The sequence below is a fragment of the Streptomyces sp. NPDC002104 genome, from assembly GCF_053593795.1.
On sequence record NZ_JBSFDF010000009.1, the window covers coordinates 1 to 108,896 of the forward strand.

Consider the following 108,896-nt stretch of genomic DNA (forward strand, 5'->3'; position numbering starts at 1 on the left):
GTTCACGGCGCCTGAGCAGTGGGAGGGCGGGCGTGTGGGCCCGGCGGCGGACGTCTGGTCCCTGGGCGCCACGTTGTACGCGGCGGTGGAGGGCCAGTTCCAGTAGGGGCGGGCCGCTCCGGCGTTCGCGGTCCGTCGGCCAGGCGACCGGCTGGCCGGCCGGCCGGCCGCTCGCCACGGGGTCAGGACTGGTGGGACGACCGGCTGCGTCGCACCATCGCGAAGCCGAGGCCCGCCGCGCCCACCGCGGCCATGCCCCCGCCGGCGGCGATCAGCAGCGTGCCGTCGGCGTCGGCGGACACCGGCGCGACACCCTCCGCACCGGCCTTCACGGCCCCCTTCGGCACGATCCGCTCCACGGCCTTCTTCTCGACCGGCTTGGCGACGGGCTTGGCGTCCTTCGTACCGCCCTTACCGCCCTTACCGCTCGTACCGCCCTTACCGCTGTTGTCGACCTTGTACGTCTCGATCAGCTTGCCGCTGCTGAAGTCGTAGACCCAGCTGTTCCCGCCGTTCCTGCCGTCGATGACGACGAACTTCACGCGCTTCCCGTCCTGGACGAGCTTGTACGTCCAGCCGTCGTTCATCGCGGTCGGGTGCTTCAGGTCGATCGTTCCGAGGAGGTTCCCGTTCGGCATCGAGAGCTCGACGCGCTTGCCGTTCGGGCCGTCGATCAGCCGCGCGTTGCGCCCGTCGGGCATGGCGACCTGGACGGAATTCTCCTTCTTCTCCTCCGGCGTCGGCTTCGGCTTGGGCTTCGGCTTCTCGGCCGGCTTGGTCGCACCCTCGACCCACGAGGTGACGGTGCCGTTCGGCTGGAGGACCACGTGCAACCCGTTGTTCTGGCCGGCGGCCGGCTTGCCGTCCTTGCTGACCAGGGTGTCCAGCTTGATGCCGCCGGCGAAGATCTCGGCCTCGAAGTGGCCCTCACCGACCTTGTAGACCCGGGCGACCGAGCCGTCGGCCAGCTTCACGGTCGTGACGTAGGCCCGGGGGGACGGCTTCACCGGCGGGGTCGTCGGCGGCGTCGTGGGCGGGGTGGTCGGGGGCGTGGTGGGCGGGGTGGTCGGGGGGACGCTCGGGTCCACCTGCGGCTGCTGCGGGTCCACGGACGGCTGCTCGACGCCGGGCAGGACCTGCTGGTCGGGCACCGCGGGGGAATCCGCGAAGGCGGACCCCACCGGAAGGGCGAGGACGGCGGCCGCACCGGCCACGACGGCGGCGGTACGGAGGGTGGTACGACGGTGCGGGCTACGCATGACGGGGCTCTTCTCGTGCTCGTTCGTGCTTCGTGGCGGTGGCTACGACAACGAAACTACGGAGCCGGTATGTCCGTATTCCGTAGGAGATGTAACAGGCATCGGCAGACTGCCGCGCAGCCACGTAACCCACCCCGAGAAGGCCCTCCGGCCACCCCCTAGGGGATGTCACAGCTCAGCCGCAAAGGGGACTTCTTCCGCCACCCCGGCCATCCACCCGCTCCGGAGCGGGTACTTTCGATCACGTGGCTGGATTCAGGATCGGACGCGGCCGGGACAACAACCGCACCCCGCAACAACCCCCGCGGCAGCAGCCGTACGGTCAGCAGCAGGCGCCCCAGGCGCCGCCGCCGTACGGCCAGCAGCCCTACGCACCCCAGCAGTGGCCCCAGCAGGGCGCCGCCGGGGGCCACGGCGAGCCCGAATACTTCGACCCGCACGGCGGGCACGCCGGCCAGGGTCAGGGATACGACTACGGCTCCGACTACGGCTCCGGCTCCGACTACGGCCGGCCCCCCGCCCAGGGCGCCGGCGGCCCGGGCGACTCACCCGGGTACACCCAGGCCTTCGCGATCGGCGAGGACCCGTTCTCGTACAACCAGAGCGCGACCTACCAGGCGGGCGCGGCCCAGGCCGCCGGCCCGACCGGTCCGCGGCTGCCGTGGAAGGAACTGCTCCGCGGCATCGTGACCCGCCCGGGCCAGACCTTCCTGCAGATGCGCGACTACGCCGTCTGGGGGCCGGCGCTGATCGTGACCTTCCTCTACGGAACGCTCGCGGTCTTCGGCCTCGACGACGCCCGCAAGGACGTCATCGACAGCCCCTTCTCGCAGGCCGTCCCGATCGTCCTCTCGGCGGGCGTGGCCTTCGTGATCTGCGGCCTGATCCTCGGAGCCGTCACCCACACGCTGGCCCGCCAGATGGGCGGCGACGGGGCGTGGCAGCCGACGGTGGGCCTGTCGATGCTGGTCATGAGCCTGACGGACGTACCGCGCCTGGTGTTCGCCATGTTCCTGAGCGGCGACAACATGCTGGTCCAGATCCTGGGCTGGGTCACCTGGGTGGCGGCCGGCGCGCTCTTCGCCTCCCTGATCAGCAAATCGCACGACCTGCCGTGGCCGAAGGCCCTGGGCGCGTCGGCGATCCAGCTGATCGCCCTGCTGTCGATCATCAAGCTGGGCACCATCTAGCGCACGCACACACGCACGCACACACGGACACACAGAGGGGCCCGCCGCGCGAACACCGCACGGCGGGCCCCACCCGTCCACTTCACCTCAGTCCATCTCACGCCATCTCACGCCATCTCAGGCGTCGAGAACCTGCCCCTCACGCCTCACGACGGGCGGCTGCGTCGACCAGGGGAACTCGATCCACTCGTCGGTCTTCTTCCACACGTACTCGCACTTCACCAGCGAGTGGGACTTCTCGTAGATCACGGCGGACCGGACCTCGGCGACGTGCCCGAGGCAGAAGTCGTGCACCAGCTTGAGCGTCTTGCCCGTGTCGGCGACGTCGTCGGCGATCAGCACCTTCTTGGCGGTGAAATCGATCGCTTCGGGCACAGGAGCCAACATAACGGGCATTTCAAGAGTGGTGCCCACTCCTGTGTAGAACTCGACATTCACGAGGTGGATGTTCTTGCAGTCGAGCGCGTACGCCAGACCGCCGGCGACGAACACTCCACCCCGGGCGATGCTCAGGATGATGTCGGGCTCGTAGCCGTCGTCGGCGATGGTCTGCGCCAGCTCGCGCACGGCCCGCCCGAACCCCTCGTAATCAAGGGTCTCCCGCACTCCGTCACTCATACCTCGTGCCTCACCTGGGTCCGGTGGAAGTTCTGGAAGGACCGCGAGGCCGTCGGGCCGCGCTGGCCCTGGTATCGCGATCCGTACCGCTCGCTCCCGTACGGGAACTCCGCGGGCGAGCTGAGCCGGAACAGACACAGCTGCCCGATCTTCATACCCGGCCAGAGCTTGATCGGCAGCGTGGCGAGGTTCGACAGCTCCAGCGTCACGTGCCCGGAGAACCCCGGGTCGATGAACCCGGCGGTCGAATGGGTCACCAGCCCCAGCCGGCCGAGGCTGGACTTCCCCTCCAGTCTGGAGGCGATGTCGTCGGGCAGCGAGATGACCTCGTAGGTCGACGCGAGGACGAACTCACCCGGGTGGAGGATGAACGCCTCATCGCCCTCGGGCTCGACCATCCGGGTCAGATCGCTCTGCTCGGTGGCGGGGTCGATGTGCGCGTACCGGTGATTCTCGAAGACCCGGAAGAACCGGTCGAGACGTACATCGATGCTGGAGGGCTGCACCATCGACTCGTCGAACGGGTCGATGCGAACCCGTCCGCTGTCGATCTCGGCCCGGATGTCTTTATCGGAGAGAAGCACGTCCCGAGGATACGCAGAGCGCGCGGGCCGCCCCAATCGAGGTGGATTCCCGCGCGCCGGTGTCTCCGTGTCTCAGCCTCTCCGTGCCGCGCCTACCGCTTCGGCGCCGCCCCCACGGGCACGGCATGCCGCAGCCGCGCACAGCGCGGACACCGCAGCAGCCGCCCCGGCCCGATCCGGCCGGCACCGAGGTGCTGCAGCGGGAACGAAGCGGTGCTGAACACGTGCCCTTCGGCACAACGGACGACGGTGTGCTCCATCGAGTCCCTTTCCCCAACCAGCCGTACTGCGATGAATCGCCACATTAGGGGATGAACAAGACCCACTCCAGCCGCCGCTCCGCACACACACGGTACGCCCCAACTCCCGCCCCCACGCCCCTCCGTGCATCCCGCACGCGACACCACTCCCGGGGCGAATTCACCAGGGGTCGATCATGAGGTAGGGTGAGAAACGATAGCGCTCCAGACAACTGGACGCCTACGCGGATGTAGTTTAATGGTAGAACATGAGCTTCCCAAGCTTATAGCGCGGGTTCGATTCCCGTCATCCGCTCTTGCAAGAAGGCCCAGGTCAGCGACCTGGGCCTTCTTCGTTGTCTAGACCTCTCAGAGCCAGCGTGCCAGTCGCGCGCCATAAGTCCCCTCACGAGGCGTCAGATTGATCACTGATCTGCCAGGATCGAGCTCGCCGTAGCGCCGGTCGTGTTCGAGGGGCTTCATGGACACGGTCGGTTGCCTCTACAGGTAGAAAGGGCCGGTGGCCTCGACGACGAATCCGTACGGGCTCGCGGGCTCACGGCGCAGTACGACGCGGGCGGCGCGGACGTCGACGGGTTCCTGTCCGGCGAGCATCATCGCCTCCAGCTGCACCCGGCCGACGGGCTCCTCACGGGAAGACCAGGCCGCCTCGATGGTGAGGCGGGCCCGTGCGCCCTGGGCGAGCCAGCGGTGGATGACCTGGTCAGCATCGGATCATCGTCTCAATTCGCGTTGAACGACCAGAAGACACCGACCTCGTCGGCGGACACCGCGTCGGGGCCGAACCGGCCCAGCACGGTCCGGGCGTCCGCCGGCACCGTGTCGCGGTCCTCCCGCGACCGGACCGGCGAGCCCTCGAAGAACCACTCCTGCGTCAGCGAGGCGAGCAGCTCGACGGCGGCACCCCCGTGATCGGGCGGACCCCGGCGCGGAAGTCCTCCGCGGTCATCGCACGGAACGGGTAGGAGGGACGGACGGTCTCCCGCCCCTCCCTGTCCACACTGCCATTCCAGGGCGGAACAGCCCCGCGGGTCGGCGACCGACCGCTCCATGACGGCGAGGACGTCCTCGGCCCCGTCCTCGTCCAGCCGGAGGCCGCTCCTGGCGAAGGTGTAGACGTCGTCCACGAGCCGTACCAGTGCAGCTTCCCAAGTCGTGCTGTCGAGGGCTTTCATCAGGGTCCCTGAAGGTCCTCCGGTCGGGGCGAGGGCACCGACGTGTAGATGACGTACGGCGGTCCTGGTTGGGCGTGGGCTGCTTGGAGACGGCTGCCGCTGACCTCGCCGTTGGCCGTCGGACTCTCGAAGGCCATGTTCGTGCCCTCCGGCGGGTTCGTGGTGAGTCGCTGCGCGTCCGCCATCATCTTGAAGCTCGACGAACCGCCGATGCCGGGCTGGCGTCCTCGGGCCAGGTATTGGACGGGTCAGACTGGTCGCGCAGGCCCTGGGCGAGCTGCTCGTCGGTCTTGCCCACGTGCTTGTCCAGGGTGTAGCCGCCGCCGAGGTCTCGTTGGCCGCGAGGTCGAAGGCCATGTTGCCGTTCGAGCCCTTGACGGTCCACTGCTGCTTGCGCTTGAAGTCGTTGAGCGACCGGGCGCCAAAGCCGTGGGCGCGGGCGCGGGCGGACTCGAACTTCGGGGCGCTCATGTGTGCATCCTCCAGGGGCGCTTGGAGGGCGTCCATGCGCGTGGTGAGGCCGTCGACAATGCCGGTGTACTTGTCCACGATCCGGTTGAGCTTGGCCTTGTCCAGCTTCAGGAGCGTGAGGACACGATCCCGCCATGCCGAACGGTCCACTCGGTGTCCTCGTGCACGACGGCACCCGGGAGCAGGAGCCGCAGGAATGAACCCGGTTCGGTGTCGGGTTCGGTGAGCCTGTTGAGCGCGTACCGCTCGTCCCGGTCCGGGAGCAGAATGCGGGCCGCGCTTCCCGGTCCCGGTACGAAGCGGACGGGGTCCGGGGCCCCGTCGGGAACGGCGGCCATCGCGATGTTCAGGACCAGCAAGCTGATCGACGTCGCGTAGGCGCTGGTTCGGGCCTGCCAGGCCTATATGCGGTGCGGCGATCTGCACCCGGAAGGCCCCGAACCGAAGTCGGGGATCTTGAGGTGCTACCGCTCGGGACGCGCCCCACCCGCGCCCTCACGTACGGGCCATCCTGGTCGGCCTCTCCATTTCGGGCGCCCGCGGCGGAGCCGACAACATCGCTCACGCGGAGGTCGCCTGACGGTACATCAGAGGCTTCTCGCACCATCCCTCGGCGACGGACCGAGCGGCTGATACCCCCTCCTCGCTTCGACAACAATCGTACCTGACCAGCAAGAACCTAGTGATCACACATGTTTGGGGCATGGCTTCCAACCCCCCCCAACCCTGGCAGTGGTTCACATGCGACTACTCGCTTGACAACCAACGTAGATCAAATGAAGATCACGTATCCGTTGATCCTTTAGGTAGGTTCGCGGCGCACGGGCCCCGCCGAAAAAGGTGGGGTAATGGGAGGGGAAAACAATGAACAAGCGCCTGAAATCCACTGTTTTGACTGGCATGTTGGCAGTTGGCCTCGTTGCAGCAGTGGCACCGAGCGCCTCTGCTGGGGCGTACACACAGCGCAAGGACTTCGTCTTCACCGACGAGGGCGTCGGCGCGGAGACCGGCCGCTGGACCGCCCCCGGCAATACCCAGGCGGCATCACAGGACGCATGCGCCACGAGCAACGGCGCACAGGGTCGGGTCGGCTACGACTTCAAGATCGACGTCTCCTGGGCGCCCGACAAGTGGGTGGCGTGGCGTGACTGGTCCTGCGACAACGGCGTGTACTGGAAGTCGTTTGACGCCCCGGGCGGCAAGTACTACATGTCGATCGCCAACGCACCGGCGTTCGTCCACTCGTCGGGCCGAGTCGTCTACGACTACAGGTAGCCTCAGCAAATGAGTACCCTTTTCTGTCACGCAGTGACCAAGCGATTCGGGCAGCACTCCGTGCTGGAAGGGGTCAGTCTGACTCTGGAGGCCGGCGAGATCGTCGGCCTCCTGGGCCTCAACGGGGCGGGGAAGACCACGCTCATGCGCGTGATCACCGGGCTGTCCACCCCCGACTCCGGCGAGGTGCAGCTCTTCGGAGAGGCGCTGCCCATGAAGCCGCGGCAACTGGACCGGCTGGGCGCGGCTCTTGACGCGCCGGCCTTTCACCGCTGGTCCACCGGGCGGGCGATGCTGCGTACGCTCCTCGACACCGCCGGACTGGACGACCGCGGGCAGATCGCCCGTACCCTCAACCGGGTCGGGTTGACCGGTGCCGCCGACCGGCGGCTCGGGACGTACTCCCAGGGCATGCGTCAGCGCCTGGCCATCGCCGCCGCCCTGCTCAAACGGCCCGACCTGCTGATTCTCGACGAGCCGACCAACGGGCTGGACCCCGAAGGCCTGCGCATGGTGCGGCGGATCGTGGCCGAAGAGGCCGAGCGCGGTGCCGCGGTTCTCGTCTCCAGCCATCAGCTCGACGAGGTCCAGCGCGTGTGCCAGCGCGTGATCATGATCGCCCGGGGGCGGGTCGCCGCCGCCGGTACGCTCGACGAGCTCGGCTACGACCCGGACAGCGGTCCGGCCGCCTTCGAGGACTGGTTCTTCGGACTGGTCGGGAACGGCGGTCGCGCGTGAAGAAGCTTGTCCGGGCCGAGACCCGGCGGCTGCTGCGGCACCCGCTCGCCCTCACCCTCGCCGCGCTCTTCGTCTTCGGCTCCCTCTACTGCGCGTGGGTGAGCCAGAGCATGGCCTCGTACAACATCACGCAGGTGCAGGCCAACCTCGACTTCGTGTCCCGGACCTGCGATTCGCCGAAGAACTCCCCCGCACAGCGTGCTCAGTGCCTCGCCGAACTACCCAGTCAGACAGCGGGACTTGAGCGGATCCAAGACCGCTTCGCCGCCGAAGGAGTACGGGCGGCAGCCGCCCAGCATCCGGTCGGATCCGTGCTGTGGAACGTACGGCTGCTGACGTCCGTGCCGGGGCTCGCGCTCCTCGTGCTGCTCGCGGCGTTCTCCGTTGCGGGTGAGTGGAGCCGGGGCAGCATCGTCCCGCTGCTGCTCTACGAGTCGCGGCTCAAGCGGCTGTTGGCCGCGAAGGCGGCGGCCCTGTGGATCTGGAGCATGGCGCTCCTGGCCGTGTCCGCCGTGGTGACGGGCGCCTTCGGCGGGTTCTACGGCCGCGACGCCTACCCCTTGCCCTCGTTCGGTTCCCTGGGATCGGCGCTGGCGGAAACCGGGCGCGGCGGCCTGGCGGGCGCAGCCGTTCTGGCCGGAGCCGCGGCTGTCGCGGTGGCCGTGGCCGCGCTGCTGCGTCAGCCCCTGCGGACCGTGCTGGCCGGGATGCTGCTACTCGTCCTGGTCGTCCGTACCTCCGCCGTGGCGGAGTGGGGCGCATGGCTTCCCGGAGGCGCGCTGGCCGACCTCGTCGGTTTCGGCGCGGTGGACGGCATCTGGGACCACTTCTGGATCTCCACCGCGCCGTCCTCCGTGCCGGTTCTGGTCCGCCTGCTGCCGACGCTGGCTCTCATCGCCCTGCTCTGGGCGGGCCTGCACCGTCTCGATCGCACGCGGGACCGCGCTTGATGGCGGGCAGTCGGCGCCGGACGCGTGGTCCGGCAACCGCGTGGGCGGGCGAGCTCCGCGCCCTGTGGACCGTTCCCGTGTGGGGAGCGGTGGCGGTCGCAATGCTGCTGGTACTCGTGCCCGTTTGGCGCCTGTGGCTGGTGGGCTCCTCGTACGGGGTGATCGATCCCTCGGTAGCGGCACTGACCTCCCTGCCTTCCGCGCTGCGCGCCGCGGCCTGGCAGTTCTCGACACTGGTGGGGCTGCTGCTGACGGCCTTGGTCATCGCGACCGGGCTCGGTCAGACCCTGGAGGGCGGCACTTGGAGTGCCCTGCGCCTCTTCGAGAGCCGTGTCCGGGTTCTCTGGGCCCGAAAGGCGGGCTCCGTCCTGGCTCTGTCGCTGGCCAGCCTGATCGCCACCGGCGTGCTCCTGTGGCTGACGACCTCAGCGTTGTCACATCTGAGTCCGGTACGGCCACGGGTGCGGCCCCCCGGATTCGCCGATGCCACGGCGGCGATGGTGGTGCCCACGCCGCCCGTCGAAACCGCGAGCTGGGGTGAGGCGCTGGCCGCGGTCGCCGCGGCCGTCCTCGTCCAGTTCCTGTTCGTCGCGCTGTCCGGGCTCGCGGCAGCCCTGCTCCGCAGCGTGATCGGAACCCTGGCCCTGGGAGTCGGCCCAATGCTGGTCACGGCGCCACTGGTACTGCTGCCCGCAGCGCCGTTCCTTCCGCACCGATGGATCGCCGATCTTCTGAAGCTTCCTTCCGAGGCCCAGTACCAGCTGTATTTCTGGAACCAGGCCCCGCCGGACCCATCACCCGTGGCCGGTGGGCTTGCCCTCGCCGCGGCGGCAGTCCTGGCCGCCGTGGCTGCCTGGGCGGCTCTGAGGTCCGAGCGGTCGCTCAGGCCTGTCGACTGAACCAAAGCAGCGCCGGCAACTCTCAACGACCCAGCAGCTCAGCCCCCTGTAGGACGACAGCAAGAGGGGGCGTGCCCCACCCGTGCCCTGACGGACAGTGTGCAGCAGTCAGAACCGGTGCGCGCAGACATCACCAACGAAGGCCGTCAGGACAGGAAACTGCAGGTCAGGGAAGCATGGGCACCCCGTGCGGCATAAATTCCCAAGCTTATAGCGCGGATTCGATTCCCGTCATCCGCTCTTGCAAGAAGGCCTAGGTCAGCGACCTGGGCCTTCTTTGTTGTCTAGACCTTTCAGGCCTCCTTCACCGCGTACATCTGCTGAGCTATGCCTCGACCCCGGCCGCAAGCGTGCCGGCGCCGATGGCGCCCCGGAGGATGTGGGCGATCTCCTCGGGCTTGAGGGCGATGCTGTCCAGCCCCTCCGCTGTCAGCGGGATCTCTTCCAGCGCGTATTCGCCGCGTCCCTCGGCGCTGAACTCGGGGCCGGTGCGGTCCTCGAAGGACCATGTCGCGATGCGGGCCAGGTAGAAGAGCTGACGCTCGGTGTCTGACTCCATCGTGTGCAGGAGGCGGAGGATGTCGGCCTTCCCCGCGATCTCCTCGTGGATCTCCCGGTGGAGGGCGGCCTCCCGGGACGCGTCGCCCTCCTCGACCCCGCCGCCGGGCAGCACCCAGTACACGGGGGTTCCTGGCTTGGTGCGGCGGATGACCAGCATCGTGTCGTCCGCGGTGACGAGGACGGCTCGGACTCTTTCGATCATGTCGGTCTGTCTCCTTGGTTGTTGACGCTCAGCGAGGAAGGATGCCCGTCACTTTCTCCGCGCGCCGGCGCACCAGTGGAGCCGGGTCCGTTTACCAACCACGGCCGACGGTCTGGAGCATTTCGGCGAGGGCAAGCCGGCGGGTGTGTCCAGGGCGTCGGCGAACTCGGTGCGGATGCGTGCTGCCACCGAGTGATCCGGGGAAAGCCGAGGCTCAGAAGGGGCGGGGGATCCCGTGGACTTCGAGCGCATCCGTGTAGCGCTGGAGCTTCTCGCCGAGCTCTGCGTGGAGGAGAGTGCTGCTTCAGAACGAGCCTCCTCCAGATCGCCGCGGGTGCACAACTCGATGATCTCGGCGACGTCCGCCTGGAGACTGCTGAGGGTGTCTCCCTGTATCAGGACCCCAGGGAAGTCCTGCATCAACACAGCGGGGAACCTGTACGGCCAGCCCTCGCAGGGCTGGCTCTCGCCGGTCCGTGGTGGGGTGGCTGCGTTCGCTATGCGCCGGACAGGTCTTCGGCCGCGGTTCGGCCGGCGGCGGCCGTGCGGTGGAGGAAGTCGGCGAGCCGTTCGAGGTCGGCGTCCTCGTAGTCGGCGCAGATGCGATCCACCGAGGAGTTCATCCCGGCGAAGAGCCCCAGCAGTTCGGCGTTGCGGTCGCGCAGGGCTCGTACCAGGACGGAACGGCGGTCCGCCGGGTCGCGGTCGCGGGAGACCCAGCCGGCGCGTTCGAGCCGGTCGAGAACTCCGGTCGTCGTGGCGGCGTGCAGCCCGGCCCGTCGCGCCAGGGCCGTCGGGCTCAGCGGGCCATGGGAGTTGATGAGGTCGAGGCAGTCCAGGTCTACCTCTTTGAGTGCGAGACGGGCTCCGACCTGCCGGTTGAGCAGGGTCAGCTGTGCGCTCAGCTCGCGCAGCCCCTGCTTGACCTCGACGGTGGCCCTTCGTCGGCGGTCCGCACCCCCAGATGATACGGATTCCATAATATACGCCTCTCGAATTATGATGCTACGGTTCTCGTATATTACGGCACCCGAACGAAGCGGGTGCCCGGCGAAGGGGCACAGCCATGTTCCTGGTGATCGGGGCGACCGGAAGCGTCGGACGCGAAGTGGTGGGTCTGTTGTCGGAGGCCGGCGAGAAGGTGGCGGCGGTCACCCGCGATCCAGCCGCCACCCTGCCGGTAGGTGCACTGATGGTGATCGGGGATCCGTCCAAGTCGGACAGCCTCGCGGGCCTGCCGGACGGAATCGAGGCGGTTCTGCTCAGCCCGCGCGCCGTCGGCGGCGGCGCCGCCGAGCTGCTGTCCCTGGCCGCGCGCCGGGGTGCGCGGCGGGTCGTGGTGCTGTCGTCCTCCACCGTGGAACACCCCGCTGGGTACCGGCGGTTCGCCGACCACTTCAGGTGGGTGGAGGACACCGCCAGGGACTCCGGCCTGGAGTGGACGTTCCTGCGGTGCGCCGACTTCGCCGCCAACGCCCTTGCCTGGGCTCCCCAGATCCGCGCCACCGGCGTCGTGCGCGGCGCCTACGGCGACGCGGCGACCTCGCCGATCCACCACCGGGACATCGCCGAGGTGGCCGTACGGGCCCTGGTGGACGCCGGACACACGGGGCACGCCTACCTGCTCACCGGCCCGCAATCGCTCGACCAGCGGGCCAAAGCCCGCATCATCGGCGACGCCATAGGCCGGGACGTGCCCTTCCTGGAGCTCACCCCCGAGCAGGTCCGCGAGGCCCTGCTCGCCCAGGGCCTGCCCGAGGACGTCCCCGACCGGCTCCTCGGCTCCCTCGCCGATTACGCGAACACGCCGGGCCCGTCCACGGACACCGTGGAGCGCCTCCTGGGCCGCCCCGGCCTCACGTTCACCGAGTGGGCCACCGACAACGCCGCCGCCTTCGCCGCCCCGGGCCACTCGTCGGCTCTCGGCCGCGCCAGGGAGGAATGACCCGGCGGGACACCGTTCAGAAGGCGCTCAGGGCGTCGCGGGTGGTGGTGCGGTACAGGCCGACCTTCGGGTGAGCGACACTGCCCGGCTTGGCCAGCCGGAGGCTGACGCCGTCGGCGTTCGGCATGTGCTCCTTGTCGGCCAGGATGTTGATCTCGTCGGCCACGGGGCCGCCGGCGCCCGACGGGTTGAGGTTCACGGCCGCGTACGCGGTGGCTCCGGGGTGCACCGGGTACGCCGGGGCGCCTCCCAGCCCACCGGGGGCCGTGGCCTGGAGGCCGAGCGCCTCGCCCTTGGCGCTGAAGCCGACGGTGGGGAAGTAGTCCAGACCGCAGGAGGTGGAACCGTTGTTGGTCACGGCGATGATGCGGACCGTGGCCGGAGTGCCCGTCGGGGAGGTGACCTTGATGGTCAGGTTCCGCGCCGAGCAGGGGTGGGTGTAGGCGTAGGAGTCACCTGTGGTGCCCCCCGTGCTCTTGGCCGCCGAACCGGCCTTCGCCGCGGTGGCGGTGGTGGTGGCCGTGCCGGATCCGGTCCCGTTCCCGGTTCCGGTTCCGGTTCCGGTTCCGGTGGGCTTGCCGCCGGTGGGCGTGGCGGAGGCGCCCTCCCCGTCACCGGACGGCGTCACCGTTCCGGTCGAGACCGGCTTGTCCGCGCTCTTGGCCGCGCCGGAGTTCGTGGCCGGCCCGCCGGCGCTGTCCGAGCCGCCGCAGGCGGTCAGGGCCAGAGCGAGGGCGGCGGTGGCGGTGGCCAGGGCGGTGGTGCGGAGTCGGTGGGTACGCATGGGGAACTCTCCTTGTGGGTGCGGTCGTCAGGCGGGGGCTTGTGGTGATCGCCTGACGAGACGTGGGGTGGGGATGCCGGTCCGGTCGGCCGTCTGACGGGCGGACCGGTGGATCAGCGGATCGACCGGCTGATGGCGCAACTCTGGGGGCGGATTCGTTCCAGTGGTGGCTGGACCGGGATAGTAGAAACCCTGGAACGCCCCCGACCCCTCTCACCTGGGCGATCGGGTGAGCCTGGAACGCGCTTCCGGGATGAGGGGGAGGGTGGAATGGCCACGGAGACGGAGCGGTTCGCGGAGCTGATGCGCGGATTCAAAGAGCGCTCGGGACGCAGCTACGGCACGCTCGCGAAGCGGCTGCACTCCAGCAACTCGACGCTGCACCGCTATTGCAGCGGCGCGGCGGTGCCCACGGACTACGCCCCGGTGGAGCGCTTCGCCCGCGTCTGCGGCGCGTCGGCCGAGGAACTGCTCGCGCTGCACCAGCAGTGGCTGCTGGCGCTGGTGGAGCGACGGCGTGGGGTGACGGAGGGGCAGGCCTCGGAGTCGGGGGGCAAGGGGGCGGGCTCCGTGGCGCCGCCGGGCGGTGACGCCGCGCCGGAGGTGGCGCCCGCATCGGGGGCGGTGGTGGCTCGGGAGGCCGGGGAGGCCGACGCGGCTGGCGAGGCCGGGGAGACCGGCGAGACCGGCGAGACCGGCGAGGCCGGGGAGACCGGCGAGACCGGCGAGGCCGACGCGGCTCCGGAGGTTCGGCCGCAGGCGGGGATCGAGCCGGTGCCGGTCCTGGAGTCCGCAGCCGGGGCCGGGGACGCAGCCGCAGCCGAGTCCGCCCCGGCGCCTGATCGCGCTCCCGCGCCGGCGGTACGTGCCCACGACCCCGCCGGCCTTGCCGAGCCGGGCCGCGCCCTGGCCTCCGTACCGGCGGCACGGCGTTCTCGGCTGCTGCTCGCCGTTGCGGCCGCCGTGGCGACCGCCGCGGTGGCGGGGACCGCTGCCGCCGTCTCCGCCATGGGAGAGGGGGGTCAGGGGGACACGCGCCACGGCGCCGTCCAGTCGTCCTCGCGCGAGCGGGCGGCGGCGGGGCCGGATCTGCCGTCCGGTGGCGGGTCGTCCTCACCCACGGCCACGGGCGGTTCCGCGCCTCCGTCCAGCCCCGGACCGTCGTCCTCCTCGGCAGCGGCCGCGTCCGCTTCCGCCTCGGCAACGTCCGCCTCCACCTCGCCGGCCCCCGCCAAGGAGGGGCCCTCCCCCGCCGCCCCGTTCACGGTCAACGTCCTGCCCGACAACTGGGACAGCCCCTGCGACCAGTGGTTCGCCCTGGACAAGGCACCCGGCACGGTCCCCCCGCCCCCCGCCGGGCAGGCGACCGAAGGGTGGGCCCGGGTCCTGAACGCCGTCCCGGCGGGGCACCTGCGCATGCAGCTGACCGTCCAGGGCACCGAGGGCAAGGCCGCGGTCCTGCACGCGCTGTACGTCCATGTCGTGAGCGGCCGCAAGGCTCCGGGCTGGAACGCGTACACCATGGGATCCGGTTGCGGCGGCGCGCTGGTGCCGGCGTCCTTCGCCGTGAACCTGGACGACGCCTCCCCGAGGGCCAGGCCCGTACCCGGCAAGGAGGGTGAGCGGTCGACGGCCTCGAGCGACTTCCCGTACAAGGTGTCCGCCACCGACCCCCAGGTACTGAACGTCGACGCCGCCACGCTCGGTCAGGACGTCAGCTGGTACCTGGAACTGGCCTGGAGCAGCGGCGACCGCAAGGGCATCACCCGCATCGACGACCACGGCCGCCCGTTCCGCACGGTCGCCCTGAACTCCGGCCGCGGCTACTGGTACAACGCGAACGACAACGCCTGGCTGCCGTACACGGAATGAAGGACCCGGCGCACCCGGATGCCCGTGGCGGCTGCGGCCCCGCTCGTGCGTCGGTCAGTCGCGGTCCCCGTCGCTGGTGCGCCGACGGCCGAACAGCATGTCCCCGAAACTGCGGCCGACCCTGGACAGATGGTCCCCGGTCTCCCGGCGCGCTCTGCGGATGGCCAGATCACGTTCATCCGCTTCATCCTGCTTCGCGCGCGAGCGGGAGCGTGCCCGCTGGATGAAACCCTCTCGGTCGTGGCCCATCTCAGGTCACCTCCTCGGCTTCCCCTCTCCCATCTACGCCCGCCGGCCGCCCCGGAGCTCGGGCGGTGATCCACGGGCTGCTTCGGAGGCGCGCGGATATCGTGAGAGGTATGCCAGGTGCCGTCAGCGACCTTGTGAGCGGCCGGTATCGCTTGGACGATCTCGTGGGCCAGGGCGGATGCGGTCGGGTGTGGCGCGGCTTCGACCGAGTCCTCCATCGGGTCGTCTCCATCAAAGAAGTGCTGGTGCCGCAGGGCCTGGCGGAGGCCCAGCGCAGCGTCCTGATCGCCCGGGCGGTCCGCGAGGCACAGGCTGCGGCGGGGCTGCATCACCGAGGCATCGTCACCGTCTACGACGTACTCGAGTGGAGAGGGATGCCATGGATCGTCATGCAGTTCCTCGAGGGCCGGTCGCTTCAGTCCGAGCTCGGGCAGATGGGCCGGCTGCCGTGGCAGAAGGCGGCCACGATCGGAGCTGAGGTGGCCGACGCGCTGGCCCACGCCCATCGACTCGGAGTCGTCCACCGCGATGTCAAGCCCCGACAACATCGTGCTGACCACGGACCACGCGGTGCTCACCGATTTCGGGATCGCCTCCCTCGCGGACGCCGCGCTGCGTCTGACCGCCACCGGGCAGGCCCTCGGGACGCCGATGTTCACGGCGCCTGAGCAGTGGGAGGGCGGGCGTGTGGGCCCGGCGGCGGACGTCTGGTCCCTGGGCGCCACGTTGTACGCGGCGGTGGAGGGCCGGCAGCCGTTCCTCTTCCTTGCCGCCGTTCTGAGCGAGAACCCGCCGCCACCGCAGCGTGCCGGACCCCTCGCGCCCGTGCTCGCCTCACTGCTGGACAAGGTCCCGGAGCGTCGGCCGTCGGCTCAGCGGGTGGCCGCGTTGCTGGCCGCCGCATGCCGGGGTGGGTCGGAACCCCTCCGAGGGAGGGTGGACGAGCTGCCGGCCGCCGCCGCCGGTCGGCCCAGGACCGAGAACCGGCCGGCCGAAGGCGAACCAAAGACCTGGCACCGCTTCCTGAAGGGGCCGACGGACACCGTCCGCGCCGTGGCCTTCAGCCCCGACAGCCGCCTCCTGGCAGCGGGCGGACAGGACGCACGCGTCCGGCTCTGGGATGTGAACAGCGGGGTGAACAGCGGGGTGAACAGCGGGGTACGGACACCCACGCGCGTGCTGGACGGTCACTCCGGGCCGGTCTACGCCCTCGGCTTCAGTCCCGATGGCCGCGCCCTCGCCGCCGCGGGGGAGGACGGCACCACCCGCGTCTGGGACGTCGCCACTGGCCGGGAGACGGCCGTCCTGACCGATCCGCAGGGGGCGGTGCACGCAGTGGCCTTCGCCCCGGACGGTGCCACGCTTGCCACGGCCGGCTGGAGCACCGCCATCCACCTGTGGCGGCCGGCGGGCCCTGCCCACGCCGCGGCCCTGGCCGGTCACACCGGTGCGGTGTACGCGCTGGCGTTCTCCCCGGACGGCTCGCTGCTGGCCAGCACCGGCTGGGATCGGACCGTGCGGCTCTGGGACCCGAGGTCTCTGCAGAGCAAGGCGGTACTGCCCGGGCACGCCCGCGCCGATTCCGCTCTGTCCTTCCACCCCGGGACGGGCCTTCTCGCCAGTGGCGCCTGGGACGGCACGGTCCGGCTGTGGACGACGCACCCCCCGGCTCTCGCCAGAGTCCTGACGTGCCCCAGCGGCTGTGTGAACGCGGTGACGTTCGTACCCGACCGCGCCGTGGTCCTCAGCGGGGGCCGGGCCGGAACGGTGGAGATGTGGGATGTCGATCAGGGACGTCTTGGAGTGACGGTCCCGGGCGACGTGGGCCAGATCAAGGGTCTGGCGTTCAGCGCCGACGGGCGCCTGCTGGCCGTTGCGGGTCAGGCTCATGCGGTCTGGCTGACGCGCCTGATCTGATGCCCCGCACGGCGGCATGCGGCGGGGCCGGGACCGCTGAATGCGGTCCCGGCCCCGTGCGCGCGAGGGTCAGCGCTTGAACATGTCCTTGATCTTTTCCTTGGCGTCGCGGGCGTCGCCCTTGGCCTGCTCCGCGCGGCCTTCGGCGGTCAGCCGCTCGTTGCCCGTCAGGCGCCCAGCGGTCTCCTTGAGCTTGCCCTTGGCCTGCTCGCCCTTTGCTTCGGCCTTCTGCTCACCAGACACAGCTGATCACTCCCTCTTCGATGGAAAGGTCTTACAGAGCCCCGTATGACCGGCGGGGTCCTTCCTAAACAGCCGGCCGGGCGCGGTGGTGCGGGCAGGGCGTACGGAGGGGGGCCACTGGCGCCGGATATCTCGCCGGCGAGTGAAGGGAAATCTATCGCGGCTGACGTAGACATTGGATTGCCGTGCCGTTATGGTTTCTCTCGTAGCTCAGGGAGACAAGTCGGCCCGACAGGGGCGGACCGCCAGCCGGTCGAGCAGCGTCAGGATCGCCCGGGGAGAGGTCCGGTCCCGGGTACCGCAGGACATTGATGGTGAGGTGGTCTCCGGTCAAGCAACCGCGGTCCCCGCACTCCCGGCAGCATCCCGGCCGGGTCGGCGGAATCACAGGGTCGGCGCAGTATCCGGGCCGGCAGATGGTGTAGTAGTTCCTTCGGGGCCCTGGTGCCATAGGCGCCAGGGCCCCTCAACGCGTTCCACGAGAGAGGTGCAATGACAGCAGACGACTCGTTCGGCCGTCTTGACGACGACGACTACCCCGCCTACACCATGGGCCGGGCCGCCGAGATGCTCGGTACCACGCAGGGTTTCCTCCGGGCACTCGGCGAAGCCCGTCTCATCACCCCGCTGCGCTCGGCCGGCGGACACCGCCGCTACTCCCGCTACCAGCTGCGCATCGCCGCCCGCGCCCGCGAACTCGTCGACCAGGGCACACCCATCGAGTCGGCCTGCCGCATCATCATCCTCGAGGACCAGCTCGAAGAGGCCCAACGGATCAATGCCGAATACCGCCGTGCCGCAGAGGCGACCACGCAGTCGGACTCGGCCTGAGGCGATACCTCACGGGCCGGTGGCTCACGGGCCAGTGGCTCACGGCCCGGCGGCTCACGGCCCGGCGGCTCACGGGCCAGTGGCTCACGGCCCGGCGGCTCACGGGCCAGTGGCTCACGGCCCGGCGCCTCACGGCTCAGGTCCGCAGCCGCTCCTCGCAGAACGCGGCCGCCTGCCGGAGCCCGGCGTCCTCGGGGGCCAGGGCGGCCGCCTCGGCGAAGACCCGGGCCGCCGCGCCGTAGCGCCGGGCCGCGGTCCGTGAGGCGTCGGCTGCCAGGGCCGCGTGCCCCAGCAGTGCGTCGCCGAGCCGGCGCAGGGTGATCAGGCTGCCGGGGCGCGTGTCCAGTGAGCGTCGGAAGTGCTCCACGGCCCTGGCGTACAGCGCCTCCGCCGCGGTCGGGTCCGAGGCCCGGAGCCACTTGCCCCGGTTGGCCAGCGAGATCCCCACGATGCCCAGCGCCTCCGCGTCGTCCGGCGCGGATCGCAGATGCCCCTGATAGGCGGGCTCGATCTCGCGGATCAGGCGCTCGGCCTGCGTGGGCTCCGTCGGCACCAGGAGGAACGCGTGCCGGGTGAGGACTTCTTGCAGGGACTCCAGGGTGCCCGGGTCGTCGGGGCGTAGGGCCAGGGCGTCGCGGTAGGCCCGGGCCGCGCGGTCGTAGTACGGCCGCCGCTCTTCCCGTGGCCGGTCGCTCATGAGGTACGTGCGGTACAGCAGCGAGCGGCCCAGCAGTTGAAGGGCCTCGGCGCGGAAGTAGTCGTCGTCCAGTTCGAGGTCCAGGAAACGCCGCGACCAGGCCTCGCTGTCGTCGAGCCACCTGGACTTCTGCTCGGCCGGTGCGGACGTGGCGATGTTGTGGACCCTCAGCGCCGCGAGGGCCATGTCGAACAGCTGCTCCTTCCCGGGGAGTTCGGGGAGCGCGAACGGGGCGGACGGATCCCGGAGGAGCTCCAGGAACTCGACTGCCTTCCCGGCGTCGTACTCCGCCGTCCCCCCGTCGGTGACCCTCAGCAGTTTGCGGAGCAGGAACTCGAGGCTCGGGGCCGGCCGGCCGAGCATCCGGTCCATCGGCGCCTCCATCCGCGCCGCGCAGCGGGGACAGACCGGAAGACCGTCGACGCCGTGCGGCGCGCGCACCCATGTCTTCCCGCACACCGCTCGGAGCAGCCCGTCCTCCCGTTGCACGCTCCACCGCACGTAGTGCGCCCAGCCGTCGGGCCGGGAGACGTGGTCCTCGGGCGGCGCCGGTGCGCCGAGGCGGTGCAGGACGACGACGGCCTCGCACACGTCCTTGATCTGCTCCGACAGCACGGCCAGGGGCTCGTCCAGCACGGTGCGCCGCGATGTGCCCTGCGTGGCGAAGACGGCTTCCGACGTCACCTCGTAGCGGACGGGCCGGCGCCGCCCGGTGTGGTCGAGCCACAGCCACACGCTCTCGCTGAGGCACAGCAAGGACTGGTCGCCCTCCCAGAAGGTCCGCAGGACGTGGTCCATGACCAGCAGCTCGCGGTGGATTTCGGCGGTGAGGCGGGACGTGTGGCCGGGATCGAGTTCCCGGAGGTACGAGAAGAAGCCGGCGACCATGTCGTCGAAACTGTCCGCCAGCAGGCCCTGGAGGATCACGGCGGTCAGCGGATGCATGACGAAGGCCTCGCCCTCCTCCGAGAGGATCGCCCAGCGGGCCAGCACGCGCAGGGCCGCGGAGACGCGCAGGGTGCCGACGGCGCCGGGGAAGCGGTGGCGCAGGTAGTCGTCCGCGAGGTCCTTGGGGACCGTGCCCTTCGACGAGATCCACAGGAGCGCCGTCAGGACCTCGACCGTGAACTCGGTGTCGGCCCGCAACGTCGCCAGCGTGCGCCGGTAGACGCGGGACAGGTGCTCCCCGGTCCCGCTCATCGAGTCCACGCTGTCGAGGGTGGCGAGGAGGTCCGCCACGAGAGCCCCGGAGACGTCCTCCACCGACGGGCCCGAAACGCCCAGCACATGGCGGCAGATGCGGTCGATGACCAGGGGGTGGTGACCGACGGCGGCCGCGAGCCGCTCCGCGTCCGGCGCGGGCAGGGCCGGCAGGAGCCCGCCGACCACGGCCAGGGCCTCCTCGGGGGAGTACGCGCCCACGTGCAGAGCGGCCGCGGCCGCGTGGTCCGAACGCCTGCGGCTGGTCACGATCAACGGCACGCGCAGCGCGTCGGGAACCAGCTCCCACAGCGCCGCCTCGGCCGTCACCCCGTCGAACACCACGGCACCGATGCTCCGGCCTTCCGCGAGCATCTTCCTGAGGTACAGCCGGCATGCGGCCCGGCTCCAGGAGCGGGCGTCCACGTCGTCGTGGCCGACCGCCGACAGGACGTCGGCCTCGGCCACGCGGGAGTTCTCCAGCCGGATGGTGACCTGCGGAAGATGCGTACGGATGCGCTGGGCGACCTGCTGTGCGAGCACGGTCTTCCCGGTGCCGGGCTCGCCCCAGATCCACAGCACCTTCCCGGGGCCCCGCAGCAGCGTTTGGGCTTCGGCCAGCCGGGCGGCCCGGGGGATCGTCTCCGCGGCGTGCCGGTCCTGCGCCTCCCGCACGGTGACGGGGCACTCGGGAGAGCCTCCCGAGTGCCCCGGCCACTTCCTCGATGATGCGGCGGGCGTACTGGGGGCGCTGCCGGAAGGTGCTGATGGCGGGCCTGGGGGTGAAACAGGCCGCCGCCGCTTCCTGCCGCGCGGTCAGGTTCTTGCCGTACAGGCCGGGCTCCAGCCCGAACAGCGCGGCGGCCGAGGCGCCGAGTTCCCGGCTCGGCAGCTCCGCGACGGCCGCGCGCAGCAGCTTGCGCAGCGGCGGGGCGGCGGAGCCCGCCGTCGGGTACAGCGCCCGGGCGATTGCCGCCAGGGCGGGGGCCTTACGGGCGAGGTCCCCTTCGCCCAGCTCTCCGAAGGAGCGGCGCTTGAGCTGCCGCAGCTCCTCCGCCAGCAGGGCCGGGGAGACCGGCTCCTCGCCGTCGGCGGCGGGCCCGGGGAACGCCGGATCCCGCGGGCTTGTCGCCATGTCAGAAGCCTGTCATCGGCGTGGCCCCGTACCGCGCCGGCCGCCCGCACGCTGACGTCGACAACAAGATGACCGGGGAGGTACACATGAGCACGCTCGGCTCCGCGTCCGTGGGAGGGGTGGACATGTTCACCGTCAAACTGCTCCTGGCCGCACTGGTGTTGGCCGTATCGACGAGCGTAGCCCTGGCGGCCGCCATGGTCAGCCGTTCGACGCCGGCCAGCACCGCCCAGTCGGTCCTCTGCGCCGGAGCGGCCTTCGCCGGTACGGCGACGCTGCTCCTGGGGGGCATCGTCTCCTTCACCGCCTTCTGACCGCCCCGGCCGCGCCCGATCCCCACGCTCTCCACCATCGCCGGGCCGGGGGGGTAGCCCCACCCCGGGGCCGGGGGGTGACCGGGCTGTGGGGTGGTGACCCGGATCCATACGCTCGTATACATGTTGAAGCGAAGAGCACAGGCCGTCATCATCGGCGCCACCGCCCTGAGCGCCGTGGCCCTCACGGCGACCGCGTACGCGCTGCCCGATTCCGGGTCCGGCCGTGAGCACGGCCCCCGGGGCGGGGCGGTCGTACGGACCGGTACGGGAGCCGTGCGCGGCGCGGTCTCCGGCACCGTGCGGACCTTCCGGGGCATCCCCTACGCGGCGCCGCCCACCGGGGACCGCCGCTGGGCGGCCCCGGCTCCCGCCGTGCCGTGGGAGGGGGTCAGGGACGCCACCGAGCCGGGGTCCGCCTGCCCCCAGACCGGGTTCCTCTCCCCCGTCGGCCCCGCGTCCGATCAGGAGGACTGCCTCTTCCTCGACGTGACCACCCCGCGGGCGTCCTCGGGCCGGCCCCGGCCCGTGATGGTGTACCTGCACGGGGGCGACCACACGGACGGCGCCGGGTCCATGTACGGGGCCGAGCGGCTCGCCTCGCTGGGCGACGTGGTCGTCGTCACCGTCAACTACCGCCTCGGCGCCCTCGGTTATCTGGCCCACCCCGATCTGGAGGGGCCGCGCGGCGAGTCCGGGAACTACGGGTTCCTCGACCAGCAGGCCGCCCTGCGCTGGGTGCGGAGCAACGCTCGCGCGTTCGGCGGCGACCCGGACCGGGTCACCCTCTTCGGCCAGTCCGCCGGCGGCTACAGCACCTGCGCCCACCTCGCCGCCCCGTCCTCCGCGGGCCTCTTCGACCGGGTCATCCTGCAGAGCTCGCCCTGCACGGGTCCCGACGGCCGCCGTGACCGTACGCAGGCCCTGAAGGACGGTGTCACCACCGCCGCGGCGATCGGCGACGACGCCGGAACCGGGACCGGGGGGAGCGACTGGCGCACCGCCGCGCCGGAGCGGCTCGTCAACCCCTTCGGCGCGGGTCCCGAGTACACACCGGTCTACGGGGGCAGGTTGCTCCCCCGCACCCCCGGCGAGGCGTTCGCCTCGGGGCGGTTCAACCGGGTCCCGGTGCTGCAGGGCATCAACCGGGACGAGGAACGGGCACGGGTCTACGGCCTCGAACTGGCCAAGAAGCAGAGCACCAAGGACCCGGACGCCCGGCTCGACGAGGCCGACCGCCAGAAGGCGCTCCGAGAGGAGTTCGGCGCGGAGCGTGCCGCCGCCGTCGCGGCGCAGTACCCGCCCGCCGCCCACGGCGGCTCCCCCGGCCTGGCCCTCGCGGCGGCCCTGACCGACGGGAACTGGGCCCGGCACTCCGTCGAGACCGGGCGGGCGCTGTCCCGCCACGTGCCGACGTACACCTACGAGTTCGCCGAGCGCACCACACCCTGGTACTCCGACCCGCAGTTCCCGAAACCCGGCTTCGAGTCGGGCGCGGGCCACACCTTCGAACTGCCCTACCTCTTCGAGATCGACGCCTACGGGGCCCTCACCCCGGAGCAGCAGCGGCTCTCCGCGCGGATGATCGCCATCTGGGCGGACTTCGCCCGCACCGGAGAGGCCGCCTGGAAGGCCACCACCCCCACGGCCCCGAACGCCCAGTCCCTGGCATCCGGCCCCGGCGGGATCAACCCCGTGGACTTCGCCGGGGAGCACCGGTACACGTTCTGGAAGTCCCTGGACGGCGCGACCCCCTGACGGATACACAGGAACCGCAGCACCCATCGACGACCCGACGACGAAGCCGGAGCAGCCGGGATGACCGACCCCACGTCCGCAGCCGAGGCCGACACCCGCGCCGGCGAAGCCGAGTGGATGCTGCCCGTGCTCGTGCTCATCCCGGTTTCCCTCGTCCGCCGGTTCACGGGCCATTCCCCGCTCTGGATCGCCTTGTCATGGGTCTGCTGCGTACTGGCCGCGGTGCTCCTCGCGGTGGGCTGGAGGGCGGTGCGGCGCCACGGAATGCGCAATGCCTGGGGGTGGGTAACCTGCGCCCTCGGCCACACGGTCTTCGCGGCGCAGACCGGCTGGCTCGTCCTGAGGTGAGGGAAACCGCGGCCCGGCGGGCCCGCCTCCGGCTCGGCGGGGCGGGCGGGGCCTGGCCGGGCCGGCCGGACGCGTTCGTCACCAGGCGTCGATGAGCGCCGGCTCCGCTTCGCGCTGCCGCCAGGTTTCGCCGAGGCGGGCGAGGCGGGCGGGGGCGGCGATGCCGCGTACGGCCGCGATCCCGTCCTCGGTGACCTCGAACGTCACGGTGCCCAGGACCTGGTCACCGAGGACGAAGAGCAGGGCGGGTCCGCCGTTGACCACCGCGTAGTGCAGGGCGCACGCGCCGCCCGCGAGCCGCTGTTTCGCCGGCGTGGACGTGAAGCCGCCCCGCAGGACCGAGGCGACGCGCCGCGGGGTGTCGTACCGCAGCAGCTTCCTGGCCAGGCCGGCTCCGTCGGAGAGGGCGACCACGTCGTCGGTGAGCAGCGCCACCAGCCGTTCGGTGCGGCCCGAGGTGGCGGCGGTCAGGAACTCCTCCACGATCCTGCGCGCCGAGGCGGCGTCGACCTCGTGGCCGCCGCCCCGCCGGGTGGCGGTGACGCGGGTCCGGGCCCGGTGGAGGTGCTGCTGGCTCGCGGATTCGGTGATGTCGAGGATCCGGGCGATCTCGGCGTGGCCGTAGGAGAACGCCTCGCGCAGGATGTAGACGGCCCGTTCGACGGGTGCGAGGCGTTCCATGACGGTCAGCACGGCCAGGGAGACCGATTCGCGCTGCTCGTAGGTCTCGGCCGGGCCGAGCATCGGGTCTCCGTCGAGGAGCGGTTCGGGGAACCAGGCGCCGGTGGTGCGTTCGCGGCGGGCCTGCGCCGAGCGGAGCCGGTCGAGGCACAGGTGGGTGACGACCTTGGTCAGCCACGCTTCCGGCACCCTGATCAGCCGCCGGTCGGCGGCCTGCCAGTGCAGATACGCGTCCTGCACGGCGTCCTGGGCGTCGGCCGCGGAGCCCAGCAGGCGGTAGGCCAGCGCGGCCAGCCGGTCCCGGGAGGCCTCGAACCGGCCGGTGTCGAAAGGGTCGCCGGCGACGTGGTCCATGCGGGTCACCCTACGAGGGCTGCGCGCCCGCCCTCCCGGGGGGATGCGTCCGGCACGGCGGTCAGGCGGCGCCGGCGCGCGGGGAGGCCGAAGGTCGGGTGCGAGGTGGTCCACAGCGACATCGCGAGGATGCCCGCCTTGATCCGCGCGGCCTTCCGCCCGCCCGTGTAGGCCGGCTTCGCCCGCGCCGCGCCGTCGACGAACTGCAGGATCGCGTCGTACCGGCCGAGGCTGATGTGGTTGCCCGGGTAGGCCAGCTTGACGTGTCCGGTGCCGGTGCCGGTCAGGCGTCCCACGATGGCCTTCGTCGCCTGCATGGCGGTGAAGCCGGCCGACGCGCAGGACATGGGCAGCGGCAGGCCGTTCTCGCCGAGGGTGTGGACGCTGTCGCCGGCGGCGTAGACATCGGGGTGCGAGAGCGAGCGCATGGTGGGGTCGACGAGGATCCGGCCGTCCTCGGTGACCGCCAGCCCGGCGGCGGCGGCGAGGGGCGCGACCGCGAACCCGGCGGTCCACACGGTCGCGTCGGACGGCAGGGCGGCGCCGCCGGCGCACAGGACCCGGGTCGCTTCGACGGCTTCGACGCGGGTGTGCTCGACGACGGTGATGCCCAGCCGGTCGCAGGCGCGGCGCAGGTGGGCGCGGGCTCCGGCGGAGAGCCGGGCGCCCAGTTCGCCGCGGGCGACCAGGGTCACCGACAGGTCGGGCCGGGATTCGGCGATCTCGGTGGCGGTCTCGATGCCGGTCAGGCCGTCGCCGATGACAAGTACGTTGCCGGCGCCGCCAGTAGCACCGCCAGCAGCACCGCCGGCGCCGCCTTCCCGCAGGGAGTTCAGGCGCCCGCGCAGGCGCAGGGCCGAGGGCCGGGCGGCGACGTCGAAGGCGTGCTCGGCGACGCCGGGGACACCGCGGTCGTCGCCGTGGCTGCCGAGGGCGTAGAGGAGGGTGTCGTAGCCGAGCTCGCCGGGGCCGAGCTCGCCCGGCCCGAGCTCGCCGGGCGCTCCGCCGGCGGCGGTCCGCGGAGCGGCGCCGGTGGCCGGTGCGCCGTCGGTCCCCGGTGCGCCGTCGTCGCCAGTCCGCAGCGCGCGGTCGGTGTCCGGTGCGCCGTCGTCGCCAGTCCGCAGCGCGCGGTCGGTGTCCGGTGCGCCGCCGCCGGTCCCCGGTGCGCCGCCGGTCCCCGGCGCGCCGTCGGTGGCCGTCACCGTGACGATCCGGCGTTCGGGGTCGACCGCGGTGACGCGGGCCAGGCGCAGCCGTACCCCCGTCCCCGCGAAGACGTCGGAGAGCCGGCGGGTCCCGATCTCCTGGCCCGCCGCGAGCTGGTGCAGCCGCAGCCGCTCGACGAAGTCCGGCTCGGCGTTGACCACGGTGATCTCGGTGTCCGCCGGGGACAGCCTGCGGGCCAGGGTCCCCGCGGCGTAGGCCCCGGCGTAGCCGGCACCGAGGACGACGATGCGGTGCTTCATGTGACGCTCCTGTCGGTTCGCTGGGCTCTCGATGACCTGAGCGGGGCAGCGGCCCGATTCCTGACAGGAGTCGCGGGTGACGTGGGTCACATGGCGGCGGTGGCGTCGGGGAGCCGGGCCGTCAGGCCGTCGAGCAGCGCCTGGAGGCCGAAGTCGAAGGTGTCGTCCGGGGCTTCCGCGTAGTCGGCGCAGCCGGCGTACTCGGGGGATCCGGCGGCGCCCGGGGATCCGGCGCCGGTTGCCCCCTCGACCCGGGCCCGCAGCCGGGGGAACCCCGATGCGGCTTCCGCCGCCTGCCGCATGACGGCTCCGAAGACCGACTCGGCGTCCCCGCCCTCGCGTGCGATCCGGCGGGTGAGCGAGGTGGTGGCGGCGGACGGCGCCGCGTTGCCGAGGACGTACGTGAAGACGGCGGCGGCGGCCCGGCCCGCCTGGGGGCCGGTGAAGCCCGCCTTCTCGTAGACGGCGAGGGTGTGGTCGTCGTGGCGGGCCTTGCCCGTGCCGTGGAAGAGGTGGGTGGCGAACGCCTGCACCAGCCAGGGGTGCCGGGTGAACATCCCGTACAGGTCGCCGGCCATGGCGGTGGCGGCCGCGCGCCAGTCGACGGCGTCGAGGTCGGGCAGCCGGATCTCGTCCCACACCTGGTCGCCGGCGAGGGTGAGCAGGTCGTCCTTGTTCTTGACGTGCCAGTAGACGGCGGTCGCCGCCGAGCCCAGCCGCTTGCCCAGGGCGCGCATGTTGAGGCCTTCGAGGCCTTCGGTGTCGAGCAGCTCCACTGCGGTGCGGACGATCTGTTCACGGGTGAGCGTGTCGCGTGGCATGGCTTCACGATAGGTCACCATCACCCCTCTTGCACAAAGTTCAAGAAGGGACTTGCACAGTGTTCAAGTCCATCCCTACAGTTCTCGGTGCCGGGACTTGAACAAAGTAAAAGTCCGCCGTCGAGAGGGAGAAGCAAGCCCATGAACGCCGATACGCTCGCCGCCGTCGCCCAGATCCTCGTCGCCGCCGCCTTCGCCTCGATCCCGCTCCTGCGCCACCGCTTCGGCGCCGCCGCCAAGGCCGCCGCGGTCACCGAGCTGCGGCGCCAGGGCATCCGCCCGGAGGTCCTGGAGGAGAACATGCTCCGCTTCGACGCGAGCGGTCACGAGTGGTGGGCCCCGGGCTCCCTCGCCGCCGCGAGCCTCGCGGCCGCCGCGCTCAACCTGGCCGGCAGCCCGCTCGGCACCACCCTGACCTGGATCTTCTCCACGCTCGCGCTGCTCGCGAACATCCTGATCCTGCAGAGCCAGCTCGGCGCCGTGAAGTCCGTACGGGCCGCGTTCCGCCGCAAGGGCGACCCCGAACTGGCGCGCGTGGACGTCCCCGCCTTCCTCCAGGCCGCCGAAGGGGCGTTCCCCTCCTGGACCCGGGTCCTGCAGAACGTCCGCCACACCACGGTCTTCGCCGGCTCCGCGCTGGCCCTGACCGTCGCGACCCTCGCCTGAATCCGGGCCCGGCCCACCGCCCCGATGGCGCCACCCCGGAGAGGAGTGGCGCCATTAATACCTAGACCCGGTGCCATGCATGTGCCAATATGGCACCACTACGGCACACCACCATCGGGGGGATCGGATCATGGAGCCAGTGCAGAGCCGGACGCGGACGGCGGCCGGGGCCCTCACCGCCTTCACTCGCTTCGTGGTCTGCGGCGGAGGGGTGGGAGTGGCCTCCAGCTTCGCCGTCGCCGGCCTCGCCTCCTGGATCCCCTGGGTCCTGGCCAACGCCCTGATCACCGTGGTCTCCACGCTCCTCGCCACCGAGCTGCACGCCCGCTTCACCTTCGGCGCCGGCCGGCGGGCGACCTGGCGCCAGCACGCGCAGTCCGCCGGATCCGCGGCGGCCGCGTACGCGGTGACCTGCGCGGCGGTGCTCGTCCTGCGGCAGTTCGACGCCTCGCCCGGCGCCGTGCGCGAACAGGCCGTCTACCTGTCCGCCTCCGCGCTCGCCGGCGTCGCGCGCTTCGCGGTGCTGCGTCTCGTGGTCTTCGCGCAGCACCGCTCGCAGGCGGTGGCCGCCGTGCGCATCGCCCGTACGGCGCCCACGGCGGCCGGCCTGTGCCGCGCCGCCTGATGGCCCCGCGGCGGGGTCTTCCGGACCGTCAGGGCCTCAGGGCGTGACGATCGGGAAGGCCGGATCGGGCTTCGTCACGTAGGAGAACAGCCGGCTGAGCAGGGCCGGGGATCCCGCCGTGGAGAGGGAGTCCGGGGCCCGGCCCGCGAGGACGGCCAGGAGCTGCGGCTTGGTGAGGGTGAGGGTCAGGCCGGCCGGGGTGCGGGGATCGGTCACCGTGCGGTGGGTGAGGGCGCCGTTGTGGAGGGTCAGGCGGTGGCGGCGGTCCTCGTCGGTGAGGACGAGGTCGATGGTGAGGTCCTCGTCCCAGGCCCGGGGGCCGTCGATCCGTACGGCGATCGAGTCCAGCAGCATCTCGGTGGTCAGCGCCATCGACATCTCGGGATTGGCGGTGTCGAGCAGGGCCGCGTTCTCGCCGTGCCGCAGTTCCATCGCGGAGGTGAGGTAGAAGTTGCGCCACGGGCCGTTCTCCGCGCCCTGGCCGAGCGCGTCGTAGACGCCCGCGAGGGCCTCCTTGGCGTCCGTACGGCCGGGCTCGGCGAAGACCAGGTGGTTGAGGAGGGTGGCGGCGAAGCGGAGGTCACCGGAGTCGGCGTAGGCGCGGGCCTTGTCCAGGGTCTGCTCGGGGCCGCCCATCGAGTCCACGTAGCGCCGGGCGAGTTCGACCGGCGGGTGCTCCCAGAGGGTCGCGACGTTGCCGTTGAACCAGCCGAGGTACCGCTGGTAGATCGCCTTGACGTTGTGGGAGAGCGAGCCGTAATAGCCGCGCGCGTGCCAGGAGTTCTCCAGCGCGGGCGGCAGCCGCAGCTCCTCGGCGATCTCCGGGCCCGTCAGGCCGTCGTTGAGCAGGCGCAGGGTCTGGTCGTGCATGTACGCGTACAGGTCCCGCTGGGCGGCGAGGAAGGCGACGACGTTCTCCCGGCCCCAGGTGGGCCAGTGGTGGGAGGCGAAGGCCACGTCGTATTCGTCGCCGAAGTACTCGATGGCCTCGTCGAGGTAGCGCGACCAGATGCGGGAGTCGCGCACGACGGCGCCCCGCAGGGTCAGGATGTTGTGCATGTTGTGCGTGGCGTTCTCCGCCAGGCACAGCGCACGCCTCTCCGGGAAGAGGAAGTTCATCTCGGCCGGCGCCTCGGTGCCGGGGGTGAGCTGGAAGACGATCCGTACCCCGTCGACCGTCTCCTCCTGCCCGGTGGAGGTGATGTCCACGGTGGGCGGGACGAGCGTGATGGTGCCGGTGGAGGTGGTCATGCCCAGGCCGGCGCCGATCTGGCCGTCGGGGGCCTTGGGCAGCCGGTCCCCGTACATGAAGACGGCGCGGCGGGTCATGGCGTTGCCGGCGTAGACGTTCTCGCTGACCGCGTGCTCCAGGAAGCCCTCGGGGGCGAGGATCGGTACACCCTCCTCCGTGCCGCGCGGGAGGACGCCGCGGGCGCCGCCGAAGTGGTCGCCGTGCGAGTGCGTGTAGATCATGCCGGTGACCGGGCGGTCCCCCCGGTGCTCGCGGTACAGGGCGAGCGCGGCGGCGGCGGTCTCGGCGGATATGAGCGGGTCGATGACGACGACCCCCCGGTCGCCCTCGACGAGGGTCATGTTCGAGAGGTCGAGGCCGCGCACCTGGTAGATGCCGTCGGCGACCTCGTAGAGGCCCTGTTTGGAGGCGAGCTGCGCCTGCCGCCACAGGCTGGGGTTCGCGGTGCCGGGGCAGTCGGCCTTCAGGAAGTCGTAGGCGTCGTTGTCCCATACGGTGCGGCCTTCGGCGCCCTTGACCACGGCGGGCACGAGTGCGCCGATGAACCCGCGGTCGGCGTTCTCGAAGTCGGTCACGTCGTCAAAGGGGAGGGTCTCCGAGGGGAGGGTGGCCATCTCTCGCTCCATTCTGCGGGGGTCGACGCCGAACATCGCCTCATCTCAACATCAGACCCGGTGGGGTGCACTTTGGGATGGTTTACGGGGAGAGGTGGTTTACGGGGAGAGGTGGTTTACCGGGCCGGTCCGTCAGCCGGGGTGCGAGAACTGTTCGGTGCCGACGACCCGGAGGAGGTTCAGCCGGTCGGCCGTGTCCGTGCCCGGCGGGGGCGTCAGGAGCAGCAGGCGCTGGTCGCCCTCCGGGGCGAGGAGCACCTGGCAGTCCAGGTCCACGGGGCCGACGACCGGATGGATCACCCGCATGCGGCTGTGGCGGCGGACGGCGACCTCGTGCAGCTCCCACAGGGCGGTGAACTCCTCGCTGGCCTCGCGCAGGCGTTCCACCAGACGGGTGGCGGCCGGGTCCGAGGAGCGCCTGCCGACGGCCGCCCGCAGGTCCGCCACGTGGAGGCGGCTGTACTGCTCGTGCTCCTCCTCCGGGTACGCGTCCCGCGCGGCCGGGTCGGCGAACCAGCGCCAGACGACGTTGCGGCCGTGCTCGGACACCGTGCACACACCGCCGAGGAGGCTGCGGGCCATCTCGTTCTGGGCCAGTACGTCGCCCAGGTCGCTCAGGACCTGCGCCGGGGTCCCGGGCAACTGGTCCAGCAGGTGCAGCAGCCCGGCGCCGACCTGGTCGCCGGCGACCCGCGCGGCGGGCGGGCGGTGTCCGGCGAGCAGGTGGAGGTGGTCGCGCGCGTCGTCGCTGAGGCGCAGCGCGCGGGCGAGGGCGGACAGCATCTGCGGCGAGGGCTGCGGGCCGCGGGCCTGCTCCAGCCGGATGTAGTAGTCGGCCGACATGCCGGCGAGCTGCGCCACCTCCTCGCGCCGCAGCCCGGGCGTACGGCGCCGGGGCCCGGCGGCGAGGCCCGCGTCCTGCGGGCGCACCCGCTCACGCGAACGGCGGAGGAAATCGGCGAGCTCACGGCGGTCGATCGTCATGCGATCATCCTGCCGGACGGGTGCGCGCGGGGTGCGGGGCGCTCACGGCGTGGACGGCCCACCACCGAACCAGGGCTCGCCACCTGCCCAGTGGGCGTGGCCCCACCCGAACCGGGGCTCGCCACCTGCCCGGTGGGCGTGGCCCCACCCGAACCAGGGCTCACTGCCTGCCCGGTGCGCGTGAACGCGACGCGGCCGGCGCCCATCCAGGGATCGGCGGTCCCAGGTTCGCGGGGGCTCTCCCGCCCCTTCCGGGCCGGCGGCACTGTGGGGCGTGCCGGAGGGGAAAAGCCCCCGGCAGCCACCGCCCCAGGAGGAGCAGCCATGTCCACGACCCTCACCGCCATCGCCGACCCCGCCGCCGTCCTGCGCGCCACCGTGCGCGTCGCCGACGCCGAGGTCTCCTACGAGCGCACCGGCGCGGGCCCCGCGCTCGTCCTCGTCCACGGCACCGGCTCCGGCGGCTCCGCCGTCAACTGGGGGCAGACCCGCCCCCGGTTCACCGCCGACCACACGGTGATCACCCCCGACCTCTCCGGCAGCGACCGCACCACCGACAACGGCGGGCCGCTGACCGTGGAGGGGCTGGCCGCGCAGGTCATCGCCGTCATCGAGGACGCGGACGCCGGGCCCGTGGACCTGCTCGGCTTCTCCATGGGCGCGCCGGTGTCCGCCGCCGTCGCCGCGCTGCGCCCCGACCTCGTGCGGCGGCTGATCCTGGTCGCCGGCTGGGCCCACACCGACGGCGACGAGTACCTGCGCAACCTCTTCACCCTGTGGAAGCAGATCGGCGTCTCCGACCCGGCCGCCTTCGGCCGCTCCGTGGCCATGACCGGCTTCAGCCGGGGCTTCCTCAACGCCGTCGGCCGCGAGCAGGTCGAGCTGCTGATCCCGAACATGCCGCCCACCCCCGGCACCCTGCGCCACGTCGACCTCGACCTCCGCATCGACATCCGCGACCTGCTGCCGCTCATCGAGGCCGAGACGCTCGTCATCGGCGCCACCCTGGACATCACCGTCCCGGTGGAGAACAGCCGCGACCTGCACGCCCGGATCCCGCACAGCACGTACGCCGAGATCGAGACCGGGCACGTCGCCTTCTTCGAGAAGGAGGACGAGTTCGTCGAGCTGGTCGGCGGGTTCACCCGCGCGGGCCGAGCCTAGGCCGCAGCGCTCAGCCCCGTACGGCCAGCACGATCCGCAGGACGCACGCCGCGAGCACCGTGCCGGACACGGCGGCGGTGACGAGCAGCCCGCGGGTGCCGCGGGGCAGGCGGTCGGGCAGGGTCACGTCCTGCGGGCGCTTCGGGTCGTAGATCACGTCCATCCGGCCCCCGACCCGGACCGGCGGGAAGACGAACGGGCCCACGGTGTACCGGCGGGCGGGCGAGCCCACCGGGGTGTACTCCAGCAGGATCATCGAACCCCCCGCGACCTGGCCCACGTCGACGCAGACGGCGGAGTGCCGGACGCCCCGCTTCAGCAGCGGGCTCGCGTGGACGTGGATGCCGAGCGCGACGCAGAACACCACCAGCGCGACCAGCGCGAGAAGGAAGAGCCAACCAGTCACCGACGACGCCCCCCGACCGATGGAAGGCCCAGATCATCGCCGAGCAGCGGTGGGGCCGCAAGGGCGGGCGGGGGCGGGCGCGGGCGGGCGCGGGGTCTACCCCTCCGCCGCTCCGGTGAGGGTGTCGACCAGCGCCTGGGCGAGGACGGTCGCGGCGCCGATCCTCGTGTCCTCCCGCTCGTCGCCGGTGACCTTCCCGATCACCGCGTCACGCACCGAGCGGGAGATGTCCGGGCCGTCGTACAGCTCGGGGAAGGAGAGGGCCATCAGGCAGACGCCCACGTTCGCCGAGAGGATCGACTGCCCGGCCAGCGCCGGGGTCGTCCGCAGCCGGCCCGCCGCGAGGCAGCGTTCCACGGCCGCCAGGAGCAGGGCCTGCGCCTCCGCGATCGCCTGCGGCTTGGCCGCTCCGGCCGGGGTGAACATCAGCCGGTAGAGGTGGGGGTTGGCGAGGGCGAAGGCGACGTGGCTGTCCCAGGCCGTGCGCAGGTCGGCCACCGGGTCGGCGGTCCGCGGGTTGCGCCGCTTGTTGGCGAGGAAACGCTCGAAGCCGAGGTCGGCCACCGCGGTGAGCAGCCCTTCCTTGTCGCCGAACTGACGGTAGATCTCGGGCATGCCGACCTTGGCGCGGTCACAGATGGCCCGGGTGGAGATCGCCGGTGCGTCCTTGGTGGCGAGCAGCTCGGCGGTGGCGTCCAGGATGCGTTCTCGGGCCGTTGACATGGCTCGATGGTAGCAGCGCTAACAGCATCAGTAATCGTTGCTTACGATCTCTGTTAGCGTTGCACACCATGGACCTCGCACCGCGGCTGATCGTGATCGTGCTCTTCGAGGGCGTCGACCTGCTCGACGTCACCGGACCTCCGGAGGTGTTCTCCCTGGTCCCGCGCGCGACGGAGGACGAGGCCGGCTACCGGGTCGTCCTGGCCTCGCGGACCCTGGATCCCGTCACCACCTCGGCCGGGGTGCGCATCCTGCCGGACCTGACCTTCCACGAGGCCGCCGCGCGGAGCATCGACACGCTCCTGGTGCCCGGGGCCGTCGAGCTGGACGCCGAGCGCCGGGTCCGCGCGCTGACCGACCCGGAGGTCGTCGACTGGGTGCGGACCCTCGCCGCGCGCTCGCGCCGGGTGGCCTCCGTCTGCGTGGGGGCGCACCTGCTGGCCGCCGCCGGGCTGCTCGACGGCAAGCGGGCCACGACCCACTGGTCCACGGCGGAGCAGCTCGCCGCCGAGCACCCGGAGGTCGAGGTGGACGCCGACCCGGTCTTCATCCGGCAGGGCGAGGTGTGGACCGGCGCCGGGATCAGCGCCTGCCTGGACCTCTCGCTCGCCCTGGTGTCCGAGGACTTCGGTGAGGCCGTCGCCCTGCGCGTGGCGCGGCAGCTCGTGATGTACCTGAAACGGCCCGGCGGGCAGAGCCAGTTCAGCGTCCCGCTGGAGCCCGTATCCGCGACGCGGCGCGGCGAGGACCTGCGCCACTTCATCAGGCGGCACCTCGGCGGCCGGCTCAGCCTGGCCGATCTCGCCGCGTACGCGCACGTCAGCGAGCGGCAGTTGGCCCGGATCTTCAAGTCCGAGCTGGGCATGACCCCGGCCGCCTACATCGAGTCGGCCCGCGTGGAGCTGGCGCGCAATCGGCTGGAGGACACCGATGCCACGCTCGAACGCATCGCCTCCACCTGCGGGTTCGGCACCACGGACACCCTCGTACGGGCGTTTCGCCGCACACTGGGCACCACGCCGACGGAGTACCGGCTCCGCTTGCGGACCCTCGCGGGCTGAGCCGCCGCCCCGCTACGCGGCTTCGCGCGCGACCGGATCCAGGGAGTCGACGTCCTCGAAGAAGCTGAGCATCCGGGCGTTGACCAGCTCGGGGTGGTCGATCTGCGGCCCGTGCCCGGTCGCGGAGACGATCTCGGCGCGGGCTCCGGGAATCACCCGGGGCACCCGCTCCAGCTGGCGCTTCGGGTGCACGAGCAGGCTCCGCTTGCCCATGATCAGGTAGAACGGCGTGCGGATCGTGCCCAGTTCCGCGTCCGACAGGGGCAGCGGGGCGGGGCGCTTGATCCGGAAGGCACGGACGCCCGTCTGGATCATCCTGCGCAGTTCGGGGACGACCAGCACCGGCTGCTCCAGCCACTTGGCCAGGGTCGGGCGCAGCGCCTTGGGGGCGAAGGTCGCGAAGAGACTGGCGAAGATCCACACGAAGAAGCGCAGCCCCACCTTCTCCAGGCCGCCCGGGTCCAGGGCGGTGACCGAGGCGAGCCGGCCGGGACGCAGGTGGACCTGGTTGATGACGAGCCAGCCACCGTAGGAGGAGCCGACCAGGTGGACCCGGTCCAGACCGAGCGCGTCGAGGGCCTCGTCCATCCACTGGGCCGCCCGCTCGGGCTGCCACATCACCTCGCGCTGGACGCTGCGGCCCGGGTCGCCGGGGGTGTCCAGCGCGTAGACGGGCCGGTCGGCGCTGAGGGCGGCGGTGTTGGGGTACCACTGGGCCGAGCAGCCGCCCGAGCCGTGGATCAGGACGACCGGCGTACGGGACTCCGCCGCCGGGTTCGCGGGCCCGTACCGGTAGACGTGCGTGGTCCCGAAGCTCGTCTCCACGTCCGTCTCGGAGCGGGCGGGGGCTCCCATCGCGTAGAGCGCGTCGCAGGCGGCGAAGTAGCGCTCGCGCAGTTCGTCGCTCACGTAGCGGCCGATGTCGCGGCGTACACGGGGCTTGTTGTCGGGCACGGGGGCACCTCCTGGAGGACCGGGGATCCGTTCTTCGTGATACGACCGTACCATGATGTTGATACGGCGGTACCATGAAAATGAGCCGCGGGCCCAGCGCCCACGAGCACCGACCCACACCGACCCACACCGACCCACACCCACGAACACCCACGAGCGCCGACGGGCGGAGACACCAGAACATGCCGAAACGCGTGGACCACGAGGAACGGCGCACCCAGATCGCCGAGGCACTCATCCGCGTCGCCGGACGCCGCGGGCTGCACGCGGTCGGCATGCGCGACGTGGCGGCCGAGGCCGGGGTCTCCCTGCGCCTGGTGCAGTACTACTTCCAGACCAAGGAGAAACTGCTCTTCTACGGGCTCCAGCACCTCACCGACCGCTTCACCGCCCGGGTCGGCGCCCGCCTCGCCGCCGCCGGCCCCGCTCCCGGCCCGCGCGCGACCATCGAGGCCCTGCTGCTGGCCTCCCTGCCGACCGACGCGGAGAGCCGCACCTTCCACCTGCTCTACAGCTCGTACTCGATCCTGTCCGTGACCGACGAGGCGCTGGCCGCCCAGCCCTTCATCGACAACCCCGACGCCGCCGAGAACGCGGTGGCCGGGCTGATCGCCGGGGCCCAGGAATCCGGCCTGGCCGACCCGGACGCCGACGCGCGCACGGAGGCCATCAGCCTGCTCGCCATGGCGGCAACCATGGGCACCAGCATCCTGGTCGGCCAGCGGGGGCCCGAGTCGGCCGTCGCGGTGCTGCGCCACCACCTGGACCGGATCTTCAGGACGGGCACACCGCGTCCCGCAGCGGACGCTCCCCCGTCGTGAGGTACGCGGTGACCGTGCGGTCGGAGCAGGCGTTGCCGTTGCCGAGGTAGACCCCGTGACCGCCGTGGTCGACGGTGAGCAGCCGGGCGCGCGCACCGAGGGCCTCGCGCATCTTCAGCGAGCCCGCGTACGGGGTCGCCGGGTCGCGGAGGTTCTGGACCATCAGGATGGTGGAGGGGCCCCGGCCGGTGATCCGGGTGGGGCGTTCGGCGGGGGCGTCCTTCCAGAAGGCGCACGGGGTGATGTTCGCCGGCATCCCGGCCGTCAGGGGGTGCGCGGCCCGGTCCGCGGCCACCGCCCGCTCGTACGAGGAGAGGTTCTTCGGCCAGGCCACGTCGTTGCAGATGACGGCCACCATCAGCGCCGCGTCCGTGTCGGGCAGCACCGCGGCGAGCTCCCGGGGCAGCTCCGGGACCGCCCCGGGGTCCTGGGCCGCGCGGACGAGGCGGGCGAAGGCCGGGAACTGGGCGTCGCCGTACAGGGCGAGCTGCATGGCCTGGCGCAGCATCGTGCCGGTCAGCGGCAGGCCGGGGACGTTCGAGGGCTTCGGGGCACGGTCCAGCTCCTCGGCCAGCGCCAGGAACAACGGCCGTACCGCGTCCGGATGTTCGGCGAGCCGCAGCCCCTCCGTGGCCCGCGCGGGGTCGGCCGCCCAGGCGGCGAAGTCGGGGAAGCGGTCGTCGGCGCCCTGCGCCATGTTCGCGAGCCAGCCGCGCTCGACCCGCCGCGGATCGGGGTCGCCGCTGCTGTCCAGCACCAGCCGGTCGGTGCGCTGCGGGAACTTCTGCGCGTACACCGCCGTCACGTAGGTCCCGTACGAGACGGCCCAGACGGAGAGCTTGCGCTCGCCGAGGGCCTCCCGGAAGCGGTCCATGTCCCGCGCCTGGTTGGCGGTGGTGAAACTGCGCAGCTCCGCGCCGCCGTTCGCGGCGCAGGCCTCGGCCACCCGGCGGGAGCGGCCGGCGTTCTCCGCGATCCCCCCGTCGGCGCCGGGCCAGGAACGCAGGGTCGTCAGGCGCCGGTCGGCCTCGTCCAGGCCGCAGGAGGCGGTGACGCTGCCGCCGACCCCGCGCGGGTCGAGCGCCACGAGGTCGTAGGCGCCGTCCAGCCGCCCCGCCAGCGCGGCCCCCTTCTGGGAGAGCCGCTGCACGCCCGAGCTGCCCGGGCCGCCGGGCACCACGGCCAGGGTCCCGCGCCGGGCGGCGGGCCGGGTGCTGGGCAGCCGGGACACGGCGAGGTCGACCTGCGGGCCGGCCGGGTCGGCGTAGTCGAGGGGGACGGACAGCTTCGCGCACTGCTGGCCGTCGAGGTGACCTTCGTGGGTGCACGCCGTCCAGGCCAGGGCGGGCGGGGCGGGCGTCGCGGAGCCGCGGGCGGCGGCCGCGCCGGCGCCGACGGTACCGGTCAGCGTGGCCACCACGGCCGTGGCGCAGAGGGCGGCGAGTGCGGTCTTGGAGCGGTACGTGGTCATGGATCAAGGGTGGTTGAGCCAGCGCGACCGCTACATCCGGCAGCCGGGACGGTCGTTCGGGGGGCTAACCCCCCGAACGGCGGCCCGTCAGACCACCACGAGCGTCACCGCCGCCGCACCCATGACGACGGCGGCGCAGTGGATGGCCGCATGGCCGTAGTCACCCGACCAGAGGTGGCGGCCCAGGCCGCCGAGGGCGGTCAGGCCCGCGATGATGCCGACCTGCGCGAGCAGGGTGACGGTGGTGAACGGGGTCAGCAGCAGGAGCACCGCGTTGAGCCAGAACGGGGCGGCGCCCGTCCAGCCCCGCCATTCCCGCATCTCCCGCCACTGCCGCCGGTCCGGCAGGCCCGGCAGGCTCGGCACGTGGGGCAGGTGCGGGCGGCGCGGCCCCTCCCGGCGGTCTTTGGGTCTTCGGTGGTCCCCGAGCTCTCGGATCGCCGTCGTCACCGCGCCGTCACCAGCCTTTCAGTCACTTGCACGCAAGACGTCAACTCACAGGCTGTACAGCCTCCTTGGGAGCGGCGGCGGGGACAAGGGCCCGTTCGGCAAGAAATCCGAAAGCCAGGCCGAAAGTGCTCCACATCGCGGCCTGAATGGCGAGCGAGGCGAGCCTGAACTTCCAGACGAGCGCCGCCGGGAAGCCTTCCGGCACCTCGTTGATGCCCGGCAGCAGCGCGTAGGCGATGCCGACGGCCGCCACGAAGGCGAGCGAGGCGACGACCGAGGCGTTCCAGTTGCCCAGACCCGGCGCGAGGCGCCGGCCCAGGATCAGCGCGCCCGCCCCGAGCAGCAGGGCGAGCGCGAGCATCAGGACGTAGAGGGTGGTCCGCTGGACCGTGGTCTCGGGGTCTCCGACGGCCGGCGGATTGGCGGGGTACTTGAAGAACGGCACCAGGGAGACGGTGACGAACAGACCGCCGGACACGAGCAGCGCCGTGGCCCGGGGGCCGAAGCGGCCGATCCGGCCCAGGGCGTAGCAGTAGACGAGCGCGGCGATGCCGCCGAGCGCGATGCCGTAGAGCAGGGTTCCGGTGCCGAGCCCGGCCGTGGCCTGGAGGGCCCGGCTGACCGGGGCCGCCTCGGCGTCACCGTGATCGTGGGATCCGGCTTCCTCGATGGCGATCGCCGCGTCCACCTGGGACTCGCCCAGGAGGTACGCGACGAGGAACGCGGCGATGCCCGCCAGCAGGCCGGCGAGCATGCCCCGGACGAGGAGCGTGCGGGGGGAGATGGTGTTCATGGAGTTGTCGGTCCCTTGCGGATCGGCGGATCAGTGGCAGGGGAAGCCGAGGAGGTGGCGACCGTCGTGCATCCACTCGTGGATGGTGTCGCCTTCGAAGATCGCGGTGGCGCCCTGCTCGGCGCCGACGAGGTAGAGCAGGACCAGCATCAGGACGCCGGCGAACAGCGCCCAAGGGGCCAGGGCGGAGAGGGAGATGGGTGCGACGGCCAGAGGGGCGGCAGTCGTGGGCACGGCGGAGTTGGCCATGGCAGGAGCCTCCAGAGGGAACACGCGTCCCGGTCAGTGGTGCCTTCGACGACGGTGGCGGGTCTGACTTTCCTCCCCCTCCGGGAGGATTCACAGTGGCGCGACCGTGCCGGATTCTCAACCGGACTTCCGTCATACCGTCGTCTTGTCGTCCGCCACCGTACCCCTCTTTATGGCCGCCTTACAGCGTGCCTGCGGGAGGGCTCCGTCTCACCGGCGCCCTCCCGCGGGCCGACGGCTTCAGCCGATGGCGTCGAGCACCTCGCCGAGGTCGGCGAACTTGAAGCCGGTCGCCTCGCGGTCGCCGTCACCGGGGGTTTCGCGGCCGTCCTGGACGACGAGCAGACCGCGGGGGTAGCGCTTGCCGAGCGGGGCGTTGAGGGCGGCGGCGCCGTCGCAGACCTCGGAGCCGTCGAGGGTGGCGGAGGCGGCGGTGACGCGGAAGGCGCCCTCGAACCGGTTGCGGTCCGCGCGCTCGCGGTCGTAGGCGACGAAGGTGTCGTCGCCCTGGCTGGAGGCGAGCAGGTGGCCGTCGCCGCCGGCCTCGGTGACCAGGGTCAGGCCCTCGACGTCGGCCGTCAGTCGCTTGCCGCCGTAGCCGGGATCGGCGCCGGGCGGGCACTCCTCGGTCGCCTCGTCGTAGGTGCCGGGCACTCCGTACTCGCGCACCGTGTCGATCAGCTTCGGCGTGCCGGTGAGGCCCGCGTCGATGCGCCAGATCCCGACGTCCTCCTGCCCCGCGTACAGGGTGCCGTCCGCGGGATCGACGACCATGCCCTCGACCTGCGGGAGTTCGCCCGGCTCGGCGCAGGGCGTCCAGGCCGCGCCGTTCGGCAGGCGGAAGGAGGACGGCAGGTCGAGCGTGCGCACCTGGCGGTAGCCGACGGTGCCGGAGGGGGTGGCGAGCAGCTCCAGGAGGGCGATCCGGGTGCGGTTGCGCCGGCTGACCACCGCGTAGGACCGGCCGGACTTCCGGTCCGTCCAGGTGGCCAGGCCGTACGCGGTCTTCTGCTCGTTGATCTCTGCCTGGCCGGCGGAGAAGACGGGGCGCGCTCCCGGGTCGGTGACGTCGGTGAGCGGACCGCCGGGCCGGTTCCGGTCGATCCGGTAGATCCGCAGCCGGTCGTTGCCCCGGTCGCTGACCACCGCGACGTCGGCGCGCCGCCCGCCGCCCAGGCGCAGGCCGTTGACCAGGTCGACGTTGTTGAAGCGGCCGGGTGCGTCATCGGCTCCCGGTCCGGCCGGGGCCGGCAGCGACTGCACCTGCCGGGCGTCCAGGTCGTAGACCCGCAAGCCCCCCTGCTTGGCGGTCGCGATCACCAGGCTGCGCCCCGGGTCGGCGGCGTTGCGCCAGATCGCGGGGTCGTCCGCGTTGGCGTCGCCGCCGGCCTCGTCGTCGTACAGCGGCGCGGTCTCGGCCTTGGGCCGGACACTGCCGATCGAGGGGGCCGGGGCCCCGGCCGAGGCCCCGGCCGGGGGCGCGACGGCGGCCGCGAGTGCGGTGCAGAGCACGAGCGCGGAGGCGCGGGCGGCCAGACGTACGGTCACTGTTCTTCCACCTTTACAAGGGTTGTGCCCTGAGGGAAAGACGCTCGCCGGGTTGTTTGTCATGTCCGCGCCCGACAGGTGGCCGGTGGTTGAACGCGCCGCGAAACCCCGGCACCATCGGACGGTGCACCCCACCACCGTACGAGTCCACCTCGTGACACCGCCTCTGGACGAGGCCGGGCACCTGCACCGCTTCCCCTGCGGGGATCCCTGCCCGGGGCACGAAGGACTGCGCGGCCAGGACCACGGGGTCTGGGCCGGCCGGAGCATGGACGAGGTGGCCGCGCAGGACCCGGACGGCCTGCGGCGGTGGATGACCGACACCGCGTACGCCCCCGTCGGCGGCGGGGAGTCGGTGGAAGCACTGATCGCGCGGGTCGGCGCCCACCTGGGCGCCCTGGCACCGGGGACGCACCGGGCGGTGGTCGGGCAGGGCGTCGTACGGGCCGCCGTGGTGTGGGCCCTGGAACTGCCCCCGGCCGCTTTCTGGCGGCTCGACGTACGGCCGGGGTCGGCGACGGCGCTGACGGGGCGCGCCGGGCGCTGGAACCTGCTCGTGGGGCGGCCGGAGGAGCCCTAGCAGCCCGATGGGCCGTGGGAGTCCGCGCCCTGGGGGAGGAACGCGGAACGGCCCGGACCCCGCGACGCGGTCCGGGCCGAACTACCTCAATGCGGAACGGGTGTTACGCCGTGATCCAGTCGCTCGTCGCGATCACCGGCTGCACGCCGTCGCGGTGCACGGTGCCCTCGATGAGGCCGTACATGCGGTCGGCCGCGAAGTAGACCTCGTTGTCGTTCTTGAGGCCGAAGGGCTCCAGGTCGACGAGGAAGTGGTGCTTGTTGGGGAGGTTGAGGCGCACCTCGTTGACCTTGGGGCAGTTGTCGAGCACGCGCTCGGCCATCTGGTTCAGGGTCTGCTGCAGGGAGTACGAGTAGGTCTCCGCGAAGGCTTCCAGCATGTTCTTGCGGACCTTCTTGTACGACTGGTCCCAGTCGTACCCGGCGTCGTCGGCGGCGAGCGCCGAGTGCGCCCAGCGCGCGGTGACCTTGGTCGCCAGGATGCGGTCGTACGCCTCCTGCAGCGTCGTGTACTTGTCCTTGATGAAGCCGTGGAACTCGGAGTTGGTCGAGTTCATCACGGTCAGGTCCTTCAGACCCGAGATCACCTGGAGACCGGTGGTCTCGCTGTACGTGATCTGCGCGGTGCGCACCTCGGTGCCCTTGAGGGAGAAGGAGTGCTGCTCCTTGCGCGTCGGGACCGGGATCCGCTCCCAGGCGTACTCCTCGATGCGGATCTGCGCCTCGCGGATCGGGGCCTGGGAGGAGACGAAGTGCTTGGCGAGCAGGATGCCGAAGGCCTCGGGGGAGGCGACGCCGTGCTCCTTGGAGAAGGCGTACACGGTGTTCTTGGTGGTGTCCGTGGGCAGGCAGTTGGCGTTGTCGCCGGTGAGGTGGACGTCGCGGAACTCGCCGCGCAGCGCGACGGAGACGTTGAGGTCGCGGATCTCGTGCCAGGAACCGTCGCTGCCCTTGCGGGTGACCTTGACGATGCGGTTCTCGGCCTTGCCGTACTGGTTCTGGCCGAGGATGTGCTTGCTCATGCGCTGTCTTCCTTCGGGTACTCGGGAACACGGAGTCCGGTTGTCTGGATCCCGTACGCCCGGCGTCCGGCGGACGCGCAGCCCGCCCCCCGCCGTTCGGTCACGCGTCTCAGAGATCACGGATCTCGCAAAGACATGGACCGCCCCGGGACTGACGTGCATCCCGGTCCGTAGGTGCCTGTTGATTCCAGCACGTTCACATGCCGTTCGTAAGGGAGCGAATCCTCCGAGACAGGCACCCACGGATTGGGTTTCCCTATGACCTGCGCAGGTCACACCGTGTGCGCGTCGGCCACCGTCAGGGCCTCGTCGATGATCCGCAGCCCCTTCTCCACGTCCTGCGCCGACACGTTGCAGGGCGGCGCGACGTGGATGCGGTTCCCGGCGAGCAGCGGCCACAGCCCGGCCTTCTTCAGGGCCGCCCCGAACTCGGCCATCGGCGCGTTGTCGGCGCCCGCGGCGTTGTACGGGACGAGCGGCTCGCGCGTCTCCTTGTTCCGTACGAGCTCCAGGGCCCAGAACGTGCCGAGGCCCCGGACCTCCCCGACCGACGGGTGGCGTTCGGCGATGGCGGCCAGGCCCGGCCCGAGCAGCTCCGCGCCCGTGCGGGCGGACTGCTCGACGGTGCCCTCCTCCTCCATGACGTTGATCGTCGCGACGGCGGCGGCGCAGGCCAGCACGTGCCCGGAGTACGTCAGCCCGCCCGGGTAGGGCCGGCGGGCGAAGGTCTCGGCGATGGCGGCCGAGATGGCGACCCCGCCGAGCGGGACGTAGCCGCTGGTGACGCCCTTGGCGAAGCAGATGAGGTCGGGGGTGACGTCCCAGTGCTCGGAGGCGAACCACTTACCCGTGCGGCCGAAGCCGACCATGATCTCGTCGAGGATGAAGACGATGCCGAAGCGGTCGCAGAGCGCGCGCACCCCCGCCAGGTAGCCCTCGGGGTGCACGAGCACGCCCGGGGCGCCGCCGACGGTCTCCAGGATGATCGCGGCGATGGACTGCGGGCCCTCGAAGACGATGGTGTCCTCCAGGTGGCGCAGCGCGCGCTCGCACTCCTCGGCGGGGGTGGCCGCGTAGAAGGGCGAGCGGTAGGCGAAGGGCCCCCAGAAGTGCACGACGCCCGCGGTGGCCGTGTCGTTGCCGAAGCGGCGCGCGTCCCCGGTGAGGTTGATCGCGGTGGAGGTGGCGCCGTGGTACGAGCGGTACGCGGAGAGCACCTTGGGGCGGCCGGTGTGCACCCGGGCCATGCGCACGGCGTTCTCCACGGCCTCGGCGCCCGCGTTGGTGAAGAAGATCTTGTCGAGGTCGCCCGGGGTGCGCTCGGCGATCAGCCGCGCGGCCTCGGAGCGCACGTCGACGGCGAAGCCCGGCGCCACGGTGCAGAGCTTGCCGGCCTGCTCGGCGATGGCCGCGGCCACCTTCGGGTGCTGGTAGCCGATGTTCGTGTAGACGAGGGCGCTGGAGAAGTCGAGGAAGCGGTTGCCGTCGTAGTCCCAGAAGTAGGAACCCTCGGCACCGGCCACGGCGAGCGGGTCGATGAGCTCTTGGGCCGACCAGGAGTGGAAGACGTGACTGCGGTCGTCGGCCTTCACGGTGGCCTTGGCGGAGGTGGCCTGTGCGGCGGCGGCGCGTGCGTCGGCTTCTGCGTTCATATTCCGAGGGTAGTTGTCCACGATGTGGAATCCGGCGGGGATGGCCGAGACCACGTCGGACGACGTGGTCAGACGACGTGTCGGCCGCCGTCGACGGTGAGCACGTCGCCGGTCGTGTAGGCGGCGTCGACCAGGTACAGCGCGGCGTCGGCCACGTCCTCGGGGGTGCCCACGCGGCGCAGCGGGGTGTTCTCGGTGATCCACTCCCGCGAGCTCTCCCAGACTTGGTCCTCGCCTTCGTACCAGGGGGTGTCGATCAGGCCGGGGGCGATCGCGTTCACCCGGACGGCGGGTCCGAGCTGGGAGGCCAGCAGCCGGGTCATGTGGTTCACCGCGGCCTTGCTGACGGCGTAGGGGATGGAGCTGCCGAGCGCGCGGGTCGCGGAGACCGAGGAGATGTTGATGATCGAGCCCGCGCCCGACGCGCGCAGGTGGGGGGTGGCGGCGGTGATCATCTGCCAGGTCCCGACCACGTTGACCTCGAAGATCTCCCGCCAGGCGTCGGCGTCGGCCGCGTCCAGGTCGCCCAGCGGGATGAACCGGGTGACGCCCGCGTTGTTGACCAGGATGTCGAGCCGTCCGTACGTGTCGATGGCCGTCCGGACGATCCGCCGCGCGTCCTCGGCGTCCGCGACGTCGCCCCGTACGTAGAGGGCCTCGGGCAGCTCGGCGGCGAGCGCCTTTCCCGCGCTCTCGCTGCGCGCCGAGTTCAGGACCACGCGGATGCCGGCCGCGGCCAGCCTGCGGGCGATGCCGGCGCCGATGCCGGAGGAGGAACCGGTGATCAGGGCGACACGGGACTCGGCACGGATCTCGGACATGGCATTCCTCCTACGGACGGGCGGGACGGGCGGGCGGGACTGACGGCCGGAGCATAACGCGGATACCGCATAGCGGAAAAGAATTTCCAGAAGACGGAATTGGATCTTCCGGCCATGCGTCATGAATACGAACATTCCGGGCATATTGCCCCACATCCGCTTAGCCTGAGCGCACGCCGCGTCCACCCGCGTTAGGGACCCGTCAAGGCCGCGCCAACGGGCGTATGGGCCCCGTCAAGGAAGCCTGTGAGGACCCGAAAAGGCGTTCCACTCAGAGGTGTCCTAAAAACGCCCGCCCTCGAACCCTCCGGGAGCTCACGATGGCCGATCTGGCCTTCGTCGTCACCACGATCGCGGTCTTCGCGCTGGTGGTCCTCGTCGCCAAGGGGGTGGCCAAGCTGTGAACGCCGAAAACGTCGTCGGCCTGCTGGTCGCCATCGCCCTTCTGGGTTACCTCGTCGTCGCCCTCGTCTTCCCGGAGAGGTTCTAGCTCCGATGAGTCCCGTCCTCGCCGGGGTGCTCCAGCTGCTCGCGCTGTTCGCGGCCCTGGCCCTCGCCCATCGCCCCCTGGGCGACCACATGGCCCGCGTCTACTCCTCGAAGAAGCACTACGCCCCCGAGAAGTGGATCTACAAGGCGGTCGGCGCCAACCCGAACATCGAGATGCGCTGGCCCGCCTACCTGCGCTCGGTCCTCGCCTTCTCGGCGGTGGGCGTCTTCTTCCTCTACCTGCTCCAGCGCCTGCAGGGCCACCTGCCCGGCTCGCTCGGCTTCGTCTCCATCAAGCCGGACCAGGCCTTCAACACGGCCGCCTCCTTCGTGTCGAACACGAACTGGCAGTCGTACGCCGGTGAGCAGGCCATGGGCCCGCTCGTGCAGACCGGCGGCCTGGCCGTGCAGAACTTCCTCTCCGCCGCCGTGGGCATGGCCGTCGCGGTGGCCCTCGTACGGGGCTTCGCGCGCTCCCGAACCGGCGAACTCGGCAACTTCTGGTCGGACCTGGTGCGCGGCACCGTCCGCATCCTGCTCCCGCTCGCGGTGATCGCCGCCATCGTGCTGGTCGCCTGCGGGGTCATCCAGAACTTCTCCGGCATCCACGAGGTCGGCCAGTTCATGGGTGGACGCCAGCAGTGGAACGGCGGCGCCGTCGCCTCGCAGGAGGCCATCAAGGAACTCGGAACCAACGGCGGCGGCTACTTCAACGCCAACTCCGCCCACCCCTTCGAGAACCCGACCCCCTTCTCGAACCTCTTCGAGGTCTTCCTGATCCTGCTCGTCCCCTTCGCCCTGACCCGCACCTTCGGGAAGATGATCGGATCGGTCCGCCAGGGCTACGCGATCCTCGCCACGATGGTCACCATCTGGCTCGGTTTCACGGCCCTGATGATGTGGACGGAATTCGGCCACCACGGCCCCGCGCTCCAGGCCGCGGGCGGTGCGATGGAGGGCAAGGAGGCCCGCTTCGGGATCGGCGCCTCCGCGATCTTCTCGGTCGCCACGACGCTGACCTCGACCGGCGCGGTCAACTCCTTCCACTCCTCCTACACCGGCCTCGGCGGCGGCATCCAGCTGCTGGGCATGCAGCTCGGCGAGATCGCGCCCGGCGGCGTCGGCTCCGGGCTCTACGGCATGCTGATCATGGCGATCATCGCGGTGTTCATCGCCGGCCTGATGGTCGGCCGCACCCCCGAGTACCTCGGCAAGAAGATCGGCACCCGCCAGATCAAGTTCGCCGCCTGCTACATCCTCATCACCCCGGCCCTGGTGCTCGGCTTCACGGCGCTGGCGATGGCCCTGCCGACCCCCGTCACCTCGATGTCCAACGGCGGCGCGCACGGCTTCTCCGAGATCCTCTACGCCTACACCTCGGCCGGCAACAACAACGGCTCGGCCTTCGCCGGCCTGAACGCCAACACCCAGTGGTTCAACACCACCACCGGTCTGGCGATGCTGCTCGGCCGCTTCCTGCCGATGGTGTTCGTCCTGGCCCTGGCCGGCTCGCTCGCCGAACAGCAGCCGGTCCCCGCCACGGCGGGCACCCTGCGCACCGAGAAGCCGCTGTTCACCTTCCTGCTCGTCGGCACGATCCTCATCGTCACCGGCCTCACCTACTTCCCGGCCCTGGCGCTGGGCCCGCTCGCCGAAGGGCTCGCCTCATGAGCACCGTCACCCCCACCCGCGCCCCGCACGGGGACCTGCCCAGCGGTCACAAGCCCGAGAAGGCCAGGATCGGCGGCGGCATCTTCGACCCGAAGCAGCTGCTGAAGTCCCTGCCGGACGCGGTGCGCAAGCTCGATCCCCGGGTGATGGTCAAGTCGCCGGTCATGTTCGTGGTGCTGATCGGTTCCGTACTGACCACCGCGCTGGCGATCTCCGACCCGGGCAACCTCTTCGGCTGGGCGATCACCGGCTGGCTGTGGCTGACGACCGTCTTCGCCAACCTCGCCGAGGCCGTCGCGGAGGGCCGCGGCAAGGCCCAGGCCGACACCCTGCGCAAGGCCAAGACCGACACCGTCGCCCGCCGCCTGAACGGCTCCGTCGAGGAACAGGTCCCCGGCACGGAGCTCCGTATCGGCGACCTCGTGGTCTGCGAGGCCGGTGATGTCATCCCCGGCGACGGGGACGTCGTCGAAGGCGTCGCCTCCGTCGACGAGTCCGCCATCACCGGCGAATCGGCCCCGGTCATCCGCGAGTCGGGCGGCGACCGCTCCGCCGTGACCGGCGGCACCAAGGTCCTCTCCGACCGCGTCGTCATCAAGATCACGACGAAGCCCGGCGAAACCTTCATCGACCGCATGATCAACCTGGTCGAGGGCGCCGCCCGGCAGAAGACCCCCAACGAGATCGCGCTCAACATCCTGCTCGCGTCCCTCACCATCGTCTTCCTGCTGGCCGTCGTCACCCTCCAGCCCTTCGCGGTCTACGCGCACGCCAAGCAGTCGATGATCGTGCTGACCGCCCTGCTGGTCTGCCTCATCCCGACCACCATCGGCGCCCTGCTCTCCGCGATCGGCATCGCCGGCATGGACCGCCTGGTGCAGCGCAACGTCCTGGCCATGTCGGGCCGCGCCGTGGAGGCGGCGGGCGACGTTTCGACCCTCCTCCTCGACAAGACCGGCACCATCACCCTCGGCAACCGCCAGGCCTCCGAGTTCGTCCCCGTCACCGGCGCCATCGCCGCCGAACTGGCCGACGCCGCCCAGCTCTCCTCGCTGGCCGACGAAACCCCCGAGGGCCGCTCGATCGTGGTCCTCGCGAAGGAGAAGTACGGCCTGCGCGAACGCCACCAGGGCGAGCTGGCCGGCGCCGAATGGATCCCCTTCACCGCACAGACCCGTATGTCCGGCGTGGACGTGGACGGCCGCAAGGTCCGCAAGGGCGCGGCCGGTTCGATCATCGCCTGGGTCGGCGAACAGGGCGGTACGGTCGCCCCGGACGCCCGGGCCAGGGTGGACGAGATCTCCGGCGCCGGCGGCACCCCGCTGCTCGTCGCGCTGGAGGACGAGCGCGGGGCCCGTGTCCTCGGTGTCATCCACCTCAAGGACGTGGTCAAGGAGGGCATGCGCGAACGCTTCGACGAACTGCGGCGCATGGGCATCAAGACCGTCATGATCACCGGCGACAACCCGCTGACCGCGAAGGCCATCGCCGAGGAGGCGGGCGTCGACGACTTCCTCGCCGAGGCCACCCCCGAGGACAAGATGGCCCTCATCAAGCGCGAGCAGGCCGGCGGAAAGCTCGTCGCCATGACCGGCGACGGTACGAACGACGCCCCGGCCCTCGCGCAGGCGGACGTCGGCGTCGCGATGAACACCGGAACCTCGGCCGCCAAGGAGGCCGGGAACATGGTGGACCTGGACTCCAACCCCACCAAGCTCATCGAGATCGTGGAGATCGGCAAGCAGTTGCTGATCACGCGCGGCGCGCTGACGACCTTCTCCATCGCCAACGACGTCGCCAAGTACTTCGCGATCATCCCGGCCATGTTCGCGGCGGTCTACCCGGGCCTGGACAAGCTCAACATCATGGGCCTGCACTCCCCCGACTCCGCGATCCTCTCCGCGGTCATCTTCAACGCGCTGGTCATCATCGCCCTGGTCCCGCTCGCCCTCAAGGGCGTCCAGTACCGGCCCACCAGCGCCGACAAGATGCTCCGGCGCAACCTCACCCTCTACGGACTCGGCGGCCTCGTCGCCCCGTTCATCGGCATCAAGCTCATCGACATGGTCGTCTCCCTCATCCCCGGCCTGCGCTGAACATCAGGGCTCCGTCTCTTAGGAACGTGCTGAACCCATGAACAACTCCGTAGGCAACACCGCCCGCCTGCTCGGTGCCGGGCTGCGTGCCCTCCTCGTCCTCACCGTGCTGTGCGGGGTCCTCTACCCGCTCGCCGTCACCGGCATCGCCCAGGCCGCCTTCGGCCGCGAGGCCAACGGCTCCGAGATCAAGGACGCCGGCGGCAAGGTCGTCGGCTCCTCCCTGATCGGCCAGTCGTACGGGGACGACCTGCGCTGGTTCCAGGGCCGCCCGGCGGCGGGGCTCGCCGAGAACACCGTCAACACCCGGTACGAGCTGCTGGTATCCGGCGCCACCAACAAGGCGGCGGACAGCCCGGAGCTGCTGAAGTCGGTGCGGGAGGCCAAGGCCAAGGTGCTGCTCGACAACACCGTCCCGGGCTACGCCCCGCGGCCCGACCGGATCCCGGCCGACGCGGTGACCTCCTCCGGCTCCGGCCTGGACCCCGACATCTCCCCGGCCTACGCGGAACTCCAGACGGCCCGCGTCGCCCGGCGCAACGGACTGCCGGTGGCGGAGGTGGCCAAGCTGGTGAAGGCCCACACCGAGGGCCGCACCCTCGGCTTCATGGGCGAGCCGCGGGTCAACGTACTGGAGCTGAACACGGCCCTGCGGGACCTCAAGCCGTGATCGTGACCGGCTGGCTGTAGGCGTCGAGCATGCCCGTGGTGGAGGTGACCAGGACGAGGTAGCGGCCCGGTGCGACCCGGGGGACCGTCACGGTGACGCTCGTGCGGTGGGTCGCCACGCCGGTCGCCAGGACGGCCACCGTCCGGGCCTGGGAGCCGTCCATCGTGACGAGCTCGATGTCCACCACGTCGCCGGCCGGCCCCACCACGTACCAGGCGACGGCCTGCCGGCTGGCGCGCGGCCAGAGCGCGCCGGGCCCCGGGGACTTCACCAGGAGGTTGTCCGACTCCAGGAGGACCGCCGCCTCGGGGCGGTTCAGGCCCTGCAGGACGTGCCGGAAGAGGGACTTCAGGGAGGGGGCGGCGACCGACATGGTGCTCCTTCGCTGGTGCGGGGCCGGTGAACTGCGTCTCTTCCGAGAGTGGCCTGCGGACCCGCCCCCCACCAGGGTCTTCCGGCCGATCCTGGCGGGACCCGGGCGCCCGGGGGCCCGCTTCGACAACCTCCGCTTCGACCGCGGCGGCCGGCTCTGGGCGGCCGCCATGAGCGACGGCGTGCACTGCTACGACCCCGACGGCACCCTGCTCGGGCGGCTCGGCCTCCCCGAGACGGTGTCGAACATCGCCTGGGGCGGGGCCAAGCGCAACCGCCTCTTCATCACCGCCGGGACCAGCCTCTACTCCGTGGTCATGGGCGTCACCGGCCTGCACCCGGCCGGACCTGGGCGCAGGCCCTGGCCGGACGGCGCCGGCCGCCCCTGAAATCCCGGTGCCGGGACCCGTACCGCGCTGGCACACTCCCCGCATGGACGCCACTGCCGCGGGTCGGACCCGCCACTCCGTACGCGAGATGACCGAATCCGACATCGACGCCGTGGCCGCCGTACGCCAGGGGGCGTGGCGCCACGCCTACGCCGGGCTGATGCCGCAGTCCTACCTGGACGGCCTCAGCGTCACCGCGTTCGCCGAGCAGCGGCGTGCGGCCTTCGCCGCGTCGGCCGGTGGCGGCGCCGGCGCGGGCGCCGTGACCAACCTCGTGGCCGAGGGCCCCGACGGGGCGGTGCTCGGGTGGGCCGCCTTCGGCCCCGCCACGACCACGGATCCCGAGGGCACCGCGCGGGACGAGGGCGAGCTGTACGCCCTGTACGCGCGGCCCGACGTCATAGGCACCGGCGTCGGCCGCGCCCTGATGGCCGAGGTGCTGCGCCGGGCGGCCTACCCCGCGGTGCGGCTCTGGGTGGTCGAGGGCAACGCCCGGGCGATCCGGTTCTACGAGCGCGCGGGCTTCCGCCCCGACGGCGGTGCCCTCGTCGAGTACGCGGACGGCTCCCCGGTACCCGAACTCCGCTACCGCCGGGCGGCCGCCACCCCGCACTGAGCGGGCAGCGGGCCGCCGCGTCCCGTCCCGCCGTGCTCACGGCAGCCGTTCGGCCAGGGCTCGGGCCATCGCGACGGCCGAGGCCGCCTCCCTCGTGCGCCGGTACGGGGTCAGGTCGCGCAGCAGCCGGGCGAGCGCCTCGCGTACCGCGCGCGACCGCACCGCCGGGGCGGCCGTCAGGAACGCCCGCCAGTGCTCGCACGCCCGGGTGAGGTGCCCGAGGCGCAGCAGCGTCTCGGCGAGCGCGGCGTGCGTGAGCGCGGTGGCCCGGTGCCGGCCGGGTGCGCGGCCGTGGAGGGACCGTTCCAGCGCCTCGGCCGCGGCCGGGAACTCGCCGAGGGCGAGGTGGGTGCGGGCCCGGGCGAAGTCGAGGTCGGCCCGGGCGTACGCGTCGAAGGGCCCGTCGGGCGGTTGCGGCTGCGGCGTCGCCCGTATCGCGTGCCGTCCGTGCAAGCGGGTCGCGGCGGCCAAGTCCGCTTCCGCGGAGGACCGTTGCCCGGCATGGGCGTGCGCGGCCGCCCGCTGCACCAGGAGGAACGCCAGCGTGCCGGGCCCCCCGTCGGCGGGCGCGCTCTCCACCGCCGCCCGGGCGAGCCGTACCGCGTGCGCGGGCTGACCGAGCCGGCCGGCGTGCGCGCTCATCGCCCGCAGGGTGATCGCGTACATCCGCCGGTCCCGGGCCTGCCGGGCCAGCGCGAGGGCGATGCCGTGGTACTCCTGCGCGAGCCCGTGATGCCCGGCGTCCGCCGTCATCTCCGCTAGCAAGTGCGCGAGTTGGGCGTACCCCCGCCAGACGTCCGGCACCGGGCACGGCTCCCCGGACGGGCCCCGGCCGTCCGCGCGGCGGGCCGCGAAGGCGCCGGCGTCCTGGGCCAGCCAGGCCGCCAGGGCCGTCCGGGTGTGGACGCCGCCATGGGTGAGGTAGAGACCCGAGAAGGTTCCCGCGAGATCCCTCAACTGCGCCGCGTGCGCCGCGAGATGCCGCCGCGCGGCGAGCTCCGTGATGGTGGCTGCCGTACGCGCGCGCGGGCCCGCGGCCGGGCCCGCGTCACCCGGGCCGCGGCCGCCGCCCCGCGGCGGAACCGGGTCCCACGCCGCCGCCGGCACCGGCACCGGCACCGGCTGGTACGGGCTGCGCAGCAGCGGCCCCCTGCCGTGCGGATCCGCGTCCGCCCTGGCCTGCAGCGCGAGCCGCAGCAGGCCCTCGGCCCCGCCGCCGGCCCCGGCCACCCCTGCCATCGCCCCCGGCTCCGGCCCCGGCCCCGCCGGGCCCGCCGCCCCCGCCGATCCCGCTCCGAGGCCCGCCTCCGCCACCGTGACCAGCCGCCCGCACCGCTCCGTCAGCGCCGCCGCTATCAGCTCGGGCACGGGCCGGCGCGGCCGGGTGCCCGACAGCCAGTGCGCGACGGCGGTCCGGTCGTAGCGCAGGGCCAGCCCGTGCAGGGTCCCGAGCGCGTTGACGGCCCGCGCCAGCTCCGCCCCGCTCCACCCGGCCTCGGCCAGCAGATCGCCCAGCCAGGCGTTGGCCACCCGTCGCCCGCTCACACCGGCCGTCCCCGGCGCACCGGCGATCCGGTATTCAACGCTTTCACCCCTGCGCGCCCCGCATTGCCTTCTCCCCGCCCGCCCGCTGGTGTTCGCTGGAGCCGTTCCCATCGGATTCGACGGACCGGAGAAGCATGTCTGCCTCGCAAACGTCCCCTTCCCCCGCCCCCGCCCCGTACGCGTACCCGTTCCCCTACCGGATTTCCGGTGTCGGCGCCCAGATCGGCGAGGTGATATCCGTCGACGACTGGGCCCGGCTCGCGCACATTCCGCACCGCAAGCGGGCCGGCGGGGAAATCAGCGGCGCCGACATCGAGCGCATCCTCGGGGTCACCTCCAAGAGCTGGGACCGGGAGCGCTTCGCCTCGCTCGACACCGTCGTCGACGTCGCCCGCTCGGCGCTGCGCTCCGCCCTCGCGGAGCCCGGGGACATCGACGCCGTCTTCGTCGCCACGTGCACCCCGTACGAGATCATGCTCGACCAGGACGCCTTCAACCTGCTGCGCCGCCTGCGCATCCCCGACAGCGTGCCCCCCTTCCAGCTCGGCGCCGGCTGCGGCGGGCTCTCCCGCGTCGCCGCGCACCTGTCCCGGACGGGGGCCCGCCGCGCGCTGGTGATCTCGTACAACGCCGCGAGCCCGATCGGCATCGACGAGAACGGCATCATTTCCCAGTACAGCGGCGCGGACGGGGAGCATCCCTTCGCGCACACCCTGTGGTGTTCCGGGGCCCTTTTCTCCGATGCCGCGACCGCGCTGGTATTCGAGCGGGACGAGAGTTTCGAGGGCGGCCTCGGTTTCTATTCGCGCGATTCCCTCGATTTCGGGGGCGGGCCCGGATTCAGCGATCCGCTCATCCATTACCCCGGAGGCGGCGCGGCCCACCCGCCTGGCTTTCCCGGTTCCGCCGAACTCTCCGCCTTCGGACTCAACGGGCCGGAACTGGCCCGCTATTACTCGCGCGGCATGATGATGAACCAGGAGACCATGGACGCCCACCGCCCCGGTTTCGTGGACGAGGTGCGGCGCGTCTACACCCACCAGGCCGGTCCGGCCCTGGTCGAGGACTACCACCGACTCGCCGGCCTGGACACGGGCAAGGCCCCCGCGCACGCCCGCGAGCTCGGCAATCTCGTCACCTCCGCGACCCCGGTGCTCTTCTACACCGACGTGGTGAACGGCCTGGTCGGCGCGGGCGACGCCGTCTGCTTCTCCGTCATCGGCGCCGGGCCCGAACGCGGGGCCTTCCTCGCGCGGGTGGGGATCCCCGGCGAGGTCACCGTGACCACACCGCTGCCGCCGGTCCCGGCCGCCGCCGAAACCGACCGAGCCTCCCGGACCTCCCGAACCGCCGGGACCTCCCGGACCGCCGGGACCGCCGGTACCTCCGGGACCTCCCGGACCGCCGCGACCTCCGGGACCTCCCGGACCGCCGGGACGGCCGGGACGGCCGGGACCTCCCGGACCGCCGGGACCGCCGGAGCCACCCGGAGCACCGTCATCGCGTAGCCGCACGCGCCCACCTCCTTCGAAACGAGTCCGCCGTGCACATCGCCCTCGCCGGGGCCGCCAGCCCCACCGGCATCCGGCTCGCCGCCGAGCTGCTCGGCCGCGGCCACCACCTGACCCTGCTCACCGCCGGCGACGTACGGCGGAGCGGGCTCCTGCTGGCCCGTCAGCTCGCGCTGACCGGGCTGTATCCCGAGTACGTGGACCTCCTCGCGGCCCGGCTCGACGTGCGCCGGGGCGCCGAGGTCCTGGCCGGCGCCGCACCCGTCGGCGGCTTCGGCGCCGTCTGGTGCGTGGAGCAGCCCGCCGCCACGGCGGCCGCGCTGCTGCCCCTCGCCTCCGGAGGGGGGAGGCGTACGGCGTTCCACCTGGTCACCGTCGGGGACGCGGGTCCGGCCGGGCGGGCGGTCGCGGCCGCCGCCGTGCGGGACGGGTTCCCGGCCGGGGTGCACTGCCTGGCCCCGACCGTCAGCGACCTGGCCGACCACGCGGAGCTGCCCCGGCCGGCCTTCACCCGGCTCGCGGTCGCCGAGTCGGTGCGGCCGTACAGGCCGTCGCCGGGGCCGGGGCCGGGGGCGCCGGAGCAGGGGGCGCCGGCCGAGGTCGGGCTGCTGCCCCTCGCCCCGGCGGCCCGCGCCCTGGCGGAGGCCGCCGAGGAGCCCGGCTGGTCGGGGCTGCGCCGCATCGGCTGGGTGCACGCGCACCCCACCGGGGCGGCGGCCCTGACCCGGGCGGTCGGCCCGGAGCTGGCCCCCGGCCTGCTGCGGCGGCTGTCGGAACTCCAGCCCACGGCCGCCACGACCGAGCTGGACGGCCCGCCGCTCGGCGCCGGGTACCTCACCCGGGCTGCGGCGCCCGTCCTGCCTCCGGTCCGGCGGCCGGCCCGGACACCGGAGCGGGTGTGAGCACAGCCGGTGCCCCGGCCGGTGCCCCGGACAGGGCCACGGCCGGGGCACCGGCACGGGCGGCACCACTGCCGTGCGGGGCGGACCGGGCGGGCGGGTTCGGGACGTCAGGGGTCCCCATGGCCAGGGCATATGCGTATGGATCATTCATGATCCAAGGACAAGCCGCCCGCCCCCGCCCCGCAACTCCGGCCGACGGCTCGTCATATCGTTCCGCTCGACAGGTTTTCGCATGTGGCAGAACGTGCCGCGGATCCGACACGCCCACGGTCCGCCCTCGGCGTTCTCACCCGTTCGGGCGCACGCCCCCCACACCCGCTCCGGCGCCCACCCACCGGCCTCCATCTGCGAAGACGCACCGGAGGACGGGTGACGGAGCGATGACTTGCCGTCAGTTCGCCGTGTTACACGCCCCGCCGGGGGGCAGGGAAGGGTCCACTGCTCTCGGGACCGGCCGCCCGAGCCGGACCAGGAGGGATTCCCATGCCCCGCGCCAAGTGGGTGGTCGGCGTACTGACGGTGGCCGTGCTGTGCACCGGCCTAGGGGTGTTGCGCACCTCCGAAGGCGGCAGGCCGGCCGCCCCGACCGCGGGCGACGCCCTGCCCTCACGGGTCCTGGGGCTGTCCGGCCCGCGCCGGCTGGCCCGGCAGCTGGAGCACTCCGGCGGACACACCACCGGCAAGGGTGCCCGGCGGCCCGGACGGTCGGGTATCACGGCCCTGCCGGCCTCGCCGCCGCTGCGCCTGGTCATCCCGGCCCTCGGAACGGACGTACCGCTGAGGGGCGGTGCACCGTACGGCGGTCCGTACGCGCCGGAGCTGCAGGCCGGCGCCGCCGACGCCAAGCCGCCCGTCCCGGACCCCGCCGTATGGGACTCCGCGGGCCCGCCCCCGGGCTCGGCCGGTACCGCCGTGGTCTCCGGAGACCTGCCCCGGCTCGGCGAACTGCGGCGCGGGCAGACGATCGAGGTGGCGCGCGCGGACCGGCGTACCGCCGTGTTCACCGTGACCCGGGTCTCCCCCGGCCTCGCCGGACGCGGCGGGCCGTCCGGGCGGGCCCAACTCCGGCTCATCAGCGGCGAAACGGCCGTGCTGGCCCGCCTCACCGGCCACCGCCGGACCCCGCGCTGACCGGCGGCGGCCGCCGATGGACGGACACCCCCTGCGGCCACCTGACAGCCGTGGGGGGTGTCTTCGTCCCCCGGTCGGGGGACGCTGCGGTTCCGGGGGATGATCCGCCCGCGTGCCGGGGCACACCCTCGGCATGAGCGGTACGCGGCCAGCGCGACGGACGGCGCCGGACAGGGCCCTGATGACGGCCCTGACGGTGCTCTGCGCCGTGCTGCTGTGCCTGTTCGGCGTCGGCGGAGCCGCCCCGTCCACAGCGACGGCCGAAAGCTCCCGCTCCGCCCCGACCGCCCCGGCCGAGCCCACGGAGGCACCCTCCGATCCGGCCGGCGATCCCGAAGTACGGGTGGCCGTAAGGGTGCCGGCCCGAGGCGTCCCCGGCGTACGGGGACTGCAGCGGCCGGTGTTCCACGTGAAACCTCCCCGGTCCGGCCCCGCGGAGCCGGCCCCGCACGGGGCGGAGGCCGCCGCACCGGCGGCCTCCCTGCGGGCGGTACGGAGTGTGGTCCTGCGCTGCTGATCCGGCCGGCAGGCCGAGCAGCAGCACCGCGCGCCGGGCGCAGCAACGCCCTTGGCGCGCGTCCCCCCACACCCCCGAAACACCGTGAGGTTCCGCCATGCCCTTCGACCCGTACCTCGCCCTGAACGCCATGCTCCGCGCCGAGGCCGCGCGCTTCTCCCCGCCGGCCCCGCCGGCCGCGTCCGTGCGCACCCCGGAGCCCGAGCCCGCCAAGACCGCGCAGCCCGCCGCGGAAGCGCAGGCCGGGGAGGACACGGCCGCGTAGGACACCGTGCGGGGACACCGTGCGGGGACACCGCGCGGGGACACCGCGCAGGGGTGTCACGGCATGGGGAGGCACCGGCTCCCGCGCCCTCGGCAACGGAGAGTGGTCACGTGAGGTTCGACCACGGAGCGCGGGAACCGGCGCCTCAGTCAGTCTCCGTCACCCGCCCGTCGGCCCGCCTCGGCCTTTCGTCCGGAGTCCGCCGCCGAAAGTACCGGGCCCCGGCCCCCGCACACGGCGGGTGGCCGGGGCTCCGGCGTCGGGTCCCGGCCGCGGCCTACGGCGTACGGATCCGGCTCGCGCGGACGGCACCCTGGGAGCCGTGGCGCGTGTGGTAGCGGTAGAAGGCCGCCACGCCGACGCCCGCGCCGACGAGCAGGCCCAGGCCCGAGCTCTTCAGGATCGACTCGCCCCCCAGGCTGTAGAGGTAGCCGAAGGCGATGCCGGCGAAGGCCCCGTACGCCGCCGCGTGCGGCTCCTGCGCCAGCCGCGGGCCGATCCGGGCGAGGGCCATCAGGCAGGCGGCGAAGATCGCGCCGCACAGGATCCCGTAGAAGACGTTGCCCGCGTCGACGGGCCCCGTCTGACGTTGCATGAAGGCGGCGTAGACGCCGTAGACCAGTCCCGCGAGCAGCGGCCGCAGGAGGGCCGACCTGCTCATGTGGGCCGCCGTACCGGACGCCGGCTGCCGGTGCCCCCGGGGGGCGGTGGGTGCCGCATGTGCCATGACGGGCTCCTCTCTCCCATCAACCAGGGCACACCCGCAACCCGGGACCGGCAACCGGAGGAGTCCCCGGCTACACGGCGGGGGCCGCCCGGACCGCCACCGCGTCGATCTCGAAGAGCATGTCCGGCAGGGCGAGCGCGGCCACGCCGATCAGCGTCTGGGCGGGCAGTGCGGTGCCCCAGGCGGCATGCAGGTGCTTGAGCAGCACCTCCAGCTTCTCCTGGTCGTGCCCGACGACGTAGGTCCCGATCCGGGCGACGTCGCCGAGCCCCAGGCCCACGGCCTCCAGGGCGGTGCGGAGGTTGGCGAAGGCCTGCCCGACCTGGGCGTCGAAGGAGTCGGAGACCACGTGGCCGGCCGGGTCGGAGCCGTACTGGCCGGCTATGAAGACCTGCTCGCCGGGCGCGGAGACGACGTGGCTGTAGCCGTAGCCGGTGGGGTCGTGGAGTTCTGCCGGGTTGGTGATGCTGCGCGTCATTCCAAGCTCCTGGGTCAGTTGTCCGATGTCCGAGGGGGGTCCGTGCGAGGGGGATCCGTGCGAGGGGGGTCCGTACGGGGCCCACGCTCGGCGTCGAGCCAGGCCCGGAGGCGCTCGGGGGCCCCGGGGGCCTGCTGTTCGGCCTGCCGGCGGATCTCGTCGAGGGTCTGGCCGGCCAGCGCGCGGCGCCAGGCCAGCTCGGCCCGGCCCATGGCGTGCGCGATGGCGCAGTCGGCCGCGGGCGGCTCCTCGCCGCCGCCGGGGCCCTGTTGGCGGATCTCCGCGCACCGGAAGGCCTCGTCCGGCCCTTCGACGGCGGCGACCACGTCCATGAGCGAGATGGCGTCGAGCGGGCGCGCGAGGCGGAAGCCGCCGCGCGGGCCGGGGGCGGAGGTGACGATGCCCGCCCGGGCCAGGGCCTGGAGCTGCTTGTTCAGGTACGCCGCGGGCAGCTCGTGCCAGGCCGCCAGCCTCGCCGCCGAGACCGCCCGGCCGTCACCGGACCAGGCCAGGTTGAGGCAGCTGTGCAGGGCCCATTCGACGCCCTCGCTCATCTTCATAATCTGGATATTAGATGTCCAGATTAGAGTCGGCAAGAGGAACACGCCCGGCCCGCACCACCCGCCCGCAGCAACCCGGCTCGCGCCGCGCGCCCGGCCCCCTTTCCCTGGTGACGTGCGGACCTTCCTCTCGGCGGTACTCATCGCGCTCGTGGCCCTGCTGGTGCCCGCGAGCGCCGTCGCGTACTGGGCCGACCACGAGCTCGGCAGCGCCGACCGCTACACCGCGGCCATGTCCCCGCTCGCCTCGGATCCCGCCGTGCAGAACGTGGTCGTCACCCAGGCCGGCCGGGCCCTCTCCGGGCAGATCGACGCCGGCCCCTTCCAGGGCGGGGTCGACACCCTGCTCGGCGAGGCCCTGCGCTCCTTCGTCGGCACCCCGGCCTACCGGACCGCCTGGGACGCCGCGAACCGCGCCGCCCACGGCGCCTTCTTCCAGGCGCTCACCACCGGCGACGGCAACGCCGTGACCATCGACCTGGCACCCGTGATCGCCAGCATCAAGACCGACCTCGTCGACAACGGGGTGCCGCTCGCCGACCGCATCCCCGAGACCCACCTCTCGGTCAAGGTCATGGAGTACGACAACCTCGGCGCGCTCCGGAAGGGGTTCCGCATGCTGCAGATCGCCGGGGTCTGGCTCCCCGTCCTCACCGTGGTGCTGGCCGCGGTCGCGGTCGCCGTCGCCGTCAGGCGCCGCCGGGCCGTCCTGGCCACCGGGCTGGGGCTGGCCGCCGGGGCCGTCCTGCTGTGGGTGGCCGTGGTCGTGTGCCGCCGCCTCACCCTGGACGACCTGCCGGCCGACATCGACCGGGCGGCCGCCGAAGCGGTGTACGACGCGCTCACCGCGTTCCTGCGGACCACCGCCTGGGTGGTGCTGGCCGTCGGGCTCGCCGCCGCACTGGCCGCCTGGCTGGCCGGCCGGCTGCGCCGCACCCCATAAGCTCGGAACCGGCGCATTGGCGCGCAATTCCGTAGAAGAATCCTTAGAACAGCACAGAAGAACCGATTCACGAGCGGCGGCACGGAAGCGGGATGAGCACCGAACGCACCGAAGACATACCGCCCGGGCGGACCGCCCGGACCCGGCGGACCGGAGGGGCCGCCCGGACCGGTGGGGCTGCCCGGAACGGAGGGGCCGACCGGACCGGTGGGGCCGACCGGACCGGTGGGGCTGGCAGGACCGGTGGGGCTGGCAGGACCGGTGGGGCCACGCCGGCGGCCGCCGGACGGTTCGGCCCGCTGGCCCCGCCCGCCTGGCTGCTGAAGGGGCTGCGGCCCAGCTCCGCGCGGATCCCCTGGGCCGCCGCGCTGCGCGCGGCCGTCGCCATGGCCCTGCCGCTGGCCGTCGGCTTCGCGCTCGACGAGCCCGAGTACGGGGCGCTCGTCTCGATGGGCGCCCTGTCCGGGGTCATCGGCGACACCGCGGACGCCTACCGGATGCGGATCCTGAACATCGCCGTGCCCCAGCTGTTCGGGGCGGTGGGCGTCGCGCTGGGCACCCTGGTCTTCGGGCACGGCTGGGTCGCGGTCGGCGTCCTCACCCTGGTCGGCCTGGTCTCCGGGATGATCTCCTCCATCGGCACGGTGGCCTCCGTCTCCGGGCTGCTGCTCCTGCTGAACGCCGTGGTCGGCGCCGGCCTCCCGATGCCCAGTCCCTGGTGGACGGCCCCCCTGCTGCTGAGCGCCGGCGGGCTGTTCGTGCTCCTGCTGACCCTGCTGGGCTGGCCGCTGCGCGGCCGGCAGCCGGAGCGGGCCGCCGTCGCCGCCGCGTACCGCGCCCTGGCCGACTCCCTGGAGGCCGCGGGACGGCCGGGACCCGCGTACGAGGAACGCCGCCAGCAGGTCACCCAGGCCCTGAACCACGCCTACGACCTGGTGCTGGGCCGCCGGGCCCGGGTGCACGGCCACAGCCCCTCGCTGGTGCGGATGCTGGCCCAGCTGAACGTGCTGATCCCGCTCGTCGAGGCCGCCCCCGCCGCGCACCTGCGCCACCGGCCCCTCGACCCCGCGGTCCCCGCGGCCGTACGGGAACTGGCGACGGCGGTCGAGCAGGGCCGCACGGACGTCCCCGTACTGGACCTGCCCGCGCCCGACGGGCAGTCCGAGCGGGCCCTCGACGCGGCCCTGCGGCACGCCGCGACCATCGTTCCGCTGGCCGAGCCCGACATGCACAACGTCGACGACCGGCTCGGCCGGCCGGCCGCGCTGCGGGTCCGGGCCCGCCGGGTGGTGCGCGACATGATGTTCTCCGAGGCCTCCTGGCGGTACGGGCTGCGGCTCGCGCTGTGCATCGGGCTGGCGCAGGCCCTGGTCTCGGTGGTGGAGATCGAGCGCTCCTACTGGGTCGCGCTGACCGTCACCTTCGTCCTCAAGCCCGACTTCGGCTCGGTGTTCTCCCGGGCCGTGCTGCGCGCGCTGGGCACCGCGGGCGGGCTCGTCGTCGCGGCCGCCGTGCTCTCCGAGGTGCCGCGGGGGTGGTGGGACGTGCCCGTCATGGTGGTCCTGGCGGCCCTCATCCCGGTCTTCTCGGTCAAGGGCTACGCCTTCCAGACCGCGGCCATCACCCCGGTCATCCTGCTCCTGTCCGACCTGCTCAACCACCAGGGCTTCGACCTGGTCCGGCCCCGGCTCCTCGACAGCCTGATCGGCTGCGCCATCACCCTGATCGCCGGATACGTGCTCTGGCCCGAGAGCTGGCACACCCGGCTCGGCGACCGGCTCGCCAACGCGGTGGACGACGCCGCCCGGTACGTGGAGCGCGCCTTCGGCCCGGTCCCCGACACCGAGGCCGGCCGGCGGGCGGCCCGCACCGCCCGGCTCCAGGCCCGGCGCCGCATCTACCGGGACCTGTCGGGGGTGCGCAGCGAGTTCCAGCGGGCGCTGACCGAGCCGCCGCCGACCGGGGAGCGGGCCGCCGCGTGGTGGCCGCTGGTGGTCGCCGTCGAGCGGATCGTCGACGCGACGACGGCCGCCCGGGTCCGGGTCAACCACGGCGCGCCGCCCCCGGTCCCCGAGGAGGCCGAGGCCATCGCCGAAGACCTCCGGGCCCTGGCCCACGGCGTGCGCCGGGTGCGGACCCCCGCCCAGCTCCTTCCCACCGCACCCCCCGAGGTCGCCGAGTCCTCCGTCCTCGCCCCGGTCCGCCAGGAACTGGAAGCGGCCAGAGCCATCGCGAACCCCACCCGCGATTAGGGGGTGTCTCCGGATCGTGCGCCGCCGCCGTCCCTCCAATGGCCCCGCCCCCGGGCCACCCCGCCACGGGCGGGAGAGCATCGGCACATGAGGCCCTTCCTCCGGCGCAGCCGCTTCCTCCTGCTGGCGGCCGCCCTGTCGGCGGCCGCGGGCTGCGCCGACGTGGAGGGCCTCCAGAACGACGGCGACCTCGGCACCGCCCACGCCCCCCGCACTCTGTGGAAGGACATCCGTCCCGACCCGCCGGCTCCGGGCCAGCAGTCCGGGGCGGCCGCCGCCGTCCCGGGTCTGGCCAAGGTCCCCGGGCTGTCCATGAAGGGCGTGAACGCCGTGGACGTCGTACGGGCCGACATCACCGCGGCCACCGCCGCGGACGCCGGTACCGGCCGGCTCGTCGACCCCCGGGCGATCCAGCGCCTCGCGCTCTGTACACAGGCTGTGGACGGCGGCCCCGACTGCCCCGTCCGGCCCGCGGTCCTGGCCGACGTGACGGGCAACGGCAGGCCGGAGCTGATCACCGCCCTGGACATCGACGGACGCCTGAGCGAACTGCGCGTCTACACCGTCCAGGACGACGGCACCATCGCCCGCATCCTGTCCCGGCGCGCCGTCCTGGAGGGCGTGGAGGTGGCCGCCGAGCACCTGGCGGTGCGCGAGCCGACCTCCAACCCGAAGAAGGCCTCCATCTCCGACTACGTGTGGGACCCGGAGGCCGGGATCATGAACCTCTCGCAACTCACCCTCGACGAGTGCCCGGACCAGGGCGACGACGCCTCCCCCTGCCCGGGCGCGGGCGCCGCCGGTGCGGGCTGAGGAGGCCGGGACCGATGCGTCGCACGAGCAGCCTGCGCTGGAAGATCGCCATGACCACCACGGCCGTGTGCTGCGCCGTCGCGGCGGCGCTCGGCATCCTCGTGCACAACGTGGTCGCCCGGCAGCTCGTCGGCGAGGTCCGCAAGGACGTGGACCGGGACCTGGACTACGCCCTGGCCCAGTACGAGTACGGCACCGCGCGCGGCGACGGGAACAGCGCCCTCGACCCGCCCGGCCTCCCGGCCCCGCTGCGCGCGCTGGTCGCGCGCGGACTGACCGGCAGCATGACCGGCAAACAGGACGGGAAGCCGGTCATGTGGGCGGCCGGGCCCGCCGACGGCAAGCCCCTCGCCGTCTGGGTCCCCTACGAGAGCACCCGCACCCGGCTGCGGGAGATCGACGCCGCCATCCTGGTCTCCGCGGTCCTCGCCGCCGGGGTCGTCGCCCTGGCCGGCATCTTCCTCGCGGGCCGCATCAGCCGCCGGCTCGCCACCACGGCCGCCGTGGCCCGCCGGATCAGCGCCGGGGACCTCGACGCGCGCGTCGGCTTCCCGGCCGGCGGAGCGGGGCCCCGCGCACGCTCCCGCGACGAGGTGCGGGACGTGGCGCAGGCCCTCGACTCCATGGCGGCCTCGCTCCAGGCCCGGCTGGAGGCGGAGAAGCGGTTCACGGCGGACGTCGCGCACGAGCTGCGCACCCCGCTCACGGGATCCCTGGCCGCGGCCGCGCTGCTGCCCGAGGGACGCCCCAAGGAGATGATCAACGACCGGCTGGGGGCCCTGCATCTGCTCACCGAGGACCTGCTGGAGATCTCCCGGCTGGACTCCGGCGTCGAACGCGCCGATCTGGCCCGGGTGGAGCTGGGCCGCGCGGTGGAGCGTACCGCGGCGAGCACCCGGCTGCCCGTCGCGGTACGCGTCGAGCGGGACGCGGTGGTGCTCACCGACCGGCGCCGCCTCGACCGGATCCTGGCCAACCTGCTGGTCAACGCCCACAAGCACGGGCGGCCGCCGATCGAAGTGACCGTCACCGGCCCGCTGGTGACCGTACGGGACCACGGACCGGGCTATCCGGCCGAGCTGATCGACCAGGGCCCGCGGCGCTTCCGCACCGGGGATCCCGGACGCGGACGGGGCCACGGGCTCGGCCTGACCATCGCGGCCGGCCAGGCGGAGGTGCTGGAGATCGAACTGCGCTTCGCCAACGCCCCCGACGGGGGCGCCGTCACCACGCTCCTGCTGCCGGTCGGGCGCCTGCCGGACGGAAGTTGAGCGGGGGCGGTGGATGTTTCACGTGAAACATCCACCACCCCCGCACGGGTCAACTCACCTCACCTGACGGGTCGGAGGTCAGACGCCGATGTTCTTGCCGTCCTTGCGCCAGACCGACACGACCGACGGACGGACGATCTTGCCCGGACCGTCGGGCCACACCGACTGGGGGTTCTCGACGGAGGCGCCGTCGATCTCGCCCGGGTGCTGCACGGCCACCAGCACGCGCTTGTCCTGGATGAGCGGGCCACAGGTCTCCGCGCCGCGCGGAACCGTCAGGAACTGCTTCAGCTCGCCACGGCGTTCACCGGCGGTCGCGACGCCGAACAGGCCGTCGTGCGAGCCGAGCTGGTTGCCGTCCGTGGAGATCCACAGGTTGCCGTGCGGGTCGAAGGCCACGTTGTCCGGGCAGGAGATCGGGCTGACCTTGTCCTTCGGGAAGCCCGCGAAGTAGGTCGCCGGGTCGTTCGGGTCACCCGCGACCAGGAACAGGCGCCAGGCGAAGCCGTCGCCGGCCGGGTCGTCGAAGTTCTCGGCGAGCTCCAGGATCTGGCCGTGCTTGTTCAGGTTGCGCGGGTTGGCCTCGGTGGCGCCTTCCTTGCCCGGCTTGCCGCGGTCGGCGTTGTTCGTCAGCGCGATGTAGACGCGGCCGGTGCGCGGGGACGGCTCCACGTCCTCGGGACGGTCCATCTTGGTCGCGCCGACCTTGTCGGCGGCCAGCCGCGTGAAGACCGCCACCTCTTCGGCGGTCAGGCCCTCCACGTGCGAGACGTTCCCGTTGGGGGAGGAGGTGAGCAGCTTGATCCAGACGCCCGAACCGTCGAACTCACCGTCGGAGGGGAGCTTGCCGGTGCCGTCGAACTCGGCGACCGGGGAGTCACCGGTCAGCTTGGCGACGTAGAGGGTGCCCTCGTCGAGCAGCGTGAGGTTGTGCTCCTTCGCCGCGCGCGAGTCGCCCTTCTTCATCTGCTTCGAGGAGACGAACTTGTAGAAGTAGTCGAAGCGCTCGTCGTCGCCCATGTAGACGACCGGGCGGCCGTCCTCGGTCAGACGGGGCTGCGCGGCCTCGTGCTTGAAGCGGCCGAGCGCGGTGCGCTTGCGCGGGACGGAGTTCACGTCGTACGGGTCCAGCTCGACGACCCAGCCGAAGCGGTGCGGCTCGTTGGGCTCCTGCGCGACGTCGAAGCGCTTGTCGAACCGCTCCCACTTGCGCTCGGTGGCGCCGGCGGTCACGCCGTAGCGCTTCAGGCGGGCCGCCTGGGTGGGGTCGGTGACCAGGCCGGCGTTGCCGAAGTACTGGTTGAAGTTCTCCTCGCCGTGGAGGGTCGTGCCCCACGGGGTGGTGCCGCCGGCGCAGTTGTTGAGGGTGCCGAGCACCGTGGTGCCGGTGGCGTCGGCCGAGGTCTTCACCAGCTCGGTGCCGGCGGCGGGGCCGGTCAGCCGGAACTCGCTGGTGGCGGTCAAACGGCGGTTGAGGCGGTGGCGGCTGATGGCCGTCAGCTTGCCGCTGCGGTGGTCCTCCTGGACCGCGACCACGGACAGACCGTGCGCGGCCCAGGCGATCTCGACCTGCTCGCGGGTCGGGTTCGCCGGGTCGTACGCCTTGAACATGAGGTTCTCGTCCGTGTACTCGTGGTTGGCCACGAGCAGCTGCTGGCGCTCGTAGTCGCCACCGAGCGGGAGCAGGCTCAGGAAGTCGTTGTTGTAGCCGAACTGACCGGCCTGGGCGGCGGCGGTCTGCTTGTCCGGGTTGAAGCCCGGCGCGCCCTTGACGATCGGGTCGCCCCAGCGGATGACCACGTTCTGCTCGTGGCCCTCGGGGATCGAGACCTGGTCGACGGTGTTCGGCGCGACCGGCTTGAAGCGCAGGCCGCGTGCACCCTCGGCGTTGACACCGGCGGCGCCGGCGCGCTGCGCCTCGACGGTGGGGTCCGCGGAGGCGGAGGAGCCGTTGCCGCTCAGCGTGAGGGCGGTACCGGCGGCCGAGGCGACGGTGACGACCGCGGCGGAGCGGAGCATCGCGCGGCGGGAGTAGGCGCGGGCTATGACGTCACCGGCGTACTCGTTGTCGCTGGTGTTCGGCACCTCGTGGAAGCAGGCGTCGCCGCAGCGGTAGCGGCAGGTGAGAGCGGAACGGCCGCCCCCGTGAGATGAGCCGATGAGCGGCAGGAGCTTGCGCACGAGTGTCCTCCGTTGATGCACGGTCCCCGACAACGTGTCGGAACAATCCGTCGGTGACGCTATGGGCGGGTTGCGCCGAAGCGGCGGCCGATGGATGAACGGCCGGTGAATCCGGCACGTCGGGGCGGCAGTTCGGGGGCGGAACGGGTGTGTTTGAGCCGTGGGCGCCACGAAAGGTGCCCCTCCCGAAGTTCCAGCCAAGGGGCCGATAACCTTACGTGTCCACTCTGGGCAGGGATCTACCGCGCCTCACGGACAAATGACGCACGCACTCATGCGAAAGGCCTGGCCCATGGGTATTCGGAGCTTGTTGCGCAAGGTGTTCGGACGGACTGCTGAACAGGTTCCGGAGACGACCGGCACCACTTCGGCGGCCCTCCCGAGCCAGACCGAACGCACCCCCCTGGACGCGGCCGCCGAACTGGTCGCCGCCTCCTTCGACAACCCCACGGTTCCCCCGCAGTCCACCCCGCGGGACCGCGAACCGGGCACCGTCCTGACCGCCCCGGCCCCGGCCCCCACCCCGGACCCCACGGTCCCGGAGGCCCGCCGCTCCCCCACCGCCGCTTCCCCGGCAACCCCGCCGGCCCCGGCGGTCACCGAAGCGGAGCCCGCCGCCGAAGCGGAGCCCGCCGCCGAGGTGGAGCCGGCCGCCGAGCCCGCCGCCGAGGTGGAGCCCGCCGCCGAGCCCGCCGCCGAGACGGAGCCGGCCGCCGAGCCCGCCGCCAAGGCGGAGGCGACCCCGGAGCCGTCCACCACCGAGCCCGAGGCGGAGCCGCTCGCGCCCGCGGCCGAGGCGACCCCCGAGGCCGAACCGGCCGCGGAGCCCCTGCCGGAAGCAGCCGCCGAGGCGGAGCCGGCCCCGGCCGAAGCCGAGGCACCCGCGCCCGAGGCCGACGCCCCGGCGGAGCCGGTCGAGCCCCGGGCGCCGGAGGCGGACGCCGAGCCGCTCGCCGCCGAGGCGGAGGCGGAGCCCGAACCGGCCCCGGCCGCAGCCCCGGAGGCGGACGCCCCCGAAGCCCGCACCGAGGCGGAGGCGGAGGCCGAGGTCGTCGCCGAGGCCGAACTCCTCACCGCCGAGGCCGCCGCACCGCAGGCGCAGCACGCGGAGCCCACCGAGGCGGAGCCCACCCCGGCCGAGGCCGAGGCAGCCGACGCCGCGGCCGACGCCGAGGCCCTGACCGCCGACGCCGCCCCGCAGGCACAGGACACGGCCACCACCGTGGCGGAGGCGGAGGCCGAGGTCGTCGCCGAAGCCGAACTCCTCACCGCCGAGGCCGCCGCACCGCAGGCTCAGGACGCGGAGCCCACCGAGGCGGAGCCCGCCCCGGCCGAAGCCGAGGTCGTCACCGAGGCGGAGCCCGCCCCGGCCGAGCCGGAGCTCCTCCCCGCCGAAGCCGCCGCAGGCGGCCCCGCTCACAGCCTCGCCGCCCTCAAGCGGCAAGCGCCCCCGCTCGCGGCCGCGTACAAGGCCGCCGGGCAGGCGCTGCGCGCCAGGGGCAAGGCCGGCGCCCGCGCCACCGTGTTCCTCGTGCTCGACCGGTCGGGCTCGATGCGCCCGTTCTACAAGGACGGCAGCGTCCAGCACCTCGCCGACCACGCCCTCGCCCTCGCCGCGCACCTCGACGAAGAGGCCACCGTCCGTACGGTGTTCTTCTCCACCGAGCTGGACGGCACGGCCGACCTCGCCCTCGACGCGTACGACGGGGCATGGGTCGAGGCCCGCCACGCGGAGCTCGGCCGGATGGGCCGCACCAGCTACCACGTCGCCGTCGAAGCCGTCATCGAGCGCTACCGGAAGGACGGCGGCGAGGGCCCGGCCCTGGTCGTGTTCCAGACGGACGGCGCGCCCGACAACGTACGCCCCGCCCGCCAGGCGATCGCCGACGCCGCCATCGCCGCCCCCGGCATCCACTGGCAGTTCGTCGCGTTCGGCGAGCACGACTCCAAGGGCTTCGACTTCCTGCGCAAGCTGGACGCCGACGGCACCGCCGGCGCCGGCTTCTTCCACGCCGGCCCCGCCCCCGCCGAACTGAGCTCCGCGGCCCTCCTCAAGGGCCTGCTGGAGAAGTTCTAAGCCAGAGCCAGAGACAGAGCCGGAGCCGGAGCCAGCGGCAGATACGCGGAAGGGCCCGGGATCCGTACGGATCCCGGGCCCTTCCGTCGTACCGCGGCCTACCGGCTCACTGGTGCGGCTTGACGGCCTTGTCGACCGGCTCGCTCGTCTTGGTCTCCACCGGCTTGCGCAGCGCGATGTTCAGCTCGCGCAGGCGGGACTCCTCCAGGATGGTGGGCGCGCCCATCATCAGGTCCTGCGCGTTGCCGTTGAGCGGGAAGGCGATGGTCTCGCGGATGTTCGGCTCGTCGGCGAGCAGCATCACGATGCGGTCCACGCCCGGGGCGATGCCACCGTGCGGCGGGGCGCCGAGGCGGAACGCGCGGAGCATGCCCGCGAACTCGCGCTCGACGGTCTCCGCCTCGTAACCGGCGATCTCGAAGGCCTTCAGCATGACCTCGGGCTCGTGGTTGCGGATGGCGCCGGAGGACAGCTCGATGCCGTTGCAGACGATGTCGTACTGCCACGCCAGGATGTCGAGCGGGTCCTTCTCCTCCAGGTCCTTCATGCCGCCCTGCGGCATGGAGAACGGGTTGTGGGAGAAGTCGATCTTGCCGGTCTCCTCGTCCGCCTCGAACATCGGGAAGTCGACGATCCAGCAGAAGCGGAAGACGTCCTCCTCGAACTGTCCGGCGCGCTTGGAGGCCTCGACGCGGACGCCCGCCATGATCTTGGAGACCTCGTCGAACTCGCCCGCGCCGAAGAACACGGCGTGCCCGGCGGCCAGGCCCAGGCGCTCGGTGAGGACCTTGACGTTCTCCTCGGTGAGGAACTTGGCGATGGGGCCGGTCAGGCCGCCGTCCTCGCCCACGCGGACCCAGGCCAGGCCCTTGGCGCCCAGCGAGATCGCGTACTCGCCGAGGCCGTCGAAGAACTTGCGGGGCTGGGCGGCGGTGTCCGGGACGGCCAGGGCGCGCACGTGCTTGCCGGCGAACGCCTTGAACTCCGAGCCCTCGAACACGTCGGTGATGTCGACGAGCTCCAGCTTGGAACGCAGGTCGGGCTTGTCGTTGCCGTACTTCATCATCGACTCGCGGAACGGGATCCGCGGGAACGGCGAGGTGACCGGGCGGCCCTTGCCGAACTCGGTGAAGATCTCCGTCATCAGCCGCTCGATGGGCTGGAAGACGTCCTCCTGCTCGACGAAGGACATCTCGACGTCGAGCTGGTAGAACTCGCCCGGCGAACGGTCGGCGCGGGCGTCCTCGTCGCGGAAGCAGGGCGCGATCTGGAAGTACCGGTCGAAGCCGGAGATCATCAGCAGCTGCTTGAACTGCTGCGGCGCCTGCGGGAGGGCGTAGAACTTGCCCGGGTTCAGGCGGGACGGCACGACGAAGTCACGGGCGCCCTCGGGGGAGGTCGCGGTGAGGATCGGGGTCGCCATCTCGTTGAAGCCGAGGGCCACCATCTTGGAGCGGATGGAGGCGATGACGGCCGAGCGCAGCATGATGTTGCGGTGCATGCGCTCGCGGCGCAGGTCGAGGAAGCGGTACTCCAGACGGCGCTCCTCGTTCACCCCGTCGTCGGTGTTGATGGTGAAGGGCAGCGGGGCCGCGGCACCGAGCACCTCGACCGCGGTGACCTCGACCTCGATGTCGCCGGTGGCGAGCTCGGGGTTGACGTTGTCCGCGCCGCGGGAGACGACCTTGCCGTCGATGCGGACGACGGTCTCCTTGGTGACGCTGCTGAGCGCCTCGTTCGCGGCCGTGCCGGGACGGGCGACGAGCTGCGTGATGCCGTAGTGGTCACGCAGATCGATGAAGAGGATGCCGCCCAGGTCGCGCCGATTGTGCAGCCAGCCGCTCAGCCGGACGTCGGAGGCGACGTCGGAGGCTCGGAGCTCGCCGCACGTGTGGGACCTGTACCGATGCATCAGTCATCCAGTTCTACGTGATACCAGGGTGGATTCAACCGTCCCAAGGTTACCGTCCGGGGCGCGAGCCCGTGCGGGCCCGCTCGCCGGGGCCCGGACCGGGGTCCTCACCGGGTCCCTCACCGGGGTGGTGAACAGGCACGTCAGGCGGATGACCTGTAAAGATGACCGAGTGCGCACCGAGGACGTCCTGGCCGCCATCGCGACCGGTCTGTGGCGATGGGACAACGCCTCCGGGACGGTCAGCCTCGACGGCGAGGCCGCCCGGCTGCTCGGGCTGCCCGCCGAGCCCGTCGCGCTGCCCGAGGTCGCCGTGCGCTCGCGCTTCCACCCGGTGGACTGGAACGAGATCAACGGCATCGTCAACCTCGCGGTCGCCGAGGGCACCCTCGCCGAGGCCCGGCTGCGGATCATGGACGAGGACGGGCGCGTGCTGCGCACCGTGCGCAGCCGCTCGAAGCCGCTGGAGAACCGCACCGCGGACGGCCGCGTCGACTACGAGCTGATCGGCACGATCCAGGAGATAGCCGAGGCGCAGCCCGGCACCACGGCCGTGCACACCCCCATCACCGGCGACTGGCGCCGCTCGCGGGAGGCGTTCCTGCTGGACGCCGGGCGGGCGCTGGCCGAGGCCCGCTCCACCTCCGAGGTGCTGCGGGTGGCGGCCTCGCTGTCCATGCCCGGGTTCATCCCCGACGGGCTGGCCGTCTTCGGCGTGTCCGGCGACCGGCTGTCGATCATCGGGCACCACGGGCACGATCCCGGCGACGAGGGCCCCTTCGCGGACATGCCGCTGCAGACGGACTACCCGGCCGCGGAGGTCGTCCGTACCGGCCGGGCGATCTACCTGCCGAGCCCGGAGGACTACAAACGGCGCTTCCCGGCCACCTGGCCGCTCGCCCAGCACTTCGGCCGGATCTCCTGGGCCTTCCTGCCGCTGATCGTCGCGGGACGCACCATGGGCGCCTGGATGGCCGCTTTCAAGCACCCCGTGTCCTTCTCCCCCGACGAGCGCTCCGTCCTGACGACGGTGGCCCGGATGCTCGCGCAGGCGCTCCAGCGCGCCGGGGTGGCCGAATCCGAGCGGGAGCTCACCACGGGCCTGCAGCGGTCGATGATGCCGCAGCTCGGCCCCGAGATCCCCGGGATGACGCTGGCCGCGCGCTACGTGCCGACCGGCGGCGGGCTCCAGGTCGGCGGCGACTGGTACGACATGATCCCGCTGCCGTCGGGACGGTTCGCGCTGGTCATCGGCGATGTCCAGGGCCACGACGTCCGGGCGGCCGGCCTCATGGGCCAGCTGCGGATCGCGGTGCGCGCGTACGCCTCCGAGGGCCACCGGCCCGACGCGGTCCTCTCGCGCGCCTCCCGGTTCCTGGCGGGCCTGTGCTCGGAGCAGGAGGACACCGGCGCGGCCACGGGCCGGCCGGGCACGGGCGTCGGTGCCGGCGGCGGCACCGGGGACGGGGGCGCCGGGGACTCCGACGTCCAGAGCCCGCGCTTCGCGACCTGCCTGTACGTGGAGTGCGATCCGGCGACCGGACTGCTGGAGGTGGCCCGCGCCGGGCACCCCGACCCGGCGGTGCGGATGGCCGACGGCACCGTCCTGATGCGGCCCACGGCGGGCGGGCTGCCGCTCGGGATCGTGCCGGACACCGACTACCCGACGACCCGGTTCACCCTGGAACCCGGCGAGACGATGATGCTCTGCACCGACGGGCTCATCGAGACGGGCGGGCACGACCTCGACACGGGCTGGGCCCGGCTGCGGGCCATCCTGGAATCGCAGACCCCCTACGACGCGCAGGACGCGGACCCGGAGCCCCGCCACCTGGAACGGCTGGCCGACCTGCTGGTCCAGGCGGTGCACGGCCCGTCCTCGCACCACACCACCGGCCCCCTGGCCGACCGGCGCGAGGACGACATCGCCGTCGTCCTGCTCTGCCGCGAGGGCGCCGGCTGCGGCTGCGAGACCCCGCTCCTGCACCCGGCGCGGCCGGCCCGGCGCACCATGACGACCGTCGCCCAGGCCGAGCCGGAGCGGGTCGCGGGGGTCCGCCAGCAGATCCGCGAGCTGCTGCACGACTGGGCCGACCCGGAGCAGGTCGACTCGGCGGTGCTGATGGTCTCCGAAATGGTGACGAACGTACTGGTCCACACGGACGGGGACGCCCTGCTGATCGCGGAGGCGGTGGGCGAACTCGGCGCGCGCCGGCTGCGGGTGGAGGTAGCGGACGCCTCCGACGAGCTGCCGCACAAACGGCACCCGGGAGAGATGGCGTCGAGCGGCCGGGGCGTCCTGCTGCTGGAGATGCTGGCGGACGACTGGGGCGTCGACCCGCGCGGCGAGGGCAAGTCCACCTGGTTCGTGCTCCTCGAACAGTCCAAGCCGGTCGAGCCGCAGGACTGAGCGGAGCCGCCGCGCTCCCCGGCGGGGCGCGGCCGGGGGCGGCTGCCCACCTGTTTGTATGAGCCGTGCCGACAACTCCCCTGCTGCCCGAGCCCGTACGCCGCCTCGTCGCCTGGTGCGTCGTCGTCCTCCTCGTCACCGCCGTCCTCGCGCTCGTCGTGTGGCTGTGCGCCGTCTTCCGTACGGTGGTGACGCCGGTGCTGCTCGCGGTGCTCGGCACGGCCCTGCTCGGGCCGATGCACCGGCGGCTGGTCCGCATGAAGGTCAACCGCTCGCTCGCCGCGGCCCTCACCTGCCTGACCGTGGCCGCCGTGGTCGGCGGGGCCGGGTACATCGTCGTCCTCGCGCTCGTCGAGACCGGCGACCAGATCATCGACTCCCTGCGGAAGGCCGGCACGGACCTCGCGCAGCACTTCGGGGCGCTCGGCACCTCCCTGGAGGACGTGGCCGGGAACTCCCGGGAACTGCTCGCCAAGTTCGGCGGAACCGCCGCCTCGGGCGTGGTGACCGGGCTCAGCGTGGTCGCGACGATGCTCGCGACGGCCCTGCTGGCCATGGTGCTGATCTTCTTCTTCCTCCGCGACTCCGACCGGGCCGTGAGCACCCTGCGTTCGATGGTGCCGAGCCGCTCGGGCGATCTGATGGAGGCCATGGGGCGGCGCGCGTACGGGGCCGTCGAGGGCTTCATGCGCGGGACCACCTTCGTGGCCCTGGTCGACGCCGTCCTGATCGGCGCGGGCCTGCTGATCCTCCGGGTCCCCGGGGCCGTCGGGCTCGCCGCCCTGGTGTTCGTGACCGCCTGCATCCCCTACCTCGGCGCCTTCCTGTCCGGCGCCGTGGCCGTCCTCGTCGCCCTCGCCGACCGCGGCTGGGTGATCGGCCTGTGGGCCCTGGGCGTGGTGCTGGCCGTCCAGATGATCGAGGGGTACGTGCTCCAGCCCATGGTGCAGAGCCGCACCGTGCAGATGCACCCGGCGGTGGTGATGCTGTCGATCACGGCCGGCGCGAGCGTCGCCGGGATCCTCGGGATGCTGCTGGCGGTACCGCTGACCGCGGCCCTCTTCGGGGTGGTCTCGGAGCTGAAGTCCCGGTACGCGGCGCAGGCCTGAGCCCCGGCCTCAGTCCCCCGGGCGGCCGGTGAGGCGGGCCATGGCCGCCTCCGCCCGGTCCAGCTCCGCCCACCAGCCCGGCAGGGCCCCGCGGTGCCGGGGGTCGGTGCGCAGCCGCTCCAGTTCGGCCCGTACGCCGGCCAGTTCGTGGTGGATCCGGCGGCGCAGGGCGTGCGGGGGCTCGGCGGCCGCGCGCAGCTCCGCGTACTCGGCGACGGCTTGGTGGAGCCCCGCCAGCCGCCGCGGGACCCGGGCGCGGGTGTCCTCGGGCCAGAGCAGGTGGCCGAGGACGAAGGCCAGCGCGCAGCCGGCCAGCGTGTCGAGCAGCCGGGCCGCGGGCACGGCCGGACCCGCCCGGCCCAGGGGGTCGGCGAGCAGCAGCATCACCGGGGTCAGCAGCAGGGTCTGCAGGGCGTACGTGCGGCGGCCGTACGCCTGGAGCAGGCCGGTCAGGACCACCAGGGCGGCGATCCACCACCAGCCCGGGGGCAGCAGGGCCTCGGCGGCGAGCCCGGTCAGGACCCCTGCGGTCGTACCGAGGGCACGCAGCAGGAGCCGGCCCGGTACGGTCCCCAGCCCGGGCCGTACGACCAGCGCGACGGTCAGCACCAGCCAGCCGGAACGCGGCAGACCGCTGAACGAGGCCACCGCCTGGGCGACGGCCATGCACCCCGCGAGCCGCAGCGCGTACCGCCGGGCCGCCGGATCGCGCAGCCGTCCGGCGAGGGCGGCCCCGAACCGCCGCCCGGGCGGCGCGGGCACCGGCAGCCGCCGCAGCCCGCCGCCCCCGCCCGCCCCGGGCTCCGGGGCGGCCAGCCCGCCGACGGCGGCCCACAGGGCCCGGCCGCCCGGGTCCCCCAGGTCCGCCGGGTCCGCCGGGCCCGCCGGGCTCGGCGGCGGGACCGGCGGCGGTTCCTCCCCCGCCTCCACGGCCTCGGCGATCCGGCGCACCGCGTCGGCGCAGGCCGCGCGGGCGGTCACCGTGCCGGAGCCGGGCACCGCTCCGGTGTCCGGCGCGGGCACGGCGGCGATGACGGCGACGAGCCGGTCCAGGTACCCGGCCAGGCGGGCCTGCGGGCTGCCGGGGCGGGGCGGGGAGAGCCGGCGGGCCAGTACCGCCTCGTGGGCGGCGTCCATCGCGGCGGTCACCGCCCGGCGGCGCTCGGCCCGGGTCGCCCCGGTGGCTTCGAGGAGGTCCGCCACGGCCCGTACCGCCCCGGCGACGGCCCGCCGGTCCGCGCGGCCGGGCCGGAGCAGCGCGTCGCCCAGGGAGAGGAACATCAGCGGCAGCCCGCCCAGCAGGAACAGCAGCGGGACCTGCCACCAGGGCGGCCCGGTGGGCAGTCCGAGCCCCATGGCCGTGGCCAGGAGCAGCACCAGGGCGGCCATGTCGCTGACCCGGCCGATGGTCGACAGCAGCCCGGAGACCAGCGCGACCAGGGCCACCAGCAGGATCTGCGCCCACGCCCGGCCGTCCGTCGCCCGGCCCAGCGCCAGCCCGATCGCGCCGCCGAGCTGGGGCAGGAGCAGGGTCAGGGCGCGGGTGCGCCAGGGCGCGGAGCCGTCGTCGACGGCCGCCCCGTAGGCGCCGAGCCCCGCCGCCGCCCCGAGGTCGGGGCGGCCGGCCGCCTGGCCCAGGGCCAGCGGGACCAGCATGCCCACGGCTCCCCGTACGACCAGGGCACGGTCCACCGGCACCGCCCGGACCCGGACGGTGTGCCGCAGCCATTCCGGAAGGCGCGGGCCGCCGCCCGGCGCCATCAGCGCAGCGTCCTCATCAGCGCAGCGTCCTCATCCGTGCAGCGTCCCCATCAGTACAGCGTCCCCATCGCGGCGCGGACCTCGGCCAGGGTGGTCTCGGCGACCGCGTTCGCCCGCTCGTTGCCGCGCCGCAGCACGTCCCGTACGTGGCCGCGGTCGGCCGCCAGCTCCGTACGGCGCGCCCGCAGCGGGGCCAGGTGTTCGTTGACGGCCTCGGTGACGGCCTTCTTCAGCTGGGCCGCGCCGCCGTCGCCGATCTCCTCCGCGACCGCCTCCGGGTCGCGGCCCTGGCACAGGGCGGCCAGCAGCACGAGGCTGGAGACCTCGGGGCGGGCGGCCGGGTCGTAGGTGATGCGGCGGACCGCGTCCGTCTTGGCGCCCTTCAGCAGCCGGGCGGTCTCGTCGGCGGTGGCCGACAGGGTGATCGCGTTGCCCCGGGACTTGCTCATCTTGGTGCCGTCCGTGCCGAGCAGCAGCGGAGCGGCGGACAGCAGGGCCTCGGGTTCGGGGAAGACCGGCCCGTTCGCCCCGTAGCGCTCGTTGAAGCGGCGGGCGATGGTGCGGGTGACCTCCAGGTGCGGGAGCTGGTCCTGGCCCACGGGGACCACCCCGGCCTTGCAGAAGAGGATGTCGGCGGCCTGGTGCACCGGGTAGGTGAACATCAGCCCGCTCACCGAGGCCTGCCGGGAGTGCGCGATCTCGTCCTTGACGGTGGGGTTGCGGCGCAGTTCCGCCACCGACACCAGGGAGAGGAACGGCAGCAGGAGCTGGTTGAGGGCGGGCAGCGCACTGTGCGCGAAGACCGTGGAGCGTTCGGGGTCGATGCCGGCGGCCAGGTAGTCGAGGACGAGCTCCTCGACGTGCTCGCCGAGGCGGTCGGCGACGTCCCGGTCGGTGAGCACCTGGTAGTCGGCCACGATCACGAAGGTGTCCACGCCGAGGTCTTGGAGCCGTACCCGGCCCTGCAGGGTCCCGAACCAGTGCCCCAGGTGCAGCCGCCCGGTCGGCCGGTCCCCGGTCAGCACCCGGAAACCGCCCGGATCGGCGCCGATCCGCTCCTCCAGCTCGGCGCTGCGCCGACGCGCCGCCGACAGGTCGTACGTGCTCACGGACTGCTCCTGCTCTCCGCGAAGGGGACGGGGAGGGACGGGGGAGAGAAGGGGAGGGACGGGCCTGGGCCCCTGCTCATGTTCCCCACCCGGGGGCCGTGCGCCGGGGACCGGCGGCGTGTCAGCCGGTCGGGGCGTCGGTCGGGGCGTCGGTCGGGGCGTCGGTCTCGTCGTCGGGTTCGCGGCCCGGGGTCGGCAGGTCGAACTTCGTGATGACGAAGCGGAAGACGACGTAGTAGACGACGGCGAAGCACAGGCCGATGGGGATGATCAGCCACGGCTTGGTGGCGAGCTTCCAGTTCAGCAGGTAGTCGATCAGGCCCGCCGAGAAGCCGAACCCGTCGTGCACGCCCAGCCCCCAGGTCACCGCCATCGACAGGCCGGTCAGGACCGCGTGGACCGCGTAGAGGGCGGGGGCCAGGAACATGAAGGTGAACTCGATCGGCTCGGTCACACCGGTGATGAGCGCGGTGAGCGCGAGCGAGACCATCATGCCCATGACGGCCTTGCGGCGGTGGGGCCTGGCGCAGTGGGCGATGGCGATCGCGGCGGCCGGCAGGCCGAACATCATGATCGGGAAGAAGCCCGACATGAACTGGCCCGCGGTGGGGTCGCCGGCGAAGAAGCGGGGGATCTCGCCGTGCACGACCGAGCCGTCGAGCTTGGTGAAGGAGCCGACCTGCTGCTGGAAGAACGTGTTGAGGAACTGGTGCATGCCGACGGGTATCAGGCCGCGGTTGAAGACTCCGTAGATGCCGGAGCCCAGCGAGCCCAGACCGATCAGCCACTCGCTGAACGAACCCAGCGCGTTGCCCACCGGCCCCCAGGCCAGCCCGAAGAGCACGCCGAAGCAGGTGCCGATGAAGGCCATCAGGATCGGGACGAGGCGGCGGCCGTTGAAGAAGCCGAGCCAGTCGACCAGCTGGGTCCGGTGGAAGCGCTGCCAGACGATCGCGCTGACCAGGCCGACGACGATGCCGCCCAGCACGCCCGGGTCCTGGGGCGTGCCCTTGGGCAGCAGCTCGGTGACGGAGCCGTCGACGGGGAAGGCGGTGAGCACGTTCTTGTAGACGAGGAAGCCGACCAGGGCGGCGAGCGCGGTCGAGCCGTCGGCCTTCTTCGCGTAGCCGATGGCCACGCCCACGCAGAACAGCAGCGGGAGGTTGGCGAAGACGCCGTTGCCGGCGGTGGCGAAGACGTCGGCGAGCTTGCCCCAGTGCAGGCCCTCCTTGCCGAAGACGTCGTCCTGGCCGAGCCGCAGCAGGATCGCGGCGGCGGGCAGCACCGCGACCGGCAGCTGCAGACTGCGGCCGACCTTCTGCATGCCCTGCATCAGGCCGGAGCCGCGCTTCTTCGCGGGCGGGGCAGCCGTGGTCGTACTCATCGCCGGTTCCTCCTGAAACACACGGACGGCCCGCTTACACCAGATGCAGACCAGATGATTCAGGTATAGCGGACAAAAAAGGCCAGTTGCTTACACAACTGCCCTTTAGGGAGTATCGGCGGACGGATTGCCGACCAAAGACCCGGTGCGCCACGGGGGCGAGGGTCCCGGCAACCGGCCTACGGCCCCGCCCGCGGCCCCGCCCGCCGTCCTATCCGCCGCCCGCTCAGCCGAGGGTGAGCCGCACCTCGTAGCGGTCGGCCCGGTACGCCTCCCGGCTGTCGGCGCACGGCAGCCCGGCGGAGTCGAGCGAGAGCCGCCGCGTGTTCAGTACGGGCGAGGGGCCGCTCAGGTCCAGCAGCCTTTTCTGCTCGGCGTCGGCGAGGGCCGCGCGGGCCGTGTACCGGGCGCCGACGGGTACGTGGCCCGCGGCCGCGAGCAGGCCGAAGAGGGACGCGGTGGTGAAGTCCGCCCCGGCGACGGCCGGGGCCACGGCGAGCGGGACCAGGTCGTGCGAGACGCACACGGGCAGGCCGTCCAGGAACCGCACCCGGCGCAGCTCGAAGAGCTCCGACCGGGTGGCGATCCGGAACCGCTCGGCCTCCTCCGAGGCGGCCGGGCGGGTACGGGCGCTCAGGACCCGCGCCGTCACCGCCCGGCCCAGGCTCCGGTTGAGGTCGGCGAAGCCGAGCAGGGCCGCACGGTCCGGGGAGTGGCTGAAGCCCACCCGCTTCACCCGCCAGCCGCGCCGCTCGGAGGATTCGACCAGCCCCTCCTCACCGAGCTCCTTGAGCGTGCGGCGCAGGGTGGAGCGGCTGATGCCGAGCCGCTCGCACAGGTACCGCTCGGAGGGCAGCCGCTGCTCCGGGGCGAGGGCGCCGGCCGCGATGGCGTGCGCCAGGGCCTGCTTGGCCAGGACGTACGGCGGCTGGGCGCCGTCGGGCACCACGGGGAGGAACTCGGGCTCTACGGGCATGACGGGATCCCACTCTGCCGGGCCGGGCGGGGCCCGGAGAAGACACCACGCCGGGGCCGGGGCGGGGCCGGGCACCCGGACCGGGGCCCACCGGCCCGGACCCCGGCGCGCGGTCGGGCCGGCTACGGCCTGGGCCGCCGGAACCAGGCCGCGCTGTCCTTCTTGAGGCAGCAGGACAGCACGACGGCGGTGAAGGCGACGCTCGGCACGGACATCCCGTCCCCGGTGACCAGCCCGATCAGGGCATTCGCACCGGCGAGTGCCGCGACCACGATGGCGGCGATGCGCACGCGGTTCCCGCCCGTGCGGAACGCGAGCCCGATCACCAGGCAGGCGACGCCTGCGAGCACCGTCAGCAGGGCGACGATCAGAAGGACCCCTGCGGCGAGTCCCGCCTCGCCCGTCTCGTCCGTGACGGTCCCCGCGGCGGTGAGCACGAGGAGGAACAGCCCGGTCACGAGGTTCAGGCCCGCCCCGACGAACAGCGCGATCCGCGCGGTCCTGACCGCCTTCGGCATCTCCTGCGGGACGAACGCGGCGGCGGGCCCGCCGGGGTACGCGGCGGCGGGGTGCGCCGGAGGGGTGGACGGGGCTTCGGTGTTCAACTCGGGCTCTTCCGGTGGGGTGATCGACGCGGCGTGTATGCCACGGATAAGCCAACAGCCCCGGGTTGCCGCCGCCGCCCGCCAAAGGTCCTGATGATCAGTCCGATCGTCCCTGCGCGGTCGCGGGGGCGGCGTACGAGGAGACCAGGCGCGCGAGGTGCCGGCCCGCCAGGAGGAGGGGGGTGCGGCTGCGGGTGACCTGGGAGGTCATCTCGGCGCCCTCCAGGGTGTTGATCACGGTGACCGCCAGCTCGCGCGCCTCCGCCTCCGGGTGGCCGCAGGCCAGGAGCTTGGCCGCGACGAGCTCCTGCCAGTTCGCGAAGGCCCGGGCGCAGGCCTCCTGGAGCTCGGGCAGCCGGCCGACCGATTCCAGCGCCGTGGGCGTCACCGGGCAGCCGTCGCGCCAGTCCGATGCCTCGAGCGCCTCCGCGAGCAGCTCCGCGACGGCCTCGATGGCGCGCGCCGGGTCCGCGTGGACGGACAGCCCGAAGCGGAGGCCCTCGGCGAACTCCTCGTCGCCGAAGTGGATCGCGGCGACCGCGAGCTCCTGCTTGCCCCCGGGGAAGAAGTGGTAGAGCGAGCCGAGCGTGGCCCCCGCCTCGCGGACGAGCTGCTTGACCGGGGCGTTCTCGTACCCGCCGTGCTGGAGGAGGCGCGAGGCGGTCCGGACCAGCCGCTCCCGCGTCCCGAGTCCGCCGTCCGTCTTCACTTCTGCTGCTGCGCCCATGAGGCGAACTCTACCGCTCACATTGGATAGAGCGCTCGTTCTAGAGCCGTGCTACGTTCGTTCCGAGCGCTGGATAGAGCGTTCGTTCTAGAGATCCACCGGCCCACCCGAGGAGAGCTCTGCCATGAACCAGAACCAGCACCAGAACGAGCACCAGAACCAGCACCACACCCCGGACCCGAAGCCCGCGGTCACCGTCATCGGACTCGGCCCCATGGGCCGGGCCATGACCGCCGCCTACCTGGACGCCGGCTACGAGGTCACCGTCTGGAACCGCAGCCCCGGCAAGGACACCGAGCTCGTGGCGCGCGGCGCCCGGCGGGCCGGCAGCGCCGCCGAGGCGGTCGCGGCCGGCGGGCTGACCGTGCTCAGCCTCATCGACGTGGACGCCGCGTACACGGCCCTCGCCGACGCCGACCTGCGCGGCCGGGTCCTGGCCAACCTGTCCTCCGACGTGCCCGACAAGGCCCGGGCCGCCGCCCGCTGGGCGCATGAGCGCGGGGCCTCGTACCTGACGGGCGGGGTGAACGTACCGCCGACCGGCATCGGGCAGAAGGGCTCCTCGATGTTCATCAGCGGGCCCGAGGAGGTCTACGCGGAGCACCGCGCGGCGCTCGACCTGCTGGCCGACACCGACTACCGGGGCACCGACGCCGGCTACGCGCAGCTCTACTACCAGCTCAACATGATCATGTTCTGGACCGCGTACACCGGCTGGTACCAGGCCCTCGCCGTGGCGCAGGCCAACGGCCTGACGGCCGCGGACATCGTGCCGTACGCCGGGTACACGGCCGACACCATGCGCCACTTCTACGAGGGCTCCGCCCCGCTGATCGACGCGGAGGCGCACGAGGGCACGCACCAGCGCCTCGCGATGTGCGCGGCGAGCGTGGAGCACGTCCTGCACACCGCCGCCGACTCCGGGGTCGACACCGGGATCCTGAGCGCGCACGCCGACCTGTACCGGCGCGGAGTCGCCGCGGGCTTCGGCGCCGACAGCAGCTCGCGGCTGGTCAGTCTGCTGAGGGGGACGGCCCCGGCAGCCTGAGGGCGGCGGGGACCTCCCGGTCCGCGAGGGGGTGCCAGGTGCTGCCGGCCTGGGCCGTGAGCACGATCAGGGCCGCGAGGAAGACGAGGGAGGCCAGCACGAAGGCGCCCTCCGCGGTGTCCGGGTTCCCGGGGGCGGTGGCGCGCAGCAGGAGGAAGGCGTGGACGGCGGGGGCGGCCGCGCCGATGCCGTAGGACCACAGGGCGGCATCGTTGCTGACGGGGCTCATGTGGAAGCGGGTGGCCGGGGCGTGCGCGAAGAGTTCGTCCAGGTGCGTGCGGACGGCCGCCCGGAACCCCTCGTCACGGCCGACGACGCCGATGCGGAACCGCCCCACGACGGCCGGGTACCGGCCGATGGCGCGGAACGCCGCCGCGGTGACCGGATGGGCGGGCTCGGCCGCGTGCTCCACGCTCTCCAGCTCCTCCCCGCGCAGCACGCCTTCCTCGCACAGCAGCCGGACGGCGACATCGGCCGCGCGCTGGGAGTTGCGCACCAGCCTCTCGCCCTGGTGGCCGGTCCAGCACAACGGTTCGGTGGAGCCCAGCAGTTCGGCGTGGTACGCGTCGAACCCCGGCCAGGCCCGCACCTGCCGCACCATCCGCGCCTCGACCGAGCGCCGCCACAGCCGGACCAGCCCGAGCGCGAGGTTCACACCGGCCAGCGAGACCAGACAGGTCGTCAGCATCCCCATGGACACGACGATCGGGGACGCGGCACGGGCCCGCAAGGCCCACAAGGCCCGCAGGGCCCGCAGGCAGCCGCAAGGCCCGCAAGGCCCGCAAGGCCAGTAAGGCCCGCAAGGCCCCGGCACCGTACGGCCCTCAGCGGCGCAGGGCCTCCGCCGGCTGGATGCGGGCGGCGCGCCCCGCGGGGTAGAGGCCGGCGACGAGGCCCGTCACCAGTCCGATGACCGGCGCCGCCGCCGCCGTCGCCGGGTGGACCACCGGGGTCCAGTCGCGGACCACGGCGACCGTCACCACGGTCAGGACGCCCAGGGAGGTCCCCACCAGCCCGCCCAGCGCGCCGAGCGCACCGGACTCCGCGAGGAACTGCACGGTGATGTGGCGCCCGCGTGCGCCGAGCGCCCGGCGCAGACCGATCTCCCCCGTGCGCTCCAGGACGGCGACCAGGGTGGTGTTGGCGATGCCGACGGCCCCGATCACCAGGCAGATGGCCGCCAGCAGCAGGAACAGCCGGTTCAGGTCGTCGCCGACCTGGCCCCGCAGCATCTTGGGGTCCGGCGGCGGAACGGCCTTGAAGTACTCGGGGTGGTCGGGGCGCAGCGCCGTAGGGGCCTCGTGCCCGATCTGCGCGGCCGCGCCGATCCTGGTCGTGATCAGCATCTTCGCCCCGCCGGAGTCGAGTTCGCCCCAGATCCGTTCGGCCGTGGTGCGGGGTACGACGACCGACATCAGCAGGTCGGCCTTGCGGTCCGTGTCGGCGACGATGCCGATCACGGTGAACGGCCGGCCGCCGATGAAGACCGCCGGGTTGGTCTCCAGCGTGGTGATGCCGAGCCGGTCGGCGACCCCCGTCCCGATCACGGCCACCGGCGCCTCGTTCTCGGAGGCGTAGGCGTCGTAGAGCCTTCCCTCGGCCAGGCGCGCGCCCGCCGCGGCGAGCACCCCGGGCGAGGCGGCCACGACGTCGGTACTGCCCTGGGTGCGGCGGTCCCCGGCGACGGCGGAGGCGCTCACCGTCTCCTCGGACGACAGCCTCACCGGCCAGAACACCCCGGCGTGCTCCACGCCGTTGAGGCCTTCGATCCGGGCGTCGGCGTCCTTCGGGAAGGCGGGCCCGGCGAACTCGTTCCGCTCGTGGGCGATGTCCTCGACGTTCACCTCGGTCGCGCTGAGGGCGTTGAACCGGGTGTCGATCTGCGACGAGGTGGTGGCGGTCAGCCCGAGGATCGCCACGAACGTGCCCACGCCGAGCACCGTCCCGAGGGCGGTCAGCGCCGAACGGCCGGGCCGCTGGAGCATCCCGGCGAGGGACTCGGACAGCACGTCGCGCCAGCCGAAGACGGAGGGCCGGATGCCGCTCCTGCGCCGGGCGCGCCACAGCGTCCTCATCCGGCCACCGCGGACCCGGCCGCGTCCGAGACGCTCAGCACCCCGTCCCGGATCGTCACCGTGCGCTTGGCGCGGGCGGCGACGAGCGGATCGTGGGTGATCACCAGTACGGTCATGCCGTCCGCGTGCAGCCGCTCCAACAGGGCGAGCACCGCATCGGCGTTGGCGGTGTCGAGGTTGCCGGTCGGTTCGTCGCACAGCAGCAGGGACGGCCGGGTCACCAGAGCCCGTGCGATGGCCACCCGCTGGCGTTCCCCGCCGGACAGCCGCGTGGGCAGCGAGCCGACACGGTGGCCGAGGCCCACCTGCTCCAGCGCGTGGCGGGCACGGGCGCGCCGCTCCCGGCGGGGGGTGCCGTCGTAGACCAGGGCGAGCATGACGTTCTCCAACGCGCTGCGCTGGGGCAGCAGATGGAAGGACTGGAACACGAACCCGATGCGCAGCCCGCGCAGCGCGGTGCGGTCGGCGTCCCGGAGCGTGCCGGTGTCGATGCCGTCCAGGAGGTACGTGCCGCCGGTGGGCGCGTCCAGCAGTCCGACGATGTTCAGGAACGTGGACTTCCCCGAACCCGACGGGCCGACGACGGCGACGAACTCGCCCCGCCCGACGGTCAGGTCGCAGGCCCTGAGGGCGGCCACGGGAGGCGGACCGGGATAGGTCAGCCCGATCCCGCGGAACTCGATGACCGGCTCGGAGGCCACGTTCACGGTCACGGGAAGGCCGGTCACGGGAAGGCCGGTCACGGGGAAGCCGGTCAAGGGGAGGCCGGTCACGGGGAGGCCTTCTCGCGGGCCACCCCGGTGATGACCCGGTCGCCGCCCGCCAGCGTGCCGTCCGCGAGGGGGGTGACGGCCACGAAGCCGTCCCCGGCCGTGCCCGCCCGTATCTCCACGCGGCGCCGCTCCCCGCTCCCCTCCAGCACGGTGACGGTGGTCCGGCCGTCGGCCCCGGAGCTGATCGCGGTGATCGGTACGACCAGCGACTCGCCGTCCGTCGAGGCCGCGGTGACGGTGACGCGTACGTCCTGGCCGGTCAGTTCCGCCTTGAGCGGCGCACCGGGGGTGATCTCCACGAGCCACCCGGTCGCCCCCTGGCCGCCGGGCGCGGGCGCGTCCGCGCCGGGCTTCGCCTGCGCGGACGAGGAGCCGGGCTCGGAGCGCTTGTCGGAGACGAGCGTGACCTCGCCCTTCGCGGACAGACCGGTCACCTCGGAGTAGATCTCGGCCGCGCGCCCTGCCTGGATGAGGTCCTTCTGGTACTCGGGTACGTACGCCTGCACCACCAGCTTGCCGGCGGAGAGCGTCATGGCGGTACCGGTCGCCTCGGCGCCCACCTTCGCGACCACCGAGTCGACCCGGGCCGGGAAGCTCTGCAGGAACACCACCTCGGCCGCGGGCAGCTTCGGCCCGGCGGCCGCTTCGGCGGCGGCGAGCTTCTTCTTCGCCTCGGCCAGGTCCTCCTGCGCCCGGCGCACGGCCTTCCCTCCGTCGCCACGGCCGGTGCCCGCCACCTCGCCGCCCGGCTTGGCACCCGGCCTGGAACCCGGCTCGCCGCCCGGCTCGGCACTCGGCCCGGGAACCGGCCTGGACGCCTCCGCCTGTGCGCTCCGTACGTCCTCCAGTGCCCGCTGGGCGGCGGTGACCTGGCTGCGGGCCTCCGCGACGGGGTCGCCCTCGGCGCCGTTCGCGGACACCGGGCTGTACCCCACGGCCTTGTAGAAGGAGGTGAGCGCGGCCTTGGTCCCGGCTCCGAAACTGCCCGTGGCGTCGGGCGCGGAGGAATGGCCCAGCGCCTTCAGCGCCCGCTGAACCTGCGCGATGTCGTCACCCGTGGCGCCCGGAACCAGGTCCCGGTAGACGGGCAGGCTGCCCTCCAGCACGAACACGGGCCGCCCGGAGACCTCCATCAGCACCTGACCGGGCTTGACCGTGTCCCCGGGCCGGACCCGCAGCTTGGTGATCACCGGACGCGCGGCGCCCACCCCGGCGGTCACCTGGGGAACCACCTCGACCGTCTGTCCCGCGACGACCTGCCCACGGGTGATGACGGACGAGGTGAGCACCCGGTGCTCCACGGTCGCGGTCAGCACGTCGGCCCGGGGCGCGGCGGCGTCCGCGGCGACCTGCGCCGGCGACTTCACCAGCAGCGCGGCACCCAGCCCGCCGAGCGTGGCGATCACGGCCCCCACGGCCACGGCCGCCAGCCACCGCCGACGCCCGGACATCCCGCGCGCCGCGTCGGCCGCCTCGGCCGCGTCGGCCACCTCCAGCGCCTGCGCCGTCTCCGGCGTTCCGGGTATGCCGGACTCCGGGAGGCTCGGCTCAGCCACGTCGACCGTCGTGCCCATGTCCTGCGCCATCCCTGTCCTTTGCGCCTCGCGGGTTTACGCGGATCAGCCGACGGGCTGAGCACGAGGGGGCGAGTCGGCACGAGGGGGCGCTCCGGCCTCGCCCGGCGGATCCGCCAGGGGCGGACCGGGGCGGGTCTGCCGGCACCTTCCGGGCCGAGCGCCCAAAGAATAGGACGTGGGCGCGGGTTGGTCCACCGTCTCCTCGGCCCGGAACGATCAAGTTCCAGCCATGATCCGCTGGTTGCCGCGCACTGATGCGCCGGCACGGCGGCACGGCGGCACGGCGACACGGCGGCACGGCGGCACGGCGGCACGGCGAAGCCCCCGGCCGATGAGGGCCGGGGGCTTCGCCGCACGAGGGGCACGCGGGCCTACGACTCGGTGTCGGCCTCGCCCGTGCCGCGGTGGCCGAGGCCGGTGCGCTCCGTGGTGGGGATGCGGCCCAGGCGGCCGGCCTGGAAGTCGTCGAACGCCTGCTGCAGCTCGTGCTTGCTGTTCATCACGAACGGCCCGTAGTGCGCCATCGGCTCCCGGATCGGCTGCCCGCCGAGCAGGACGATCTCCAGCGCGGGGGCGTTGGAGTCCTGGCCCTCGTCGGCGCGCAGGGTCAGCGAGCCGCCCTCGCCGAAGACCGCGGTCTGCCCGGTGTGGATGGGCCGGCGGTCCTCGCCGACCGAGCCGCGCCCCGCCAGTACGTAGGCCAGGGCGTTGAAGTCCTCGCGCCACGGGAGGGTGATCTGCGCGCCGGGTGCGACCGTCGCGTGGATCATCGTGATCGGGGTGTGGGTGATGCCGGGGCCGTGGTGGCCGTCCAGTTCACCGGCGATGACGCGGAGCAGGGCGCCGCCGTCCGGGGTGGACAGGAGCTGGACCTGGCCGCCGCCGATGTCCTGGTAGCGCGGGGGCATCATCTTGTCGGAGGCGGGGAGGTTCACCCACAGCTGGAGGCCGTGGAAGAGCCCGCCGGACACCACGAGCGACTCCGGCGGGGCCTCGATGTGCAGCAGGCCGCTGCCGGCGGTCATCCACTGGGTGTCGCCGCCGTTGATGACGCCGCCGCCGCCGTTGCTGTCCTGGTGGACGAAGGTTCCGTCGATCAGGTAGGTGACGGTCTCGAAGCCGCGGTGGGGGTGCCAGGGGGTGCCCTTGGGCTCGCCCGGCGCGTACTCCACCTCGCCCATCTGGTCCATCATGATGAACGGGTCGAGGTACTGGTAGTTGATCCCGGCGAACGCACGGCGCACCGGGAACCCCTCGCCCTCGAAGCCACCCGGGGCGGTCGTGACGGCCAGCACCTTGCGGGCGGTCGTCTCCTGGGCCGGCTCCCCGACGCGCGGGAGCGTCAACGGGTTCTCCACAGTCACTGCAGGCATGGTCGGAACCTCCTTCTGGCGTCGAGTTTAGTTGAAACCCGAACTTTCTGCCACCCGACAGAACAGAAGGAGCCCCGGGGGAATTCCCCCGGGGCCCGTTGCTCAGTGTGCGCCGGTCGCTCAGCCGCTGCAGGACGGAGCGGGATAGCGGCACAGGCTCGCGGTCGCGGCCTCGGCCGGGGCCGCCGCGAGGACGCCCACGCCCACGGCCAGGGCCACGGCGGCCAGCACCGCGCCGGCCTTCGCGCGCAGCCGCGTACGGGTGGTTCGAGTCATTGCTGCCTCCTCAGGTGGAGCTCGGAACGGGGACCGCTCTAGCAAGGGTCGATGTAGTAGACCGTGCGCCAGTCGATGCCCCCGGACACCGCGTAATAGGCGCCGTACGTGGAGGCGCTCGACCCGTTGGAGAGCGAGAACACCGCACGCGTGCCCGGGGTCTGGTTGTTGATCCAGGAGCCGTTCGTGCCGGTCCACGGCACCCACCGGACATCGCTGCACTGCCACATCTTGAGCGAGCGGCCGGTGTAGTTGGGCCCTTCGTAGGCGCAGAAGTACGTGTACGGGCAGTCGGCCGCCGCCGTGGCGGCCTGCGTGGGCGATGCCGCCAGGACCCCCGTACCCAGCGCCATCACCCCCGTGGCCGCCACTGCCGCGAGCTTCGTGCGCAGGCTCGTGCGTAAGGACGTACGTGTACGTGACATCACGGTCCCCCTGTCGGTCGGAGCGGGGAGTGTCCCCGCAGCACTGATATTCGGGACTCGCGGACCGCGCCGCGATCCTTTCGGGTACCGCCGAAACCTGCGCCCGGCCAACCCGGGGCCCCGGACGGGCGTCCTCATGACCGAAGCGACGACCGACACGATGACCGACGCGCATCCACCGATGCGCACCGCACGACAGGAGCCCGATCAGTGACCACCCCCACCACCCCGGCGCACGAGGCCGACGGCGCGCAGGCGGACGCGGACGCGGAAGTGGAGGCGGAAGTGGACGCGGAAGTGGACGGCGAGGTGGGCGCCGGGCGCGGGAGAGCGCGGCCCGTGCTCGCCTCGCTGGGCTGGTCCGGCGCCGTCACGGCCGCGGTCGTGGCCCTCGGGTACGCCACCTACCGCTGGGCGGCCACCGGCCTCCCGCTGGAGCCGCTGCCCGGCTCGCCGTGGCCCTACCTCGCCGTCTGGGGCGTCCTCTGCCTCGCCCTGTGCCTGGTGCTGCGCTGGTCGACGGGGTTCGTGGGCATGGAGGGCGGCGCCGAGGCGGTCGGCGCGCTGGCCTTCGCGGGCGTCCGCACCTCCCTCGCGCACCGCCCCGACCTCGCCCCGCTGTGGACGTACGGCGCCCTCGCCGTGACCCTGGCCGCGGCGGCGGCGGTCTTCTGGCGGCGCCGCCACCGCGCCTGAGGGGTCAGCCGCCGCCGTGTTCCGAGACCGACGGGAGGCCGGTGTCGAGGTCGATCAGCAGGCGCAGCACCGCCGCAGGCGGCCGAAAACCGCCTGCTGGTCCGTACGCTGCGCGGCGACCGGCGTGAGGGCCGGCTCTCCCCCGGGGGCAGGGGCTCGCTCACGCAGGTGATGTGGGGGAGGTCCTCGTCAGCCCTCGGCCATGGCTCCTCAGCCGTACATGCGACGCATGGCGTAGTCGACCATCTGCTCGACCGCCTTCGCGTCGAAGACCATCCGGTGGTCGCCCTCCATGTCGAGGACGAAGCCGTAGCCGGTGGGCAGCAGGTCGATCACCTCGGCGCCGGTGATCACGAAGTACTTGGACTCCTTGCCGGCGTACCGGCGCAGCTCCTTGAGCGTGGTGAACATCGGGATGACCGGCTGCTGGGTGTTGTGCAGCGCGAGGAAGCCCGGGGTGTCGCCGCGCGGGCAGTAGACCTTCGAGGAGGCGAAGATCTGCTGGAAGTCCTCGGCGGACAGCGACCCGGTCGTGAAGGCGCGTACCGCGTCCGCGAGGGAGGGCGGCGAGGGCTCGGGGTACAGCGGCGGCTGTTGCTGCTGCGCGTAGCCCTGCTGGGGCTGGGCGTAGCCGCCCTGCTGCCCCGCGCTCACGTTCTGGTCATAGCCGTACATGGCCCGAAGCCTACCGAGGCGGGGGCCTGCGGGTGCGTCGAGTTCCGGTCAGTGGACCGAAGCGAGCCTCCGGCCCGGTTGCCGGGTCCCGCTCAGCGCGCCTTGAGCTCCGCGACGAAGCCCGCCCACGCGGTGGCCCCGACCATCAGGACGGGCCCGTCCTGCACCTTGGAGTCCCGAACGGGGACGAGCCCGGGGATTCCGTCAGCGACCTCGACGCAGAGTCCTTCCGTGGCGGTGCTGTAGCTGCTCGTGCGCCACCTGGCGGCGCTCAAGTCGTCGTGCATGGCTGCCATTTGCGAAGTCCTCTGCAGCGTCTTCGATCATCTTCAGGGACGTCTTGGGCGGCAGCGCCGCCGCCCGAAGACGGTTGTACGCCTGCTGGTACTGCTCCACGATGCCCGGGTCGTCGACGAGCTGGCCGCTGTACATGCCCTCCGTGTACATCACGGGCGGAGCTCCGCTGAACCTCATGAGCAGGGTCGATCCCATCATGAACGGGTGCGCCCCGGCGTTCCACGGAAGGATCTGTGGAACGTAATGACGGCGCCGCGCAACAGCTGCGATGTGATCCAGCTGCTCCGCCATGATCTGGTCCGGGACGATCGGGTCCCGAAGGATCGACTCGTGCAGGACGACCCACGACACCGGCCCGTCGGGATCCTCGAACACCCACTTGCGGCTGCGCCGCATGGCGACCTTCCTCGCGATCTCCGACTCGTCGTCCGTCGGGTTGAAGGTGAGGACGAGCTCCCGAATGTAAGGCTCCAGTTGGAGTGGTCCGGGGAGGAGCATCGGGTTCCACTCCTCGATGTCCCGCGCACGCTTCTCCATTTCCAACGCGTCCTGGAAGTACGGCGCGACGAGGTTCTTCCGCGACTTGCACACGTCCTCGCACCCGCGCGCGAAGAACCCGTCCGTCTGCAGGAGCCGGTCCACATGCTGCGCCAGATCCGCCGGCATGGTCCGCTGGCCCCGCTCGATCTCGCTCAGGTAGCTGACGCCGTAGAAGCTGCCCGCCACGGTCTGCTTGAGCGTGAGCCCCGCCCGCTCGCGGCGCCACCGCAACTCCTTGCCGTAGAACGCCGACACACTCGCCGAGCCGTCAAGGTCCTCACTCGCAGCCACCGACCCCCACTTTCCACACTTCGCGCTGTGGACTCGAAACCCTTCCCACGCTACGCCCGGCCACGCCAGCCTGTGAGCAGTTCGTCACTCCCCGCTGTGAAGGAATGCCCCATGAGCGACCACCCCCACGACCACGAGGCGACCCAGGCCCTGGAGAACCTCCGCGCGGCCCTCGCAGGGCACGGCATCACGCTCCCCTCCCTCGACCTCCACCTCCTCTCCTACGCCGGGCGGTACACGAGCCCACCCCTCATCGCTCTCGGCAACTGCAACCCCGCCACCGCGCAGCGACTGGCCGACGCCCTGGCCACGCCATGAGCGAGCTCACGCTCCACCTCCTGGTCACCCCCGGCTCCGTCCCCCTGGCCCGCCACGCGGTACGGGAGCACCTCGGGAGCCACGACGCGGAGCTCTGCGTGAGCGAGCTGCTCACCAACGCCCTCACCCACCTGGGCGAAGGCACGCCGGTCACGCTGCGGATCACCGGAAGGGCAGCCCGTACGCGGGTCGAGCTCACCGACCCCGACCCGCACGCACGCCCCGTAAGGCGGCAGGCCGCGGACGGCGACGAATCCGGGCGGGGTCTAGCACTGCTCGACGCCATCGCGCTGCAATGGGGTGTCATCCAGGGGCCCGGGAGCAAGACGGTCTGGTGCGAGCTCGAACTTGACCCTGGTCACAGTCGCCACGGAAGGGTTGCTCTTATTACCGGTGGGTAGCATCATTACGTTACCGATTGGTATGCACGAGGAACCACTCTCACCGAGCCTTAACGGAGCCGTCGCCATGGGGCACTACAAGTCGAATCTCCGCGACATCGAGTTCAACCTCTTCGAGGTGCTCGGGCGCGACAACGTGTACGGCACCGGCCCGTTCGGTGAGATGGACAGCGAGACCGCCCGCACGATCCTCAGCGAGATCACCAAGCTCTCCGAGAACGAGCTGGCCGCCTCCTTCGAGGACGCCGACCGCAACCCGCCGGTCTTCGACCCCACGACGAACACCGCGCCCGTCCCGGCGTCCTTCAAGAAGAGCTACAAGGCCTTCATGGACTCCGAGTACTGGCGTCTGGGCCTGCCCGAGGAGATCGGCGGCACCACCTCGCCCCGCTCCCTGATCTGGGCCTTCGCCGAGACGATCCTGGGCGCGAACCCGGCCGTGTGGATGTACTCCTCCGGCCCGGCGTTCGCCGGCGTCCTCTTCGAGGAGGGCAACGAGGTCCAGAAGAAGATCGCCGCGCTCGCGGTCGAGAAGCGCTGGGGCTCCACCATGGTCCTCACCGAGCCGGACGCCGGTTCGGACGTCGGCGCGGGCCGCACGAAGGCCGTCCAGCAGGACGACGGCTCCTGGCACATCGAGGGCGTGAAGCGCTTCATCACCTCGGGCGAGCACGACATGGAGGAGAACATCCTCCACTACGTCCTCGCGCGCCCCGAGGGCCACGGCCCGGGCACGAAGGGGCTCTCGCTCTTCCTCGTCCCGAAGTTCCACTTCGACTGGGAGACCGGCGAGCTGGGCGAGCGCAACGGCGTCTACGCGACGAACGTCGAGCACAAGATGGGCCTCAAGGCCTCCAACACGTGCGAGATGACCTTCGGCGACCAGCACCCCGCCAAGGGCTGGCTGATCGGTGACAAGCACGACGGCATCCGCCAGATGTTCATGATCATCGAGTTCGCCCGGATGATGGTCGGCACGAAGGCCATCGCCACCCTGTCGACGGGCTACCTCAACGCCCTGGAGTACGCCAAGGAGCGCGTGCAGGGTCCGGACCTGGCCAACTTCATGGACAAGACGGCCCCCAAGGTCACCATCACGCACCACCCCGACGTGCGCCGCTCGCTCATGACGCAGAAGGCGTACGCCGAGGGCATGCGCGCCCTGGTGCTGTACACCGCCTCCGTCCAGGACGAGATCCAGGTCAAGCAGGCCGCCGGCGAGGACACCGCGTCCCTGGTGGGCCTCAACGACCTGCTCCTGCCGATCGTGAAGGGCTACGGCTCCGAGAAGTCCTACGAGCAGCTCGCGCAGTCGCTCCAGACCTTCGGCGGCTCCGGCTACCTGCAGGAATACCCGATCGAGCAGTACATCCGCGACGCCAAGATCGACACCCTCTACGAGGGCACCACGGCGATCCAGGGCCAGGACTTCTTCTTCCGGAAGATCGTCCGCGACCAGGGCGCCGCCCTGAACGTCCTCACCGAGACGGTCAAGAAGTTCCTGGCCGAGGGCGACGGCGGCGAGGAGCTGGCCCCGGCCCGCGACGCGCTCGCCAAGGCGGCCGTCGACCTGGAGGCCATAGTCGGCCAGATGGTCGTCGACCTCACCGCCACCGGCGAGGACGTCAAGAACATCTACAAGGTCGGCCAGAACACCACCCGCCTGCTGATGGCCTCCGGTGACGTGGTCGTCGGCTACCTGCTCCTCAAGGGCGCGGCCGTGGCCGCCGAGAAGCTGCCGGCCGCCTCCGCCAAGGACGTGCCGTTCTACACCGGCAAGATCGCGGCCGCGAAGTTCTTCGCCGCCGAGGTCCTGCCGGGCGTCGCCGTGGCCCGCGCGCTCGCCGAGTCCGTCGACAACACCCTGATGGAGCTCGACGAGGCCGCCTTCTAGGCGCCGTCCGCTCCCCCCGAGTTGTACGCGGTGTACGTACACGCCGACGGCCGGGTCCTCCGCACGGGGGCCCGGCCGTCGGCGTGCGCGGGGACCGACGGCCGCCATGGGGCCCCGTACACGGCCCCGTACCGCCTGTGGTCTGCGGGTTTCCCGGGATGTCCGTGGTTCGTGGGACGCTCGGGGGTATGAGTCCACAGGAGCAGCAGCGCGGCAGCAGGGGGTACTCGGTCCCGACCGGGCGTCCCTATGCCCTCAAGGAGCTGCAGTCCGCCGTGGGCAGCCTCGGAGACCACCTCAAGGAGCTCTACGAGGGCGCCCACCCCACCGAGTACGAATCGGTGGCCGACGCCCTCTACACCGCCTTCCAGACCGCCGCCGGGCTCGCCCCCGCCAAGAGCTACACCGGCTGCCCGGAGCACCCCAACGGCGCCCTGGACCCCGAGGCGCCCGACGGCTGGGGGCGCTGCCTGATCTGCAACGACCGGCGCCGCCTCGGACTGCGCGGGCGCGGCGTGCGGGCCGCGGCCGCCGCCACCCCGCCCGTCGGGGAGCAGCGCCGGCTCGGCTACCCCGTGCCCGAGCCCCCGTACACGCTCCAGGCGCTGCAGACCCGGCTGCGCACGGTCGAGGAGCGGCGCTTCCACCTGAGCCTGTCCTCGCCCCCCGAGGACTTCGTCGCGATGGCCGACGACCTGCACCGCGCCTTCATCGTGGCCCGCGAACTGTCGCGCCCGCGCAACGCCTCCGGATGCTCCGAGCACCCCGGCGCACCCATCGATCCCGACGCCCCTCCCGGTGAGGCCTGTATCTTCTGCGCCGGACGCAAGAGACGCGCGCAGCGCTCCGCGCAGACCCCGGAGATGCTCCCGCGCATCCGCCGGGGCGAGCGCAGACAGTTGCAGCGCCGCTTCGACCGTCCGCCGGGCTGAGCCAGCTCCGGGGCCCGGGCCACACCCCCGCGGCTCCTTCCTCCGGCCATCCGCCGCAGTCCGGCCATGACGAACACGACCGTCGTTAAGGTGACCCACATGAGCTCTCCCGCCGCCGCCCGCTTCGACCGCGGCCACACCGACGACCTGATGACCTTCCTGGCGGCGAGTCCGTCGCAGTACCACGCCGTGGCCAACGCGGCCGAGCGGCTGGAGAAGGCCGGATTCAGGCAGTTGGCCGAGACAGACGCGTGGGACGCGAGCACGGGCGGCAAGTTCGTACTCCGCGGGGGCGCGATCATCGCCTGGTACGTGCCCGAAGGCGCGGCCGCGCACACGCCGTTCCGGATCATCGGCGCGCACACCGACTCCCCCAACCTCCGGGTCAAGCCGCTGCCCGACACCGGCTCCCAGGGCTGGCGGCAAATCGCCGTGGAGATCTACGGCGGCACCCTGCTCAACACCTGGCTCGACCGCGACCTGGGCCTGGCCGGACGCCTCACCCTGCTCGACGGCACCGAACGGCTCGTCAACATCGACCGGGCGCTGATGCGCGTACCCCAACTCGCCGTGCACCTGGACCGGTCGGTGAACTCCGACGGGCTCAAGCTGGACAAGCAGCGGCACATGCAGCCGATCTGGGGCCTGGGCGACGTCCACGAGGGCGACCTGATCGCCTTCCTGGAGGACGAGGAAGAACTGGAACGCGGCTCCGTCGCCGGCTGGGACCTGATGGTCCATTCGATCGAGCCCCCGGCCTACCTGGGCCGCGACCGCGAGCTCCTCGCGGGCCCCCGCATGGACAACCTCCTGTCCGTCCACGCGGCCGTCGCGGCGCTGGTGGCGGCCTCGGCCGGCGACACCCTCGACCACATCCCGGTGCTGGCCGCCTTCGACCACGAGGAGAACGGCTCGCAGTCGGACACCGGCGCGGACGGCCCCCTGCTGGGCAACGTGCTGGAACGTTCAGTCTTCTCGCGCGGCGGCACCTACGAGGACCGCGCGCGGGCCTTCGCCGGCGCGATCTGCCTCTCCTCGGACACCGGCCACGCCGTGCACCCCAACTACGCGGAGCGGCACGACCCCACGCACCACCCGCGCGCCAACGGCGGCCCGATCCTGAAGGTCAACGTCAACCAGCGCTACGCCACCGACGGCAGCGGCCGCGCGGTGTTCGTGAACGCCTGCGAGCGCGCCGGCGTCCCGTGGCAGACCTTCGTCTCCAACAACTCGATGCCGTGCGGCACGACGATCGGCCCGATCACCGCGGCCCGCCACGGCATCCAGACGGTCGACATCGGCGTGGCCATCCTCTCGATGCACAGCGCCCGCGAACTGTGCGGCGCGGACGACCCGTACCTCCTGGCCAACGTGATGCTGGCCTTCCTGGAGGGCTGAGCCGCCGTCACCACCCGCTCATGACCGTGCCCGCCGGAGGGTTCCCCCGGCGGGCACGGTCGTTTTCGAAGCGACTCAGTCGTCCATGCCCGCCAGCACCAGGGGCAGCCGGGTCGCGCCGCCCGGGGTGACGGTCACCGGGACGCCCCAGTCCTGCTGGTGGACGTGGCAGGCCGGGTACTCGTTCTCGGGGTCGTCGTCGCAGGACGCCGCCATCGCGGAGACGTGCAGGACGCCCTCGGTCAGCTCCGGGTTCAGCGCGAGCTCCCGGAAGAGGTCCGTGCCGGGGCCGTCGCCCGCCGTCAGCAGCTCGGGCGGGGTCGAGGAGACCAGCAGCCGGGTCGAGGGCCCGTAACGGGTGTCGAGCTTCTGGCCGCTCGGCGCCTGGAAGACGATGTCGAGCCGCAGCGTGCCGGGGGCGACCTCCGTGGCGGCCCGCTGCGTGCGGTGGGCGACCGCGTCGACCCGTACCGCCTCCTCGGGGAGGCGCAGCCGGGTCAGCCGGTGCCGGGCGGACTCCACGACCAGGATGTCGTCCCCGACGAGCACGGCGTCGCTCGGCTCGCGCAGATCGGTCGCCAGGGTGGTGACCTGCCCGGTGGACGGGTCGTAGCGCCGCAGGGCGTGGTTGTACGTGTCGCACACCGCGACCGACCCGTCGGGCAGCGCGGTGACGCCGAGCGGGTGCTGGAGCAGCGCCTGCGCGGCGTCCCCGTCCCGGTGCCCGAAGTCGAACAGCCCGGACCCGACGGCGGTACGGATGACGTAGCCGCCCTCGCCCGCCTCGACGTACCTGATCGAGCTGGTCTCGGAGTCGGCGATCCACAGCCGGTCCTCGGTGGCCGCGAGCCCGGACGGCTGCGCGAACCAGGCCTCGGCGGCCGGCCCGTCGTGCAGCCCCTCGTTGGTCGTCCCGGCGGCGACCTCCACGGTGTCGCTCTCCGGTTCCCAGGTCCACAGCTGGTGGACGCCCGCCATCGCGATCCACACCCGGCCCTGCCACCAGGCCACGTCCCACGGCGAGGACAGGTCGACCTCCAGGGCCGGCCCGGACGTCGGGGACCCCTGCCACCACTGCCGCCCGGTCCCGGCGACGGTCTCCACGGCCCCGGTCGCGGGGTCGAAGCGCCGCAGCGCGTGGTTGACGGTGTCGGCGACGACGACGGTCCCGTCGGGCAGCAGCGCCAGCCCCTGCGGCTCGCTGAAGGCCTCCGGCCCGAAGCCGCGCTCCCCGCCGCCGATGCGCCGTACGACGCTCTCCCCGTCGGGAGCCAGCTCCACCAGCTGGTGCCGGGTCGTGTCGGAGACGAGCAGGTTCCCCGAGGGCAGTACGAGCGCCTTCCCGGGGAACCGCAGGTCCCCCGCCACCGGCTCGGGCGCCACGTACGGCCCGTCCCCGCGCCGCAGCGTCCCCTTGGCCCCGTGCTCGGCCTCCAGCTCCTCCACGAGCTTCGCGAGGGCGTGCGCGTGCCCCTCCCCGGCGTGCTGCGCGACGACGTACCCCTCGGGGTCGATCACCACGAGCGTGGGCCAGGCACGGACGGCGTACTGCTTCCAGGTCGCCAGCTCGGGATCGTCGAGCACGGGGTGGTGCACCCCGTACCGCTCGACGGCGTCGACGACGGCGGAATGCTCGGCCTCGTGCACGAACTTCGGCGAGTGCACACCGACGATCACGACGGTGTCGCGGTGCTTCTCCTCCAGCTCGCGCAGCTCGTCCAGCACGTGCAGGCAGTTCACACAGCAGAAGGTCCAGAAATCGAGGATCGTGATCCGTCCTCGCAGGTCGGCGAGGGTCAGGTCCTTCCCGCCGGTGTTGAGCCAGCCGCCCTTGCCGATCAGCTCGGGGGCACGGACACGGGCACGTCGTCGGGGCGCGGGCGCGGGGGTGGGCGCCGGGGCAGCATCGTTCATCCTTCAAGCTTGCCATCCACCCGTGAACGCCGGATCACGCCCACACGAAGCGCCTGCTCAGGGCATGCGCGGCACCGTACGGGCGCGGTCCGGGTCAGCCGCCGCAGGCGACGGCGATCTTCCCGTTCTCGTCGATCTCGATCAGGAAGCGGTAGTCGCCGAGGCTCAGGTTCCATCCGTGGGTGACGGTGGCGGACGAGGGGTTACTGGCGAGCCAGAAGGGGGGCGTGGGGTGGGAGCAGGTGCCGGCGGTCGGACCCTGGGCCCCGGCCGATCGGAGGTGCGGGGCCACGAACTGCTTCCCGAGGGTCTCCAGGGCGGTGGAGTCACCGGCCTTGGTGGCCGCCACCAGTCCGCCGTAGAAGCCGGAGACCGTCGGATCGCCGCCCTTGCCGCCTCCGGCGTTCGCCGTGCAGGTCACGTCCACCACCTTCCCCGTGGTCGCGTCGAAAGTGAGGGAAGGGCTCCGGTCGAGCGGTTCGGTCCCCCGGTACAACAGGACCTGACCTGCCATCAGCACGCCGTCGACCGACTCGCCGCAGGTCACGCCGAGCGAGTCGGTGCCCCAGATCCGCCGGTACGTGGGCTCGTTGGCGAACAGCGCCGCCACCTGGGCAGGATCCACCCAGGAGCGGGTGGCCGGGCTCTGATGGGCCAGGGCGAGGAGGAACAGGCTGTTCGCCGTCCGGGCCGGGTCGCTCGGCGATGGCTGGGGGGGCAGGGAGGGGGTGGGGGCGGGAGGCATGTCGGGACTCGGCGCGGTCGCCGCCGGTACCGGCGGCGAGGTGTGGTCCCGGCCCTCCTGGACGGCGAAGCCGGCGCCCAGGGCCACGATGACCGCGGCCGCCGCCGCACCCGTCCGCAGGCGGCGCCTGCGCTGCCGTACCCGCCCGATGAGGCCGTCCACGTCGTAGCCGCGGGGCGGTTCCTGGGCCGCACGGTCGAACATGGCCGCGGCCAGCTCCTCCTCCAGGTCGAAGTCCTTCATGCCGCCCCTTCCGAACCCGCGTGCAGTGGCTGTGTACCGACGGTCGACCGGAGCTTCGACAGGCCCCGGGCCACCTGGGACCGGACCGTGCCGGCCGAGATGTTCATCAAGCGGCTGATCTCCGCGTCGTCGAGGTCCTCGAAGTACCGCAGCACCAGCACGGTGCGCATGCCGACCGGCAGGGACTGCAGTCCGCGCATCAGCTCGTCGCGGGCCACGAGCCCTCTGTACGGGTCGACGGCGTGCCCGCCCCCGGCGGCGTCGACGCCGTCGATGCCGCCGATGCCGTCGTCCAGGGGGACCTCCGCACGGCCGCGCAGCTTGCGCCAGCGGTCGTTCGCGAGGTTCACCAGGATCCGGCGGGCGTAGGCCTCCGGCGCGTCGGCGGAGCGGACCTTGCGCCAGTGCCGGCACACCTGCTCCAGCGTGGACTGCACGAGGTCGTCGGCCACGTGCCGTTCTCCCGTGATCAGCAGTGCGGTCCTGAACAGTGCCGAGGACCGTGCCCGCACGAAGGCCGTGAAGGCGGGAACGTCAGCGCTTCGCATGGCCACCCGGCCCGTGACTCTTGAGCATCCGCTCCCCTCCCGAAGCCCCGTTGGCTCCCCCGACCTACCTGACGGAGCCCGCTCCCCGTCTGCTGCACGCGATCGCACGCCGTGACCAGACCGTTATGCGGCCGGCTCCCGCCGGCTTCGGCCCGGCGGCGGACGCCCTGGACGAGTCCGCCCCGGTCGTGGAGCCCACCTCCGGCGGGGTCGAGCCGCCTCCCCTGCCGGTGCCCACGGGGTCGGACTTCGACCCGGAGTCCGACCCGCGCCCCTCGGACTGGGTCGCGCCGGACACGTCCGTGGACGACAAGTTCGGCATCGGGGCCGAGTTCGGCCTCGTCGCCGCGATCCTGGTCAGCGCGCTGGTCAACGCCGGGGCGATCTGGGCCCTCCTCCGCTACGTGGCACGGCAGGCCGCCGCCCGGGGTACGCACGCCTAGGGCGCGGCTCTCCGCCGGGCAACCGTGCGGTGCTCCCGGCCGTCCTTGCGGGTATGACGTCGCCGTCCGCGCCCTCGCCCTTACCGTCTCCCGTCGCCCCCGAGTGGCCGCACTGCGGCGAGGGCGCGGGCCCGGCCGACCCGGTCGGCTGCCGGGGCCGGCAGTCCGCGGGGCTGTCCCGCTGCATGGCCCACTTCACTCCCGCCGAGCTCACCTCGTACCTGGGATCGCTGTCCCCCGGCGACGACGTGGAGCACCAGGGCGTCACGTTCTCCCGGGGCCTGACCGTCGTCCTCCTGAACGCCCTCTGGGACCCCGCCACCGAGCAGACGCGCTTCGGCAAGGCCTCGTTCGACCACGCGGTCTTCGTCGCCGGAGCCGACTTCGAGGGTGTGGTGTTCGCGGGCGATGCCGGCTTCCAGGGCACGGTCTTCGCGGGTGAGGCCCGGTTCGGCAACGCGACGTTCCGGTCCACTGCCAGCTTCGTGGACGCGAAGTTCGCTTCCTTCACCTGGTTCGTCGGTACGACGTTCCACGGCGAGGCCCGGTTCGGCGGATCGACGTACTACATCAACATGCCGGCCATCGGCTCGCAGGACCCCGCCGCCCCCCTCAGGGTTCGTGCGGAGCCCGTGACGTTCGAAGACCAAGCCTGGGCCTGGTTCCACAGCGCGGTGTTTCACGCCGAGGCCCATTTCGACGAGGTGGTGTTCCCGGAAACCGCCTCCTTCGACAAAGCGGTGTTCCATGCCGAGGCCCGGTTCAGCAGTGCGACCTTTCACACCGCCCAGTTCAGCGGTGCGTCATTCGGCGCCGGCGCCCTGTTCGACAGGGTCTCGGTCCGCAACAGCGCCCTGTTCATTGATGCGGTTTTCTCCGTCGCGAACCGGCTGGGTCCGCTGCTCTGCCAGGGATCGCTGAACCTGTCCCGCGCCGTCTTCGGCCGCGCCGTGACGATCGAGGCCATCGCCGAGTCCGTGACGTGCACCCGGACCGTGTGGGAATCGACGGCCACCCTGCGCCTGCGGTACGCCGACGTGGACCTGTCGGACGCCGTGATCACCCAGCCGTTCGCGGTCACCGCCCACGCGGTGCCCTTCCCCGAGATGGTCGAGACGGGCGCCGGCGGCCGGGTACGGGTGTTGTCCCTGCGGGGCGTCGACGCCGCCCAAGTGGTCCTGACCGGCACCGACCTGTCCGCCTGCCGGTTCATCGGAGCCTTCCACCTCGACCAGCTCCGCCTGGGCGGGGACACCGTCTTCGCCCGGACCCCGGCGGGGACCGACCTGCTCAGGGTGATCCCGCTGCGCTGGACCGACCGGCTCGCCCTGGCCGAGGAGCACCACTGGCGCGCCCTGCCCCTCCACCGGCGCAGACTGCGCGCCGGATGGGTGCCGGACGTACCCGGCGCCTCGCCAAGCACCGCCCACGTGCCGGGTCCGGCCGAACTGGCCGCGCTCTACCGGCAGCTCCGCAAGGGCTTCGAAGACGGCAAGGACGAGCCCGGTGCCGCCGACTTCTACTACGCGGAGATGGAGATGCGCCGCCTGGAGCACCGCTCCTCCCGCAACCGTGCCGAACGGGGCCTGCTCACCGCGTACTGGGCCCTCTCCGGCTACGGGCTGCGCGCCTCGCGCGCCCTGGTCTGGCTCGGGCTGGCGATGGCCGCCACCGTGCTGTTCATGATGCTGTGGGGCCTGCCGCAGGACGATCCGAAGCCCGTGTCGGCCGGCCGGGTGGTCGGCCAGAACGTCCGCCTGGTCACCGACACCCCGGACCCCGTGAACCCGTCCGGACCGCTCCTGAAGCGGCTGTCGGCCAAGCGGTTCGAGAAGAGCCTGCGCGTGGTGGTGAACTCGGTGGTCTTCCGCTCCTCCGGACAGAACCTGACCACCGTCGGCACCTACGCGGAGATGGCCTCCCGGCTGACCGAGCCCGTCCTCCTCGGCTTCGCCGCCCTCGCGGTCCGCGGCCGGGTCAAACGCTGACCCCGCCCTCCCGCGGGGCCGGCGTCAGGCTCCGAAGCCGTGGAGCGAGCGGACCAGGGACGTGACGAAGGTGTCCTGGACCTCGGGCGGGAGGAGGTCCAGGGAGAGGTACGGGTTGAGGTCCTCCAGCTCCACCAGGAGGAGGTCGCCCGAGGGGGCCCGGCAGGCGTCCACGCGCTGGATGCCGTGGTCGAGGGTGTTCCAGTCGATGAAGGTGCGGGCGAAGGCGAGGTCCGCCGGGGTGGGGTCGTACGGGACCAGTTCCCAGCGGCGGTCCGGGTCCGGGGCGTACAGGGCGTACTGGAAGGTGTCGTCCACGAAGTAGAAGGACACCTCGTACGCGAAGTCGATGCGCGGCTGGATCAGGAACTCCCCCGGGGCGCAGTCCGGGTGCGGGGTGAAGGTCAGCCCTATCGAGTCCGCGCCCTGCTTCGGCTTCACCGCGTAGGAGGGGGAGGCGGGGAGCAGCGACAGGTGCGCCGGGTCGTCGATCGTGGGGATGACCGGGTGTCCCGAAGCCGTCAGGTCGACGAGGTACTGCTTGCCCGCCATGTCGCCCCGGCCGGTCAGCGGGTTGTAGACCCGGGTGCCGGCGGCGAGGGCGGCCGCGCGGAAGGAGTCGTAGGCCTGCTGGTGGTGGAGGACCGGGCCGCTGTTGCGGACGACCACCGTGTCGAAGGCCGGGAGGAGCGCCTCCGCGTCCAGGGGGTGGCACAGGGCCAGCGGGAAGTGCTCGCGCAGGCGTGCGGTGAGGAAGACGTCCTCGTCGCCGTAGCGGCGGCCACGCGCGGGGTAGGCCAGGTCGGTCACGTAGAGGAGTGGCATGACCGGAACCTATCGCGGGCAGCGATGAGGGCGTGAAATACCTGGTACGGGACAAAATGCTGGCCATCGGGGACGACTACTGGATCGAGGACGAGGACGGCCGGCACGCCTTCCTCGTGGACGGGAAGGCCCTGCGGTTCCGGGACACCCTGGAGCTGAAGGACCCCGACGGCCGGATCCTCATCACGCTGCGGGAGAAGCTCTTCGCCCTGCGCGACGCGATGACGCTGGAGCGGGACGAGCGGCGGCTCGCGGTGATCCGCAAGAAGCGGTTCTCGCTGCTGCGCAACCACTACCTGGTGACGCTCAACGAGGGCACCGAGCTCGATGTCAGCGGGCGGATCCTGGACCGGGAGTTCAAGGTCGAGTACGACGGGGAGCTGCTCGCGCTGATCTCCCGCCAGTGGTACCGGATCCGCGAGACGTACGCCGTCGACGTGGTCCGCGAGGACGCCGACGCCTCGCTGCTCGTGGCCGTCGCCGTGTGCGTGATCCGGATGGCGGAGAAGGACCGGGAGGGCGGTGGCGGTGGCGGTGACCACCTTGGGGACTAGGCGGGGGATCAGGTCGGGGACCAGGCCGCTCAGTCGCAGGCGCCGCGGCCGCAGTCCTTGACCGGGCCGGCGCCGGGGAGGCGCGCCAGGGCCTCGCGCAGGGCGGTGCGCCCGGCTCCGGTGAGGCTCTCGTCGTAGGTGACCTCCAGCCGGGTCACGGAACCGACGCGCGACTCGTGGATGCCCGTCGCGCCGTACGGCCACAGGTCCCCCTTGGCGAGGCCGTCCTCGCCGTAGCGGGGGCCGGGGATCTCCACCGAGAACGCGTACGAGGGCCGCAGCCAGACGTCGTACGCCAACGCGCCCGCGAGCGTCAGCACCGCCGCGGCCCCCAGCACGGCGATACCGGCGTACACGCGGGCGAGGACCGGGCGGCGGCGCGGATCGGCCGTGGCGGCCAGCAGCAGGACGACGGCCGACGGGATCACCGGGTAGAAGCCGAAGACGGCCAGCACGGTCCCGAGGACGAGCCCGAACGCACCGAGGACGAGGCACAGGGTCCGGAAGGCCTCGCGCTCCCGGACGAAGAGGGTCCGGGCGACGGCGACGAAGGGGAGGAGCAGGACCATGCCGATCGGGGACGTCGCACCCCAGGCCGTCATGACGGCCATGAGGAGGGTGGCGAGGCCGGCCATCGCGCGCTGGAGCCAGTGGATCCGCTCCACCGGTCCCGCCTCCCTGTTCACAGCCGTCGTCACATCCGTCATGGCCCGCACCCCGCCCCCGCCCCCGTACGCGCGCGCGTACGCGCCCCCGACCCCGCCCCCCGGCGGCTCCGGGCGAGTAAAGCACGTGCGTACCGCGGGCTCAGCGGCCGAGGCGGCGGTCCTTCAGGGCCGGGAACTGCTCGCGGGTCTCGGCGACCTTCTTCGGGTCGAGGTCCACCGTCAGGACCTCCTCCCCCGGGCCCGCCTCGGCGAGGATCTCGCCCCACGGGTCCACGGCCAGGCTGTGACCCGCCTGCTCCACGCCCCCGTTGGTACCGGCCGTACCGCACGCCAGCACGTACGACTGGTCCTCGACGGCCCGCGCCCGGTTCAGCAGGGTCCAGTGGCCCCGGCGGCGGGCCGGCCAGCCCGCGGAGACGACCAGCGTCGTGGCCCCGGCGTCGACCAGACCGCGGAACAGCTCCGGGAAGCGCAGGTCGTAGCAGGTGGCGAGGCCCAGGGTCTGCTCCGGCAGGGCGACCGTGGTCAGGGACTCGCCCGCGGACATCAGGACGGCCTCGCCCTGGTCGAAGCCGAAGCGGTGGATCTTGCGGTACGTGGCGGCGAGCTCGCCCGTCGGGGAGAGGACGAGCGCGGTGTTGTAGAGCGAGCCGTCGCCCGCGCGCTCCACGAAGGATCCGGCGTGCAGCCAGACCCCGGCGTCGCGGGCGGCCGCGGCCATGGCCTCGTAGGTCGGGCCGTCGAGCGGTTCGGCCTCTGTCTCGAACTGCTCGTAGGCGAAGGCGCCCACGGTCCACAGTTCGGGCAGCACGACGAGGTCCGAGCCGGACTGTTCGCGTACGAGGTCGGCTGCCCGGGAGCGGCGGGAAACCACCGACTCCCCCTCATTCACCGCGATTTGGATCAGGGAAGCGCGCACAGTACCACCGTCCTGGCTTTCAAGCCGTCAACTCGGGCCTACGATCGTCACACGAAAGCACTGCCGGGGTGCTCACCGGCAGCGTAGTTTTGAAGCCATTGCACAAGCTTCCAGCAACGCGCCAATGCACCTAACGCGCCAACAGGCCGATGAACAGCACGCGAGGGGTCCCGTTGACCGTCCATCCGCATCCCAGCCTTCAGCCCTATGCCGACGCGTGGACCCACTCCATCGAGGCGATATCCGAGCTGGTCCTTCCGTTGACGGAAGGCGAGTGGAGCCGGGCGACGCCCTGCCCGAACTGGTCCGTGCGCGACGTCGTGTCCCACGTCATCGGCATCGAGTGCGAGCAGCTCGGCGACCCCCGGCCGATCCACACCCTGCCGCGGGACCTGCGGCACGTGGTCGACGAGTTCTCCCGGTACATGGAGGTGCAGGTCGACGTGCGGCGCCACCACACCGCGCCCGAGATGACCTCCGAGCTGGAGTACACGATCATCCGCCGCTCCCGGCAGCTGCGGAACGAGAAGCGCGAGCCGGACACGATGATCCGCGGCCCGCTGGGCGAGCCGGCCACCCTGGAGCACTCGCTGCGGCTGCGCGCCTTCGACGTGTGGATCCACGAGCAGGACCTGCGGGCGGCCCTCGGGCAGCCGGGGAACTGGGACTCGCCGGGTGCCTACGTGGCCAGGGACGTCCTGCTGTCCGGGCTGCCGAAGGTGGTCGCGAAGAAGGCGGGCGCGCCCGCGAACTCGGCCGTCGTCATCGACGTGCACGGGGCGCTGGAGTTCATGCGGACCGTACGGATCGACGCGGACGGCCGCGGCACCATCGACAAGGCCCCCTCCCTGGGGCCCGCGGTGACGCTGACCATGGACTGGGAGACGTACGTACGGCTCGCGGCCGGCCGGGTGCGTGCGCACACCGTCGCCGACCGGGTGAAGGTGGAGGGTGACCCGGCGCTGGCCGAGGCGATCCTGAGCCACTTCTCCGTGACTCCGTAATACGTGACCTGGTGCGGATCCCCTCCGACCGGGGCGCGGGGGCGATCCTCGCGCAGTACCTGCGCTCGCTGGCCGCGCACGGGCAGGAGTGCACGCCGGCCGAGCTGGAGCAGCTGAACTCCATCGCCGTGGACCTAGCGGGTGCCTGCCTCGCCGCGCGGGACGGCGGGGCGGACGCCGGGGACGGGCCGTCGGGCGCCGAGGTCGAGTTGCCCGGGCGCGGGGCCGAGCCGCCGGGGGCCGAGCCGTCCGTGGTCGAACTGCCCGGGGTCGAGCTACCCGGGGTCGAGCTGCCCGGGGCCGAGCCGTCCGGGGCGGCCCGCACGCGGGCGCTGCTGGCCCGGATCGACATCTTCATCGGGCACAACCTCGGCGATCCCGAGCTGAGCCCCTCCGTGGTCGCCGCCCGGCACCGCATCTCGCTGCGCAGGCTCCAGCTCCTCTTCCAGGAGCGCGGGGAGAGCGTGGCGGCCGCGATCCGCCGGCGCCGGCTGGAGCGCTGCCACGAGGACCTCGCCGACCCGGGACAGCTCGCCGTCCCCGTCCACACCGTGGCCCTGCGCTGGGGGTTCACCCGCGCCTCGGTGTTCAGCCGCCTGTTCCGCGACACCTACGGGGCCAGCCCCAGCGCGTTCCGCCGCGCGGCGGTGCGATCCGCCCCGCTGCCGGCGGCCAAACCCGTTGCGCGCATTGTCAACAGTCCCTGCACTCGGCGCACACCCGGCCGCGCGGAGCCCTCATAGGCTCGGCACGCGTTGGCCGGAACCCGACTCCGTGGAGCGGACGAGCGGGCGGGAAAGGACGGGGGTCTGTCCCGCCCGGGCCCGTCCCCCGCGGTACGGGGCCCACGCGGATGCCGGGCCGGCGCCGGACCTCACCGGGCCGGCCCAGGGTCGGCAGGGGTGCCGACGGGGGCGCCGGCCCCGGAGGCGGCCACGGCGGTGGCCGCCGGCAGCGGGGCCGGCGGAGGCGGCGCCGCCGACGGTGAGGCGAGCACCACCGGGGCGAGCGGGGCGAGCGCGGCCGCCCGCTCGCGTTCGCGGGCCAGGGCCCGGCCGCGCAGGCGCAGGATCTGGGCGATGCCCAGGAGTTCCAGGACGAAGACCGAGGAGAACGCGATGCGGTAGTTGTCCCCGGTGGCGTCGAGCAGCAGGCCCACCACGAGCAGGGTCGTCATGGAGGCGATGAAACCGCCCATGTTGGTGATTCCGGAGGCCGTGCCCTGACGTTCCGCCGGGTTGGCGGGGCGGGCGAAGTCGAAGCCGATCATCGAGGCCGGCCCGCACGTCCCCAGCACCAGGCAGAGCGCGATCAGCAGCCACATCGGCGCGTGGTCCCCGGGGTAGGCCAGGACCGATCCCCAGAGCAGGGCGGTCAGGGCGACCGTGCCCAGGGCCAGCGGGATCCGGGAGGACTGCCGGCGGCCGACGACCTGGCCGTAGACCAGCCCGAGCGCCATGTTCGAGGCGACCACCAGGGTCAGCAGTCCGCCCGCGGTGGTGCGCGAGAGCCCCTGGGCCTCGACGAGGAAGGGCATGCCCCACAGCAGCAGGAACACCATCGCCGGGAACTGCGTCGTGAAGTGCACCCACAGGCCGAGCTTGGTGCCGGGCTCCTTCCAGGAGTCGGCGATCTGCCGCCGTACGAAGCCACCCGGCGCGGAGCCACCGGACCCGGAGCCCGCAGCCCCGGAGCCACCCGCCCCGGCGGCCGCCCGCGGCGCGGGTTCGTGGCCCTCCGGGTGGTCGCGCAGGAACAGCACCAGCGGGACCAGGACGACCAGCCCCGCCACCGCACTGCCCGCGAACGCGGGCACCCAGCCGACGCCGTGCAGCACGGGGGCCAGCACCAGCGTGGAGATCAGGTTGCCGGCCATCCCGACCAGGCCGGCCAGCTGCGCCATCAGCGGGCCCCGGCGGGCCGGGAACCAGCGGGTGCCGAGCCGCAGGACGGAGATGAAGGTCATGGCGTCCCCGCAGCCCAGCAGGGCGCGGGCCGCCAGGGCCATCCCGTAGGAGGGGGAGAGCGCGAAGCCGATCTGCCCGGCGGTGAAGAGCACGGCGCCGAGGGTGAGCACCTTCTTGGTGCCGAGCCGGTCCACCATCAGGCCGACGGGTATCTGCATGCCCGCGTAGACCAGGAGCTGAAGCAGGGAGAACGTGGACAGCGCGGAGGCGTTCACGTGGAAGCGGTCGGCGGCCTCCAGCCCGGCGACGCCGAGGCTGGTGCGGAAGATGACCGCCACGAAGTAGACGGCGACACCGATCGACCAGACGAGCACCGCCTTGCGGCCGCCCGGCGGATCCCGGAAGACGGGATGGGCGGGGGCGGCGGCCCCGAGTGTCGCGGGTGCGGCGGAGGCCCCGGGAGTCGTGGGGGCGGCGGACGCGGAGCTCATCGGACGGACCCCCGCACCAGTTCCCCGACCCGGCTCACGTGGGCCCGTACCGCCGCGGCGGCCGTGTCGGCGTCGCCCGCGCGCAGGGCGTCGAGGATCTCCCGGTGCTCGGCCAGCGTCCGCTCCACCCGCTCGGGGTGCGCGTGCAGCAGGGCCACGCCCATGCGGAGCTGGCGGTCGCGCAGTTGGTCGTAGAGGCGGCACAGGATCTGGTTGCCTGCGCTGCGCACGATCTCCGCGTGGAAGGCCCGGTCGGCGGCCATCATCGCCGCGAGCTCGCCCGCGTCGCCGAGCCGGCGCTGCTCCTCGACCAGTTCCGCGAGCCGCTCCAGCAGTCCGGCCGGGGCGGGCACGGCCCGGCGGACGGTGAACTCCTCGACCAGCAGCCGGGTTTCGATCACGTCGGCGATCTCCTGGGCGGAGACCGCGAGGACGAGGGCGCCCTTCTTCGGGTACAGCTTCAGCAGCCCCTCGGTCTCCAGCCGCAGCAGCGCCTCGCGCACCGGCGTGCGCGAGACCCCCACGGCGTCCGCGAGCTCGCCCTCGGTCAGCAGCACCCCGCCCTCGTAGCGGCGGTCGAGGACCCCCTGCTTGACGTGCTGGTAGACGCGCTCGGCGGCGGTCACGGGAGGACTGGCGGCACTGACGGATGGCATGCGCACAGCATAGATACAAGACAGGTGCATCCTGCCGCCCGTCCACGATGTGGACCTTGACCGCATGGCGTCCGGACACGGGTGCCGGGCGCACGTCAGGACACGACGACGTCCAGGACGAACTCGTCGTACGGGGCTTCGTCCGGATACGGCGGACGGACCTGCGCGAAGCGGATCCGGGCCCGCCCGGCCACCCGCCCGCGTACGACGTACACACGCTCCACGCCCGCCCCGGGCAGCGGCGGCTCCGCGACGGGCAGCGGCGCCCCCTCGGACACCGTGACGGCGTCCGCGTCGCCCGTCACCCGCCAGGTCCAGACGTAACCGCGCGCACCGCGCCCCGTCAGCCGCAGCTCGTACGGCTCACCGGGGGCGAGCGCCACTTCGCGCACCTCCACGCGGACTCCTCTCCGGCCGGGCCCGGACCGGGCCCGGTACCCGGATCCCGGCACGGGGTCAGGCCGGGCCGATCAGCGCGCCCTCGTGCCAGCCCGCGCCGTCGCGCCAGTAGTGCTGGAGCTGCCGGTCGGTGCGCAGGACCACCACTTCCAGGTTGAACCCGAAACTCCCCTGGAGCATCCCGGTGACCGCCCGCACGTCGTGGCCGAAGACCGCGGAGCGCTGCCAGGCGGCGCCGCCCGCGTTGCCGCGCCACCAGTGCTCGACGCGGCCGCCCGCGCCCGTCACGCACAGCTCGTAGTTCCCGGCGGTGTCCTCGTCGGCCGCCCCGTACTGCGCCTCGATCAGGCAGGGCGCGGAGGCGATGCCGGAGCCGAAGACCTCGCCGGGGCGCCAGACGAACCCGTTCGGGTCGTCGCGCCACCACAGCTGCATCCGGCCGTCGGTGCGGGTGGCGACCAGGTCGAGGTGGCGGGCGCGGG

Annotated in this window: 108 protein-coding genes, 1 tRNA gene and 3 pseudogenes (1 of these 112 running past the window's edge); 51 read left to right on the forward strand and 61 right to left on the reverse strand. The window is 72.6% G+C overall.

Annotation, left to right across the window (positions count from 1 at the left end; all coding sequences use genetic code 11):
* Positions 1–182: 182 nt before the first annotated feature.
* Entirely contained in the window at positions 183–1,259 is a 1,077-nt protein-coding gene (locus ACWCP2_RS10505; RefSeq protein ID WP_450908194.1) for a hypothetical protein, read from the reverse strand.
* A gap of 245 nt (positions 1,260–1,504) precedes the next feature.
* Here ACWCP2_RS10505 and ACWCP2_RS10510 point away from each other — a divergent pair, with 245 nt between their 5' ends.
* Positions 1,505–2,449, forward strand: coding sequence for a Yip1 family protein (locus ACWCP2_RS10510; protein ID WP_450908195.1), 945 nt, complete (start codon positions 1,505–1,507; stop codon positions 2,447–2,449).
* Positions 2,450–2,566: 117 nt separating this feature from the next.
* Here ACWCP2_RS10510 and ACWCP2_RS10515 read toward each other — a convergent pair whose 3' ends face one another.
* On the reverse strand, positions 2,567–3,067 hold the full coding sequence (locus tag ACWCP2_RS10515; RefSeq protein ID WP_450908196.1) for a phosphoribosyltransferase: 501 nt from the start codon (positions 3,065–3,067) through the stop codon (positions 2,567–2,569).
* Complete coding sequence (gene dcd, locus ACWCP2_RS10520) at positions 3,064–3,651, reverse strand: dCTP deaminase (protein WP_450908197.1); 588 nt, start codon at positions 3,649–3,651, stop codon at positions 3,064–3,066. The genes ACWCP2_RS10515 and dcd overlap by 4 nt, the downstream gene beginning before the upstream one ends.
* A 484-nt stretch (positions 3,652–4,135) precedes the next feature.
* On the opposite strand from dcd, the gene ACWCP2_RS10525 reads away from it, so the two are divergent.
* A tRNA-Gly gene (locus tag ACWCP2_RS10525) sits at positions 4,136–4,206 on the forward strand.
* Between the two features lie 185 nt (positions 4,207–4,391).
* On the opposite strand, the pseudogene ACWCP2_RS10530 reads toward ACWCP2_RS10525, so the two are convergent.
* The 3 genes and pseudogenes from ACWCP2_RS10530 to ACWCP2_RS10540 all read right to left on the reverse strand — a co-directional run.
* Positions 4,392–4,616, reverse strand: a pseudogene (locus ACWCP2_RS10530) (RNase A-like domain-containing protein); the annotation flags it as partial.
* Positions 4,617–4,633: 17 nt separating this feature from the next.
* A complete protein-coding gene (locus ACWCP2_RS10535) occupies positions 4,634–5,086 on the reverse strand; it encodes a hypothetical protein (protein ID WP_450908198.1) in 453 nt (150 codons plus the stop codon).
* A 578-nt stretch (positions 5,087–5,664) separates the two neighbouring features.
* Positions 5,665–5,916, reverse strand: coding sequence for a hypothetical protein (locus ACWCP2_RS10540; protein ID WP_450908199.1), 252 nt, complete (start codon positions 5,914–5,916; stop codon positions 5,665–5,667).
* 505 nt (positions 5,917–6,421) lie between these two features.
* On the opposite strand from ACWCP2_RS10540, the gene ACWCP2_RS10545 reads away from it, so the two are divergent.
* The 4 genes from ACWCP2_RS10545 to ACWCP2_RS10560 all read left to right on the forward strand — a co-directional run bounded on the left by ACWCP2_RS10545 (position 6,422) and on the right by ACWCP2_RS10560 (position 9,419).
* Complete coding sequence (locus ACWCP2_RS10545) at positions 6,422–6,832, forward strand: hypothetical protein (RefSeq protein WP_450908200.1); 411 nt, start codon at positions 6,422–6,424, stop codon at positions 6,830–6,832.
* A gap of 33 nt (positions 6,833–6,865) precedes the next feature.
* Positions 6,866–7,570 carry an ABC transporter ATP-binding protein gene (locus ACWCP2_RS10550; RefSeq protein ID WP_450908201.1) on the forward strand — a complete coding sequence of 235 codons (705 nt, stop codon included), beginning with the start codon at positions 6,866–6,868 and terminating at the stop codon, positions 7,568–7,570.
* Positions 7,567–8,520, forward strand: coding sequence for a hypothetical protein (locus ACWCP2_RS10555; RefSeq protein ID WP_450908202.1), 954 nt, complete (start codon positions 7,567–7,569; stop codon positions 8,518–8,520). Before ACWCP2_RS10550 ends, ACWCP2_RS10555 begins: the two co-directional genes overlap by 4 nt.
* A gap of 101 nt (positions 8,521–8,621) precedes the next feature.
* Positions 8,622–9,419: a hypothetical protein gene (locus ACWCP2_RS10560; protein ID WP_450908203.1), complete on the forward strand. Its 798-nt coding sequence runs from the start codon at positions 8,622–8,624 to the stop codon at positions 9,417–9,419.
* A gap of 325 nt (positions 9,420–9,744) precedes the next feature.
* Here the strand turns inward: ACWCP2_RS10560 and ACWCP2_RS10565 are convergent, their stop codons facing one another.
* The 3 genes from ACWCP2_RS10565 to ACWCP2_RS10575 all read right to left on the reverse strand — a co-directional run bounded on the left by ACWCP2_RS10565 (position 9,745) and on the right by ACWCP2_RS10575 (position 11,162).
* Complete coding sequence (locus ACWCP2_RS10565; protein ID WP_450908204.1) at positions 9,745–10,182, reverse strand: NUDIX hydrolase; 438 nt, start codon at positions 10,180–10,182, stop codon at positions 9,745–9,747.
* 48 nt (positions 10,183–10,230) lie between these two features.
* A complete protein-coding gene (locus ACWCP2_RS10570) occupies positions 10,231–10,602 on the reverse strand; it encodes a DUF6959 family protein (protein ID WP_450908369.1) in 372 nt (123 codons plus the stop codon).
* A gap of 77 nt (positions 10,603–10,679) precedes the next feature.
* Positions 10,680–11,162 carry a MarR family transcriptional regulator gene (locus ACWCP2_RS10575; RefSeq protein WP_450908205.1) on the reverse strand — a complete coding sequence of 161 codons (483 nt, stop codon included), beginning with the start codon at positions 11,160–11,162 and terminating at the stop codon, positions 10,680–10,682.
* An 86-nt stretch (positions 11,163–11,248) separates the two neighbouring features.
* Here ACWCP2_RS10575 and ACWCP2_RS10580 point away from each other — a divergent pair, with 86 nt between their 5' ends.
* A complete protein-coding gene (locus ACWCP2_RS10580) occupies positions 11,249–12,127 on the forward strand; it encodes an NAD(P)H-binding protein (protein WP_450908206.1) in 879 nt (292 codons plus the stop codon).
* Positions 12,128–12,143: 16 nt separating this feature from the next.
* Here the strand turns inward: ACWCP2_RS10580 and ACWCP2_RS10585 are convergent, their stop codons facing one another.
* A complete protein-coding gene (locus ACWCP2_RS10585) occupies positions 12,144–12,911 on the reverse strand; it encodes a DUF4232 domain-containing protein (protein ID WP_450908207.1) in 768 nt (255 codons plus the stop codon).
* A 270-nt stretch (positions 12,912–13,181) separates the two neighbouring features.
* Between ACWCP2_RS10585 and ACWCP2_RS10590 the strand changes: the two genes are divergently transcribed.
* The 3 genes and pseudogenes from ACWCP2_RS10590 (at position 13,182) to ACWCP2_RS10600 (ending at position 16,949) form a co-directional block, all read left to right on the forward strand.
* Positions 13,182–14,783 carry a helix-turn-helix domain-containing protein gene (locus ACWCP2_RS10590; protein ID WP_450908208.1) on the forward strand — a complete coding sequence of 534 codons (1,602 nt, stop codon included), beginning with the start codon at positions 13,182–13,184 and terminating at the stop codon, positions 14,781–14,783.
* Positions 14,784–15,142: 359 nt separating this feature from the next.
* Positions 15,143–15,514, forward strand: a pseudogene (locus ACWCP2_RS10595) (protein kinase domain-containing protein); the annotation flags it as partial.
* Positions 15,515–15,560: 46 nt separating this feature from the next.
* Positions 15,561–16,949, forward strand: coding sequence for a protein kinase family protein (locus tag ACWCP2_RS10600; protein WP_450908209.1), 1,389 nt, complete (start codon positions 15,561–15,563; stop codon positions 16,947–16,949).
* Positions 16,950–17,018: 69 nt separating this feature from the next.
* On the opposite strand, the gene ACWCP2_RS10605 is transcribed toward ACWCP2_RS10600, so the two are convergent.
* Positions 17,019–17,192, reverse strand: a complete 174-nt coding sequence (locus ACWCP2_RS10605; protein WP_450908210.1) for a CsbD family protein — start codon at positions 17,190–17,192, stop codon at positions 17,019–17,021.
* 492 nt (positions 17,193–17,684) lie between these two features.
* Between ACWCP2_RS10605 and ACWCP2_RS10610 the strand changes: the two genes are divergently transcribed.
* On the forward strand, positions 17,685–18,023 hold the full coding sequence (locus tag ACWCP2_RS10610) for a MerR family transcriptional regulator (RefSeq protein WP_450908211.1): 339 nt from the start codon (positions 17,685–17,687) through the stop codon (positions 18,021–18,023).
* 136 nt (positions 18,024–18,159) lie between these two features.
* Here ACWCP2_RS10610 and ACWCP2_RS10615 read toward each other — a convergent pair whose 3' ends face one another.
* The gene (locus ACWCP2_RS10615; protein ID WP_450908212.1) at positions 18,160–20,595 is read right to left on the reverse strand and encodes a hypothetical protein; all 2,436 of its coding nucleotides are present in this window, start codon (positions 20,593–20,595) and stop codon (positions 18,160–18,162) included.
* A 546-nt stretch (positions 20,596–21,141) separates the two neighbouring features.
* Between ACWCP2_RS10615 and ACWCP2_RS10620 the strand changes: the two genes are divergently transcribed.
* From ACWCP2_RS10620 to ACWCP2_RS10630, 3 genes are all read left to right on the forward strand, one after another.
* On the forward strand, positions 21,142–21,369 hold the full coding sequence (locus tag ACWCP2_RS10620; RefSeq protein WP_450908213.1) for a hypothetical protein: 228 nt from the start codon (positions 21,142–21,144) through the stop codon (positions 21,367–21,369).
* 123 nt (positions 21,370–21,492) lie between these two features.
* Positions 21,493–23,127, forward strand: coding sequence for a carboxylesterase/lipase family protein (locus ACWCP2_RS10625; RefSeq protein ID WP_450908214.1), 1,635 nt, complete (start codon positions 21,493–21,495; stop codon positions 23,125–23,127).
* Between the two features lie 60 nt (positions 23,128–23,187).
* A complete protein-coding gene (locus ACWCP2_RS10630) occupies positions 23,188–23,475 on the forward strand; it encodes a hypothetical protein (protein WP_450908215.1) in 288 nt (95 codons plus the stop codon).
* Between the two features lie 78 nt (positions 23,476–23,553).
* Here the strand turns inward: ACWCP2_RS10630 and ACWCP2_RS10635 are convergent, their stop codons facing one another.
* The 3 genes from ACWCP2_RS10635 to ACWCP2_RS10645 form a co-directional block, all read right to left on the reverse strand.
* A complete protein-coding gene (locus tag ACWCP2_RS10635; protein ID WP_450908216.1) occupies positions 23,554–24,510 on the reverse strand; it encodes a sigma-70 family RNA polymerase sigma factor in 957 nt (318 codons plus the stop codon).
* Between the two features lie 5 nt (positions 24,511–24,515).
* The gene (locus ACWCP2_RS10640; protein WP_450908217.1) at positions 24,516–25,976 is read right to left on the reverse strand and encodes an NAD(P)/FAD-dependent oxidoreductase; all 1,461 of its coding nucleotides are present in this window, start codon (positions 25,974–25,976) and stop codon (positions 24,516–24,518) included.
* 86 nt (positions 25,977–26,062) lie between these two features.
* The gene (locus ACWCP2_RS10645; RefSeq protein WP_450908218.1) at positions 26,063–26,797 is read right to left on the reverse strand and encodes a TetR/AcrR family transcriptional regulator; all 735 of its coding nucleotides are present in this window, start codon (positions 26,795–26,797) and stop codon (positions 26,063–26,065) included.
* A 141-nt stretch (positions 26,798–26,938) separates the two neighbouring features.
* Between ACWCP2_RS10645 and ACWCP2_RS10650 the strand changes: the two genes are divergently transcribed.
* Complete coding sequence (locus tag ACWCP2_RS10650) at positions 26,939–27,463, forward strand: hypothetical protein (RefSeq protein WP_450908219.1); 525 nt, start codon at positions 26,939–26,941, stop codon at positions 27,461–27,463.
* Positions 27,464–27,593: 130 nt separating this feature from the next.
* Positions 27,594–28,088, forward strand: a complete 495-nt coding sequence (locus tag ACWCP2_RS10655; RefSeq protein ID WP_450908220.1) for a hypothetical protein — start codon at positions 27,594–27,596, stop codon at positions 28,086–28,088.
* 36 nt (positions 28,089–28,124) lie between these two features.
* Here the strand turns inward: ACWCP2_RS10655 and ACWCP2_RS10660 are convergent, their stop codons facing one another.
* Both ACWCP2_RS10660 and ACWCP2_RS10665 read right to left on the reverse strand, forming a co-directional pair.
* Entirely contained in the window at positions 28,125–29,954 is a 1,830-nt protein-coding gene (locus tag ACWCP2_RS10660) for an alkyl/aryl-sulfatase (RefSeq protein WP_450908221.1), read from the reverse strand.
* A 132-nt stretch (positions 29,955–30,086) separates the two neighbouring features.
* Complete coding sequence (locus tag ACWCP2_RS10665) at positions 30,087–30,938, reverse strand: helix-turn-helix transcriptional regulator (RefSeq protein WP_450908222.1); 852 nt, start codon at positions 30,936–30,938, stop codon at positions 30,087–30,089.
* Between the two features lie 324 nt (positions 30,939–31,262).
* Here ACWCP2_RS10665 and ACWCP2_RS10670 point away from each other — a divergent pair, with 324 nt between their 5' ends.
* Positions 31,263–32,102, forward strand: coding sequence for an alpha/beta fold hydrolase (locus ACWCP2_RS10670; protein WP_450908223.1), 840 nt, complete (start codon positions 31,263–31,265; stop codon positions 32,100–32,102).
* A gap of 10 nt (positions 32,103–32,112) precedes the next feature.
* Here ACWCP2_RS10670 and ACWCP2_RS10675 read toward each other — a convergent pair whose 3' ends face one another.
* Both ACWCP2_RS10675 and ACWCP2_RS10680 read right to left on the reverse strand, forming a co-directional pair.
* Complete coding sequence (locus ACWCP2_RS10675; RefSeq protein ID WP_450908224.1) at positions 32,113–32,508, reverse strand: hypothetical protein; 396 nt, start codon at positions 32,506–32,508, stop codon at positions 32,113–32,115.
* A 96-nt stretch (positions 32,509–32,604) separates the two neighbouring features.
* Positions 32,605–33,231 carry a TetR/AcrR family transcriptional regulator gene (locus ACWCP2_RS10680; protein ID WP_450908225.1) on the reverse strand — a complete coding sequence of 209 codons (627 nt, stop codon included), beginning with the start codon at positions 33,229–33,231 and terminating at the stop codon, positions 32,605–32,607.
* A gap of 68 nt (positions 33,232–33,299) precedes the next feature.
* Between ACWCP2_RS10680 and ACWCP2_RS10685 the strand changes: the two genes are divergently transcribed.
* The gene (locus ACWCP2_RS10685) at positions 33,300–34,292 is read left to right on the forward strand and encodes a GlxA family transcriptional regulator (protein WP_450908226.1); all 993 of its coding nucleotides are present in this window, start codon (positions 33,300–33,302) and stop codon (positions 34,290–34,292) included.
* A gap of 12 nt (positions 34,293–34,304) precedes the next feature.
* On the opposite strand, the gene ACWCP2_RS10690 is transcribed toward ACWCP2_RS10685, so the two are convergent.
* The gene (locus tag ACWCP2_RS10690) at positions 34,305–35,246 is read right to left on the reverse strand and encodes an alpha/beta fold hydrolase (protein ID WP_450908227.1); all 942 of its coding nucleotides are present in this window, start codon (positions 35,244–35,246) and stop codon (positions 34,305–34,307) included.
* A 182-nt stretch (positions 35,247–35,428) separates the two neighbouring features.
* On the opposite strand from ACWCP2_RS10690, the gene ACWCP2_RS10695 reads away from it, so the two are divergent.
* Positions 35,429–36,067 (forward strand): TetR/AcrR family transcriptional regulator, encoded by a 639-nt coding sequence (locus tag ACWCP2_RS10695; protein ID WP_450908228.1) that lies wholly within the window; start codon positions 35,429–35,431, stop codon positions 36,065–36,067.
* Here ACWCP2_RS10695 and ACWCP2_RS10700 read toward each other — a convergent pair.
* From ACWCP2_RS10700 to ACWCP2_RS10720, 5 genes are all read right to left on the reverse strand, one after another.
* On the reverse strand, positions 36,021–37,538 hold the full coding sequence (locus ACWCP2_RS10700; protein WP_450908229.1) for an alpha/beta hydrolase: 1,518 nt from the start codon (positions 37,536–37,538) through the stop codon (positions 36,021–36,023). The genes ACWCP2_RS10695 and ACWCP2_RS10700 overlap by 47 nt on opposite strands.
* Before the next feature lie 87 nt (positions 37,539–37,625).
* The gene (locus ACWCP2_RS10705) at positions 37,626–37,904 is read right to left on the reverse strand and encodes a hypothetical protein (RefSeq protein ID WP_450908230.1); all 279 of its coding nucleotides are present in this window, start codon (positions 37,902–37,904) and stop codon (positions 37,626–37,628) included.
* A gap of 124 nt (positions 37,905–38,028) precedes the next feature.
* Positions 38,029–38,781: a CbtA family protein gene (locus tag ACWCP2_RS10710; RefSeq protein ID WP_450908231.1), complete on the reverse strand. Its 753-nt coding sequence runs from the start codon at positions 38,779–38,781 to the stop codon at positions 38,029–38,031.
* Between the two features lie 30 nt (positions 38,782–38,811).
* Positions 38,812–39,030 (reverse strand): CbtB domain-containing protein, encoded by a 219-nt coding sequence (locus ACWCP2_RS10715; RefSeq protein WP_450908232.1) that lies wholly within the window; start codon positions 39,028–39,030, stop codon positions 38,812–38,814.
* A gap of 240 nt (positions 39,031–39,270) precedes the next feature.
* Entirely contained in the window at positions 39,271–40,578 is a 1,308-nt protein-coding gene (locus tag ACWCP2_RS10720; RefSeq protein ID WP_450908233.1) for a phytase, read from the reverse strand.
* A 124-nt stretch (positions 40,579–40,702) separates the two neighbouring features.
* Here ACWCP2_RS10720 and ACWCP2_RS10725 point away from each other — a divergent pair, with 124 nt between their 5' ends.
* A complete protein-coding gene (locus ACWCP2_RS10725; RefSeq protein ID WP_450908234.1) occupies positions 40,703–41,158 on the forward strand; it encodes a histidine phosphatase family protein in 456 nt (151 codons plus the stop codon).
* Positions 41,159–41,261: 103 nt separating this feature from the next.
* Here the strand turns inward: ACWCP2_RS10725 and pucL are convergent, their stop codons facing one another.
* From pucL to ACWCP2_RS10740, 3 genes are all read right to left on the reverse strand, one after another.
* Entirely contained in the window at positions 41,262–42,179 is a 918-nt protein-coding gene (gene pucL, locus ACWCP2_RS10730; RefSeq protein WP_450908235.1) for a factor-independent urate hydroxylase, read from the reverse strand.
* A gap of 272 nt (positions 42,180–42,451) precedes the next feature.
* Positions 42,452–43,831 carry an aminotransferase class III-fold pyridoxal phosphate-dependent enzyme gene (locus ACWCP2_RS10735; protein WP_450908236.1) on the reverse strand — a complete coding sequence of 460 codons (1,380 nt, stop codon included), beginning with the start codon at positions 43,829–43,831 and terminating at the stop codon, positions 42,452–42,454.
* Between the two features lie 68 nt (positions 43,832–43,899).
* The gene (locus tag ACWCP2_RS10740; RefSeq protein WP_450908237.1) at positions 43,900–44,652 is read right to left on the reverse strand and encodes an SDR family NAD(P)-dependent oxidoreductase; all 753 of its coding nucleotides are present in this window, start codon (positions 44,650–44,652) and stop codon (positions 43,900–43,902) included.
* Between the two features lie 224 nt (positions 44,653–44,876).
* On the opposite strand from ACWCP2_RS10740, the gene ACWCP2_RS10745 reads away from it, so the two are divergent.
* Genes ACWCP2_RS10745 through kdpC form a run of 5 tightly spaced genes read left to right on the forward strand, consistent with a single transcriptional unit; the run spans position 44,877 to position 49,578 of the window.
* Positions 44,877–45,056, forward strand: coding sequence for a hypothetical protein (locus tag ACWCP2_RS10745; protein ID WP_389688847.1), 180 nt, complete (start codon positions 44,877–44,879; stop codon positions 45,054–45,056).
* A complete protein-coding gene (kdpF, locus tag ACWCP2_RS10750) occupies positions 45,053–45,142 on the forward strand; it encodes a K(+)-transporting ATPase subunit F (RefSeq protein ID WP_450908238.1) in 90 nt (29 codons plus the stop codon). The genes ACWCP2_RS10745 and kdpF overlap by 4 nt, the downstream gene beginning before the upstream one ends.
* 5 nt (positions 45,143–45,147) lie before the next feature.
* Positions 45,148–46,812, forward strand: coding sequence for a potassium-transporting ATPase subunit KdpA (gene kdpA / locus ACWCP2_RS10755; protein WP_450908239.1), 1,665 nt, complete (start codon positions 45,148–45,150; stop codon positions 46,810–46,812).
* Positions 46,809–48,908, forward strand: a complete 2,100-nt coding sequence (kdpB, locus tag ACWCP2_RS10760; RefSeq protein WP_450908240.1) for a potassium-transporting ATPase subunit KdpB — start codon at positions 46,809–46,811, stop codon at positions 48,906–48,908. The genes kdpA and kdpB overlap by 4 nt, the downstream gene beginning before the upstream one ends.
* A 37-nt stretch (positions 48,909–48,945) precedes the next feature.
* Positions 48,946–49,578: a potassium-transporting ATPase subunit KdpC gene (gene kdpC / locus ACWCP2_RS10765; RefSeq protein ID WP_450908241.1), complete on the forward strand. Its 633-nt coding sequence runs from the start codon at positions 48,946–48,948 to the stop codon at positions 49,576–49,578.
* Here kdpC and ACWCP2_RS10770 read toward each other — a convergent pair.
* Positions 49,568–49,951, reverse strand: coding sequence for a Ser-Thr-rich GPI-anchored membrane family protein (locus ACWCP2_RS10770; protein WP_450908242.1), 384 nt, complete (start codon positions 49,949–49,951; stop codon positions 49,568–49,570). The two genes, kdpC and ACWCP2_RS10770, sit on opposite strands and share 11 nt — an antisense overlap.
* Between ACWCP2_RS10770 and ACWCP2_RS10775 the strand changes: the two genes are divergently transcribed.
* Positions 49,950–50,339 (forward strand): SMP-30/gluconolactonase/LRE family protein, encoded by a 390-nt coding sequence (locus ACWCP2_RS10775; RefSeq protein WP_450908243.1) that lies wholly within the window; start codon positions 49,950–49,952, stop codon positions 50,337–50,339. The two genes, ACWCP2_RS10770 and ACWCP2_RS10775, sit on opposite strands and share 2 nt — an antisense overlap.
* Positions 50,340–50,382: 43 nt before the next feature.
* Positions 50,383–50,955 (forward strand): N-acetyltransferase family protein, encoded by a 573-nt coding sequence (locus ACWCP2_RS10780; protein ID WP_450908244.1) that lies wholly within the window; start codon positions 50,383–50,385, stop codon positions 50,953–50,955.
* 36 nt (positions 50,956–50,991) lie between these two features.
* On the opposite strand, the gene ACWCP2_RS10785 is transcribed toward ACWCP2_RS10780, so the two are convergent.
* Complete coding sequence (locus ACWCP2_RS10785) at positions 50,992–52,500, reverse strand: hypothetical protein (protein WP_450908245.1); 1,509 nt, start codon at positions 52,498–52,500, stop codon at positions 50,992–50,994.
* Between the two features lie 134 nt (positions 52,501–52,634).
* Here ACWCP2_RS10785 and ACWCP2_RS10790 point away from each other — a divergent pair, with 134 nt between their 5' ends.
* From ACWCP2_RS10790 to ACWCP2_RS10810, 5 genes are all read left to right on the forward strand, one after another.
* Positions 52,635–54,008, forward strand: coding sequence for a 3-oxoacyl-[acyl-carrier-protein] synthase III C-terminal domain-containing protein (locus tag ACWCP2_RS10790; protein ID WP_450908246.1), 1,374 nt, complete (start codon positions 52,635–52,637; stop codon positions 54,006–54,008).
* 35 nt (positions 54,009–54,043) lie between these two features.
* On the forward strand, positions 54,044–54,913 hold the full coding sequence (locus ACWCP2_RS10795; protein ID WP_450908247.1) for a hypothetical protein: 870 nt from the start codon (positions 54,044–54,046) through the stop codon (positions 54,911–54,913).
* 483 nt (positions 54,914–55,396) lie between these two features.
* Positions 55,397–56,044, forward strand: a complete 648-nt coding sequence (locus ACWCP2_RS10800; protein WP_450908248.1) for a hypothetical protein — start codon at positions 55,397–55,399, stop codon at positions 56,042–56,044.
* Positions 56,045–56,225: 181 nt separating this feature from the next.
* Complete coding sequence (locus tag ACWCP2_RS10805; RefSeq protein WP_450908249.1) at positions 56,226–56,561, forward strand: hypothetical protein; 336 nt, start codon at positions 56,226–56,228, stop codon at positions 56,559–56,561.
* A 97-nt stretch (positions 56,562–56,658) separates the two neighbouring features.
* A complete protein-coding gene (locus ACWCP2_RS10810; RefSeq protein ID WP_450908250.1) occupies positions 56,659–56,826 on the forward strand; it encodes a hypothetical protein in 168 nt (55 codons plus the stop codon).
* A 277-nt stretch (positions 56,827–57,103) separates the two neighbouring features.
* Here ACWCP2_RS10810 and ACWCP2_RS10815 read toward each other — a convergent pair whose 3' ends face one another.
* From ACWCP2_RS10815 to ACWCP2_RS10825, 3 genes are all read right to left on the reverse strand, one after another.
* On the reverse strand, positions 57,104–57,553 hold the full coding sequence (locus ACWCP2_RS10815; RefSeq protein ID WP_450908251.1) for a hypothetical protein: 450 nt from the start codon (positions 57,551–57,553) through the stop codon (positions 57,104–57,106).
* Between the two features lie 70 nt (positions 57,554–57,623).
* Positions 57,624–58,031, reverse strand: coding sequence for a RidA family protein (locus tag ACWCP2_RS10820; RefSeq protein ID WP_450908252.1), 408 nt, complete (start codon positions 58,029–58,031; stop codon positions 57,624–57,626).
* Between the two features lie 14 nt (positions 58,032–58,045).
* Positions 58,046–58,585 (reverse strand): RrF2 family transcriptional regulator, encoded by a 540-nt coding sequence (locus ACWCP2_RS10825; protein WP_450908370.1) that lies wholly within the window; start codon positions 58,583–58,585, stop codon positions 58,046–58,048.
* 121 nt (positions 58,586–58,706) lie between these two features.
* On the opposite strand from ACWCP2_RS10825, the gene ACWCP2_RS10830 reads away from it, so the two are divergent.
* The 4 genes from ACWCP2_RS10830 to ACWCP2_RS10845 all read left to right on the forward strand — a co-directional run bounded on the left by ACWCP2_RS10830 (position 58,707) and on the right by ACWCP2_RS10845 (position 63,870).
* The gene (locus ACWCP2_RS10830) at positions 58,707–59,534 is read left to right on the forward strand and encodes a hypothetical protein (RefSeq protein ID WP_450908253.1); all 828 of its coding nucleotides are present in this window, start codon (positions 58,707–58,709) and stop codon (positions 59,532–59,534) included.
* A gap of 92 nt (positions 59,535–59,626) precedes the next feature.
* The gene (locus ACWCP2_RS10835; RefSeq protein WP_450908254.1) at positions 59,627–61,786 is read left to right on the forward strand and encodes an FUSC family protein; all 2,160 of its coding nucleotides are present in this window, start codon (positions 59,627–59,629) and stop codon (positions 61,784–61,786) included.
* A gap of 87 nt (positions 61,787–61,873) precedes the next feature.
* Complete coding sequence (locus tag ACWCP2_RS10840; protein WP_450908255.1) at positions 61,874–62,599, forward strand: hypothetical protein; 726 nt, start codon at positions 61,874–61,876, stop codon at positions 62,597–62,599.
* A 14-nt stretch (positions 62,600–62,613) separates the two neighbouring features.
* Positions 62,614–63,870: a sensor histidine kinase gene (locus tag ACWCP2_RS10845; protein ID WP_450908256.1), complete on the forward strand. Its 1,257-nt coding sequence runs from the start codon at positions 62,614–62,616 to the stop codon at positions 63,868–63,870.
* Positions 63,871–63,948: 78 nt separating this feature from the next.
* On the opposite strand, the gene ACWCP2_RS10850 is transcribed toward ACWCP2_RS10845, so the two are convergent.
* Entirely contained in the window at positions 63,949–66,051 is a 2,103-nt protein-coding gene (locus ACWCP2_RS10850) for a PhoX family protein (RefSeq protein WP_450908257.1), read from the reverse strand.
* A 292-nt stretch (positions 66,052–66,343) separates the two neighbouring features.
* Here ACWCP2_RS10850 and ACWCP2_RS10855 point away from each other — a divergent pair, with 292 nt between their 5' ends.
* Positions 66,344–68,128, forward strand: coding sequence for a VWA domain-containing protein (locus tag ACWCP2_RS10855; RefSeq protein WP_450908258.1), 1,785 nt, complete (start codon positions 66,344–66,346; stop codon positions 68,126–68,128).
* A 106-nt stretch (positions 68,129–68,234) separates the two neighbouring features.
* On the opposite strand, the gene aspS is transcribed toward ACWCP2_RS10855, so the two are convergent.
* Entirely contained in the window at positions 68,235–70,040 is a 1,806-nt protein-coding gene (gene aspS, locus ACWCP2_RS10860; protein ID WP_266879572.1) for an aspartate--tRNA ligase, read from the reverse strand.
* A gap of 172 nt (positions 70,041–70,212) precedes the next feature.
* Between aspS and ACWCP2_RS10865 the strand changes: the two genes are divergently transcribed.
* A complete protein-coding gene (locus ACWCP2_RS10865) occupies positions 70,213–72,450 on the forward strand; it encodes a SpoIIE family protein phosphatase (protein ID WP_450908259.1) in 2,238 nt (745 codons plus the stop codon).
* Positions 72,451–72,515: 65 nt separating this feature from the next.
* Positions 72,516–73,559 carry an AI-2E family transporter gene (locus tag ACWCP2_RS10870; RefSeq protein ID WP_450908260.1) on the forward strand — a complete coding sequence of 348 codons (1,044 nt, stop codon included), beginning with the start codon at positions 72,516–72,518 and terminating at the stop codon, positions 73,557–73,559.
* 9 nt (positions 73,560–73,568) lie between these two features.
* Here the strand turns inward: ACWCP2_RS10870 and ACWCP2_RS10875 are convergent, their stop codons facing one another.
* From ACWCP2_RS10875 to ACWCP2_RS10900, 6 genes are all read right to left on the reverse strand, one after another.
* Positions 73,569–75,320, reverse strand: a complete 1,752-nt coding sequence (locus tag ACWCP2_RS10875) for an FUSC family protein (RefSeq protein WP_450908261.1) — start codon at positions 75,318–75,320, stop codon at positions 73,569–73,571.
* A gap of 50 nt (positions 75,321–75,370) precedes the next feature.
* Positions 75,371–76,429, reverse strand: a complete 1,059-nt coding sequence (trpS, locus tag ACWCP2_RS10880) for a tryptophan--tRNA ligase (RefSeq protein ID WP_450908262.1) — start codon at positions 76,427–76,429, stop codon at positions 75,371–75,373.
* A gap of 121 nt (positions 76,430–76,550) precedes the next feature.
* Positions 76,551–77,813: a PTS transporter subunit EIIC gene (locus ACWCP2_RS10885; RefSeq protein WP_450908263.1), complete on the reverse strand. Its 1,263-nt coding sequence runs from the start codon at positions 77,811–77,813 to the stop codon at positions 76,551–76,553.
* A gap of 226 nt (positions 77,814–78,039) precedes the next feature.
* Positions 78,040–78,789, reverse strand: coding sequence for a GntR family transcriptional regulator (locus ACWCP2_RS10890; protein ID WP_450908264.1), 750 nt, complete (start codon positions 78,787–78,789; stop codon positions 78,040–78,042).
* A gap of 122 nt (positions 78,790–78,911) precedes the next feature.
* A complete protein-coding gene (locus ACWCP2_RS10895) occupies positions 78,912–79,394 on the reverse strand; it encodes a hypothetical protein (protein WP_450908265.1) in 483 nt (160 codons plus the stop codon).
* 97 nt (positions 79,395–79,491) lie between these two features.
* On the reverse strand, positions 79,492–80,121 hold the full coding sequence (locus tag ACWCP2_RS10900) for a TetR/AcrR family transcriptional regulator (protein WP_450908266.1): 630 nt from the start codon (positions 80,119–80,121) through the stop codon (positions 79,492–79,494).
* 214 nt (positions 80,122–80,335) lie between these two features.
* On the opposite strand from ACWCP2_RS10900, the gene ACWCP2_RS10905 reads away from it, so the two are divergent.
* Positions 80,336–81,169 carry an NAD(P)-dependent oxidoreductase gene (locus ACWCP2_RS10905; protein WP_450908371.1) on the forward strand — a complete coding sequence of 278 codons (834 nt, stop codon included), beginning with the start codon at positions 80,336–80,338 and terminating at the stop codon, positions 81,167–81,169.
* Here the strand turns inward: ACWCP2_RS10905 and ACWCP2_RS10910 are convergent.
* From ACWCP2_RS10910 to ACWCP2_RS10940, 7 genes are all read right to left on the reverse strand, one after another.
* Positions 81,135–81,863 carry a hypothetical protein gene (locus tag ACWCP2_RS10910; protein ID WP_450908267.1) on the reverse strand — a complete coding sequence of 243 codons (729 nt, stop codon included), beginning with the start codon at positions 81,861–81,863 and terminating at the stop codon, positions 81,135–81,137. The genes ACWCP2_RS10905 and ACWCP2_RS10910 overlap by 35 nt on opposite strands.
* Positions 81,864–81,993: 130 nt before the next feature.
* Positions 81,994–83,244, reverse strand: a complete 1,251-nt coding sequence (locus ACWCP2_RS10915; RefSeq protein ID WP_450908268.1) for an ABC transporter permease — start codon at positions 83,242–83,244, stop codon at positions 81,994–81,996.
* Entirely contained in the window at positions 83,241–83,951 is a 711-nt protein-coding gene (locus ACWCP2_RS10920) for an ABC transporter ATP-binding protein (RefSeq protein ID WP_450908372.1), read from the reverse strand. The genes ACWCP2_RS10915 and ACWCP2_RS10920 overlap by 4 nt, the downstream gene beginning before the upstream one ends.
* 62 nt (positions 83,952–84,013) lie before the next feature.
* Positions 84,014–85,603 (reverse strand): peptidoglycan-binding protein, encoded by a 1,590-nt coding sequence (locus tag ACWCP2_RS10925; protein ID WP_450908269.1) that lies wholly within the window; start codon positions 85,601–85,603, stop codon positions 84,014–84,016.
* Between the two features lie 362 nt (positions 85,604–85,965).
* Positions 85,966–86,967 (reverse strand): pirin family protein, encoded by a 1,002-nt coding sequence (locus tag ACWCP2_RS10930; RefSeq protein ID WP_450908270.1) that lies wholly within the window; start codon positions 86,965–86,967, stop codon positions 85,966–85,968.
* Positions 86,968–87,087: 120 nt separating this feature from the next.
* On the reverse strand, positions 87,088–87,243 hold the full coding sequence (locus tag ACWCP2_RS10935) for a hypothetical protein (protein WP_450908271.1): 156 nt from the start codon (positions 87,241–87,243) through the stop codon (positions 87,088–87,090).
* A 38-nt stretch (positions 87,244–87,281) separates the two neighbouring features.
* Complete coding sequence (locus tag ACWCP2_RS10940; protein ID WP_450908272.1) at positions 87,282–87,668, reverse strand: peptidase inhibitor family I36 protein; 387 nt, start codon at positions 87,666–87,668, stop codon at positions 87,282–87,284.
* Positions 87,669–87,878: 210 nt separating this feature from the next.
* Between ACWCP2_RS10940 and ACWCP2_RS10945 the strand changes: the two genes are divergently transcribed.
* Positions 87,879–88,364 carry a hypothetical protein gene (locus ACWCP2_RS10945; RefSeq protein WP_450908273.1) on the forward strand — a complete coding sequence of 162 codons (486 nt, stop codon included), beginning with the start codon at positions 87,879–87,881 and terminating at the stop codon, positions 88,362–88,364.
* Between the two features lie 210 nt (positions 88,365–88,574).
* Here ACWCP2_RS10945 and ACWCP2_RS10950 read toward each other — a convergent pair whose 3' ends face one another.
* From ACWCP2_RS10950 to ACWCP2_RS10960, 3 genes are all read right to left on the reverse strand, one after another.
* On the reverse strand, positions 88,575–89,039 hold the full coding sequence (locus ACWCP2_RS10950; protein WP_450908274.1) for an SseB family protein: 465 nt from the start codon (positions 89,037–89,039) through the stop codon (positions 88,575–88,577).
* A 92-nt stretch (positions 89,040–89,131) separates the two neighbouring features.
* The gene (locus ACWCP2_RS10955) at positions 89,132–89,335 is read right to left on the reverse strand and encodes a DUF397 domain-containing protein (protein WP_450908275.1); all 204 of its coding nucleotides are present in this window, start codon (positions 89,333–89,335) and stop codon (positions 89,132–89,134) included.
* Positions 89,244–90,167 (reverse strand): helix-turn-helix domain-containing protein, encoded by a 924-nt coding sequence (locus tag ACWCP2_RS10960; protein ID WP_450908276.1) that lies wholly within the window; start codon positions 90,165–90,167, stop codon positions 89,244–89,246. The genes ACWCP2_RS10955 and ACWCP2_RS10960 overlap by 92 nt, the downstream gene beginning before the upstream one ends.
* 111 nt (positions 90,168–90,278) lie before the next feature.
* Here ACWCP2_RS10960 and ACWCP2_RS10965 point away from each other — a divergent pair, with 111 nt between their 5' ends.
* From ACWCP2_RS10965 to ACWCP2_RS10985, 5 genes are all read left to right on the forward strand, one after another.
* Positions 90,279–90,485: a hypothetical protein gene (locus ACWCP2_RS10965; RefSeq protein WP_450908277.1), complete on the forward strand. Its 207-nt coding sequence runs from the start codon at positions 90,279–90,281 to the stop codon at positions 90,483–90,485.
* A complete protein-coding gene (locus ACWCP2_RS10970; RefSeq protein ID WP_450908278.1) occupies positions 90,482–90,886 on the forward strand; it encodes an ATP-binding protein in 405 nt (134 codons plus the stop codon). Before ACWCP2_RS10965 ends, ACWCP2_RS10970 begins: the two co-directional genes overlap by 4 nt.
* Before the next feature lie 67 nt (positions 90,887–90,953).
* Complete coding sequence (locus tag ACWCP2_RS10975) at positions 90,954–92,780, forward strand: acyl-CoA dehydrogenase (protein ID WP_450908279.1); 1,827 nt, start codon at positions 90,954–90,956, stop codon at positions 92,778–92,780.
* 188 nt (positions 92,781–92,968) lie between these two features.
* Positions 92,969–93,712: a hypothetical protein gene (locus tag ACWCP2_RS10980; protein ID WP_450908280.1), complete on the forward strand. Its 744-nt coding sequence runs from the start codon at positions 92,969–92,971 to the stop codon at positions 93,710–93,712.
* 99 nt (positions 93,713–93,811) lie between these two features.
* Entirely contained in the window at positions 93,812–95,110 is a 1,299-nt protein-coding gene (locus ACWCP2_RS10985) for a M18 family aminopeptidase (protein ID WP_450908281.1), read from the forward strand.
* 75 nt (positions 95,111–95,185) lie between these two features.
* Here ACWCP2_RS10985 and ACWCP2_RS10990 read toward each other — a convergent pair whose 3' ends face one another.
* From ACWCP2_RS10990 to ACWCP2_RS11000, 3 genes are all read right to left on the reverse strand, one after another.
* Positions 95,186–97,024 carry an NHL domain-containing thioredoxin family protein gene (locus tag ACWCP2_RS10990; RefSeq protein ID WP_450908282.1) on the reverse strand — a complete coding sequence of 613 codons (1,839 nt, stop codon included), beginning with the start codon at positions 97,022–97,024 and terminating at the stop codon, positions 95,186–95,188.
* Between the two features lie 94 nt (positions 97,025–97,118).
* Positions 97,119–98,012, reverse strand: coding sequence for a hypothetical protein (locus ACWCP2_RS10995; protein ID WP_450908283.1), 894 nt, complete (start codon positions 98,010–98,012; stop codon positions 97,119–97,121).
* Entirely contained in the window at positions 98,009–98,560 is a 552-nt protein-coding gene (locus tag ACWCP2_RS11000) for a SigE family RNA polymerase sigma factor (protein ID WP_450908284.1), read from the reverse strand. The genes ACWCP2_RS10995 and ACWCP2_RS11000 overlap by 4 nt, the downstream gene beginning before the upstream one ends.
* Positions 98,561–98,610: 50 nt before the next feature.
* Here ACWCP2_RS11000 and ACWCP2_RS11005 point away from each other — a divergent pair, with 50 nt between their 5' ends.
* On the forward strand, positions 98,611–99,003 hold the full coding sequence (locus tag ACWCP2_RS11005; RefSeq protein ID WP_450908285.1) for a hypothetical protein: 393 nt from the start codon (positions 98,611–98,613) through the stop codon (positions 99,001–99,003).
* 53 nt (positions 99,004–99,056) lie between these two features.
* Positions 99,057–100,991 carry a pentapeptide repeat-containing protein gene (locus ACWCP2_RS11010; protein ID WP_450908286.1) on the forward strand — a complete coding sequence of 645 codons (1,935 nt, stop codon included), beginning with the start codon at positions 99,057–99,059 and terminating at the stop codon, positions 100,989–100,991.
* Between the two features lie 24 nt (positions 100,992–101,015).
* Here the strand turns inward: ACWCP2_RS11010 and ACWCP2_RS11015 are convergent, their stop codons facing one another.
* Entirely contained in the window at positions 101,016–101,816 is an 801-nt protein-coding gene (locus ACWCP2_RS11015; protein WP_450908287.1) for a hypothetical protein, read from the reverse strand.
* Positions 101,817–101,848: 32 nt separating this feature from the next.
* Between ACWCP2_RS11015 and ACWCP2_RS11020 the strand changes: the two genes are divergently transcribed.
* Positions 101,849–102,370, forward strand: a complete 522-nt coding sequence (locus ACWCP2_RS11020) for an LURP-one-related/scramblase family protein (protein ID WP_450908288.1) — start codon at positions 101,849–101,851, stop codon at positions 102,368–102,370.
* A 29-nt stretch (positions 102,371–102,399) separates the two neighbouring features.
* On the opposite strand, the gene ACWCP2_RS11025 is transcribed toward ACWCP2_RS11020, so the two are convergent.
* Both ACWCP2_RS11025 and ACWCP2_RS11030 read right to left on the reverse strand, forming a co-directional pair.
* On the reverse strand, positions 102,400–103,077 hold the full coding sequence (locus tag ACWCP2_RS11025; protein WP_450908289.1) for a hypothetical protein: 678 nt from the start codon (positions 103,075–103,077) through the stop codon (positions 102,400–102,402).
* Between the two features lie 100 nt (positions 103,078–103,177).
* On the reverse strand, positions 103,178–103,957 hold the full coding sequence (locus ACWCP2_RS11030; RefSeq protein WP_450908290.1) for a carbon-nitrogen family hydrolase: 780 nt from the start codon (positions 103,955–103,957) through the stop codon (positions 103,178–103,180).
* Between the two features lie 173 nt (positions 103,958–104,130).
* Here ACWCP2_RS11030 and ACWCP2_RS11035 point away from each other — a divergent pair, with 173 nt between their 5' ends.
* Together ACWCP2_RS11035 and ACWCP2_RS11040 are read left to right on the forward strand one after the other, a co-directional pair.
* Positions 104,131–104,961, forward strand: a complete 831-nt coding sequence (locus ACWCP2_RS11035) for a maleylpyruvate isomerase family mycothiol-dependent enzyme (protein ID WP_450908291.1) — start codon at positions 104,131–104,133, stop codon at positions 104,959–104,961.
* 11 nt (positions 104,962–104,972) lie between these two features.
* A complete protein-coding gene (locus ACWCP2_RS11040; RefSeq protein ID WP_450908292.1) occupies positions 104,973–105,704 on the forward strand; it encodes a helix-turn-helix domain-containing protein in 732 nt (243 codons plus the stop codon).
* Between the two features lie 275 nt (positions 105,705–105,979).
* Here the strand turns inward: ACWCP2_RS11040 and ACWCP2_RS11045 are convergent.
* The 4 genes and pseudogenes from ACWCP2_RS11045 to ACWCP2_RS11060 form a co-directional block, all read right to left on the reverse strand.
* Positions 105,980–107,359: pseudogene (locus ACWCP2_RS11045) on the reverse strand (MFS transporter); the annotation flags it as partial.
* Complete coding sequence (locus tag ACWCP2_RS11050) at positions 107,356–108,015, reverse strand: GntR family transcriptional regulator (protein WP_450908293.1); 660 nt, start codon at positions 108,013–108,015, stop codon at positions 107,356–107,358. The gene ACWCP2_RS11050 and the pseudogene ACWCP2_RS11045, both read right to left, overlap by 4 nt.
* Before the next feature lie 95 nt (positions 108,016–108,110).
* Positions 108,111–108,413, reverse strand: coding sequence for a protease inhibitor I42 family protein (locus tag ACWCP2_RS11055; protein WP_450908294.1), 303 nt, complete (start codon positions 108,411–108,413; stop codon positions 108,111–108,113).
* Between the two features lie 58 nt (positions 108,414–108,471).
* Positions 108,472–108,896 carry the end of a C1 family peptidase gene (locus ACWCP2_RS11060; protein ID WP_450908295.1) on the reverse strand. 1,528 nt of this gene lie beyond the right edge of the window, so only the last 425 of its 1,953 coding nucleotides appear in the window; its start codon lies beyond the right edge, outside the window — the gene reads right to left on this strand; its stop codon occupies positions 108,472–108,474.

Excerpts from the sequence above, each read along its gene's own strand:
- ACWCP2_RS10835 (WP_450908254.1), top strand. The coding sequence starts at position 59,627 with ATGAGCACCGAACGCACCGAAGACATACCGCCCGGGCGGACCGCCCGG.
- ACWCP2_RS10890 (WP_450908264.1), bottom strand. The coding sequence starts at position 78,789 with ATGCCCGTAGAGCCCGAGTTCCTCCCCGTGGTGCCCGACGGCGCCCAG.
- ACWCP2_RS10925 (WP_450908269.1), bottom strand. The coding sequence starts at position 85,603 with ATGGCGCAGGACATGGGCACGACGGTCGACGTGGCTGAGCCGAGCCTC.
- ACWCP2_RS10775 (WP_450908243.1), top strand. The coding sequence starts at position 49,950 with ATGGTGCTCCTTCGCTGGTGCGGGGCCGGTGAACTGCGTCTCTTCCGA.
- pucL (WP_450908235.1), bottom strand. The coding sequence starts at position 42,179 with ATGAGCAAGCACATCCTCGGCCAGAACCAGTACGGCAAGGCCGAGAAC.
- ACWCP2_RS10655 (WP_450908220.1), top strand. The coding sequence starts at position 27,594 with ATGGAGCCAGTGCAGAGCCGGACGCGGACGGCGGCCGGGGCCCTCACC.
- ACWCP2_RS10885 (WP_450908263.1), bottom strand. The coding sequence starts at position 77,813 with ATGAGTACGACCACGGCTGCCCCGCCCGCGAAGAAGCGCGGCTCCGGC.
- ACWCP2_RS10545 (WP_450908200.1), top strand. The coding sequence starts at position 6,422 with ATGAACAAGCGCCTGAAATCCACTGTTTTGACTGGCATGTTGGCAGTT.
- ACWCP2_RS10645 (WP_450908218.1), bottom strand. The coding sequence starts at position 26,797 with ATGCCACGCGACACGCTCACCCGTGAACAGATCGTCCGCACCGCAGTG.
- ACWCP2_RS10535 (WP_450908198.1), bottom strand. The coding sequence starts at position 5,086 with ATGAAAGCCCTCGACAGCACGACTTGGGAAGCTGCACTGGTACGGCTC.
- ACWCP2_RS11010 (WP_450908286.1), top strand. The coding sequence starts at position 99,057 with ATGACGTCGCCGTCCGCGCCCTCGCCCTTACCGTCTCCCGTCGCCCCC.
- ACWCP2_RS11025 (WP_450908289.1), bottom strand. The coding sequence starts at position 103,077 with ATGACGGATGTGACGACGGCTGTGAACAGGGAGGCGGGACCGGTGGAG.
- ACWCP2_RS10625 (WP_450908214.1), top strand. The coding sequence starts at position 21,493 with ATGTTGAAGCGAAGAGCACAGGCCGTCATCATCGGCGCCACCGCCCTG.
- ACWCP2_RS10910 (WP_450908267.1), bottom strand. The coding sequence starts at position 81,863 with ATGGGGATGCTGACGACCTGTCTGGTCTCGCTGGCCGGTGTGAACCTC.
- ACWCP2_RS10800 (WP_450908248.1), top strand. The coding sequence starts at position 55,397 with ATGCCCCGCGCCAAGTGGGTGGTCGGCGTACTGACGGTGGCCGTGCTG.
- ACWCP2_RS10915 (WP_450908268.1), bottom strand. The coding sequence starts at position 83,244 with ATGAGGACGCTGTGGCGCGCCCGGCGCAGGAGCGGCATCCGGCCCTCC.
- ACWCP2_RS10575 (WP_450908205.1), bottom strand. The coding sequence starts at position 11,162 with ATGGAATCCGTATCATCTGGGGGTGCGGACCGCCGACGAAGGGCCACC.
- kdpC (WP_450908241.1), top strand. The coding sequence starts at position 48,946 with ATGAACAACTCCGTAGGCAACACCGCCCGCCTGCTCGGTGCCGGGCTG.
- ACWCP2_RS11015 (WP_450908287.1), bottom strand. The coding sequence starts at position 101,816 with ATGCCACTCCTCTACGTGACCGACCTGGCCTACCCCGCGCGTGGCCGC.
- ACWCP2_RS10930 (WP_450908270.1), bottom strand. The coding sequence starts at position 86,967 with ATGCCTGCAGTGACTGTGGAGAACCCGTTGACGCTCCCGCGCGTCGGG.
- ACWCP2_RS10620 (WP_450908213.1), top strand. The coding sequence starts at position 21,142 with ATGAGCACGCTCGGCTCCGCGTCCGTGGGAGGGGTGGACATGTTCACC.
- ACWCP2_RS10955 (WP_450908275.1), bottom strand. The coding sequence starts at position 89,335 with ATGGCAGCCATGCACGACGACTTGAGCGCCGCCAGGTGGCGCACGAGC.
- kdpA (WP_450908239.1), top strand. The coding sequence starts at position 45,148 with ATGAGTCCCGTCCTCGCCGGGGTGCTCCAGCTGCTCGCGCTGTTCGCG.
- ACWCP2_RS10600 (WP_450908209.1), top strand. The coding sequence starts at position 15,561 with ATGTCAAGCCCCGACAACATCGTGCTGACCACGGACCACGCGGTGCTC.
- ACWCP2_RS10710 (WP_450908231.1), bottom strand. The coding sequence starts at position 38,781 with ATGAACACCATCTCCCCCCGCACGCTCCTCGTCCGGGGCATGCTCGCC.
- ACWCP2_RS11000 (WP_450908284.1), bottom strand. The coding sequence starts at position 98,560 with ATGCGAAGCGCTGACGTTCCCGCCTTCACGGCCTTCGTGCGGGCACGG.
- ACWCP2_RS10790 (WP_450908246.1), top strand. The coding sequence starts at position 52,635 with ATGTCTGCCTCGCAAACGTCCCCTTCCCCCGCCCCCGCCCCGTACGCG.
- ACWCP2_RS10950 (WP_450908274.1), bottom strand. The coding sequence starts at position 89,039 with ATGTACGGCTATGACCAGAACGTGAGCGCGGGGCAGCAGGGCGGCTAC.
- ACWCP2_RS10805 (WP_450908249.1), top strand. The coding sequence starts at position 56,226 with ATGACGGCCCTGACGGTGCTCTGCGCCGTGCTGCTGTGCCTGTTCGGC.
- ACWCP2_RS10840 (WP_450908255.1), top strand. The coding sequence starts at position 61,874 with ATGAGGCCCTTCCTCCGGCGCAGCCGCTTCCTCCTGCTGGCGGCCGCC.
- ACWCP2_RS10990 (WP_450908282.1), bottom strand. The coding sequence starts at position 97,024 with ATGAACGATGCTGCCCCGGCGCCCACCCCCGCGCCCGCGCCCCGACGA.
- ACWCP2_RS10770 (WP_450908242.1), bottom strand. The coding sequence starts at position 49,951 with ATGTCGGTCGCCGCCCCCTCCCTGAAGTCCCTCTTCCGGCACGTCCTG.
- ACWCP2_RS10855 (WP_450908258.1), top strand. The coding sequence starts at position 66,344 with ATGGGTATTCGGAGCTTGTTGCGCAAGGTGTTCGGACGGACTGCTGAA.
- ACWCP2_RS10665 (WP_450908222.1), bottom strand. The coding sequence starts at position 30,938 with ATGACGATCGACCGCCGTGAGCTCGCCGATTTCCTCCGCCGTTCGCGT.
- ACWCP2_RS10685 (WP_450908226.1), top strand. The coding sequence starts at position 33,300 with ATGGACCTCGCACCGCGGCTGATCGTGATCGTGCTCTTCGAGGGCGTC.
- ACWCP2_RS10635 (WP_450908216.1), bottom strand. The coding sequence starts at position 24,510 with ATGGACCACGTCGCCGGCGACCCTTTCGACACCGGCCGGTTCGAGGCC.
- kdpB (WP_450908240.1), top strand. The coding sequence starts at position 46,809 with ATGAGCACCGTCACCCCCACCCGCGCCCCGCACGGGGACCTGCCCAGC.
- ACWCP2_RS10875 (WP_450908261.1), bottom strand. The coding sequence starts at position 75,320 with ATGGCGCCGGGCGGCGGCCCGCGCCTTCCGGAATGGCTGCGGCACACC.
- ACWCP2_RS10660 (WP_450908221.1), bottom strand. The coding sequence starts at position 29,954 with ATGGCCACCCTCCCCTCGGAGACCCTCCCCTTTGACGACGTGACCGAC.
- ACWCP2_RS10695 (WP_450908228.1), top strand. The coding sequence starts at position 35,429 with ATGCCGAAACGCGTGGACCACGAGGAACGGCGCACCCAGATCGCCGAG.
- ACWCP2_RS10700 (WP_450908229.1), bottom strand. The coding sequence starts at position 37,538 with ATGACCACGTACCGCTCCAAGACCGCACTCGCCGCCCTCTGCGCCACG.
- ACWCP2_RS10975 (WP_450908279.1), top strand. The coding sequence starts at position 90,954 with ATGGGGCACTACAAGTCGAATCTCCGCGACATCGAGTTCAACCTCTTC.
- ACWCP2_RS10900 (WP_450908266.1), bottom strand. The coding sequence starts at position 80,121 with ATGGGCGCAGCAGCAGAAGTGAAGACGGACGGCGGACTCGGGACGCGG.
- ACWCP2_RS10820 (WP_450908252.1), bottom strand. The coding sequence starts at position 58,031 with ATGACGCGCAGCATCACCAACCCGGCAGAACTCCACGACCCCACCGGC.
- ACWCP2_RS10815 (WP_450908251.1), bottom strand. The coding sequence starts at position 57,553 with ATGGCACATGCGGCACCCACCGCCCCCCGGGGGCACCGGCAGCCGGCG.
- ACWCP2_RS10580 (WP_450908206.1), top strand. The coding sequence starts at position 11,249 with ATGTTCCTGGTGATCGGGGCGACCGGAAGCGTCGGACGCGAAGTGGTG.
- ACWCP2_RS10935 (WP_450908271.1), bottom strand. The coding sequence starts at position 87,243 with ATGACTCGAACCACCCGTACGCGGCTGCGCGCGAAGGCCGGCGCGGTG.
- ACWCP2_RS10505 (WP_450908194.1), bottom strand. The coding sequence starts at position 1,259 with ATGCGTAGCCCGCACCGTCGTACCACCCTCCGTACCGCCGCCGTCGTG.
- ACWCP2_RS10640 (WP_450908217.1), bottom strand. The coding sequence starts at position 25,976 with ATGAAGCACCGCATCGTCGTCCTCGGTGCCGGCTACGCCGGGGCCTAC.
- ACWCP2_RS10570 (WP_450908369.1), bottom strand. The coding sequence starts at position 10,602 with ATGCAGGACTTCCCTGGGGTCCTGATACAGGGAGACACCCTCAGCAGT.
- ACWCP2_RS11050 (WP_450908293.1), bottom strand. The coding sequence starts at position 108,015 with ATGCCATCCGTCAGTGCCGCCAGTCCTCCCGTGACCGCCGCCGAGCGC.
- ACWCP2_RS10780 (WP_450908244.1), top strand. The coding sequence starts at position 50,383 with ATGGACGCCACTGCCGCGGGTCGGACCCGCCACTCCGTACGCGAGATG.
- ACWCP2_RS10610 (WP_450908211.1), top strand. The coding sequence starts at position 17,685 with ATGACAGCAGACGACTCGTTCGGCCGTCTTGACGACGACGACTACCCC.
- ACWCP2_RS10810 (WP_450908250.1), top strand. The coding sequence starts at position 56,659 with ATGCCCTTCGACCCGTACCTCGCCCTGAACGCCATGCTCCGCGCCGAG.
- ACWCP2_RS10985 (WP_450908281.1), top strand. The coding sequence starts at position 93,812 with ATGAGCTCTCCCGCCGCCGCCCGCTTCGACCGCGGCCACACCGACGAC.
- ACWCP2_RS10825 (WP_450908370.1), bottom strand. The coding sequence starts at position 58,585 with ATGAGCGAGGGCGTCGAATGGGCCCTGCACAGCTGCCTCAACCTGGCC.
- ACWCP2_RS10980 (WP_450908280.1), top strand. The coding sequence starts at position 92,969 with ATGAGTCCACAGGAGCAGCAGCGCGGCAGCAGGGGGTACTCGGTCCCG.
- ACWCP2_RS10585 (WP_450908207.1), bottom strand. The coding sequence starts at position 12,911 with ATGCGTACCCACCGACTCCGCACCACCGCCCTGGCCACCGCCACCGCC.
- ACWCP2_RS10745 (WP_389688847.1), top strand. The coding sequence starts at position 44,877 with ATGGGCCCCGTCAAGGAAGCCTGTGAGGACCCGAAAAGGCGTTCCACT.
- ACWCP2_RS10845 (WP_450908256.1), top strand. The coding sequence starts at position 62,614 with ATGCGTCGCACGAGCAGCCTGCGCTGGAAGATCGCCATGACCACCACG.
- ACWCP2_RS10735 (WP_450908236.1), bottom strand. The coding sequence starts at position 43,831 with ATGAACGCAGAAGCCGACGCACGCGCCGCCGCCGCACAGGCCACCTCC.
- ACWCP2_RS10715 (WP_450908232.1), bottom strand. The coding sequence starts at position 39,030 with ATGGCCAACTCCGCCGTGCCCACGACTGCCGCCCCTCTGGCCGTCGCA.
- ACWCP2_RS10565 (WP_450908204.1), bottom strand. The coding sequence starts at position 10,182 with ATGATCGAAAGAGTCCGAGCCGTCCTCGTCACCGCGGACGACACGATG.
- ACWCP2_RS10560 (WP_450908203.1), top strand. The coding sequence starts at position 8,622 with ATGCTGCTGGTACTCGTGCCCGTTTGGCGCCTGTGGCTGGTGGGCTCC.
- ACWCP2_RS10515 (WP_450908196.1), bottom strand. The coding sequence starts at position 3,067 with ATGAGTGACGGAGTGCGGGAGACCCTTGATTACGAGGGGTTCGGGCGG.
- ACWCP2_RS10995 (WP_450908283.1), bottom strand. The coding sequence starts at position 98,012 with ATGAAGGACTTCGACCTGGAGGAGGAGCTGGCCGCGGCCATGTTCGAC.
- ACWCP2_RS10650 (WP_450908219.1), top strand. The coding sequence starts at position 26,939 with ATGAACGCCGATACGCTCGCCGCCGTCGCCCAGATCCTCGTCGCCGCC.
- ACWCP2_RS10590 (WP_450908208.1), top strand. The coding sequence starts at position 13,182 with ATGGCCACGGAGACGGAGCGGTTCGCGGAGCTGATGCGCGGATTCAAA.
- ACWCP2_RS10740 (WP_450908237.1), bottom strand. The coding sequence starts at position 44,652 with ATGTCCGAGATCCGTGCCGAGTCCCGTGTCGCCCTGATCACCGGTTCC.
- ACWCP2_RS10680 (WP_450908225.1), bottom strand. The coding sequence starts at position 33,231 with ATGTCAACGGCCCGAGAACGCATCCTGGACGCCACCGCCGAGCTGCTC.
- ACWCP2_RS10965 (WP_450908277.1), top strand. The coding sequence starts at position 90,279 with ATGAGCGACCACCCCCACGACCACGAGGCGACCCAGGCCCTGGAGAAC.
- ACWCP2_RS10905 (WP_450908371.1), top strand. The coding sequence starts at position 80,336 with ATGGGCCGGGCCATGACCGCCGCCTACCTGGACGCCGGCTACGAGGTC.
- ACWCP2_RS10940 (WP_450908272.1), bottom strand. The coding sequence starts at position 87,668 with ATGTCACGTACACGTACGTCCTTACGCACGAGCCTGCGCACGAAGCTC.
- ACWCP2_RS10670 (WP_450908223.1), top strand. The coding sequence starts at position 31,263 with ATGTCCACGACCCTCACCGCCATCGCCGACCCCGCCGCCGTCCTGCGC.
- ACWCP2_RS10630 (WP_450908215.1), top strand. The coding sequence starts at position 23,188 with ATGACCGACCCCACGTCCGCAGCCGAGGCCGACACCCGCGCCGGCGAA.
- aspS (WP_266879572.1), bottom strand. The coding sequence starts at position 70,040 with ATGCATCGGTACAGGTCCCACACGTGCGGCGAGCTCCGAGCCTCCGAC.
- ACWCP2_RS10970 (WP_450908278.1), top strand. The coding sequence starts at position 90,482 with ATGAGCGAGCTCACGCTCCACCTCCTGGTCACCCCCGGCTCCGTCCCC.